This window comes from Nocardia sp. BSTN01, from assembly GCF_015354405.1.
Taxonomy (GTDB): Bacteria; Actinomycetota; Actinomycetes; order Mycobacteriales; family Mycobacteriaceae; genus Nocardia.
Genome location: NZ_JADKYP010000028.1, coordinates 1 through 85,498, shown reverse-complemented (window position 1 = coordinate 85,498; position 85,498 = coordinate 1). Strand labels below are relative to the sequence as shown.

Below are 85,498 nucleotides of genomic sequence, written 5' to 3'. Positions count from 1 at the left end.
GAGGGCCTGCTCAACGACCTGCTCGAGATCAGCCGCCACGACGCGGGCGTGGCCGAATTGCAGATCGAATCGCTGGACGTGCGGATGTGCGCGCGGGCCGCGGTCTCCACGGTCCGGCATCTGGCCAAGGAATCCAGCTGCGAACTGGTGGTGGATCTGCCCGAGGAACCGCTGGTCGCGGAGGTCGATCCACGCCGCGTCGAACGTGTGCTGCGCAATCTGCTCGCCAACGCCATCGATCACAGCGAGGGCAAACCGGTCCTGATCCGGATGCGCGGAGACGTCGACGCCAACGCCGTCGCGATGGTGGTGCGCGATCAGGGCGTCGGACTGCGGCCCGGCGAGGAGAAGCTGGTCTTCAATCGCTTCTGGCGGTCCGATCCCTCGCGGATGCGGCGTTCCGGCGGTACCGGCCTGGGTCTGTCGATCAGCGTGGAGGATGCGAATCTGCACGACGGACGGCTCGAGGCCTGGGGTGAACCCGGCATGGGCGCGAGCTTCCGCCTGACCCTGCCGCTGGTGCGCGGACGCAAACTCGGCGCGAGCCCCCTGTCACTGGAACCGCCCAAGCGGCGGCTGGCCGACCTGCCCGGCGGTTCGGTGGACGCGGCGGACGACCCGGTGGATCCGGCCGCGGACGCCGATCCGGCGAATCCGGCCGCGAGCCCGACACCGGCCGACGGGCCCGACGGCCCCGCGAGCGTTCCCGGTACCGTCGAAGCGAACGTCGATGCCGAACCGTCGGCCCGGACGACGCCGGTGGACGAGGACGTGTCGGAATCGCCGGACAGTGAACCGGCGGCCGAGCGGACATCGCCGAAACCGGCGGGGGAGAGCGCGGGCGGTTCGGACGACACCGCACCCGCCGACAAAGAGGACATCAATCCATGAACCGCACCCGCCTGGCAACGCTGCTCGTCGCGCTGTTCAGCTGCGTGCTGGTTCTCGCAGGCTGCGCGAATCTGCCGGATTCCTCTGCTCCACAGGCGCTGGGCACGCTCAATCACGAACCGACCTCGACCGGCCCGCATCCGCCGATCGTCGGGCGCGACCCGGATCTGCTGCTGCACGACTTCCTGGAGGCGACCGCCGACCCGACCGACCATCATCGGACGGCTCGGCAGTACCTCACCCCCGCGGCCGCCCAGAGCTGGGATGACACGGCCAGCACGGTCATCGTCGACAAGCCGGATACGCTGCGCGAATCGCGGTCGGACAATACGGCGACCTATCAGATCCGCGCCCGCAAGGTCGGGCAGCTGGAGGCCGACGGCGCCTACAGTCCGGTCGACAATCTGCTCGAGAGCAAGATCGAGATGACGAAGGTCGGCGGCGAGTGGCGGATCGACGACCTGCCCGCGGGCGTCGCCATCGACAGCAACGCCTTCTACAAATCCTATCGGCGCTACACGGTGAACTTCGCCAACACCGAGGGAACCGCGATGGTGCCGGACCTGCGGTGGGTCTCGGCCCGGAAGGAGCAGCTGACCAAGGTCCTGCTGTCGCTGCTCTCGCAGGGGCCGCAGCAGGCCCTCGCGCCGGCCGTGCGCAACGTGCTGGCCGATCCGGTGACCGTGCGGGGTATCAGCAAGGCCAATGGCGACGCGGAGGGTGTGGGTGTGGGCCTCGGCGGCGTCCGGGTCGACCTCACCGGCACGGGGGCAATGGATCCGCACAGCAGGGAACTGCTCGCCGCCCAGGTGGTGCTGACCCTGTCGAGCGCCGACATCCTGGGCCCGTACTTCTTGTTCGGCGACGGTAAGCCGCTTGACGAACGGCATGCGGAATCCGGCTGGTCGGTCGCCGACGTCGGCAACTACAACGTGATCAACCGCGCGCACAACAAGATCGGCCTGCACGTGGTGCGCGACGGTGCGCTGATGAAGGTGACCGACACCTCCGTCGTGCAGGTACCCGGATATTTCGGGGCAGCGCGCAATCTGCAGTCGGTCGGCCTGTCCGAGGACGGCAAACTCGTCGCGGCGGTGGCCGACAGCGGCCAGCCCGCGCCGGCGCCGGCGCAGACGTTGATCATCGGCAGCTACGACGGCACGGCGTTCCCGGTGGCCCAGGGCAACAGCTTCACGCGGCCGTCGTGGGCCTTCGACGGTGGGTCGGCGTGGGTGGTCGTGGACGGCAACCGCGTCATCCGGGCCGTGCACGACCAGGCCAACGGCAATGTGTCGGTACAGGATGTCGACTCCTCCGACTTGTTCGCGGTGGCGCCGGCCAGCTCCTCCGGATCGGTTCCGCCGCGGCTGCCCATCACCGAACTGCGGATCTCGCGTACCGGCTCGCGGGCGGCGATGATCATCGGCGGCAAGGTCTATGTCGCGGTGGTGGTACCCAGGGGGGACGGGAAGTACGCGCTCACCTCGCCGCAGCCGGTGGCCGTGAGTCTCAGCACGCCCGCGGTCTCGGCCGACTGGCTCGGCGCCGACACCCTGATCGTGGCCCGCGAGGGCAGCGTCGATCCGGTGCAGTCGGTCGTCATCGACGGATCGCAGCCGAATCCGTTCACCAGCCGGAACCTGACCACCCCGGTGCGGGTTGTCAGCGCCTCCCCGGACGAGCAGTACGTCGCCGATTCACGCGCGGTCATGCAACTGCAATCCGTGGAGCCCAATACGGAACGGTTCTGGCGAGAGGTCCAGGGCCTGGGCACCAACGCCATTCCGGTGTTGCCGGGCTAGTCGCCACCGCGCTGGATGTCGGTGCCCTCGGCCAGACTGGGCCGATGCGGACACTGCTGGATTTGGTCCTGCCGCAGTACTGCGGGGGATGTGGATCGGCCGGAACCGGATGGTGCGCGGAATGTGCCGCGACGTTGAGCGCGGCCCCGATGCGGGTGTGGCCGCGCACCGATCCGGGGGTGCCGTGCTGGGCGCTGAGTGGATATGCGGGTCCCGCGCGGCGGGCGGTGGTGGCGGCCAAGGAGTCGGGTCGCCGGGATCTGGTCGCACCACTGGGCCAGGCCCTGGCTCGCGGTATCGGTCTGCTGCGTGCTCCCGGCCGCCCGCTGATTCTGGTTCCGGCGCCGAGCCGCCGGGTCGCGGCACGGCGTCGTGGCGGTGACCCGGTCCTTCGGACAGCGCGCGTCGCGACCGGTTGGCTGACCGATTGCCATCTCGCACCGGTGCTGTGGGCGCGTGGTGAGGTGCGTGACTCGGTCGGATTGAGCGCGCGGGCACGCCGGGACAACCTGGCGGGCCGGATCGCCGGCCGGGTCGGTGCGACGTCGGTCCTGCTTACCCTGGCGGCCGCCGACATCGTGCTGGTAGACGATGTCCTCACCACGGGGGCGACTGCGGCGGAATCGGTGCGTGTACTGGCTGGTGCGGGGGTGAACGTGCGTGCCGTGATGGTGACGTGCGCCGCCTGAGTCGGAGAAATTTGCGTGAACAGTGGCGGACCGATCGTCGGCGTAATAGCGTTGCTGACAGAGCGATCTGACACCCGAACCCAGAGTTTGGAGGTGGCGACTCGGACGACTTCGTACCGAGCTTCCGGCATGAGTGGCGGGCCACGGGTGGCAGTCTGCAAGCCCTTTCCGAATCCCGCGCAACCCTCTCCGACCGGCTCGGTGCGGTTGCTAACCCGCCGCACATGAATCGATTGTGCGGCCAGATCCGGGAGGTACGCGTGACGACTTCACGACCTTCAGTGAAAGAAGCAGATCCCTCGACCGGTACGGGCACCCAGCTGGGTTCCGGTGAACTGAACGGAGCCGAACAGACTATTTCGGATGTGCCCCGGACGCCCGACGCGGACGTCGTGGTCAAGGGACGTAACGTCGAGGTACCCGATCATTTCCGCATTCACGTCGCGGACCGACTCTCCCGCCTGGAACGTTTCGACCCGTCGATCTACCTTTTCGATGTCGAGCTGTTCCATGAACGAAACCGCCGCCAGCGCAAGAACTGTCAGCGTGTCGAGATCACCGTGCGCGGTAAGGGCCCGGTGGTCCGGGCCGAAGCCTGTGCCGACAGCTTCTACGGCGCACTGGAGTCCGCGGTGGTCAAACTCGAGGCCCGATTGCGGCGCAGCAAGGACCGCCGCCGGGTGCACTACGGAGAGAAGACGCCGGTATCGGTCGCCGAGGCGACAGCCGCCCTGGTGGAAGACACCCTGCCCGCCGGCCCCGACGGATCCGAGGCCGCCGACCGCACCGACACCGAATCGGGCGAGTACGCCGGACCGGGGCATATCGTGCGCACCAAGGTCCATTCCGCGACTCCGATGTCGGTGGACGACGCCCTGTATCAGATGGAGCTCGTCGGCCACGACTTCTTCCTCTTCCACGACCGCGAGACCGATCGTCCGTCGGTGGTGTACCGCCGCCATGCCTTCGACTACGGGTTGATCAGGCTGGCATAGCGAGTGTCGGAAGCCGGACGGCCGGGGCCGAAACGCCCCGGCCGTTCGCCGTTCACCGGACCGGTGATTACCGTGACACCTTGTATCGGGATCTTGCTCGCCCTACGGTAAGGGCATGGCCACCAAGCGTTCTCGTCGCGCCGTCATCGTCGCCGGTGCTCGCACCCCGTTCCTGCGCGCCTTCACCGACTACACCCGAATGGACACCATCGATCTGGGTGTCCTGGCGGTCGGCGGTCTGCTCGAGCGGACCGGGTTGCCCAAGGATCAGGTGCAGGCGATGGTGTGGGGCGGGGTGATCCTGCCGAGTGCGGCGCCCAACGTCGCGCGGGAGATCGCGCTGGATCTGGGCCTCGACCACGGTTGCGAGGGCTATACCGTGACCCGCGCCTGCGCCTCCGGACTTCAGGCCGTGACCGCGGCGGCGGCCGCCATCGAGCGCGGCGAATACGACATCATGGTCGCCGGTGGCAGCGATTCGACCAGTAACGCCGAGGTGAAGCTGCCGCAGAAGATGGTGCACGCGGCCGCGCCGCTCGCCCTGGGCAAGCCGAAGCCGAAGGATTACCTGTCCGCGGTGGCGCAGCTGGCGCCGTTCACGGATCTGCTGCCACGCCGCCCGAAGATCGCCGAACGCACCACCGGCGAGGTGATGGGGGAGTCGGCGGAGAAGATGGCCCGCATCCACGGCATCACCCGGGAAGAACAGGACGTCTTCGCCGCCCGCTCGCACCATCGCGCGGCGGCGGCGATCGAGTCCGGCCGGTTCGACCGGGAGGTCCTCCCGGTCGCCACCGCGGACGGGAAGACGGTCACCCGGGACGGGCTCGTGCGCGCGAACACCAGTGTGGAGAAGCTGGCGACCCTCGCCCCGGTTTTCCGGCGCGACGGCACGGTGACGGCGGGCAACGCCAGCCCGCTCACCGACGGAGCGGCCGCGGTGCTGCTGATGAGCGAGGAGAAGGCGCGTGCCCTCGGTGTCGAACCGCTGGCCGCCTTCCGATCCTGGAGTTTCGTCAGCGTCGACCCGTCCGATCAGGTGCTGATCGGCCCGGCCATCTCCATGCCGCGGGCGCTCGACAAGGCCGGGCTCCCGTTGTCGGACGTGGATTTCGTCGATATCCACGAGGCCTTCGCCGCTCAGACCCTGTCGGTGGTGTCGGCCCTCGGCAGCGACGCGTGGGCGAAATCGCGGCTGGACCGCGACAGTGCCGTCGGCGAGATCGATCCGGACATTCTCAACGTGCACGGCGGTTCGGTCTCACTGGGCCATCCGTTCGGCGCCACCGGTGCCCGCATGGTGACGACCATGGCCAACCAGCTGGCACTCACCGGGAAGAACACCGCGCTGCTGGGCATCTGCGCCGCGGGAGGGCACGGCGCGTCCGCCGTCCTCGAACGGGTGTAGTGCGGGGCGCTAGTACCGCTCCCAGTGGATCGCGTCGCCGAGTGGCCGCCGGTCGCGCCAGCCGAACCGTTCCAGATCCGGTGTCTGCTGGAATTCGTGCACGGGGCCGACACACAGCCACGCGACGGGACGAATGCCGGGGGGCAGCTCGATCAAGTCGGTGAGGAAAGGGGCGTCGTAGAAGCTCACCCAGCCGACGCCCACGCCTTCGGAGGTGGCGGCCAGCCACAGGTTCTGGATCGCGAGAACAGTGGAGTACAAACCGGTTTCGGGGATCGTCGCGCGACCGAGGATCTGCGGTCCGCCGCGACTGTCGTCGTGGGTGACGACGATCCCGGTCCCGCTCTCGGTGATGCCCTCGATCTTGATCGGTTCGAAGGTGCGGGCCCGTTCCGCGGGCAGCGAATCACGGAATTCGAGGCGTTTGCCGGCGACATGTGCGGCGAACCGCGTCAACGTCGCCGGGTCCCGCACGACGACGAAATCCCATGGCTGCGAATTGCCGACGCTGGGTGCGCGGTGGGCCGCGTCGAGGATTCGAAGCAGGGTCGCATCGTCGACGAGATCTCCGGTGAATTCGGCACGCACATCGCGGCGCCGCCGGATCACGTCGTAGATGCTGGATTCTTGCGGTGACACCGGTTCAGTCAATCAGGCCGGACACCGGCGGACGAAAGGGGCTCCGCGGAGATCGTCTCCGCGGAGCCCCTTGGGGTTCGATGAGCGCCTCAGGCGGCCGAGCCGACCGGCTGACGACGTTCCGCCACCCGCCGCTTACCCTCCTTCAGCGCGGTGCGCAGCCCGCGCCGGCGCCCGGTCACCGGGTCGACCGTGCCGATGCCGCCGAACGCGCGCTCGGATTTGGTTTCGGGGGCGTCGTCGGTGCCGCGCCGCAGATACTTGTTGGGCACCGACAGCTTGATGATGGTGCGCCACGACTTCGCGTACTGCACCGGCAGCGAGCCGCTGGTGTAGGGCAGATCGTATTTGTCGCACAATTCCCGTACCCGCACGGCGATGGCCCGCAGCCGGTTGCTCGGCAGGTCCGGGAACAGGTGATGCTCGATCTGATGGGAGAGGTTGCCAGTCATGAAATGCATGACCGCGCCGCCGGTGATGTTGGCGCTGCCCAGCATCTGACGCAGGTACCACTCGCCCTGCGTTTCGTTGTCCACATCGCCCTTGGTGAACTTCTCCGCGCCGTCGGGGAAGTGGCCGCAGAAGATCACCGCGTTGGTCCACACATTGCGGACGATATTCGCGGTGATATTGGCCGTCAGCGTGGACAGGAAGGCCGGTCCGGTCAGCAGCGGGAAGATCACGTAATCCTTGGCCGCCTGCTTGCCGACCTTCTTCAGCACGAGCTTGCGGTCCTGCTCGAATTGCCGGCGTTCCGGCGAATCGGGCGCCCACTTCTTCTTCGCGACCTTGCCCAGCTCCAAATGCTGGATCGCCACGCCGTATTCGAAGAACATCTGCAGCAGCAGGTTGTAGACCGGCTGTCCGAGATAGAACGGTGACCACCGCTGATCGCGCGTCACGCGCAGCAGGCCGTAGCCGATGTCGTCATCCATACCCAGCACGTTGGTGTACTTGTGGTGCAGGTAGTTGTGCGTGATCTTCCAGTGTTCGGACGGGCCGGCGTTGTCCCACTCCCAGTTGGAGGAGTGGATCTCCGGATCGTTCATCCAGTCCCACTGGCCGTGCATGACGTTGTGGCCGATCTCCATGTTCTCGATGATCTTGGCGGCCGACAACATCGCGGTGCCGGCCAGCCAGGCCGGCGGTAGGAAACTGGCGAACAGGGTGGCGCGGCCCCCGATTTCCAGGGCGCGCTGCAAACGGATCACGTTACGGATGTAGCGGGCGTCGTGTTCGCCTCGGGAGGCCTCGATTTCGCGGCGGATCGCATCCAGCTCCGCGCCGATCGCTTCCACATCCTCGGGAGTGAGGTGGGCGTATTCCTTGACATCCGAGATCGCCATGGTGGTTACACTACCGTAGGTTACGGTCCCGTAGGTTGCCTCCGGAACGGATTACAACTGTGGCGTATGCCGCATTGTGATCGTGCCCGATATGCCTTAGGTTAGTCGCCTTCGTTGTTGCCGCAACCGGACGCGAACGGTCGCTCGTCCCCGCAGTCCGCGGCGCTGAAGTAGTTGCTTCTCGGCCCGCGCCTTTTCCTGCAGCGCGAGCTTCGCTTCGCGCAGCGCCGCCTTTTCCTGCCGGGCCTTCTCGCGCAGCGCGGCCTTCGCGTCGACCAGCGCCGACCGCAATCCCTGTCGTCGGCCGGTGAGCGGGTCGACACCGAACAACGGCTCTTCCGCACCGGCCGTCAGCGGCCGGGTCAGCAGCGAGAATTTGCGTTCCGACGACGTCTCGGGGGCGTCGTCGGCGGTACGGCGCAGGAATCGGTCGGGTAGCGCCAGTTTGTGAATCGTGCGGAACGCCAGCGCATATTGTCTGCCCAGCGATCCCGTGGTGTACGGCAGGTCGTATTTGTCGCAGAGTTGACGTACCTGCTCGGCGATCTCCGGATACCGATTACTCGGAATGTCCGGAAAGAGATGATGTTCGATCTGGTAGCACAGGTTGCCACTCATGAACGCCGTCGCCGGGCCGGCCCGGAAGTTGGCACTGCCGAGCATCTGCCGCAGATACCATTCCGCCCGGGTCTCGTTCGCGAACTGTTCCTGGGTGAATTTTTCGGCGCCATCCGGGAAATGCCCGCAGAAGATCACCGCGTACGCCCACAGATTGCGGATCAGATTGGCCGTCGCGTTGGCCTTCAGTGTGGCCTTCCAACCGGGGCCGCTCAGCAGCGGGAAGACTACGAAGTCCTTGGCGACCTGGCGGCCGGCCTTGCGCAGGAACTGCCGGTTGGGTTCGGACAGCAGATCGCTGCGCGGAACTCCGCTCTGCAGTTTCTCGATCTTCAGATCGTGCAGGGCGATGCCCCACTCGAACAGGGCCGCCAGGATCAGATTCGCCACCGGCTGCGCGAGATTGATCGGCTTCCACTCTTCGTCGCGGGTCATGCGCAGGATGCCGAAGCCCACGTCGTCGTCCATGCCGACGATGTTCGTGTAGGTGTGGTGCGAGAAGTTGTGCGCCCGTTTCCATTGCCCGGAGGTCGCGGTCATATCCCACTCCCAGCTGGTGGAGTGGATCTCCGGGTCGTTCATCCAGTCCCATTGCCCGTGGCTGATGTTGTGCCCGAGCTCCATGTTCTCGATGATCTTGGCGACCGACAACATCGCGGTGCCGGCGACCCACGCCCATTTGTTGCGGCCGGCGAACAGGACCGCCCGGCCGGCGGCCTCGAGCGTGCGCTGGGCGCGGATGGTGCGCCGGATGTAGGCGGCGTCGCGCTCACCCAGCGATTGCTCGACCGTGCGGCGGATGGTGTCGAGTTCCTGCCCCAGTGTGTCGATATCGGCAGCCGTCAGATGCGAATACGCCTTGATGTCGGTGATGGCCACGGTCCTGCAATGCCTCCGCTTCGCTCCGGCGGTTTCGAAATGAATGCCTCTGCATCGCGTCGGCGGGCCGGTATCGGATTGCCTCCGCTGCGCTTCGGTAAATCGCCTCCGCTGCGCTTCGGTGGGAGGTCTTCGGTCTTGTCCTCTTCAGGGTATCGGTTACCGGTGGTGATCGCTCGCGCCGCCGCGGGGCGAGCGGGTGAACACCACCGGAACGCGACTCACACGTCCAGGGTGCAGTTTCCGGCCGCGGCCGAGATGCAGGTCTGCACCTTCTCCCCGGCCTGATGTTCGGCGCCGTTGCGCAGATCGCGCACATGCCCGTCGGTCAGAGTGACCACGCAGGTCTGGCAGATACCCATCCGGCAGCCGAACGGCATCTGCACGCCCGCCGCCTCACCGGCCTCGAGCAGGCTGGTGGCGCCGTCGACCTCGGTACTGCGATCGGTGCGGGCGAAGGTGACGGTGCCGCCCTCGCCGACCGCCGACCGTTCCACCTCGAACCGCTCGACATGCAGTTTGTCGCTGATACCCGCGGCGGCCCAATGCTTTTCGACATCGTTGAGCAGCCCGGCCGGACCGCAGGCCCAGGTCTCGCGCTCGCGCCAGCCCGGGAACCGCGCATCGAGATCGGCCAGATCGAATTTGCCCTGCTCACCCGTGAGGTGGATATGGGCGGTGAACCCGGGATGCTTGTCGTGCAGCGCCCGCAGTTCCGCGCCGAACATGACGTCCTCGGCGGTCCGGGCGGAATGGATGTGCACGATGTCGTCCATCGCGTCGCCGTCGGTGCGGTCGGCGGCGCGGCGATCCATGGTCCGCAGCATGGCCATCACCGGGGTGATGCCGCTGCCCGCGGTGATGAACAACACCTTCGCCGGAGGCGGCTCCGGCAGCACGAACCCGCCCTGCGGCGCGGCCAGGCGGACGACCGTGCCCTGCGGCACGCCGTTGACCAGGTGGCTGGACAGGAAGCCCTCCGGCATCGCCTTCACCGCGATCGAGATCACTCGTTCGGCGCGGTTGTCCGGGGCGGTCCAGTCCGGCGGGCAGGTCAGCGAATACGACCGCCAGTGCCAGCGTCCGTCGACCAGGACACCGATGCCGATGTACTGGCCGGGGGTGAAGGTGAAGTCGAAACCCCAGCCCGGTTTGATCACCAGGGTCACCGAATCGGCGGTCTCCTTGCGGACCTCGACGATCCGTCCGCGCAGTTCCCGCGCCGACCACAACGGATTCACCAGATGCAGATAGTCATCGGGCAGCAGCGGGGTGGTGATGCGGGCCGCCGCGCCGCGCAGCGCGTCCAGCCGCGTCCGCCCGGCCATCTTCGCGTCGGCGACCGGGGCCTCGAGCCATGCCCGCAGGCCTTGTACCGATTTCGACACCATCGTGCGAATGCTCATTTCCTGTGATCACGCGCCTGCGGCGCACCCTTCGAGCCAAGGTTACGGCATCGTAGGTTAGCGGGCGGATCAGAGGAGGTCGAGCAGGAACGGCAACTCCTGTGCCGCGTACCAAGCCAGCTGGTGATCCTCCGCGTCGCCCAGTACGAATTCCGCGTCCGGATCGCCCAGATCGGCCGCATCGACGACGTCGACGGCCTTCGCGACCTGCGGTTCGGCCTCGGCCAGATCGACGTGCACCGAGGCGATGCGCTGGTAGGTGATCGGCCCGGACAGCCGGACCACCGCATCGTCGAGGTCCGGGCGCAGGGTCGTACCCGTCACATCGGCCGCGATCACGGCACGGCGGTAGACCGGGGCCGAATACGACGATCCGCCGTCCTCGGCGGCAGCGTCGGGATCGGCGCCGGTGGGCTCGGCGTCGCCGTCGTCGGCGTGCAGCAGCGCGGATTCGCGTTCCTCGGCCAGCAGTCGCAGCGAGGCGCGCGCCGCCTCGCCCATCGCCACCTCGGCCAGTTCCTCGTCGTCGCCGGAGGCGTAGGCCTCGCGCAGCGCGGGAGTGACCGCGAAGGCGGTGTCGTTCACCGCGCGAATTTCGCGCTGCGCCACCAATTCCCGGAGCATGGCGATGGTGGCCGGGACATAGACGCGTAGCTTGCCCTGATCAGACGCAGGCACCGAGCATCTCCTCCATGGATTCGCGCACCGCCGCCGCCAGTACGGCGATATCGGCCATCGCCTCGCGGTCGGCATTGAGACCGTAGAACACACGTCCGTCGTAGGACGTGATTCCGATGCTCGACGCCTGATTGCGCAGCAACGGCGATACCGGATACATCTCCAGCATCCGTGCGCCGCCGATGTACATCGGCCGCTGCGGACCCGGGGCGTTGGTGATCACCAGATTGAATGTGTGTTCTGCGAACGTACTCGCCGCCCGCACACTCATCGCGTGCAGGCTGGCCGGGGCGAAGCCGGCCATGTGAACCAGGGTGCGCGCTCGCACCGCGCGTCCGTGCCGGGAATTCTCGGCCGTGGCGTGCGAGATGTGCGACAGCCGCATCACCGGATTCTGCTCTCCCACCGGCAGATCGATCAGGAACGAGGAGACTTCGCTGGCCGGGCGCAACGTGTCGTCGGGCGGCCCGTCGACGTAGACCGACATCGGCACCACCGCTCGCAGCACCGCCGATTCGACCAGGACCTCACCCCGCGACTGCAGGAAGATGCGCAAGGCGCCGGTCACGACGGCGAGAATGGCGTCGTTGATCGAGCAGTCGAAGTGTCTTCGTATCCGGCGATAGTCCTCGAGGTCGGTCCGTGCGATATCGAATCGGCGGCACCGCGAGATCGAGGTGTTGAAGGGACTGTCCGGTGCCGTCCGCCCGGCCGCGCGCACCCGGCTGACCGCGGCGTCGACGGCCTTGCCCGCGGCGGCGACCACCGCGGACGCGTTGGCGCCGGCGTCGCGCACGACTTCCCACGCCGCCGCGGGCTGGGTCGCCATTTCGGCCAGCGACATGCCCAGCAGTTCCGCCTCGCCGGGTTCGCGGTGAGCCACCCAGGTATCGGGTGCGACCACCCGTGGCGAGGGCCCCGAGTCGAGGATGACGTGCCCGATCTCGAGCGCGGTATCGCCGTCCACCAGCGCCGAATGGGTTTTGGTGAAGATCGCGCAGCGGCCGTCGGACAGGCCTTCGATCAGGTACATCTCCCACAGGGGACGGCTCGGATCGAGTGGCCGTGAGGACAGCCGCCCGACCAGTTCGTAGAGCTGTTCGTCGGAGCCCGGAGCCGGCAGCGCCGAGCGCCGCACGTGATAGGTGAGGTCGAAGCGACTGTCCTCGACCCAGACCGGACGACCGAGCTTGAACGGCACCTCGCGCACCTTGCGGCGGTAGCGCGGCACCATCGACAATCGGCTGTCGACCAGGTCCAGCAGGGTCTGATAGTCCACGCACGCGGAGCCGTCGCCGGGGTCCTCCGGGGCGACGCGCACGATCGCGAGAGAGCCGATGTGCATGGGATTGCTGCTCGACTCGAGCCGGAAGAACGACGCGTCCTGCGGCGTCAGTCTCGTGATCACGCTGTCCGATGCTCCTCTCCGTTGCCGCTCTCCATTGTGGGGTGACACAAACCTTCCGCGAGGGACTGTGTGGGACTTGTCGCGTCGGTGCCGGAATTCCGTCGTCGAGGATGCCGGGCATGGCATGCTGGTTCGATCCGTGCCCAAGCATGCCGACCAGGGGGAGTGTCGAATGCTCGAGTCTTCTGCAAGCCCGGTATACACCCGCCGCGCCCGCCGCGCGCCGATATTCGAACCACCGTTGGATCCGAAAGTCTCCGGTGATCGAACGCCGCTCGATCGGGGGACGGGCGACCACGGTGTGCCGCGACTGCGGGCGCCGCGCCGGTCCGCCCACGACGGGCGCTCGCCGAATTCCGGAGCCGGTGCGTCGGCACCGCGCGGAACGTGTACTTCCGATGAAAGCGGCTCTGCCGCAGCACTTTTCGCGGAGCGTTCGCTACGACTGGTGCTCGAGGTCGTCGACGGCCGGCGTCCGCTCGGGCAGCTGCGTTCGGTGGTCGAGCCGACCGTGCTGGCCGCCGTCGAAACGCTCGCCCGCACCGCCGCCGCGGAGCGCCGCCTCGGGACGGCCGTACTCGTCACGGTGAGACTCGCCGAGGTCACCGGGCAGACGGCGGAGGTGTGCGGCGGGTACGAGCGGGGCGAGCGCCGGTTCGCCGTCGCCGCGCGGTTGGTGCTGCGGCGCGGACACTGGCGGGTGAGTGCGCTGCGCATGCGGTGATCGCCGGGCCGTGTCGTGCCGAAGTGTGATCGATCACTGCCGGCCCCCGATGGGGCACCGCTGTCCGTGGATGTGCTGGCGCGGCGGCGCCTACGATGGAGGCCGCATTACCATGGACGATGCCGCTTATCCGCGCGCCGGGAATTTCGCCCATACGATGTGGCGGGGGCTTCGGTATGCCGCGAGTAGTGCGGTGTGCCGAAGATGTAGCACTGCAAGACGACAACATCGACCAGAGGACTGACGAGACCCGTGCCTGCGCTGACACTGACGAGGTTGCTACGTTTTGGTGAGGGTCGCACCGTCAAGCGGCTCGCGCATCTGGCCGACGAAGTTCTCAGTCTGGACGACGAGTACGCCGATCTCACCGACGCGGAACTGCGCGCGAAGACCGACGAATTCAAACAGCGCTATGCCGACGGCGAATCCCTGGACGAGTTGCTGCTCGAGGCTTTCGCCGCCGCCCGTGAGGCTTCCTGGCGCGTGCTGAATCAGAAGCATTACAAGGTGCAGGTGATGGGTGGCGCGGCCCTGCACATCGGCAATGTCGCCGAGATGAAAACCGGTGAAGGTAAGACCCTCACCTCGGTGCTGCCCGCGTATCTCAACGCGATCAGCGGCGACGGTGTCCACATCGTCACCACCAACGACTACCTGGCCCGCCGTGACTCCGAGTGGATGGGCCGCGTGCACCGTTTCCTCGGCCTGCAGGTCGGCGCGATCCTGTCCGGGATGAGCCCCGCCGAGCGGCGTGCGGCCTACAACGCCGACATCACCTACGGCACGAACAACGAATTCGGCTTCGATTATCTGCGCGACAACATGACCCATTCGCTGGACGATCTGGTCCAGCGCGGGCACCACTTCGCCGTGGTCGACGAGGTCGACTCGATTCTGATCGACGAGGCCCGGACGCCGCTGATCATTTCCGGCCCGGCCGACGCGTCGAGTAAGTGGTATGCCGAATTCGCCCGTATTGCACCGCTTCTGAAGAAGGATGTGCACTACGAGGTCGACATCAAGAAGCGCACCATCGGCGTGCACGAGGCCGGTGTGGAATTCGTCGAGGATCAGCTCGGTATCGACAATCTGTACGAGGCCGCCAACTCGCCGCTGGTCAGCTATCTGAACAACGCGATCAAGGCCAAGGAACTCTACGTTCGCGACAAGGATTACATCGTCCGCAACGGCGAGGTCATCATCGTCGACGAATTCACCGGCCGCATTCTGGTCGGCCGTCGCTACAACGAGGGCATGCACCAGGCCATCGAGGCCAAAGAGGGTGTGGAGATCCAGCCGGAAAACCAGACGCTGGCCACCATCACGCTGCAGAACTATTTCCGCCTGTACGGCAAATTGTCCGGTATGACCGGTACCGCCGAAACCGAGGCGGCCGAGCTCCACCAGACCTACGGCCTCGGTGTGGTGCCGATCCCCACCAACAAGCCGATGATCCGCATGGATCAGGCGGACCTGATCTACAAGACCGAGGAATCGAAATTCGCCGCGGTCGCCGACGATATCGCCGAGCGGCACGAGAAGAGCCAGCCGGTGCTGATCGGTACCACCTCGGTGGAGCGGTCGGAGTACCTGTCCAAGCTGCTCACCAAGCGCGGTATTCCGCACAACGTGCTGAACGCGAAGTTCCACGAGCAGGAAGCGCAGATCATCGCTGAGGCCGGCCGCCCGGGTGCGGTCACCGTGGCGACGAATATGGCCGGTCGTGGTACCGACATCGTGCTCGGCGGTAACCCCGACATCATCACCGATACGCTGCTGCGCCGGCAGGGCCTGGATCCGGTCGAGACGCCGGACGACTACGAGGCCAACTGGCTGCCCGCGCTGGAGCAGGTCAAGCGGCAGGTCGAAGACGACGCCGATCTGGTGCGCGATGCCGGTGGCCTCTATGTGCTGGGCACCGAGCGGCACGAATCGCGGCGCATCGACAACCAGCTGCGCGGTCGTGCCGGCCGCCAGGGTGACCCGGGTGAATCCCGCTTCTACCTCTCGCTCGGCGACGAGTTGATGCGGCGCTTCAACGGCGCGGCCCTCGAGTCGATCATGACCCGGCTCAACCTGCCCGACGACGTGCCGATCGAGGCCAAGATGGTCTCCCGCGCGATCAAGAGCGCCCAGACCCAGGTCGAGCAGCAGAACTTCGAAATCCGCAAGAACGTTCTGAAGTACGACGAGGTGATGAACCAGCAGCGCACCGTCATCTACGCCGAGCGCCAGCGCATCCTGGCCGGCGAGGATATGGAGGGTCAGGTTCAGTCGATGATCACCGACGTGATCACCGCCTACGTCGACGGCGCCACCTCCGAGGGCTACGTCGAGGACTGGGATCTGGCCAAGCTGTGGACGGCGCTGAAGACGCTGTACTCGGTCGGCATCGAATACCAGGATCTGACCGGTGAAACCGAGGACGGCGAGATCGGCGAACTGAGCCGCGAGGAACTGCTCGAGGCCATTCTCGAAGACGCCCACGACGCCTATGCGCGGCGGGAGAAGGAGATCGACGATCTGGCCGGTCCCGGCAGCATGCGCAACCTCGAGCGTCAGGTCCTGCTGTCGGTCCTGGACCGCAAATGGCGCGAACACCTCTACGAGATGGACTACCTCAAGGAGGGCATCGGCCTGCGCGCGATGGCGCAGCGCGACCCGCTCGTCGAATACCAGCGCGAGGGTTTCGACATGTTCGCCGCCATGCTCGAGGGCTTGAAGGAGGAGTCGGTCGGCTTCCTGTTCAACCTCCAGGTGGAGGTCCAGCAGGCCCCCGAACAGCAGCCCGCGGTCGACCCCGGTCTGCGGTCCCCGGTCGGCGCGTCCCACCCCGCCCCCGCCGTCCCCCAGGGCAACGGCGCTGCCGAGAACGCCCCGGCGGCCTTGCGCGCCAAGGGAATCGACGAATCCGGCCCGCGCGGTCTCAGCTTCTCCGGCCCGGACGAGGGCGGCCACGCCGAAGTCCGCAGCGCCGCCCAGGAATACGGCGACACCCCCGCCACCGGCATGACCCGCCGGGAGCGCCGCGAGGCCGAGCGCGACCGCGCCAAGCAGGGCAAGCCGGCGAAGACCAAGCGCCGCCGGTAGTTTTCCACCGCAGCCCGAAGACGCATCGTGTGTGTCTTCGGGCTGCGGTGTCCATTGCGACCGGGATCTGTGCCCGGTACCGTCAGGCGCAGTCGACCTGGGGTGGAGGCCGGTCCCGCCCCGATTCGGGCAGACGTGGGACCGGTGAATCGAGAGGACGCACATGATCGGTCGGGGAGCTGTGGCGGTGGCGGCACTCGGTGGGGTGCTGGTGCTCGGGGGGTGTGGTTCCTCGAACGGGGGGAGTGCGGAACCTGCTGGGCAGAGTACGAATTCGGCCGAGCCGTCGTTGGCGGCGAATGCGCCGAGTGGGTATGACCCGTGCAGTGACATTCCGCAGAGCGTGCTGGATTCGGAACAGTTGGTTCACAAAGAAGTCCAAAACGACACGGCGTCCGGTGGTGTGCAGTGGCGCGGATGCACGTGGGTGCAAGCTGGAGGTGACGGCTATTCGGTCGCCATCCGCACAACGAACCTAACGGTTGAAGCCGTTCGTGGAAAGAATTTTCCCGAAGCGCAGGAGCTCACGATCGGTTCTCGTAGCGCGATTTCCACCAGGCAGTTCGATGGCCCGCACATCAAGGAAGCCTGCACTTTGAACGTGGAGATCAAGGGCGGCACGTTGGAGTTCAATGTCAACAATCCTGCGTCGCGTAGTACAGGCAACATGGATTCCTGTCAGATCGCGAAGACTCTGGGGGAAAAGGTTATTCCGACACTCCCGTCCAGCGTCTGAGTACTGGCAAGGATTGGGAGGGACGGACAGTATATGGGTGCAGATGACGCAAAGCCGCCTGCTCAGCGACCGCTGGCGGGCCTCATCGAGGAGGCAAAGGCTGGGCGGCTGAATGTGCGAATGGATTTGGAGAAGTTTGTCTACATCGATCGAGACTGCAACTTCTTCAAGGAGAACATCAGCGCTATTCAACAGCTCATGACGTTGGTTTCCAATCAGACGCATTGGGGTCTGGGGGAGGACCACGTGGCAGATGGGGAACGGGACCTCGTGTCCTCGAAGACGATGGTGAAGCGCTGGCGGGAGAAAGCGCAAGGATCGGCGAACAGTGTCTATTCGGTGCTCGATACGCATTTCCAAACCGTCAGTGACTTCCAAACCCTCTTCCGTACGATCCGCGAGCAGATGGCCGCACAGGACCAAGCCACGGCCGCGCGCTACCGAGAACTGGAAAAGACTCTGCCACAACAGAATCCGGCCCCGCAGCGACTGCTGGGTGCGTTCGGCCTGCACTTCGGGGAGTAGTGACAGATGACCACCCGGGAAAACGAACCGACGCAGATCGCCCACGCGGAGAATGTCTTCAATTGGGACCACTCGCAGATCGAAAAGGCGTTCTCCCATCTCGACCCTGCCGACGCGTACAAGATGGCGCAGAACTACGCCAAGGCGGCGACCGAGTGGGATCAGGGCCTCGAGACCTTCAAGCGGTCCGTGGGTAATTCGATTGCCGAAGCCTGGGAGGGCAGCGCCGCGGAGGCGGCGAAGAACTCGATCAAGCAATATACCGACCACGCCGCGGATCTGACCGATCTGCTGGCCGCGCTGAGTACCGATATCGACCAGGCCGGCACCACGATCGTCAATACGAAGAAGTCCATTCCGCCGGCTGCCGCACACTCGTGGACGGCGAATATCTGGCCGCCCCGCGCCGCCGAGGAGGAGCGCTCGCGGTCCAAGGTCACGTCGGATTCGCGCGATGCGATGCAGCAACACTATGTGGCCGGATTCGGCGGCTTCGATCGCAGTGTTCCGGTTCTGCCACCCGCGCCGAATCCGACGAATCCGGGCGACGGTCGGCCCGTCGACTGGCCCGGCGGACCCACTGGCCCGAACGGCCCCAACAATCCTGGCCCGAATGATGGCGGGCAGTGGGATCCGGGGTCGCAGACGCCGGGCAAGGACGGGAAAGACGACCAGAACGGCAAGGACCCGGCACAGGATTCCGGCTCCGGGACTCAGCCGACCTCGAACTCGCCCATCAGTTCGCCGACCTCTCCGAGCAGTGTGAATCCCGGGGCGGGTGTCAGCCCGGCCGGTCTGGATACGACCGGCCTGCAGACAACGCCCAGTGGTGTGTCGGCCGGCGGACTGCATCCCGGTGGTCCGGGAACGTCCGGTGGTGGTCTGGGTTCCACGTCCGGCGGGCCCGGTCGTAGCGTGGCCGGCGTGGGAGTTCCTGGTACAGCACAGAATTCGGCTACTGCGCTCGGCCGCGGGACTGCGTCTCCGGGCGCGCCAGGAATGCCCGGGATGGGCATGGGGGGCGCCGGCAAAGGCAAGGATGAACAGGAACGTACCCACAAGACGGCGGACTACCTCGTCAACGCGGAGAACGCCGCCGAACTCATCGGCGAGTTGCCGAAGGCGATCCCCGGCGGTGTCATCGGCGGTGATGTCCACGACGACGGTGCTCGCGGATAGCTCGAAAGTGACAACAGTATGACCGAATGGACCTGGGAGCCGGACGATTTCGCGGCGCTGTGGCTCGGTGACGCGAACGATCGAATCCCCGGACTGTTGCGTTTCACCAGTCGATTCGCGTTCCGGGACGAGTTCGAGGCGCATCGCTCGACGGTCCGGCAGCGGTACGGCGTCGACGAGTTCGAACGGATTCAGCTCGCCTTGCACACGCTGAACACGTCCGATATGCGCATCGAAATATTCGGCGGCACAACCAAATACAAGGGCAGCGACGGTACGCAGCGGGTATACCGGATCATCGGCGCCCGGAATCTCTATCACGCGGCAGTGCTCCACCAATTCACCCAGGGCGATGTCGACGGCCGGATCCGGTTGCGGCTGTGTCGCACCGACACGTTCACCGCGCAGCTGGCGGCGACGATCCCGCCGTGTGAGCCCGGCACCAAGGCGCCCATCACCGTCCACCCCGCCGACCTGCGCGATGGGCGAAACGGCCTGACCCGCAACACACCTCGCGAGCGCTACCTGACCATGATCAACGGCCCTGTGGGCGGCGGCGGTTCGGCGACCCTGCACGTCGGCGCATTCAATGCCGACGTGCAGCCGTCGAATGCGGTGCAGTGGTACGACATCCCGGACGGCCGCTATATCGAGACCCGCGGTGAGCACATCACGGTCCGCCCGGTCGACGCGGGCGACCTCGGCGTCCGCTTCAACTTCTGGATCGACTGCGCCCTGCAACGCCTGCGTGAGGACGAGCCGGCCTGGTAGGTCGGCCCGGTTCCGAATCACCGCGCACCGCCGACGAGGGGCATTGCGGGAGCAGTGAATTCGGGGATCCTGCGACGACCTTTGGCGATCTCGGTCACCAGATCGTCGTAGGCCAGCGCGATTTCGGCCAGGCGCTGCCACGCGCAATGCAGATCCCACGCGGTGGTATTCGCCGTCAAGGCCGTGTGTGCGGCGGTGCTGTAGAGGGCCAGGCGGTCGACAACCATCCCGACCGTCTCGGAGTGCATGCTGGCTCCGCCATGCGGCCGTGGGGTTTCGGCAGCGACCCACCGGTCGATCAATCGCGTCAAACGTGCTCGCTCGCAATCGACTTCGCGCGTTGACCAGCGCTCGGTACGTTGCTCTGAGCGGTGCAGCCACGCCAGCCGGCGCGCCGCTTCGAGCACTGGATGGCCGGTGGTTACGCCGCCGGAACATGCCTCGAGCACCACATCCCTGGACGGAAGTCCGTATTCGGTCACGTCACATCCGACTTACACCGGAGTGATTGGACTGCTGCGCTTTTCGAAGCCGCGACGGCCGCAACGCACAGCCCACCGCCTCCAAGGTGGTAAGTCCGAGCATCGGTGTCAACAACGCCAATTCCACTGTCGCCTCGGCGATTTGCAGGGCAGCGACAGCCTGCTGCGTAGTCAGAGTGCGCCCCGGCAGATAGGACACCGCCCACCACCCGTCGCCCACCGACCTCGCATGATGCACCGTCCGATCCCCGTGCATCGAGTGTCCCCCAACGATCTGCACCGCCATCGCAACCCACTTCCCACCCGAATGGACCCGAACTGAGGTATAACTGTGATGCTTAACGCAGCAAGAGTATGTCACTTAAGTTAAGTGTGCAACCACAGCTAAGTTAGTGGCACAGTGAAGTTCACGGTCTGAGGAAGGGTGCGATGTCACGGACATCTCCGGCGGTCGCCGGATGGGAGTTGATGCTGCGTATCCGTCAGCAAAGCAAGGCTCGTGGCATCGCCGGCAACAAGATTCAGAAGGCGTTGGGAGTGAGTGCCGCCTACTGGTCGCAGGTCACCCATTTTCGCGGAGTGTTGACCGAGGAGAAGCTGCACATTTTGCTCGACCTGCTCGAGTTCGAGCCGGACGAGCAACGTGAGCTGAGGGAACTACGTCAACTTGCCAAGCAAAGAGGGTGGTGGAACGAGTACTCCGCGCTGTTCGACGATGAGCAGATGCGGTTCTATGGTCTCGAAGACGGTGCGCAACGCATCCGCAGTGTCGACAGTTGTGTCATCCCAGGACTCCTCCAAACCGAGGACTATGTCCGGGCTCTGGTGTCATCGATTGTGTCGACCGGACGGCCGATCGAGGCCAAGCAGCGCGTCCGCGCAAGGTTGCAGCGCCAACGTCTCCTCGATGGCGACGAGCCGTTGGAGTTGGTGGTGATCGTCGGCCAAGCGGCCTTGATGCAACAGGTCGGTGGCCCTGATGTGCAGCGGCGGCAACTTCGGCATCTGATGGACCAAGTCGAGGCGCACCCCGAGAATCTGGATCTTCGCGTGATCCCCTTCGATGCGGACGGTTCGATCGCGAGCCTCAATGCCGCTACCTTCCATCTGTTGGACTTCGAAAGCCCCAGGTTGCCGATGATGGGTTGGTTGGAGACGGCGATTTACGGCGAGCTGACGGATGAACCGGACGATGTCGATGCGCTCGACTATGTGTTCAACCAGCTGTGGCGCGCCGTCCTGGACCGGGACGAATCCTTGAAGCTGATCGATTCACTCTCCAACCGTTCGGCCTGAACGCTCGAAACAAGCTTTGACGGGCTGGGTAGGGTTGCTGCATGAGCACCAACTGGTTCAAGTCGACGTTCAGCGGTGGTGAGAAGACCTGTGTGGAGGTCGCCCACACGAGTGCATCAGTGCTCCTCCGCGACAGCAAATACGTTGGCCCCGAACAGGATCAGCCGATCATCACGGTAGCTCGCGACCAGTGGCAGGCCCTCCTCGACCTGGTCCTCACGAACATCTCCGGCCATCTGGCCGACAACCTTATCCTTCAGGTCCAGGCCGACGGCAGCGCCCTACTCGCTCGAGACGGCATCGAATTGGCCTACAACGCCGACGAATGGGACGCTTTCGTCAAGGGCGTCGCCGACGGCCAATTCGATCGTCCCTGATCCGGCTATCGGATATCGCGCCACCGCACGGCGGTCATGAAGTAGTTGCCCAACCGGTCGGGTCCGGCGCCGTCGCCGAAAAGTGCCAGCGGCAGGTATGCGTGGAACCACCAGGTGGCCATCAGCCGCCGGAAGGTCGGGTACCGGCCGGTGTCGGGTTGGATAGCGACGAGCCCGAAGACGGCCTTACCGACAGTGGTGTGCACGACGGCCTGAAGCAGCACTCGGTCGACAAAGGACGGGCCCGCGAAGCAGCACAGCGCGATGAAGGGATTGAAGCCCATCTGCTGAAAATCCCCGGCGCGCAAGGCTTCCGGCGAGAAGCCGGGAGCTAGTGCGAGCGCGATGGCGGCACCTCCGGCGGCATGGACAACCACATCGAGCACGAATCCGCAGACGCGGCGCAATAGGCGCGGCGACGAAAATGCCGTGTCCTTCAAGCTCCCGCAACGGACGGTTTTTCCCTCCGCGTCCACGGCGGAATGGCTTGGCGTGGCTATCTTCTCCGCTGGCGCTTGAGTGCGGTACGCGTAGCAGATGTCGCCGCCACCTGGACTGGATACGACGCCGTAGCGGTGCGGGTCGCCGGCGAACCAGATCTCCGACGTCTGAGCGTTGACCACCTTGCCGACCTGCGTCGACCAGGTACTCAGCAGCAGAGTGGACAGCGTTTCCCCCTGCCCGCCCAGCAGTTGCACATACTCGTAGCGCCCGTTTTGTAGATATCGGATCCGGTACGAATACCAAGGAAACCGCTTCAGGCTTCGCACTTTGCGCCGCCGGATCCACAACATGGTCGCACCGAGTATCCCGCCGCAGAACAGTACCGCGGCCGCCAGCGTGACGACGGAAACGGTGGCACTGACGGCGGTGCCTCGGTGTGAGTCACCGAAATTCACGACGATCACCCAGACGGGAATGGCAGCAACCCCGAGGATCAGCGCAACCCAGGGCCAGGTCCCACCCTTCCGAAGAGCGGCTCGCGTAGCAGGATGGATGACCGCCGGTGGCAGAGACGTAGTAACGATGACGTATTCCTCACCAATTCAACGACGATGTCGCGTCCGAAAAGTCGGCGCGGAACGCGATCGAGCGCGCCATATCGAAGATCATCCGCCGAAATTCCGGCCCGTCGTCCAACCGGGCGGTCGACAACTCGATCGCCGCGATTGCCGTCCCTGATTCGGCAGGCACCACGGCTTCGAGCTGGTACGTCGAGGCTGTCTCGGTTACGTACGGAGAACCGGGAAATTGGGGAGCTGGAAGCGTGCTGATCCGCTCCGAGAACAGGACCGGCCGCGCGTCGATGTCTACGAACTCGATCTCACCCAGCTCGTCACCGGCGGCGATCCTGGACTTCACGAGGTCCTTCAATACCAGCCGAGGGTTGAGCTTCTCCCCGCCTGTCTCGTAGACGCATACGGTCACACACGAGGTGATCAGGGCGCCTGTGGACGTCAGATGGCGTCCGATGCCGCAGTAGCGCGCATCCCGCTGGACAAGACCTTTCAGCAAGATCGAGATCATCGGGAGAACTCCGGCGGTCATATTCCTGACCCGCGATTCCGGAAGCTCGCTCGCCAAGTCGCCGACCACGCCGAGGTGCCGATCGATGTCGGTCAGTGGCAGTTCGGCGAAGCCGTCGGGTATCCAGATGTCCACGGTGACGTCAGTCATGCGTCAGTTCCCACACGCCAGTTGTGATCTTGCCGCCACCGATGCCGGCTTTGGCCGCACGTGTGACGAGTTCGATACCGGACAGCGGGGTTCCGACCCCAGGCCCGTAGCCATTGCCTTTGCTCATGTCTTGCAACCAGTTCGTCATCCCTTCGGGCCGGGGGATCTTCTTCAATGCTTTAGACATGATGGTGGGCGATTGCGCTCCCTCGGCGAACGCTTTGAAAACAGCCCCCGACTCTCCGGCGCCCTTGAGGGCGGCCCCGGTCCCTTTGAGAACCCCTCCCGCGCCCGGAATGACAGCCAGCGAATCCAAACCCACGCTCGTGCCGATCTTGGTGAGATTGTCTTTGCTGAAGTCACCGTGCAGAACACCGCCGAAGGCGCTGCGGACCTCCGGATCCATGAAGTCCAATGCGAGCGCACCAGCGCCCGAAACCAAAGCTATCGCACCGAAGATCGCGTCTGCCGGCGGAGGGGTGACCAGCGCCAGCAAACCGGTGACGGCTGATATTCCGGACAAAATGTCATGGATCTGCTTTCGGTGGTCACTGATCCACTGACAGACCCCCTTCACCGCGTCGGTGATCTTGTCCCAGATGCTTTTGTCGGGTGGGCTGGGGGCGAAATCTTTTGCGGCTGCGTCGAGTTCGGCGGCGATGCGCTTGGCGAGATTGTTGTGTTCGGTCTCCAAGTCGTGGGCTCGCTTGATGATCGCGTCGAAAGCGCCCTGTGCGGTGTCGACGGCGGTGCTCGCCGAACGGACCTGTGCCGCAGCGGCGTCCAGACGTCGTTGCGCCTCGGCGAGTTGACCTTGGTCCGAGAACTGCATATTCGCCAGGCCGAAATCGGGATTCGACTGCGCCTGTTGAAGTGTGGTCTGGGCCTTGGCGCATTCGCCGCGCGCCGTCGCGGCCTCGCCCTCGAGACCCTTGGCCGTCTCCTGATAACCCACAAGGGCGGTATGCCACTCGTCGAGTAGCCCGACGGCGCGCTCGAGTGAGTTCTGGGCATAGCCGAGGTCTTGAGCCAGATTCGCGTCGAAGGACGAGCGGAAGGCATCGCCGCCGTCACCGAGCCACACGCTGTCGTTGCTGTTGCGCAACCGAGTCAGCAGGCCGTTCGTTTCCTTGACGGCGTCGGCCGCCGAATTGATCTGACCGCGCAATCCGGCCACATTGTCCGGCGCACCCGGGACGGGGTCGAAACCCAGGTTGGGGTAGGGCTTCGCGACCGCGCTCATGCCTCGACCGCCGGGTTCGGTTCCGCAACCGCGGTATTCGCCTGTGCGATCACCTGCGCAAACTGGCTGTCGACCTGTTGATAGACGTCGTGACATTGGGAGATGCCCTCCGCCGTGGTCCCGGCCGCCGCGCCGATGCGCTGGATTCCGAAATGCCAGCGGCGCTGGAAACTGTCAGCGGCGTCGTTGAGCTCCTTGGTGCCGATATCGCCGTGGCCGCCCTGAGCCATCGCCTTCATCGCATCGTTCAGCACTTGTTCCGAATTGCGCAGAAGCTGCGCTGCCCTGCCCAGCGCCTCGATATCAACCTGTAGAAAGCCGGCCACCCAACACACTCCCTCACCCGCCGACAACCCGCGAACGTGTCACCGGTCGTCGGGTCTCGACAGTCGTTCGAAAGTGTAGACGTCCCCGATGCGTGTTCGGTTCCATCGAAAGCTGCTGTTGGGACTCACCCGCCGGGTCGGTCCGATCACTCGAGCGGCGGCGGGTTCACATTCCCGTCAGAACGGTTGCCAGGGATCGATTGTCGGCACACCCATCGGCTCGAAGTCTCGCAGATTGCGTGTCACCAGTGTCATCCCGTGCTCACTTGCTGTCGCGCCTATCATCGCGTCACGCTCTGGCCGGGGATCCGGCACGTGCAGCCGTCCGGCGCGCCGTGCGCTCGTCAAGTCCAGTGCCAGAATGCGTCCCGCGAATACGTCGAGAACATCCTCCTCGAGCCACATTCGTAACTTTTTGCCCTGTGCGGCGTCACGCCTCTCGACCCTCGCGACAGCCAGCTCGAGCTCCATTACCGTCACGACGCTCAGATACAACTCCGACGGCCTGCGTCCTGCGATCCAAGCTCGAACGGCTGGGTCAACACTGCGTGCCGATTTCCGCAACTCGCTGACGACATTTGTATCGAGTAGGAATGTCACAGCGGTGGAAGGCGGAGCTGGATATCGAGTGTGGGCGGATCGAAGTCGATGTCGTCATCGTCCATACTCAACCGCTCGAGAATGTCCTGACTGTCCGCGCGGAGCCGTCGGTAGTCCTCGATCGAAAGCAACACGTACGCCTCCTCCCCGCGATCGGTGATCACGACCGGCCCCTCGGTGGCGGCGCGCTTGGCGGCGCTCACATCGCGATTGAACTCACGCGCGCTCATCGTGGCCATGTATGTCACCCCTAAGTAGGTACATACCTACAATAGCGAAGCTATCGCGCCGGCGCGATAGATGCTGCGCGGGGTCGAGGCTTGCTCGCTCGTGCCGTCAACTCGCCGTCCGGCCGAACATCTCGTCGACCAGGTCGGGCACCGTCGTGCCCAGCACCTCGCTCAACGCGATAAGCGTCGACAATCTCGGGTTTGCCGGAGCCTTCGTCTTGCGCACGCCCAACCCGTTTTCGAGTAGCTGGTAGTGGTTGCGGCTGATGCCCGCGGCGAGAGCGACTTCTTCCTGAGTGAGCCCCCGGGCCTCCCGCAAGGTGGCCAGGCGTTGTCCCAAGATCAGCGCGAGGTGCTTCTCGACGGCTGACTCGGACACCTTTAGGAGATTTCCGAGGCACTGCGCTCGCGTCGACCATCTATAGATGGCATGATGTGCGCGCATGTGTTCAGCCATCTATAGATGGCCCGCGAATAGGTGAAGGTGAGTGGTGGCTGAGTCGATCGACAATCCGATCTTGAACTCGCCGTACGAACCTCCTGCCCGATACTTCGAGATCGGGCATCATGGCCCCACCGGTGTCGTCAAGGAGGGGCGGCGCCCGAGCGAGTCGCTGATTCCCATCGCCCAGACGCGGAAGGGGTCGACGAAGGCCGTTCAGGAAGAGGTCGACTTCGATCTCACCGGCGAACGCCGCACCGTCAACTCGCTCATCAATAAACTTCGACGCGACGTCGATCTCTGGCGGCAGCGCGGCTACGAGCGTGTGACGCCGGTCAGCCGGAAGCTGCTGCAGCACTGGGCCGATCCGCTCCGTGAGAACCGTGTGCTCTTCTGTCAGCGCGAGGCGGCGGAAACGGCCATTTTCCTCGCCGAGGTTGCCGGCCGTGAAACCTACGGCGACTGGCGAGTGGAGTTCACGAAGGCCAATGAGGAGCACAATGCAGGGCTTCCGCGCGTGGCCCTCAAGATGGCTACCGGCTCCGGCAAGACGGTGGTCATGGCGATGCTCATCGCCTGGCAGACGCTCAACAAGGTCATAACTCCGCGTGACGCCCGCTTCACCAAGCAGTTCCTGGTGATCACACCCGGCATCACCATCCGCGACCGGCTGCGTGTGCTGCAGCCCGGCGACGCGGACAACTACTACGACAAGCGCGAACTCATCCCGCCCGATCTGAAGGGCGCGCTGGGGCAGGCACAGATCATCATCACCAATTACCACGCGTTCCTGCCGCGCGATTCGAAGGAGATCAAGGGCGTCGCGACCACCACACGCAAGATGCTGTTGGCGGGCAAGGACACCGATCCATTCGTGGAGACGCCGGACGCGATGGTCGCGCGTGTACTACGCGACTTCGCCGGTTCGGGCAAGCAGCAGATCATGGTCCTCAACGACGAGGCTCACCACTGCTACCGCGACCGCCCTATCGTCACGGGCAAGCTGTCGAAGGAAGAAGACGACGCCAACGAGGAGGCCCGGGTCTGGTTCAAGGGAATCCAGGCCATCGCCCGGCGGGTAGGCATCAAGCAGATCTACGACCTCTCGGCCACCCCGTTCTACCTTTCGGGGTCCGGGTACAACGAGGGCTACATCTTCCCTTGGACTGCAAGCGATTTCTCGCTCATGGATGCGATCGAGTCGGGCATCGTGAAGGTTCCCCGTACGCCGGTGGACGACGATGCGGCCGGCGAGCTGGTCACGTACCTCAATCTCTGGGAGCACATCGGAGACAAGCTACCCAAGCGCAAATCGTCGAAGAACGCGGACTTCTCCGACTGGATTCCGCCCGAGGTGCTCGAAGCCGCCTTGCGCAGCCTCTACGCGAGCTACCAGAAGTCGTATGCGTACTGGCAGGAAAAGCTCGAGCCCCTCGGTGAGACCCCACCGGTGTTCATCGTCGTGTGTCCCAACACGATCGTCTCCAAGCTGGTCTACGACTGGATCGCCGGCTACGAGCAGGCGGACACGCCGATTCCTCGCCCTGGCAAGCTGCCGCTGTTCAGCAATATCGTCGACGGTAAGTCCCTCGCTCGACCACGCACGATTCTCGTCGACTCCGCGCAGCTCGAATCCGGCGATGCACTCAAACCCGACTTTCGCCAAGCCGCATCGGCCGAAATCGAGGCGTTCAAGGCGCAGTACCGGCTCGCGCATCCTGGCGCGGACGCTGAGAAGATCACCGACGAGGACATCCTGCGCGAGGTGATGAACACCGTCGGCAAGCCGGGAATGCTCGGTGCCGGTGTGCGATGTGTGGTCAGTGTTTCGATGCTCACCGAGGGCTGGGACGCGAACACGGTCACTCACATCCTCGGCGTTCGCGCATTCGGCAGTCAGTTGCTCTGTGAACAGGTCGTCGGGCGCGGTCTCCGGCGACGCTCGTACACCCCGAACGAACAAGGACTCTTCAACCCGGAGTACGCCAATATCTACGGCATACCCTTCGCGTTCATACCCTCCGATCGGACCACCAAGGAGCCGTTGCCGAGACCGCCTGCGGTAGAGGTGTATTCGGTGCCGGGGCGGGAACACCTTCGGATCGCATTCCCGAAGCTGGACGGTTATCGCCTCGAGGTACCGGACGCGCCGCTGATGTTCGAGACAGAAGGCCTACGGCAATTCGTCATCGGCGCCGGCGAGGTGCCGACGTGGACGGAGAGTGCGGCAGTGGTCGGCGAATCCGAACGGATCGAGGACTGCGACCCTTCCTTGTTCCGCAAGCAGGAGGTCGCTTTCGAACTCGCGCGGCGCGTCCTCGAGCGGCATCTCCAGTACGGCGAGAATCGGCGGCCCTGGTTGTTCCCTCAGTTGGTGCAGATTTGCGCCAAGTGGATCGAGGACTGCGTAATCGAGCGCGACGGCCGCAGTGTCGGGAGCCTGAAGACCATCGACGAATTGCGCTCGCGGGCGGCGGAAGACATTTATGCCGGGATCGCCGCGCAGGAGGGTGGTGGTCGTCGGCGGCTACGTCCGATGCTGCGTGCCTTCGACCCCGTGGGTTCGACGGCCAACGTCCAGTTCCTGACCCACAAGCAGACGATCGGGACGGAAAAATCGGAGGTCAGCCACGTCGTCCTTGACGGCGCGGGCGGCGGCAACACCTGGGAACAGATCCTGGCACTCGAGTGCGAGCTGAATCCGAAAGTCGCCGCCTATGTGAAGAATGACCGCCTGGGGTTCACCATCCCGTACGTCCACAAGGGCCGTAGCCATTTCTACGTGCCGGACTTCTTGTTGCGACTCGTGCGCCCTGAAGGTGAGGACTTCGACCGCACGTTGATCGTGGAGGTGTCCGGCGGACAGAAGAGCCCCGGACCGACCACCGAGAAGGCGCGCACCGCGCGCGACAGCTGGTGCCCCGCGGTCAACAATCACGGCGGTTTCGGCCGGTGGGGCTACCTCGAAATCAACCAGATGTTCAGTGTCCGTGAGGTTTTGAACAAGGCAATCGATCTGTTGTACGCGGACGCGCCGATCATCGGCGATCCGGATCTGCTCGATTTCGATGAGGTGCGACGTGGCGCGTAAGGCGAAGCCGGCTGGGCCGACTCCTGTGGAGTCCATCAACCACCGTGACAAGAGGACGAACATCCCGACCGCCGACGCGCAGGATTTCATCGACCCGCAGACGCAGGTGCCCCAGCAGGTTCATTACCCACGCGATCCGAGCCTCGATCCGCAGCTGGTCTGGCGCGGCAAGGACGAGCAGGACAGCAGTGACCTCGTCGCGGACGCGCCGCCGATCTACATCCAGGAAAAGATCGACCCGCGGGTGCTGATCGAGAATCTGCGGGATACCGCCGCGCGCCCCGAGGACGAGCCCGAGTACACGCTCTTCGACACTTTCGACGGTCTGGACGAGCTGGCACAGATCGAGTTCTATCGGCACCAGGCGAACTGGTCGAATCGCATGATCCTCGGTGACTCGCTGCAGGTTATGGCGTCGCTCGCCGAGCGGGAGGAGCTGCGCGGCAAGGTCCAGATGGTCTACGTCGACCCGCCGTACGGCATCAAATTCGGGTCCAACTGGCAGGTTTCGGCGCGCAAGCGTGACGTCAAGGACGGCAAGCTCGACGATGCCGCGCGAGAAGTGGAGCAGATCAAGGCTTTTCGGGATACCTGGGAGCTGGGTATCCACTCTTATCTGTCGTATTTGCGCGATCGGTTGATGGCTGCGCGGGATCTTTTGACGGAGAGCGGTTCGTGCTTTGTCCAGATCGGCGACGAGAACGTCCATCTCGTGCGGAGTCTGATGGATGAGGTGTTCGGGAGTGAGAATTTCGTTTCTCTCATCTCGTTCCGCACGACAAGCGGTGCAGGAAGTTTCGCCGGTGGAACGAACGTGTTGTCCTCAGTGAATGACTATATTCTCTGGTATGGACGTGACATCCAATTCGTAAAGTACCGCCAGTTGTTCCGGGCGAAGGAACTCGGCGGCCAGGGCGCTGGCCAATACACCTGGGCCGAAGGCGAAGATGGAAGCCGTAGGTCTCTCTCGTCACTGTCAAGCGCATCCGACACCGATCGGATCTTTCAGCCGACTGCAATGACGTCCCAGACCACACGCATCGGTCAAACCACGGTCTTTCCCGTCGAGGTCGAAGGCGTCATCTACACCCCTTCCAAGGGTGGCTGGAAGACAAATCGCGACGGCATGAAGAGGTTGGTCGACGCGCGACGACTGATGGGCATTGGGAAGACGCTACGCTATGTCAGATACCTAAGTGACTTTCCCGCATTCCCGTACACGAACGCATGGGAAGACACCGTTACCTCAGGCTTTGCCGATCCCAAGGTCTACGTCGTGCAAACACACGCCAAGGTCGTTGAACGCTGCATGCTCATGAGCACCGATCCCGGCGACCTCGTTCTTGACCCCACCTGTGGTTCCGGCACAACGGCTTTCGTCGCGGAGCAGTGGGGCCGTCGCTGGATCACCATCGATACCTCGCGCGTGGCGCTCGCGCTGGCTCGGCAGCGCCTGATGGGCGCCAAGTTCCCCTACTACCTGATCGCCGATACGGTCGGGGGCAAGGCTAAAGAGGCCGAGGCCAGCGGGAAGCCCGCGCCGCCCGGCGCCGTCACCAACGACATTCGGCACGGATTCGTCTACGAACGCGTCCAGCACATCACGCTCAAGTCGATCGCGAACAATCCCGACATCAAAGAGGGGATGACGCGGGCGGAGATCGATGCGGCGATCAAGCGTCACGCCGACTTCGAGTATCTGTACGACAAGCCTTTCGAGGACAAAAAGAAGGTCCGCGTTGCCGGTCCGTTCACAGTCGAGAGCATTTCTCCCTACCGTGCGGTCGCCTTCGCCGGCGAGGTCGCCGACGCGAACCGCGAAACGATCAGCGAAGTCGTCGGCGCCCAAGACGTGGATAGCGCGACCTTCGAGCAGTCGATCCTCGACAATCTCGCCCGCGCCGGCATCCAGAACGGCGCCCGCAAGGAGCGCATCGAGTTCGCCTCCGTCGATTCCTATGCGGGCGAGTTCATCCAGGCCATCGGCGAACGCCGATCCGAGGCTGACGCGCCCGCGTCGCGCATCGGCCTGGCGCTCGGTCCGCAGTACGGCACGGTCGGGCCGTCGTTCATCAAGGACGCTGCTCGCGAGGCGAACCGTGCGAAGGACATCGACCTGCTCTGCATCCTCGCCTTCGCCTTCGACCCGCTCGCAACCGGCGTCACCGAGGAGGACGGTCTCACCGTGACCGTCAGCGACGAGGGCTTTGCCAATGTGGCGGGCGAGCGTCGCCTCGGCAGGGTTCCGGTACTACTGGTCCGCATGAACTCCGATCTGCTGATGGGCGAGGAGCTCAAAAAGACAGGCGCCGGAAACCTTTTCACCGTCTTCGGCGAACCCGATATCGAACTGCGGGAGACCGACGGCGGAAAACTCCTCGTCGACCTGCGTGGCGTCGACATCTACGACCCGACCACCGGCGAGATTCGGTCCAACGACACCGGTCAGATCGCGCTGTGGATGATCGACACCGAGTACAACGGCGAGGCGTTCTTCGTCCGCCACTGCTACTTCACCGGCGGTGCCGACCCGTACAAGCGCCTCAGGGCGGCGCTGAAGGCAGATATCGACCCCGAGGCCTGGGAATCGCTGTACCAGACCATCTCTCGCCCGTTCCCCAAGCCGGAGAGTGGGCGCATCGCCGTCAAGGTCATCAACGACTACGGCGATGAGGTCATGAAGGTCTTCGAGGTGTAGGTTCTGCAGCGGCGGTTTCGAGGCGGCTGTGCGTGCTAATTTCACGCAGCTGGGCTCGTGGTGCGCGGCTTGGTCCGCTCGCGCCGGCGACTGTGCACAGGGAGTGGCGGCTACCCACACTGGTGTAACACGAATAATCCATGTCGGGAATACCGGCCGCGTGACGGTCCGGCAGCCGAGGAAAGTGACCAGAGTGCGATTCGGAACGTGCTCGGTCCGAGTCTTTAGTTGTGGGTGTCTCCAGGGGAATCATGTCTTCCGGGCAGTGATGAGGTACTCCCGTCACGACTCCGCGGCCGGGGCCGGGCAGCCTGATCACATCCGCTGATACTCGGTGAGATCGATATCCAGGTCGAACGGCACGGACAAGGTCAGCCGATCGTGCTGGATGCCGGTCGGTGTGTACTGGCCGGTGGCGGGATCGAGCTCGTAGACGTAGACGACCGCGCGGCCGTCGTCGTACTCCACCCGCCAGAAATGGGTAATTCCGGCCCGGGCATACAACTGCGGTTTCCGCTCGCGGTCGCGCACAACGGAATCGGGGGAGACCACCTCGACCGCCAGTACGACATCCTCGGGATGGTAGGTGGTCTGGTCGGGGCCCCGATCCGCCGATGCGTGCACGACGATGAGATCCGGTTCGGGGCGTTGCCGGGGGTCCAGTGTGACCGTCATTTCCCGGCGTACCCGAAGTGTCGGCGGTGCGAAGGTTCGCAGTGTGAATCCCAAGAGATCGATGATCAGCGCATGGAACCTCATCTGCGGGCTCACGAAGACGAGGCTCCCATCGATCAGCTCGGTATGCGGCGGTAGACCTGGCAAACGATCCAGGTCATCGCTGGTATAACCAGCAGTCGGGGGGACGGCCCACGAAGGCAGTGGATCTGCGGTCATCGGTTTCCCTCCTTCCTGGATCCGGCCGGTGGCGGGGCGTTGTCAAGTATTGCATCCGTGCAGCGCATCGGGCATCACCGAGACGCAGACGGGTGCCGCTCAGCTGCGGGCGTAACCAGAGGACCGGCCACTGTCGCCGACGAGGATGTGGCGTTCGTGCGCGGACTCGGCGCCGAATGGACCGTGCCTCGCGCGTGCGCCGACCTGGCCGAAGCGATACGTGCGCTGATTCCGGGAGGTGTGGGTGGCGCGCTGGACGGCGCGGGAGTGGGTGTGCGTGCCGCGGCGGCGGTCCGCAACGGCGGCGCGTACGCCGGGGTCGCCGGTGGTCCCGCCCCTGTTCCGTTGCGCGGCATGAGTATTCATCAGGAATGGATCAGGGCCGACGGCGTCGCGCTGGCCGAACTCGCGGCGCTCGGCCTGACCTTGCGGGTCGCCGATGTCCTTCCGCTCGAGCGCGCGGCCGAGGCGCACCAGCGGTTGTCCGCCGGTGGATTGCGCGGACGGCTGGTGCTCACGCCGTAGTCACCCGCTGGTTATGTGCTTCGTCAGCACACCGCGGCGATCTCGTCTGTGACTTCTCAATAGCGGCAACCGAGAGGCGGGCGAACAGCTAATACGGGGCATACGGTCGGTTTCATCGAAAGGCCGACACCGACCAGGAGCTGCCCATGTGTTCGACGCCGCAATTCTCACCGCACCGCGTCACCGAGACCGCCGTGACGGCGGCCTCCGGTGCGGTACTCACCGCCGCACCCGGAGGCGGTGCTCGCGGTGACCGGTGACCTCACAGATACCGAGGGCGCCCGGGTGTCCACGGTATCGCCGCTGCTGGTGCTCGAGGGAGGCGGCGCCGAGGTGATCGGTGGCCTGCCCACCGCCGAGATGCTGGTGCGGATGGTGCGGGATTCGCGCCCGGCCGCGCATCCCCTGGACCCGCTCGCGCGGCAACTCGCGGAACTGCACACCGGTGCGGCCCAGTCGCACGATGCCGAGTATCGCCGCGCGGCCGAGGCATCGCGCCGCGAGACCGTGCGCGTGATCGACCGATGGATCGAAGCCCACGTGCCACAGCATCGGAACGGCACCGCGATCCATACCGAAACCGTCGGTTCCGTGATCGATCGGCTCATGGCGGCATACGCCCGCGCCGCACACCTGCTGGAAACCGCCACCGACGATCTGGCAGTGCACGCGGCATGGTTCCGGGTGGCAGAACTGGTCAACGGCTACGACGATCTGGTCGCGGCGATCACGCACGGCGAGCGCCGGCTGCCGACCTCGGCGTGAACGCGGCAGGTCTTCGCACTCGGCCGGGCCGCCTCATCGAGCATCGGTCCGCCCGCGCGGCGAACCGTGTTACGCCCGCCGGGCGGTGACCAGAAGGTACTCCCAGCGCATCCGCCCGCCGCCGAGGTTGTGGCGAGCGGCCAGGTCGGCGAGGGCGCAGTCCAGTTCGGCGATGCGGTCCGAGTCGCCGGCCAGGGCTTTGTACACGGCGACCGTGGGACCGTAATGGGCCTTGAAGAAGTCACGGAAGCGGTCCCCGTCGGCGAAACATTCCACCGTCGCGAATTCGCGCTCGATGTGCAGGTCGGTGACGCGGTCGCCGAGCAGTTCCCGGAGGTGGTCGGCGGTGCCCCAGAGCAGCGGCGATTGCGCACCGGGCGGCGGTGGCGGCGCGAACCGCTTCGCGATGGCGAACATTTCGCCGATGAATCCCTCCGGCGTCCAGTTGATCAGCCCGATCGTCGCATTCGGCGCGGTCACTCGGAGCAGTTCGTCGGCCGCCGCCCGATGCGACGGCGCGAACATGATGCCCACGCACGACAGGGCGACGTCGAATCGACCATCGTCGTACGGCAGCGCCTGGGCGTCGGCGGTCTCCCAGGCGAGGTGGACACCGCGGGCGGCCGCCGCGGCCCGGCCCGCGTCGAACATTTCCGGCGTCAGGTCACTGGCGATGACGTCCGCGCCGGCTTCGGCCGCCGGAATGGCCGCATTCCCCGCTCCGGCGGCGATATCGAGCACTCGTTGGCCGGGACGGATATCGCAGGCTCGAACCAGGCGCCGGCCGAGGCCGGGGATGACGGTGTCCGCGACGCGGGGATAGTCGCCGAGGGCCCAGAGTGCGTGTGTGCGTTCGGTGAGGTCGGCGGGTGATTGCTGGGTGTGATGGATAGCTGTCATATCGCTAGCATCCGGCGGCGGTGGTGGCACCGGCCAGTTCAACATCTGTACCCCGCGCGATCTGTACCCAGCCCGCGCCGAGTGGTCTACTGGTTGTGTGTCCGGCTACGGGGAGTTCTGCCCGATCGCCAAGGCAATGGATGTCCTCGACGAGCGGTGGACCTTGCTGGTCGTGCGCGAATTACTCTTGGGCAGCACGCATTTCAACGAACTGCGGCGCGGCAATCCGAAGATGTCGCCCGCTTTGCTCTCCCGGCGGCTGCGCTCGCTGGAGCGGTCCGGCGTGCTGCGCCGCGAGATCGGGGTGGACGGCCGCGCCGCCTACATCCTGACCGAGGCCGGACGAGAGCTGTCGACCGTCGTACAGGCGCTCGGCGCGTGGGGGGTGCGCTGGATCGGCGATCTCGGCGACAGGGATCTGGATCCGCACCTGTTGCTGTGGGATATCCGTCGCACGATACCGATCCGGGCGTGGCCCGACGAGCGGACGGTTCTGGCGGTCGAGTTCACCGACGTCCCCGGCAAGGAGGCGCACTGGTGGCTGCTGGTCGAGCGCGGTACGGCGGCGATCTGCGACTACGACCCAGGATTCGAGGTCGCGGCGACCGTGCGCAGCACGTTGCGCCGGCTCACCGAGATCTGGCGGGGCGACCGGAGCTGGGCGGCGGCGCTACGGGACGAAACGACCGAGATCGTGGGCCCCGCGTCGATTCGGCGGCAGGTACCGCACTGGATCGGGCAGGCGAGCCTGGCGGCGACTCCGCGCCCGGAACGTGCCGAGTGAGCCCCTCACCTCAGCCGTTGCCGACCACCCACGGATCGTTGGAATTCAGTGCCGTCAGCAGCAGTCGGATCGCCGCGACCCGCCGTTGTTTGCCGGGTAGTTCATCGAGCGCGCATTCCGGGTCGGCGGGTGGGCCGAGGTGGGTGCAGCCGCGGGGGCAGTTCTCGATGGCCTCGGACAGGTCGGGGAAGGCGGCGATCACGTCGTCGGGCGAGATGTGGGCGAGGCCGAAGGAGCGGATGCCCGGGGTGTCGATGACCCAGCCGCCGCCCTCCAGGGGCAGGGCTACGGACTGGGTCGAGGTGTGGCGGCCCTTGCCGACGCCGGAGACCGTCCCCACGGCTCGTTCCGCTTCGGGGACAACGCGATTCACCAGCGTCGACTTGCCGACGCCGGAGTGGCCGAGCAGGCAGGTCAGCGAATTCCGCAGGAGGTCGCGAACGGTTTCCAGCGGATCGTCGCGGCCGCCGTAGACGATGGTCAGATCCAGATCCGCGAATTCCGAGGCGAATTCGGAATCGGCGGCGAGGTCGTGTTTGGTGAGGCACAGAATCGGTTGCAGCCCACCGGCATACGCGGCCACCATGGCCCGTTCGACGAAGCCGGTGCGCGGCGGCGGATCGGCCAGCGCGACGACGATGAACAACTGCTCGGCGTTGGACACCACGATGCGTTCGAAAGGGTCGGTGTCGTCGGCGGTGCGGCGCAACACCGTTCGGCGATCGGCGACTCGCACGATCCGCGCCAGGGTGTCGGGCCGGCCGGACAGGTCGCCGACCACATCCACCTGATCGCCCACCACGATCGGCGTGCGGCCCAGTTCCCGCGCCCGCATCGCGACCACGCGGCGATCCGGATCGTCGCCGAGCACGCACCCCCAGCGTCCCCGATCCACCGAAACCACCATGGCCGACACCGCGTCTCGATGTTCCGGCCGGGTCTTGGTGCGGGGACGCGAACCCCTGCCCGGGCGGACCCGGACATCGGATTCGTCGTACTCCCGGCGCCTCAGTGGGCCGCTCCCTCACCCGATAAGGCGCCGGCGCCCGCCAGCATCGACTCCCACAGGGTGACGAATTCGGGCAGTGTCTTGGCGGTGGTGCCGATGTCCTCGATGCTCACGCCGGGTACGCGCAGGCCGAGAATCGCTCCCGCCGTCGCCATCCGGTGATCGGCGTAGGAATGCCACTCGCCGCCCTTCAGCGGGGCCGGCTCGATGCTCAGCCCGTCCTCGGTTTGGGTGACATTGCCGCCGAGGCGGTTGATCTCGGTGGTCAGCGCGGCCAGCCGATCGGTTTCGTGCCCGCGCAGATGGGCGATGCCGCGCAGCCGCGACGGGGAGTCGGCCAGGGCGGCCAGGGCGGCCACGGTCGGCGTCAGTTCGCCCACATCGTGCAGGTCGATATCGATACCGGCGAGGGACTGCGGGCCACGCACGGTCAGTTTGCCGTCGAAGCGCCGCGCCTCGGCGCCCATCCGGACCAGGATTTCGCGGATCACGTCACCGGCCTGGGCGGTCAGCTGCGGCCAGTGCGGAATCGTCACCTCACCACCGGTGACCGCCGCCGCGGCCAAGAAGGGAGTGGCGTTCGACAGATCCGGTTCGACGTCCCAGTCGACGGCGTGGATCGGCCCGGGCTCGACGGTCCAGACCTGTTCCTTGCGCGGATCGGCCGGCGCCTGCACCCGCACCCCGGCCTGCCGCAGCATCTGCACCGTCATCTCGATATGCGGCATGGACGGCAGCGGTGCGCCCTCGTGCTGCACGGTGACCCCGGTCTCGAAACCCGCCGCCGACAACAGCAGCCCCGAGACGAACTGCGAGGAACCGGAGGCGTCGATGGTGACCGACCCGCCGCGCAGCGTCCCGGCACCGTGGACGACGAAGGGCAGGGTGTTGCCGTCGATGTCGACGCCGAGGCTGCGCAGCGCGTCGAGAATCGTGTGCAGCGGACGCAGCCGCGCCTGTTCGTCACCGAAGAACGCGACATCGCCGTGCGCGAGCGCGGCCACCGGCGGCAGGAACCGCATCACGGTGCCGGCCAGTCCGCAATCGACGGTGGCGTTGTGCAAGTGCGTCGGCGGGGTGACGGCGAGGGTGTCGCCGTCACCGGTGATTGCGGTGCCCATCGCGCGCAAGCCCGCGATCATCAGCTCGGTGTCCCGGCTGCGCAGGGCGCCGGTGATCGTCGAGGGGCGGTCGGCGAGCGCGGCCAGAATCAATGCCCGGTTGGTGATCGATTTGGACCCGGGCAGGGTGACGGTCGCGTGCACGGCATGGTCGATGTGGGGCGCGGGCCAGAAACTCACCGGACCATCTTCGCGCATGAGAGCTGACCCCGTGTGCAGGGAGCGCGGTTTTGTGATCTCCGACGTATGCTCGTTTATTTGCTGGATTCGGACATTAGCGGCCTCATGCGGGATCTCACCGGTAGCCACGGCCGATTTCGGCACGCGAAAGGGCCCGCACCGTTGGGTGCGGGCCCGATCGAGAGACAGTGAACTACTTGTTGCGTCCGTGCAGCAGCGGAACCACCTTGCGCAGCAGCTTCATCGTGCTGTCGGTGCGCTTGTAGCTCAGCAGCGCCATACCCGGAATGGCGAAGCGCTGCACCGCGATCGAATGCGGGCTGGTGAACTCCAGCAGACCGGGCGCACCGTGGATGCGGCCGATACCGGAGTCGCCGACGCCGCCGAAGGGCAGCGACGCGATGGCGGCGAAGCCGAGCACCGAGTTGACCGAGGTCGCGCCGGCGCGCAGGCGGCGGGCGATCTCCAGGCCGTGCTTGCGCGAGTACACCGCCGAACCCAGGCTGTACTTGGAGTTGTTCGCCAGGTCGACCGCCTCGTCGATGGTGTCGACGGTGCGGATGGTGACGGTCGGGCCGAAGGTCTCCTCGCAGACGGCGTCCGAGCTCTCGTCGACATCGACCAGCACCACCGGCTCGATATACGGCGCGTGCACCGATTCCGGGCCGCCCAGCACCGCGGTGCCGCCGTTGGCCAGAGCCGATTCGATGTGCCGGCGCACGATGTCGACCTGCGACGGCATGGTCATCGGACCGTAGGAGGCCTTGTCGTCGGATCCGGAGTGCACGTCCGACAGGATCTTCTTCACCTCGGCCAGGAACGGCTCGCGAATCGACTTGTCGACGTAGACGCGTTCGACGCCGGCGCAGGTCTGGCCGCTGTTCATCGTCGCGCCGTAGGCCACGGCGTCGGCTGCCGCGGCGATATCGGCATCGGCGGCGACGATCACCGCGTCCTTGCCGCCGCATTCCAGCAGTACCGGAGTCAGTGTTTCGGCCGCGGCGGCCATGATCTTCTTACCGGTCGCGGTGGAGCCGGTGAAGGCGATCTTGTCGACGCCCGCACGCACCAGCGCGGCACCGGTCGCGCCGAAGCCGTTGATCGTGACGAAAACGCCCTCGGGCAGGTCGGGGTTGGCGTCCACGAAGGCCTTTCCGACGAAATTGCCGATCGCGGTGGAGTATTCACTCGGCTTGAACACCACGGTGTTGCCGGCGGCCAGCGCGTAGGCGAGCGAGCCGTTCGGGGTGTAGACGGGGTAGTTCCACGGGCCGATCACTCCGACCACGCCGAGCGGCCGCTGCTCGATCGACGCCGCGAAGTTCGACATCAGGGCACCGGGCGAGACCTTCTTCGGTTTGAGGACCTTCTCGGCGTTCTTGGCGGCCCAGGCGATGTGTTCGAGGGTCAGCATCAATTCCAGGTACGCGTCGTCGCGCGGTTTGCCGTTCTCGGCGTGGATCAGATCGCAGAATTCGTCGGCACGGGCGACGAGGCGGCTGGACCAGCGCAGCAGCGCCCGCTTGCGGTCGGCGAAACCGAGGCCGCCCCAGGTCGCGGCGGCCGCGCGGGCCTTGGCGACGGCCGCGCGCACCGCATCGTCGTCGGCGATGGGGTGCGTGGCAATGATCTCGCCCGTGGCCGGATTCAGTGAGGAGAGCTCGGTGGGCAGAGCGGTTTCGGCTGCCTGTGCCGACTCGGTGGCGGCGGTGGACTCGGTGGTGGACATGATTCGGCGACCCCTAATGAGAGAGTTATGGCAAAAAGTTCTCACATCCGAGATGTGATGTCAATCGCCTTCAGTTGGATTCTTCTCGTTGTGCGGGTATGTCCGAGCCTACGGATTCTGTCGGTCCCGAATGGCAGCATGGAGATATGTGCGGCAGATATGCGACCACGGCGAATCCCGCCAGGCTGGCGGTCGAACTCGACGCCCTCGACGAAACCGTCGAGGGGGCGCCGAACGACAACGCCGCCGCGGGAAAGCCGGCGCCCGGCGGCGAATCCGGAAACGGCGCCAACTACAACGTCGCCCCGACGAATCACATCCTCACCGTCGTGCGCCGCCACGACCACGACCACCCCGACGACGACCCGGCACTGCGTATCCGTCGCATGCGCTGGGGTCTGATCCCGGTCTGGACCAAGGCTGCCGAACCGGGGGTTCCGGCCAAGGGCAAGCCGCTGTTCAATGCCCGTGCCGATCGCGCCGCCACCGCACCCTCGTTCCGGGATTCGGTGAAGAAGCGCCGCTGTCTGGTTCCGATGGACGGCTGGTACGAGTGGCTCACCGAACCGCACCCCACCGGGTCCGGCAAGGCCGTGAAGCAGCCGTACTACATGTCGGATGCGGAGGGGAACCGGTTGTACATGGCCGGCCTGTGGTCGGTGTGGCGGGATCCGGCGCAGCGGGATATGGCCCCGCTGATGTCCTGCACGATCCTCACCACCGACGCGGTGGGCGATCTGACCCGCATCCATGATCGGATGCCGCTGATGATGCCGCGCGAACACTGGGACGCCTGGCTCGACCCCGACCATCCGGCGCCGCACGAACTGCTGGAAACCCCGAAGCCGCAGGTGATTTCGTCGATCGTCGCGCGGCCGGTCTCGCCGCTGGTGAATTCGGTGCGCAACAACGGTCCGCAGCTGCTGGATCCGGTACCGGGCGCGGGCAGCGAACAGGCCGGGCAGATCAGCCTGATCTGAACCCGGCCCGGCGCTGTTCGCCTGCCACTAGTCACATTTCACGGATGGCATCGCGATATTCAGTCCACATTTCAGGACGTCGGCGCCCATCTCGACGATCTTCGTGGTGGTGTCGGTGGCCAGTTCGATGATGTCGGTGGTGGCGTGGCCGCCCAGCTTCTCGGCCTTCTCCGCCTGTGGGTCCTGCTCCGGCGTGCCCGGATGTTGGGCGTCGCCGCCGAGCGGATAGTTCGGATCGTGGACGGGGACCGGCGCATTCGGGGCGGCGCCGGCGGGCGCTGCCGTCAGCAGGCCGGATCCCAGAGCGAGCAGTGCGGCGCCGGCGGTCGCGGCGAGCAGGCTACGTACGCGCGGACGATGGATCATTTCGCATCACATCCTCGGTTCGGAACGAATCGGGGGAGAACGAACTGCTCGACCAGTAACGCACAGAGACAGGTGAGCTTCGGGTAATTCGCGGGAGTCGTGGGTGTGGCGCAGCGTGTCCGGCGGAGTGTTGCCGCCCGCGCCGGATCACCTGTGTGGAGTCGCCGCCGGATCCGGCTCCGCCCGCACCGCTGTCGCGTTCGGTTCCGCCTTCTCGCCGCCCACCGGAGCGGAGTCGGCATCGACCAGGACACGCGGCCCGCTGGTCTCCGCCCTGGCCTGCAATCCGCCCGCCGTGCGTAGCGGCACTTCCTTCCAGAACACCACCAGCGGCAGCGCGATCCCGGCGATGGCGGTGACGGCCAGGAAGACGGTGTCCATCGAATCGGCGAAACCGACCTGGAACGGGCGGGCCGGCGTCGGATTCAACTGCTGGATCACCGAACTGTCGCTTATCACCTGGCCGGCCGCCGAAACATCGTGGGACAGTAAGCCTTTCGACAGTGCCGCGTCGGCCGGATTGCCGCTGTGCGCACCGTCGATCACCGCCTGCTGGTAGGCCGGTTGCGTGGCAGCACTGTGCAATTCGTCGCTGATATGCGGTGTCAGCTGTGCGAACAGAATGGACAGGAAGACCGCCACGCCCAGGGTGCCGCCGATCTGCCGGAAGAAGGCGGAATCAGGGCCAGATCGCCGAGTTTCGCCTCGATCGCCACGGCAGCCGAGAACGCCGAGTGCCGGCTGTGGCCGGGGTGGCGGTCGTGGTCACGAATTCTTCTCCGTCGCAGAGCCTTCCGTGGGGGAGGGGAGGGTGAGCATCGCCGGCCGCGCGGATTCGTAGTCGTCGACGAAGCGGTGCAGCAGAACCGCGAATTGCTCGCGGTCGGGGTCGTTCCAGTCGGTCAGGATGCGGCCGATCATCTCGTTGCGGCGCGCGCGCAGCTGGGCGGCCATCTCCTTGCCGGCGTCGGTGACGATCAGGACGCTGGCGCGACCGTCGCTGGGATCGGCCTCGCGTCGCAACAGGCCGCGCTTGACCAAGGCCGCCACCTGGCGGCTGATGGTGGAAGCGTCGGAGTACATGGCCTCGGCCAGCGCGCCGGAGCGCATCGGTCCGTCCCAGAGCAGGCGGAAGATGATGCGGTAGGCCGAGAGGTCGACGTCGCCGTGCGAGGCCGCCGCCACCTGGGCGTTCGTCCGCTCCCGGATCCGCCCCAGGCGAATCAGCTGCTGGGCGATCTGATCGATCACCTGCTCGCTGTCCATATATCGGACCTCCCGCTTTCGCCTGCTCGACCGGGTCTCGGCCGAAAACTACTTGTATCAATCAACTATTTGTATACACCAACTAGTTGTTGTATGCAAATATTTCCGATCACGCCGGTCCGATCCCGCGGGCGGCGAGAAATCAGGCGACGACGGACGCTGTGACCGCGCCGGTCAGCCGGATCAACTCGGCGGGGGCGAGTTCGATCTCGAGCCCGCGCTTGCCGGCGCTGAAAAGGATGCGATCCCAGCTCAGGGCGGATTCGTCCACCACGGTGGGCAGTGCGCGCTTCTGCCCGAGCGGCGACACTCCGCCCAGGACGTAACCGGTGATGCGCTGGGCCCTCGCCTTGTCGGCCATGGTCGCCTTCGGCGCGCCCAGCGCCGCGGCCGCCGCCTTGAGTGACAGCGACTGCGGAACCGGGAGCACCGCGACCGCGGGCGTGCCGGACGACAGTTCGATGATCAGCGTCTTGAAGATCTGGGCGGCCGTCACACCCACCCGCTCGGACAGGGCGGTGACGGCCTCGTCGCCATAGGAATCGCTGCGCGGATCGTGCGGATAGGAATGCACCACATGGGGCACCTTCGCCTGGGTCAGCGCCCGGATCGCGGGTGTCGATGCGGCCATGCCGGTCACCCTAGCGGCGCCGGTTCACACCCGGCAATCGCGTGTGTGCCCGGTGTGACGCGTCCGGCGGGAACACAGTGGGGGTCGTGCATGTTGCACTGTTCCGCCAGCACAGCGCAGCTGCCTTCGCAGCCGCTCGAGATCGGAAAAGTTCGAAGGAGATGCCGGTGACCGTCCTCGTCGACGAACGCCCGGTAACGACCGGCGACTCGCTGTCGTACCCGCTGATCGACATCATCGTCCCGGACACCGGGTTCGATCGGCGACCCTCGCGCGCGGTAGATTCAGATGCTACGGCGACCGAAGGGACTTTCGTGACGAGCGACGACGAACTGGCGGCCGATCGCCCCCGCGGTGACACCGCGGGCGGTTCCCGACCGGAGGATATCGAGATCCCCGACGACCCGGTGGATGACGACCCGGCGTCCGAGGACGCCGAGGCTCGCGAGGACGCGGAGATCGACGGCGATTCGACCGTGCGCTCCACGGCCGACGAGGCCGAACTCGCGCGGCGCTTCGAGCGTGACGCGCTGCCGCTGCTGGATCAGCTCTACGGTGCGGCCCTGCGGATGACCCGCAACCCGGCCGACGCCGAGGATCTGGTGCAGGAGACCTTCGCCAAGGCATACCAGGGCTTCCGGTCCTTCCGGGAGGGCACCAACCTGCGGGCCTGGCTGTACCGGATCCTCACCAACACCTACATCAACTCCTATCGCAAGAAGCAGCGCCAGCCCGCGCAGTACCCCACCGACGAGATCACCGACTGGCAGCTCGCCGCCACGGCCGAGCACACCTCCACCGGTCTGCGCTCGGCGGAGATGGAGGCGCTGGAGGCGCTGCCCGACGACGACATCAAGGCGGCACTGCAGTCGCTGCCGGAGGAATTCCGGATGGCGGTGTACTACGCCGACGTGGAGGGCTTCCCCTACAAGGAGATTGCCGACATCATGGGGACTCCGATCGGCACCGTCATGTCCCGGCTGCACCGCGGGCGCAAACAGCTCAAGGGGCTGTTGGCCGATGTCGCGCACGAGCGGGGGTTCGACCGGAACCGAACGGGCAACGGGGCGCGTCAGGAGGTAACCCAGTGAGCACGAGTGGGCACGAGCACGACGATCGGGGTGCCGGCGACGAGATGGAACTGGACTGTTCGGCGGTACTCACCGACGTCTGGCTGATTCTCGACGGCGAATGCGACGAGGCCACGCGGGCGCGATTGCAGCACCACATGGACCATTGCTCGCCGTGTATCGAGGCATACGGTCTGGAAGAGAAGCTCAAGCGCCTGCTGAGCCGTAAATGCGGTGGGGATCGGGCCCCCGAATCGCTGCGCGAGCGGCTCACTCTCGACATCCGGCGGTCGATCACCATCACCGAAACCCGGGTCGACCGCGAGTCCTGACCGCACAGACGAATGCGGCACGCCATCCATGATGGCGTGCCGCATTGTCGTTTTCAGCAGTGCACCGAGTCCGCTGGGCGGTCCCGGGGCGCACGGCGCGACGGCTCAGGAGTTGGGCCGCTTGCCGTGGTTGGCCGCATTCTTACGGCGGCTGCGCTTCTTACGCCCACGCTTACCCATCGGTATCTCCCTTCTCACCACACCAGGCTGGGGTGAACCCGCCTCAGGTGCGAGTTCCTGGGAGGAAAGGTTACATGCGCCGCCCGCCCACCCGGCAATCGGCCGGTGAGCGACCGGAAACCAGTGACCCGCGCCACCGCTCGCCGCGCCGTCACATCAACTCGATCTCCTCGATCGCGACATTCATGCTGTGCCGCCGCTCCCGCAACACGTTCCCCTCCCGATGTACCGCCCCCTCGCTGATATCGATCCGCAACCGGCCACGCGTTGCGTCGACCTCCCGTACGACGCCACAGACGCCGCTGAACGGCCCCTCCGGAAAGTGAACGACGTCGCCCGGCACGTACTCGTTGTCTCCCACGCGCCCACAGTATCGGCGTGCGTCAGAGGATCGCCGGTGCTACGCGGGCGACAGGGGGAAGTGGTGTGGTGTCGGTGGTGGTGGCGAAGGCTCGGATCACGAAGGCGGCGAAGCGGCGGGAGGCGGCGAGCCGGGCGGCCGGCGGGCCGATGTGGATGCCTCGGTTGGCCAGGAGCATGAGGATCAGGTCGTCGACGACGAAGTCGGGTCGGAGCCGACCTGCGTCCTTGGCTCGGTGTGCCAGCGTGGCAACGGCTTTCAGGGCGTACTCGCGTTCGGTGGTGAAATCCAGCGCGTGCGGGTAGGTGGCCGTGAAGGCTTCGGTGAAGCCTCGGCTGCGAGCGTGCAGCGCGAAGAGTTTCTCGATCACGACGCAGAAGCCCCGCCACGCGTCCGGCTCCGCGAGTCCCTCGTCCACCACGGCCCGGCAGGCGTGCATCTGTTCCGCGAACGCCTCGGTGGCCAGGATCTGCTTGGTGGGGAAGCGCCGGTACAGCGTGGCCGGGCCGACTCCCGCACGCCGGGCGACCTCGCGCATCGGCACGTCCAAGCCTTCGGTCGCGAACAGGGCGCGAGCCGCCTCGAGGATGCGTTCGCGGTTGTCGCGGGCATCCGAGCGCAGGGGATGAGGCAAATCGTCGGGCACCACTCTCACTTTAGCTAAACGGACGGGGGCGTCCGTTAGCGTCGAGCCCAGCCCGGACGGCTCGACCGGTCCGGAATCGCTCGAAGCGAGGAAAGACGAGTGAAGGCAGTAGTCATCCAGACATTCGGACCGGCCGAGGGACTGGCCGTGGTCGACCTCCCGGCACCGGTGCCGGCCGCCGGGCACGTGCTGATCACCACCGAGGCGATCGGCGTCGGCGGCGTGGACGCCGTGATTCGCCGAGGCACGATCGGCGGCTACGGCTTCGAAGCCGGCCACGTTCCCGGGAGCGAAGTGGCGGGCATCGTCACCGCGGTCGGCGACGATGTGGACCCATCGTGGATCGGCCGCCGGGTGTGGGCCTTCACCGGCTTCGGCGGCGGGTACGCCGAACAGGCGAGCGTCCGCGTCGAGGACGTCCTCCCGCTGCCGCCGGATTTGTCCGCGGTCGATGCCGTAGCGCTCGGGAGTTCCGGAGTGGTCGCCCATTTCGCCCTGGCCCACGCCCGTTTCTCACCCGGTGAGTCGGTCCTGATCCGCGGTGCGGCCGGCAGTATCGGGGTCACCGCCGTTCAACTCGCTGCCCGCGGCGGCGCCGGCGCGGTGGCGGTGACGACCTCGTCGGCCGACCGCGGCGACCGTTTGCGCGGACTCGGCGCGACCCACGTCCTGGACCGTTCTGGAAAGGGAGGTGCGGACGCTCCGGTGGGCTACGACGTGATCATCGATGTCATAGCCGGTGCGGACCTGCCCTCGTTCTTCGCCCATCTGAAGCCGAACGGCCGCATGGTGGCGGTCGGTGTCGTGGGCGGCCACCCACCGGCGGATTTCGGCATGCAGATGATGGCCGCGTTCCGAAAGTCGTTGTCCTTCGCCACTTTCAGTGCGGACACCGTCTCCGAACCCGATCGCCGCGCCGTACGCACGGAACAGTTCGCCGCCGCCGGGCGCGGCGAACTCCGCACGGTGGTCCACGAGATCCTCCCGTTGGACGATGCCGTTCTCGCGCACCGGAAGATGGACACGGGCGAAGTGTTCGGGCGAATCGTCCTCGCTCCGTAGGCGCGGCCGGACGGGTGTCGCTTCGCGTGTCCCGGAGCGACTGCCTCCTCGCGGCGCGACAGGGCGAAACCGGCGTGATCGTGCGGGCCGCGGTTGTGCCGAACCGGGGCGTCGGTACCGTGGGCGCAGGAGGTGCCAGGTGGTGGACAGACAGATGACGCAGGCCAGGCAACAACGCCGGCGGGTGATCCTGGCCGCGGCGGCGGGTTTGTTCGCCGCGTGCGGGTATCGGGCCGCGGGCATGGAGGAGATCGCCTGCCGGGCCGGGATCAGCAAGCCCGTCCTGTACAAGTCGTTCTCGAGCAAGCTGGAACTGTATCTGGCCGTGCTGCACGAGGCGATGCAGGAACTGGAGGCGACGCTCACCGCCGCACTCGAACCCGCCGAGGGCATGCGATCGATCGTGGAGGCCTCGGTAGCGGCGGTGTTCGACTTCGCCGACATCCGGCCACGCAGCGCCGCCCTGCTGGCCGGCGCCGCGGTGGCCGACGAACCGTCGGCGCAGCGCATCGCGCATCGGGCCGCCACCATCTGCATCGACACGCTCGCCCGGGCGCTGGCACCGCATCCACTGCCGCGCGCCGAACACGGCTGGCTGATCACGGCCGAGTTGGTCGCGATCGCTCAGTCGTGTGCGCGGGACTGGGTCGCCACCGGCAAACCCCTGCCCAAACACGAGGCCGTCGCCACGACCGCCAGCCTGTGCTGGACCGGTCTGGCCGGTATCCAGCTGGCGCCGCAGCCCCCGGCCCGCCCGGTCCCGGACGCCACGCCGTAGCGGGGGGATCCGCTCCGGCGATCGATGGTCGCCGGTGATGTATTGAGCCGATTCGACTTTCGCCGTGACGAGCACAACCCGGCCCGGCCGAAGAACTCGGACCTGTCTTCTGTGCGATCAGTAGAGTGAATTCGTGAGTCCCGCGAAGATCGTGATCATCGGCGGTGGTTTCTCCGGCGTCGAATGTGCCCGCTACCTGGAACGTCATCTCGGCGCCGACGAAGCGTTCATCCAACTCGTGACACCGGATGCGGGGCTGCTCTATCTGCCGCTGCTGCCGCAGGTCGCCTCGGGTGTGCTGAATCCGCGGTCGATCACGGTGTCGCTGCGGCGGGTGCTGCGCCGCACCGAGGTGGTTCCGGGCATGGCGATCGGGGTGCATCCGGATACCCGGCAGGTCGTGGTCCGCGGATCCGCCGGCGTCGAAAGTGCCCTCGACTACGACCATCTGGTGCTCGTTCCGGGCAGCATCACCCGCGTCCTCGACGTGCCCGGACTCGACGAGTACGGATTCGGGATGAAGACGCTCGCCGAGGCCATGTTCCTGCGGGACCACGTCCTGCAGCAGTTGGATATCGCGGCCGTGCGCGGCGGTGAGGAAGAAGATCGCGAGCGCCTGAACTTCGTCACCATCGGCGCCGGTTACGCCGGCACCGAGACCGCGGCGGTGCTCAACAAGGTCACCCGGGCCGCCGCCCGCCGGTATTTCCCGAAGCTGGAATCCGGCATGGTGCGCTGGCATCTGGTCACGCACGGCGACCGGATCATGCCCGAACTCGGACAGCGACTCGGGGAACAGACCAAGCGGAATCTGGCCGACCGCGGTATCGAACTGATCACCGGCGCGTCGGCGAAAGAGGTTACCGCCCATGGTGTTCAGCTCACCAACGGCCGCTTCATCCCGACGCGGACGGTGCTGTGGACCGCAGGTGTCGTCCCCAGCCCCCTCGCCGGACATCTGGGCGCGGCGACGACGAAGGGCCGCATCGTCGCCGAAGCCGATTTCACCGTTCCGGGACTCACCGGTGTGTGGGCCTGCGGCGATGCGGCGGCGGTCCCCGATCTGACCGCCGATGCCGGCACGCTGTGCGCTCCCACCGCGCAGCACGCTATGCGCCAGGGCCGCCACCTCGGCAGGAATCTGGTGGCCGCGCTGCGTGGCGGGCGGCCGACGCCGTACCGGCACCAGGACCTCGGCATGGTGGTCGATCTCGGCGGCGCCGATGCGGTGGCGCGCCCGCTGAAGATCGGATTGCGCGGTATCCCAGCACAATTCGTCACGCGCGGCTATCACCTGATGGCGTTGCGCACGCTCGTCGCTCGCGCCCGGGTGGCCTTCGACTGGACCGTGCACGGCCTCAGCGGCGACGACTTCCTTCGCATCGGCTACGGCGACTACACCACCCACACCATCGGCGGTTTCGAGCAGACCGGATGCTATCTGCCGGCCGAAGAGGTCCCGCGGACCCTGAAAGCGCTCTGCGACACCGACTGACCGCGGCGCCCCGCCACCGACCGGCCGGCGACCGCGGCGGACGACCTCATCTCACCGGTTCGCCGCGGACGCGGACAGAACGGGCTTGATGTCGAGAACCGGAGTCCCGTCCAAGGCTTCCAGGTGGGCCACGCGGATCCGGGTGCCGGCGATGGACAGGATCCGTACCTCGTGCAGCCCGATCGGGTTGGGACGGTGTGGTGCGCGCGTGCTGAAGACACCGCTGAGCGGTCGGCTCGTATCACCCCGGGGATGGACCGCCAGGGTGTCCCGGTCGGCGCGGTCGAGCCAGGTCAGCAGCACCAGATCCATACCCGGCGCGAGGCCTTCCAGCGCTTCGGCGTAACGATCGTCGAGCACCACCCACGCCGGTGGGGCGCCCTCGTCGGCCTGGCGCGGTGCGGTAGCGAGGTCCGTGAGCTCGGATTCGACGGATCCGATCGGGCGCAGCAGGTAGTCGGTCACCGCACCAGTGTGGTACCTGAACCCTGCTGCAGGTCAAGGGTTTCGGGCGACGACACGGCTTTGCGCCGGCGGGACTCCGCTACGACCCGTACAGTTCGGCGCGCATCTGCTCCGGGCTCCGGCCGAATCGGCGCTGGAAGGCTTCGCGGAACCGGCGTGTGGTGGTGAATCCCGTTCGGTGCGCGACCGTGTCCATGTCCACCGGCAGGGGAGACGACAAGCGCTGCCGCGCACGGTCGAGACGAATCGTGCGCAGCAGTGCCGCGGGGGCCAGACCTGTCGCCTCGGTGAGGGCGCTGTGCAGCGTTCGTCGCGAGCACCCGCACATGCCGGCGACAGCGTCGGGGGTCAGTCTGCTGTCACCGCAGTGTATTTCCATGATCTCGCGTGCGCGGGCAGCCAGATTCGCGTATTTGCCGCCCACCGCGACGTGGGTGTGATCGTGGTTGAGCACACCGTCGAGCAGTACGAGGGCACTGGAATACGCGACCGCGAAATCCACTGCGGTCCAGTGTCCGTGTCCGGCGTGAAGCTCACCGATCTGGCGCACCAGCGATCGCACCAAGGGCCGCCGTCCGTCGAGTGCGAGGGGAGCGTTCCCGGCGCGGGAGAGATCCACCGACGTCTCCGGGACGGTCATGATCAGCGCTCGCAGCGGCTCGTCCTGACGCATCACCAGCGGCGCTCCCCACTGAAAGAATGCCGGTGTGCCGGGAGCGACGACTTCGGTGGAATCACCCTGTGCGAACTTGAATTCCCCGCGCAGCGGTAGCAGCAACCGGTAGCTGTCGTCGCCGTCGCTGCGCACATCTCGTCCGGTGCGGCGGTAGTGCACGGGATCGGAATCGAAGCGCACGATCTGCATCCGGCCGACTCGCTGCGCGATGGTCGACCAGGTGAAGTCGTCGACGTCGTCGCCGAACGCCAATCCCACCGACCCTTGCCGACTCCGCAGATAATGGTGCCAGTACTCCATCCGCTCGGCGAGTGTCTCAGCGGATGCCGACGATTCCTCCTCCCACTGATACTCCGAATCCACGAGAAGTTCCCTTTCGCGCTCCCAGCCGAAGAACGGCTTCAAGCTACAGCTCCGGCCTGAGCGCGGATCTCCCCTCCTGCTTGCGGATCCGCGATCAGTGGCCGGAACAGGCTGCCCAATCGGCTCGCAGCATGTCGAAACCATCCCGAAATCCGCTCGGCAGTATGCCGCGTGGGTCGTCGCGAAGGCCGGGGCGGCGGTCGTCGCTGACCGCCGCGTCCACCCCTGGGCGCACGAAAAACGTTAGACGCCAACACTTCCGATTTCTGGCAAGTTGATGGCGCATTCTGGCAAGAAGGCCGGTTCCGTCGGGCGTCAGGGCTGGACGAAAGCCCGTTCCAGGAGCGTGTACAGACGGGCTCGGTCCTCGTCGCGAAGCCTGCTCAGTCCTTCTCGGGTCTGGTGCATTTTCGCGCGGATCGCGTCGACGGCACGCTCACCCTCGGGGGTGATGACCAGATTGGTCACGCGGCGGTCGGTTGAGCTGGCCTCCCGTCGGACGAGACCCCGCTTCTCCAGCCGGTCGATGATCCCGGTGACGTTGGACGCGTCGCAAGCCAATATCTCGGCCAGGGTGCGCATCGCGGCGGGGCCCCGGCGCAGCACGGTCAATGTCTTGCCCTGACTCGCGGTGAGGTTCTCACTCGCAGCGGCGACCGTGAAGTCGCTGTAGTAGACGCCCAGCGACACCGAGAGCAGCTCCATGAGCTGGGCGGTGTCGATGTGCGGGACCTCTGCCATGCAATTCATCCTACGTCCCGAAACTTGACCATCTCAACTATTCACCCTACCGTGGAAAATGCTTGAGGTTATCAACCATCAAAGTTGTCAAGTTTCTACGAGGAGCATCCCGTGTCCGTCACCGCGTCCGACGTCTCCCGCGCAGCGGAGATCCTGTCCCGGCCCGTTTCCCTGAACGGCCTCACCATCCCCAACCGCATCGTGATGGCGCCGATGACACGCATGTTCTCCCCGGGAGGTATCCCCGGTGACGACGTGCGGTCCTACTACGCCCGCCGGGCTGGCGCCGGTGTCGGCCTGATCGTTACCGAGGGGACCTATGTCGGCCACGGGTCGGCCGGTCAGAGCGATCGGGTACCGCGATTCCACGGTGCCGAGCAGTTGGCAGGCTGGGCGAAGGTCGCCGAGGACGTGCACGCGGCGGGCGGCGCGATCGTGCCGCAACTGTGGCATATCGGCATGGTCCGCAACCATGGCGAACAGCCCTACCCCGAGGCCCCGGCCGTCGGTCCCTCCGGCATCCGCGTCGACGGTACCGAGGGGACCGGTGAGGCGATGACGCAGCGCGACCTGGACGACGTCGTCGCCGCCTTCGCCGAGGCCGCGGCGGCCGCCGAGCGCATCGGTTTCGACGGGGTCGAGCTGCACGGCGCCCACGGCTACCTCATCGACCAGTTCCTGTGGGCGCGCACCAACCGCCGCACCGATGCCTACGGTGGAGATCCTTCGGCGCGCACCAGGTTCGCGACCGAGATCGTCGCCGCGGTGCGCGCGGCCGTGTCGCCCGGCTTCCCGGTGATCTTCCGCTTCTCGCAGTGGAAGATGGAGGCCTACGACGCGCGGCTCGCCGAGACCCCGCAGGAGCTCGATGCGATCCTGGCGCCGCTGGCTGCCGCCGGTGTCGATGCCTTCCACGCCTCCACCCGCCGGTACTGGCTCCCGGAGTTCGAGGGCTCGGACCTGAACCTGGCCGGGTGGACCAAGAAGCTCACCGGCAAACCCACCATCACCGTCGGCTCGGTCGGCCTCGACGGCGACTTCCTCCACGCCTTCACGGGCCGCGGCGCCGAACTCGGCAGCCTCGACAACCTGCTCGACCGCATGGAACGCGACGAGTTCGACCTGGTCGCCGTCGGCCGCGCCCTCCTGCAGGACCCGGAATGGGCAGCCAAGGTGCTGGGCGGCCGGATCGACGAACTGAAGGCCTACGACGCGGCGGCGCTGACGACCCTGAGCTAGGAGTCTTCAGCGGCTCGGGCCGTCGAGTTCGTCCGTCACGAACCCTGCGGGACAACGATTTCGCGTTTGAGGATCTTGCCGGTCGGCCCCTTGGGCAGGGCGTCGACCAGCCACACCTGGCGTGGATACTTGTAGGCCGCCACGCGGGCCTTGACGTAGTCGCGCAAGTCGTCGGCGGTCGCTTCGGCACCCGGTGCGAGTGCGACCACGGCGGCTACTTCCTCGCCGTGGGTCGAGTGCGGCACGCCGAGCACCGCGGCTTCACGGAGAGAACATCATGCATCTGGTGCTGGCCCGCCCCGCCGGCGCCGGGCCCGGCACCAAGGGGCTGAGCCTGTTCATCGTCCCCAAATTCCACATCGACCACGACACCCGTCGCGCTGTTCGGTCGCTGTGGTGCGGCCGGCTCCGACGTCGGAGCCGGCGTCCGGTTCGGTCAGCACCATCGTCGCGCCCCAGTTGCGCTCGACCGCTTGCGCGACCCATCGCCGCTGCTGTTCGGTGCCGATGCCGGCGAGGACGTCCGCCATCAGCGGGCCGCTCAGGTACATGTAGTCCGCGGGCTGGGCGCCGAGGACCAGTTCGTTGATCGCCCAGCCGAGCATCGACGGCGCGGGCACGCCGCCGATCGCCTCGCTCTTGGCCACCCGCCACCACTGCGCGTCCTGCCATGCGCGAACGGACCGCTTGAACGGCTCCGGGATCCGTACCGAGTGCGAGTCGCTGTCGAAAACCGGTGGGTGGCGGTCGGTTTCGGCGTACGACTCGGCTACCGGCCCTTCGGCCAGGCGGGCGGCCTCGGCGATCATGGTGCGTGCGGTGTCGCCGTCCAGATCGCCGAAGGCTCCGGAATCGAGGACCGCGCCCAGGCGGTAGACCTCGAACAGGTTGAATTCGATATCGCGAACGCTGCTCGTGTAGTGGCCCACCGGACCGTCACCTCTCGACTGGCCCGCCGCCGGGGCGGGCAGGAATAATGCCGATTGCCGTTGCGAGCGCGGCCGCAACGGCAATCGGGTTGTGTCTGTCGCTGTTTCTATGGGGCGGGTGTGGTCGCCGGGTCGGGGGCGGTGACCTGGTTGGTGAAGTCGATCAGGGCGGCGATGCCGACGGGCACGCCGACCAGGATGATTCCGGCGGCGCTCCCCAACGCGACGCCGACCGCGGCGCCGGCCAGACATCCGCCGAGCGCACCGGCGAAGAAGACCGGGAAGGTGATGGTTCCCACGGTCAGCGCGCCCGCGATACAGCCCAGCGGAAGGCCGATGAGTGTGCCGATCAAGGTGCCGACGCTGATCGCCAAACCGAATTCCGTTGCGGCCGTGGCCATCGCATTCTGGAACTGCGCTTCGGACGCGACCGGACGCGGAAGCTCCACCGGAGTGGCGGGCCGGGCCGAGGCGGGATCGGTACCGGGGGTCAGGATCGCGGTGTTGCCGTCGATCCGTGCCGCGATCGGCCAGTCCTTGTCGTCCTTGCGGTAGGTGAGCGGGAACCCGGCGGCGAGGTTGCCCTGTCCGTCGAGGACCTGAAACTGATTGCCGCGCACCGTGAGTGAGCCGCTGTCGGTGCTGATCCGCACCGATCCGTCGACGATGCTCGAGGTGTAGTGGATACCGGGAAGGACGGTCGTGCGGATACTCGAATTCGGGGGAGTGGCCGGGTTCGCGGGTGCGGGGTCGGCGCAGGCGACCGCGGTGGTCAGGCTGACGGTGAGTGCGGTGAGGCAGGTGGTCGCGACCAGGTTGGTGATCTTCATGTCATCCGATTTCTGTTGTGCGGATCGTTCTTTCGAGGATCTGTCGGGTCAGCACCGGCGCCGGATGCCGAGTAGCGCCGGCACCGCCAGCAGGGCGGCGGCCGCGCCGAACGCGTACAGCAGGCGGTAGTTGTTCGGGCCGTCGATGGCGAGGAGTGCGGGGGCCACGAGCGGTGCGACCATCAATGCCGCCGACTGGGTCAGCACGACCAGGCCGAGGTCGCGGGCCGCGTTCTCCCACGAGGTCATCGTCGATGCCGCCAAGGCCAGCATCTGCCCGAGCAGCAGGCCGTATCCGATGCCGAAGAACACACAGCCGGTGAGGAATTCGGGAACGGTGCCGACGACATCCATCACGGTGCATCCGACGGCGACGAGCAGGCCCGCGGCGGCGAACAAGGGTTTGCGCCTGCCGATCCGGTCGGCGAGCCGGCCGCCCAGGGGACTGATGATCGACGCCGTACCGTTGATGATCAGCGTCGCCTCGAAGACGGTGGGAACCAGGGCGGCGTCATCGAGCTTCAACGCATTCTGCAGAAAGTAGACCAGGAAGGTCGCTACGACGGCGGCGCCGACCGTGATACCGAAGATGGAGGCCAGGCACCAGGCGAAATCGGGTGCCTTTCGCGGATCGAAATACAAGGTCCGGGCGAAGTCGCGGACATTGAAGACCGGCCGGACATGTCCCGCGAAATCGGTTTCCCGCAGAATGGCGACGAATATCAGGACGAGACCGGCGCCGAGAGCGGCCGGAATGAGAAGGCGTGCGGTCATTCCCGGAGTGATGCGGACGATGAATGTCCCCGCGATGAGCCCCACGCCCTGCGCCGCACCGGCGAGTCCGGCGACGAAACCCGCGCGCTCCGGCGGAATGGAATCCGCGAGCATGGACCACAAGACCGTCAGTCCGATGGTGCCGGCCACCGAGACGATGATCCATCCGACGATGAGTCCGGCGATGGTGCCGGACACGGCGACGATCGCGTTGCCCGCCACGATGGTGGTGGCTGCGACCACCAGCCATGGCCGTCGTCGGCCGAAGCGCGACATGGTGATATCGGCCAGGCGCCCGAAGAACGGGCCCGCGGGCAGTGAGATGAGAGCGCCCGTGGCCGCGATCGCCGAATAGGCTACGGAGGCATGGGCCGGGACGGCCTGCGCGACGCGGAGTGCTAAAGTGATCATGGTCGGGGTCAGAACGGCCGTCCATACACCGAAGATCGCCAGGACATACGTCCAGATGAATGCATTTCCGGCGTGATTGAGAGTGATAGCCGTGGGCGAAGCGTCGCTGGAGACCGCGGAACCGGTTTCTGTATCTGTCGCGGGCGTGGGCGAATCTTGAGCTGTCATAGTGGTTTCCGAACTTTTCGAATCGAGAATGTGCGCGTCGTTGCGCGGTGATGCATGCTCACGCAGCCGTAGATGGATGTCGGCGTGCGTTGTTCCGGCAATGCGGAAACAGTGGCCGCAGCCGTCCGGACCGTTCGCGGGTGGGTTCAGTCGAGGATTCGACCGTGGACTGACGAAGGCTCCGAATTGCTGTCTCGCGAGCCGCTGCGGGCGAGTCCCCGATTGTGCTCAGCGAGTGCCCGGTAGCCGTGGTAATAGGTCGTGACCATGAGCGCCCAGATCGCGCATGCCGGAATGTAGAACAGTGTGTGGTCGGCGTCATCGCCCGGAATATGGACGAAGTCATAGGCCGACGCGACGATCGCCCCGAGCATCGTTGCGATGAAAACGCCTGTCGCGCACCGTCATTCACCGATCCGCCGCAGCCGACCGGCGACGGTCACCATGAACACTGCCACGGCGAGATTCAGCGCGAGGTAGAACATCGACCATGGCGGGCTGACGGGCCGTACGTCGATCGTTCGCCACAGCCCGACCACGGTCGCCGCCCCGAACGCGGCGGCCTCGACCAGCGGCGAGGCGCGGTAGCCGCGCGTCACCGCCATCATGCCGAGCACGAACACCAGCGTCATGCCGAACGAACGCGAGAACGCGTCGAAGAACACCATCAGGTGGTAGCTCACGCTCGAATGATCGATCCCGGTGGCGGCCAGGAACAGAACGTTCGTCCCCGATACCCCGATCACCAGCCACTCGAGACCGAGCAGATAGTTGCGGTAGCGGCGAATTATTCGCACCCCGTAGTAGAGGCCGGCCGCTGCCATCCACAAATCGGCGGCCAACAGCAACAACATTGCGAGCGTATTCATCGAGAATTCCTTCGAATCAACAGAATTCGGTACAGGTACGCCGCACTCGCCCAACCGCATCGAGCAGAGTCGTGACTCGGAACGGGTGACGGGGCGTGGTGGACGGGCGGCACAGCGACCACCCGTCCGGTCGATAGACCCGTCCGCGTCGCGGCTGGGGGATCGGATCGTTGCTGTTAGCGCTAGGCGGAACGGGCAGACACCTGCTGCAGGACCCGCTCGAGGCGAGCGGCCGTTTCCTGGATGTCGGCGAGCGTGTGCGCGGTGCTGAGGAAGATCTTTCCGGACGGCATGAACACGACACCCGATTCGAGCATCCCGGCCGCGATCTCTGCCCACAGTCCGTCCGTGCCGTGCAGACTCGTCGCCTGATCGCGCGGCACGAACTGCGCGAGCGACCCGACGCGCCGGAGGCTGCCGGGCGCGCCGGTCGAGACCAGCACGTCGGTGATCGCCTGCTCGAAGGCGTCGCCCAGATCTTCCAGCTTGTCGAATACGCCTGGCGTAGCGGACAACTCCATCGCGGCCTGCACCGCCGCGAGCGCTACGGGGTTGCCGTTGAACGTTCCGGCATGGGTGAGGCCGTGCTCCACCAGATCGATGATGTCCGCGCGTCCGACGACCGCGCTCTGCGTGAACCCGCCCGCGATCGCCTTGCCGAACACCGAAAGATCCGGGCGGACACCGAATCTCTCGGCCGCGCCGCCACGGGCTATCCGGAATCCGGTGATGACCTCGTCGAAGATCAGCACGACGCCGTGCCGGTCGCACAGGCTGCGGAGCGTTTCAAGAAACCCGGGTTCCGGTGTGAGCACGCCGGCGTTGCTCATGATCGGGTCGATGAGCACGGCGGCGATCCGGCGTTCCTCGGCTTGGGCCAGCAGTTCGGCGATAGCGGCGGTGTCGTTGAACCGGCTGATGATCAGATCGGCGTGGGCATTGGGGCTCTGCCCGAGGGCGGCGGGGACGGGTGACTCACCCGTGTCGTCCGCGCTCATGCTCGCGTACACGCTGTCGTGCCAGCCGTGGTAAGCCTTCGCGAACTTGACGATGCGGTGCCGGCCGGTCGCCGCTCGTGCGAATCTCAGCGCGACCTGCACGGCCTCGGTTCCGGTATTCGTCCACACGAGGCGCTGAGCGCCCGGCACGGATGCGAGGACCGCCTCGGCGGCTTCGTATTCGAGCCGATGACCCATTCCCACGACCTGCATCGAGGTCGCGACTCGCGCCACTGCGTCGACGACCTGCGGGTGACTGTGTCCATGGACCAACGGCCCCCAGGCCATCACGTAGTCGAGGTAGCGGTCGCCGTCGAGGTCCCAGAGGTGAGCTCCGTGGCCGCGCTCGACGAAGAGCGGAACCGGCCGCATCGTGGCACGAAGGCCCGAGCTGACGCCACCGCCGACGCTGCGACGGGTCCGCTCGAATGCGGTTCTGGAGGAGTCGATTCCCATACATATCCTTGAGGGCTGCGAGCGGGCCTGCCGGAGAGACTCGTCGCCTCTCCGGCAGGTCGCGAGGCGAGAGACGTGCCGACCGGCACCTCAGAGCTTCAGGTAGTCCCCGAGCTCGCTGTAGTCCACCTGCCAGAGGCCGGGCGAGCCCGTGGGGTACTGGGAACGGAAGCCGAGCAATCGCTGGACGCGCGGTGAGAGCTGCTTCGCGATGTCCCGGTCGACGAGGAACGGGTACGCTTCCTCGCCGGTCAGGAAACCCGGGTTGAGGGCGAAGGCCAGACCACGGCGGAACTGGTCGGTCGTCAGGTTCGCGCCGCCGCCATGCACGGTCTTGCCGCTGTAGAAGAAGACGTCTCCGGCCTTCATGGTCGCGGGAATGGTGTCTTCGGGAGTTCCGCGGTTGTGGAAGTCGTCCCAGAGGTGGCTGCCCGGGATGACCCGCGTGGCGCCGTTCTCCTCGGTGAAGTCGGTGAACGCGATCATGAAGTTCACGCACACCTCGGGGCCCTGCGGGCCCATGCCGATGAACGGGTACCAGTTCTCCAGGTCCCGGTGCAGGAACTGAGCCCGGTTTCCGGGGCCGATCTCGATAAGCTGCGCGGTGGTCAGCCAGTAGGTACCGGACTCCTCGAGGAACACCGCGTCGCAGAGTTCGTGGATCAGGTCCTGCTCGAGGACCTCTTCGCGGAAGGTCTTGCTGTGCGTCACCAAGTTCGTCAGTCGCTTGGTGTTGGCCCCGTGGAACTCGGCGACGATCTCGTTCTCATGGGTCGAGCCGGGAGCCAGCGCTGCCATGGGCTGCTCGACCTCGGCGTTGAACCGCGCGATCTGGTCCGCCGACAGGAAGTTCTCGATGACCACGCCGCCGTCCTTCGCGACGATGTCGAGGATCTCGGCGAGGGGGGTCGTTGTCGCGACGGATCGTAGAGCGGCCTTGGCTTCGGTAGTCATAACTCTCCATTTCCACGTTCGATCAAACGCCTTAGTCATTTGATCTGATCGAATGATCTGATTGTGGGGCGCGCCACACCGGGTGTCAAGAGGCGAGCGGAATAATCGGGGAGGAAAGGTGTTTGCCGTCACTTGCGCGAGGGTCGCGCGTGCCCCCGCGCCTTCGCGATCTGTACGCTTGACTTAATCAATTAATCAGGGCGCCTACGTGCGCCGATGAGCGAATGAGGTGAATCCGTTGCCCCACGTGTCGACAGAGGATCGTTCGATCCAGTTCATCGATGCGGCGGTCCGAGTGATCGCCGACCGCGGGGTCGCGAGCGCGACGACACGGCGGATCGCCGAAGCGGCCAACGCTCCCCTGGCCTCACTGCACTACTGCTTCCGGGACAAGGACGGCCTCTTCCTCGCCGTCTTCGAGCACCTCGCCGCCGAAATCACCAAGCAGTCCACCGCCATCGAGCCGGCCGAGCTCGAAGTGACCGCGCAAGAAGTCATCCGGCGTTCGGTGCGCTGGCTGATGGACCATCCGGACTACGCGCTGGCGGAAGTCGACCTGTACATGTGGATGACCCGCCACCGCCCGGCGCTCGCGAAGGAGTCCTACGACGTCTTCTTGCGGGCGGTCACCGACGTGCTGCAGCGCGCGGCCGGGCCGTCCGCCCGCGCGGAGGCCATCGCGAATCTCGCCTCGGTGCTGATCGGTGCCACCGACGGGCTTGTGTTGCAGTGGGCCTCGGATCGGGATCGGGCGCGCGCCGATGCCTACGCGGATGTGATCTGCGCGGGAATCCCGGCGATGTGCAGCGGGATTCGGGGGTAGGTCGCGCCGGATGGATCTCGCCGCGTTCGGCGGTGTGAACACGCTCGGATCCGGCACGGCTGGTCATTGCCGTCGTCGAACAGATCCATGTGGCTCGGCAACCCGGAGGACCCTCGGTCGGACGTGTGGTCGTGGTGAGGTTGTCGAATCGGCTGGGTGACAACGTCTTCCAGCCCCGGCGCTCGTGGATGCGAGCTCCGGGGCCTGGTTCGACAGCGGTGGGCTTCCTAGTCGGTGCCGAATACGTTCCGGCCGAAGGGGTTCAGGTCTCGCGGTTGCCGCCCGTACCCTCCGTTGCCGGGGAATGCGCTTCGGCCGCCCGGGCTCTCAGCAGGTACTTCTGCGTCTTGCCCGTCGACGTCTTGGGAAGGGGACCGAAGACAACCTTGCGGGGAGCCTTGTAGCGCGCCAGGGTCCGTTTGACGTGCTCCACGAGTTCCTCGGCCGTGGCACCGGCTCCGGGGGCGAGGTGCACGAACGCGACAGGGATCTCTCCCCAGCGGGGATCCGCGGTCCCGACGACTGCCGCCTCGAGCACCGCGGGGTGCTCGGCGAGGACGTGCTCGACCTCCACGCTGGCGATGTTCTCGCCCCCGCTGATGATGATGTCCTTGCTCCGATCGCGAAGCTCGACATACCCGTCGGGATGGCGCACCGCGAGATCGCCGGTCCGGAACCAGCCGTCCGGAATCGCCTCCCGGGTGGCGACCTCGTCGTCGAGGTAGCCGAGCATGACGTTGTTGCCGCGCAGCGCGATCTCACCGACCGTGCTGCCATCGGCGGGTACGTCGTGGCCGGCCTCGTCCACCACCCGGGGCGGCAGGGACACGACATTGCCGACGCCTTGTCGCGCCTTCAGCCGGATCACGGCCTCGTCGTCGAGACCCTCCCACTCCGGCACCGGCTCACAGATGAGCGCGGGGCCGAAACTCTCGGTCAGCCCGTAGAGATGCGTGACGTCGAATCCGAGGCGCGTCATCCGGCGCAGCACCGCCGGTGCGGGAGGCGCACCTCCGGTACCCACCGACACGGCGCGCGACAGCGTCGAGGCATCGTCGGCGTGCGCGATCATGTCGAGCACGGCCGGAGCGCCGTTGAGACCGGTGACGCCCTGCTGCCGGATCAGTCGCCACATGTCGGCGGGCTCGACCTTGGGCAGGCAGACATGTGTGCCGCCGGCCGCCGTGACGGCCCAGGTGAAACACCAGCCGTTGCAATGGAACATGGGCAATGTCCAGAGATGGACGGAGTGCGGGCCGAGCGCGAAGTGACTCGCCATGGCCAGCGACTGCAGGTACGCACCACGATGGTGGTACATGACGCCCTTCGGCGCTCCCGTGGTACCGGAGGTGTAATTGATTGCCAGCAGCGAACTTTCGTCGGTGATCTGCTCCTGGCAGGGCGCAGCGCCGGCGATCAGTTTCTCGTAGTCGGAGTCGGCACTGCCCGAACCGATGACCACCGGGGGCTTCTCCAGCGCGTCGCAGACTTCCCGGGCCAGGCTCGCGTACCGGGCATCGCACACGATCACCCCGCTACCCGAATGCTCCAGGATGTAGGTCAACTCCCGCATCCCGAGCCGAGTGTTGAGGGCCACCAAGGGAACTCCCGCCCACGGCACGCCGTAGTGGGCTTCCAGAAGTTCGTGGGTGTTGGGTGCCAGGACCGCCACCGGCCGGCCCGCGGCGAGCTCCTGGAGCCCGCCAGCCAGCCGCCGGCAGCGATCGCGGAATTCGGTGTAGGTCCAGCGCTGGTCGCCGTCGACGACCGCGATGCGGGATCCGCGTGCGGCCACGGCCCGATCCAGGAACGCCGTGGGCGTCATCGCTGCCCAAGCGTGCTGCGCCCCAGTCATATTCGCACCAGCCATATTCGCCACGGCCATACTCGTCTCAGACATAGCGCAAGACGCCGTCGTCGACCGACTCCAGCAGTCGCATGGTCTCGTCATAGTTCTGCGGATTGAGCCAGGGCTCGTGGTCGCCCTGGGCCGGCATGCGCCGGGCGGCTCGCTGCATATATCCGGAGGTCACACCCGCGGTATAGGGGAGCCGCGGCATGGCGTCGTCGCCCGGTGCCGGCGTCGGGGTGACTCGGCGTGCGCCGACTTCGTCCATATGCGCGAGAACGCGACACACGAAGTCGTCGACCGCTTCGATACGGAGCGTCCACGACGAATTCACGAACCCGAAGGCGTAGGTCAGGTTCGGCACTCCGGACAGCGCCAGGCCCTTGTAGGTCCAGCAGCGCCCGAAATCGACGATCTCACCGTCGACGTCGAATATCGCCTCCCCGCCCATGACGAGGTTCAGTCCCGTCGCCTTCACGATGATGTCGGCGTCCACATGTGTCCCGTCCCGCATCGCCACGCCGGTCGGGGTGAGCCGTTCGATGTGGCCGGTGACCACGTCCGCGGATCCGTCGCGGATCGCCTGGAAAAGGTCGGCGCCGGGCACCAGGCATACGCGCTGATCCCACGGCTCGTATGTGGGAGTGAAGTGGGCTTCGCGGACCTCGACGCCGACGACGTCGTCGATGGCGTCGAATATCGCCTTCTTGAATTCCTGCGGGTGCTGCCGCGCGTACCGGTAGGTCTCCTGCTGGGCGTGCAGATTACGCAGACGGATCCGGCTGAACGCGTCCTCGGGACCCATCTCCTCCCGCAACCGCTCGGCTTCGGGATCGACGGCCGGTGCGATGGACACGTAGGTGGGCGACCGCTGGACCATGGTCACCTTTTCCGTCTCACCCGCGAGGCTGGGAACGAGCGTGATGGCGGTCGCCCCCGAGCCGATCACCGCGACCTTGCGGTCCCGGAAGTCGAGGTCATCCGGCCACTCCTGAGGATGGACCACCCGGCCTTCGAACGAATCCTCGCCGGGCAGTTCGGGATTGAACCCGCCGCGGTAGCTGTAGTAGCCGGTGGCAAGATGCAGGAACCGGCAGCGCAGCTGGGTGTCGCCGTCCGCGTCGCGTAATCCGAGGCTCCAGGTGTCGTCCGCGCTGCTCCACGACGCGGAGACCAGACGCGTTCCGAACCGGATCTTCTCGGTGATGCCGAACTGATCGGCGGTCTCCTGCAGGTAGTTCTTGATCGCCCCGCCGGAAGCGATCGCCTCCCGTTCGGTCCAGGGCTTGAAGCCGTAGCCCAACGTGAACATGTCGCTGTCGGAGCGGATGCCCGGGTAGGTGAACAGATCCCAAGTGCCACCGAGGGATTCGCGCATCTCCAGCACCACGAAACTTTTGCCGGGACATTTCCGCTGCAGTTCGGCAGCTGCGGCGATTCCGGAAATACCACCGCCGACGATGACGACGTCGATTTCGGCCGGGCCGTTCACATTCCATCTCCTAATCGTTGAGCGTGCCTGCGACGCGTGATCGTCGTTGGTGCCGACGACGAGCGTCTGGCGAGCGAGCGCTAGCGTGCCGCGACGGTGGCGGGTGCCACGGTGACTTTCGCTTGCTCGACAAGCCAGCGGAAGCACGGATCCAGTTCGACAATGGCTTCGGGATGCCACTGCAGGCCGAGCACCGGCCGGCCGGGCAGCTCGATGGCCTCGGCCACGCCGTCGCGTGCCCGTCCGGAGACCACGAGGCCTTCGCCCGGGCGATCGACCGCTTGGTGATGCCACGAGTTGACCGCGCCGCGCGGTCCGTAGAGCTCCGCGGCAAGGGTTCCCGCGACGAAGTCGACGGGGTGTTCGCGGTCCGGGCGGCGGTCCGGGACGACGGCGCGGGAGTAGTGCTCGATTCCGTGGTCGGGCAGATCCGGAACCAGGGTGCCGCCGAGCGCGACGTTGAGGACCTGATGGCCGCGGCATATCCCCAAGACCGGTATTCCTCGCTCGAGGGCATGCCGTACCAGGGCGATCTCGTAGTCGTCGCGGCGCCGGTCGATCGCCAGGACTTCTCCGCCGGTCGAGTTGGGCGTGGGAGGTGGCCCGCCCCAGAGTTCGGGGTCGACGTCCTGGCCGCCGGTCACCACCAGTGCGTCGACGCGGGCGATGGCCTCGGATCCCGCGCTCTCGTAAGGAAGTTGGACGGGAATGCCACCGGCCTCGGCGATCTTCATGCCGAACTCGGCCCAGAACATGTCGGCCCGGCACGCTGCCCACCGGCTGTCGACGCCCATGAGCGTTGTGGCGGAGATCCGCCGGCCGGTGATGGCGATGAGGGGTTTCACGAGTTGTCTCCGATGCGTACGACGACCCGGGTGCCCCCGGCGTTCTTCATGAGTTCGAATCCCTCATTGATCTGCTCCAGGCTCACAACCGCCGAGATCATGTCGTCGAGGTTCAGCCGGCCTTGCTCGTAGTAACGGACGTAGCCGGGAATGTCAGCCGGGAATTGGTTGGAGCCCATCAACGCTCCCTGGAGTCGCTTTTCGAGCATGAACAGCTCCGAGGCGCGAATCGATACCGGCTGGTTGTCGGGCACCAGGCCGACGACGGTGGCGGTGCCACCCGGCCCCAACATGGCGAAGGCCTGCTCCACCGTGGCGGCGAATCCGACCGCCTCGAACGAGTAGTCGACACCGCCCTCGGTCAGCTCGCGCACCGCCGCCACCGTGTCGACCCGCCCCGCCTGCACGGTCGCGGTCGCGCCGAACTTCACGGCATCGGTCAACCGCGCCTCGGCGGCGTCGACGGCGATGATCTCGCGCGCGCCGGCGAGACGAGCGCCTTGGATCGCCGCGATACCCACTCCGCCGCAGCCGAGGACCGCGACCGTCGACCCGGGCTCCACCCGTGCGCTGCGGAACACCGAACTCAACCCGGTCACCACCGCGCAGCCGAGCACGGAGGCGGTGGCCAGCGGCATGGTGTCGGGGATGCGCACTGCGGAATGTTCGTGCACCACCATGGCTTCCGCGAACGCGCCGAGCCGGGCGGTCGGGTGCACCGACCGACCGTGGGCGTTGATCAGAACCGGCCGTGACCGGCTCCCCAGCGAGCCGCGGCGGGGGCACAGGGTCATCCGGCCGGACAGGCAGAACCTGCATTCTCCGCAATAGATACTCAGGCACGTCACGACATGGTCGCCGGGGCGCAGGGTGCTCACCCGATCACCTACGCGCCGAACCACTCCGGACGCCTCGTGCCCGAGCAGGGTCGGGCAGGTGGCCGGCCAGACGCCTTCGATCTCGTGCAGGTCCGAACGGCACAGTCCCGCGTAATGCACGTCGATGAGTACCTCGTCCGGGCCGGGTTCGTCCAGCACGAGCGTTTCCAGTTCCAGCGTGCCCGGCGCCGTATTGAGCACTGCGGCAGTGATATTCGTTGGCATCAGGTCTCTCGGATCTGGCCGCGGGTGCGGGCCGAGGCTCGGGGCTTCGACCCGCACCGCCGGCGGCCGACGGGGAGCGCCCTACAGGGCGATCCAGGTCGTCTTCAGCTGGGTGTACTTCTCCAGCCCGTAGGTGCCCTTGTCGGCACCGTTGCCGGACAACTTCCGGCCTGCGAACGGAGTCGACGGCACGCCTTCTTCGTACGAGTTCACCCAGACGTTGCCGGCGTCGAGTCCGCGGGCCATCCGGTGGATTCGCGAGACGTCGCGCGTCCACACCGACGCGCCCAGCCCGAAATCGGTGTCGTTGGCGAGCCGGAGCGCTTCGTCCTCGTCCCGGAACGGCTGGATGCACACGACCGGCCCGAAGATCTCCGCGCGGGTGATCTGCATCGACGAGTCGGTGTCGACGAACACTGTCGGCGAGACCAGGGAGCGCTCCTCGTCGAGGGCTTGCTCACTGCCCGTCAACAGCGTGGCCCCTTCGCGCACACCGGATTTGACGAATTCGAGGACGGTGTCGCATTGGTTGCGGCTGCTCAGTGGGCCGAGCACCGTACCCGGGTCGAGCGGATCCCCGATCGTGAGCGTGGAGATCTGATCACATACGCCCGCGACCACCTCGTCGTACACCGACCGCTCCACGAACAGCCGCGACCCGGCGGTGCACATCTGCCCGGTGTTGAAGGTGAACGCCCATGTCGCGGTGCGAACGGCCTGCTCGAGATCGGGTGCGTCGGCGAAGATGATGTTCGGCGACTTTCCGCCGAGCTCGAGGGATACCGGCTTGCCGTTGGATACCGCGGAGTCGCCGAGCAGCCGCAGGCCGACCTCGGTCGAGCCGGTGAACGTCACACACGCCACGGAGTGGTGTCGGCTCAGTGCCGTGCCGACGGTCGCGCCGCGTCCGGTGACGACCTGAAGCACGCCGTCGGGAAGCCCGGCGAGACTGCTCAGTTCGGCCAGCCGCAGCGAGGAGGCCGAGGTCTGCAACGCCGGCTTGAGGACGACGCTGTTTCCGGCCGTCAGCGCCGGCGCCAGCTTGAGCATGGCGAGGCTGATCGGGAAGTTCCACGGCGTGATGGCTGCCACGACACCCAGCGGCTCGCGCGTCACCAACGCCACGGCGTCCTGGAGGCCACGCGGAGAGTCATCCATCAGCTTGTCCGCCAGCTCGCCGTACCAGCGCAGATTGCGCACCGCGGAGGCGACTTCGAAGTCGCGGGCCTGGTGGGCCGGCTTGCCCATCTCGCGTGAGATCAGGACGGCGAGCTGATCGGCATCGCGCTCGATCAAGCCGGCCCAGGCGAGCAGGATGCGCCCTCGTGCCGTCGGGGCCATCCGCGACCACACACCACTGTCGAACGTGGCACGGGCGTTCTTGACGATGCGATCGACATCTGCGGGGCCGGCCGCCGGCACGGTGGTGAACTGTTCGCCCGTCCACGGATCGCGCAGCGGCAGGGTCTCGGAGTCGGCCGCATCGGCCCACACACCGGATTCCCACATCCCGAACGATGTCGCAACGGTGGCGGCCAGCGTCCGCAGCTGTTCGGTGTCGGACGTCGTCATGGTGTGCACTCCCTTCTGTGAATGGCGGATGACGCCTCGGACGTCACGCGAGTTCGAAGTAACGCAGGAACTCCCAGACCGACAGCTGGGCGTCGTCACGCTCGGCTTCGGTGTGGAAGGACAGCCATTCCCAGCGGCGATGACCGACCCAGTAGTCGACGAATTCGTCACCGAGGTACCGGCGCAGCTGATCGTCGGCATCCAGCGCGGCGACCGCGTCGTAGAGGTTCTTCGGGACCGCGGGCACGCTGCCGGGCACCAGCGCCCAGGCCATCTGCTCGAACGGCGCGGGCGGCGTCGACTTCTCGTCGAGTCCCAGCAAGCCGCCGGCCAGGAACGCGGCCAGCGTGCAGTACATGTTGGAGTCGGCGGACGGCAGGCGGTACTCGAGACGTGTCGCGGAGTTGTCGGCCGGCACCGCGCGAACGGCACACGACTTGTTCGCGACGCCCCACGTCTGAGTGGTCGGCGGCCCTTCGAGTTCCATCAGCCGCCGGTAGGAGGTGATGGTCGGCAGCGCGAAGCTGGTCGACGCCTCGAGCGTCGCCATCACGCCACCGAGGAAGTGCAGCATGCGCTCGCTGGGCTCGCCGGGCTTGTTCGTGTCGAAGAAGATGTTGCCGTGCTCGTCGCTGACCGAGACGTTGAGGTGGGCGCCTTGGCCGTACGCCGCGGACCACTTCGACATGAAGGTGATCGACCGGCCCAGGGAGTAGGCGACCTCGCGCATGATCTGGCGTGCGCGCGCCCACCGGTCCGCGGCGGTCACCGGATCGGCGGGGGCGATGTTGAATTCGATCTGACCGCTGGCGGCCTCGTCGGAATATGCCTCCCAGGGAATTCCGATCTCGTCGAACCGGGCGACGACGGCCTCCACGTACTCCACGTAATCGGGAGACTTCGCGTGCACGAGCGCGGCTCCGGCGTTGCCGCCGAGCGGTGTGAGGTTCTGGTACTGCTGGGCGCGCGCCTGATCGATCGACTCCTGGAAGACGGTCGCTTCGATCTCGACGGAGGCGAGGATGCTCAGACCGCGCTCCGCGTACGCGGCCGTGATGCGCTTGAGCGCCTGGCGGGGGTCTGCCCCGATGGGCTCACCCCGCAGGGTCCAGAGGTCGCCGATCACCGAAGCCACGCCCGGCTTCCATTCGACCAGCGTGCTCTCGTCGGGCCGCAACTCGATGTCGGTCATCGTGCCGTTGCGCCGCCACTCCGGGAAGCCGAAACCGAGCGCGGACTGATTGTTCAGGTCCAGACCCAGGGCCAGGTCGGGCAGCGCGATGCCCTTCTCACGACACGAGCGGTACTTCGCCGGCGAGAGCGTCTTGCCGATCAGGACGCCGTCCTGGTTGGTCGCCTCGACTCGCACGCGCGTCACCGAGGTCAATTCTTCGAAACGGTCAGAGCTCACCGCACACCACCTTCAGGTTGGCGCCGATCAGCGCCGAGAGATCGGACAGCGAACCCTGCAGCGCGAGTTCACCACCCTCGAGTTCTTCCATGACCAGCGAACGGCCGCCGAACATGCGTGCCAGCGCCGCCGACGAACCGACGAACGTGTAGCCGGTCGCGGCGTCGCCGAACGACGCGAATTCGTTCGCATCGAAGCAGTAGAGGTTGAGGCCGGCCGGCATACCCCGGACCGCGCTCACCCGCTCCCAGAACGTCTCCGCCGCCGAACGCCAGTCGGCGTCGGGGCCGGACAGCAACACCTGGACCTCTTTCGCGAAGCCACCCAGCGCCTCGCCCTCGACCTCGGCCGGCACCGGATCGGGCCAGCGCACATCCCAGGTGAGGTCCGGCTCGGCGCCGCTGTCGGCGGAGACGGTGATCTCCGAGCCGGTGAAGGTGACGAAGGCCTTCTGGGCGTCGGTGGTCGAAGACAGGCGGACCGTCCGGACGTCGTCGCTCGCGGTGAATGTCGCACCCCGGGCGACCGCGTCGCGAAGACGACGCGCCACCGACAGAACCATCGGGGTGGGGCGGTCCGGCACCGCCACAGTGCCTGTCACCGGGTGACTCGTTGGATCGGACATGTCTGCCTCTCTGCAGCGGTGGTCATGTGACTTAATCATGTGATCTAATCGGGTGCTCTGTCAATACCCGAGACCCGCTTCGTTCCTGCGCGAGGTGATAGGTGACCTGGAAGGGAGGCTCGGATGGGCCTGTCCGAAACCGCCATGCTCGACCTGCTCGACGAGGACGCGCGCGCGTTCGCGCAAGCGCTGCTCCGTCAGGCGCCGCCGCCTCCGTACGCCCGGTACGGGGTGGAAGGCGTGCGGTCGATCTTCGATACGGCCGACGGCGCTCGACAGCCGATACGCCCGGTGCACAGCGTCGAGGACCGGGCCGTCGACGGTCCTGGCGGTCCGCTCCGAGTGCGTTGTTACCGCCCTTCGTCCGCACACGGACTGCCCGCCGTGATCTACATCCACGGCGGCGGTTTCGTCGTCGGGACATTGAACGGCGTCGATGACGTCTGTAGGTCACTGTGTGCCGAGGCGGAGTGTGTCGTCATCTCCGTCGAATACCGGCGCGCCCCCGAACACGTCTTCCCCGCGGCCGCGGACGATTGTCTGCGAACCTACGACTGGGTCGAGCGGGAGGCGGCGTCACTCGGCGTCGACCCGTCCCGGATCGCGCTGGCCGGTGACAGTGCCGGTGGAAATCTCGCGCTGTCGGTCTGCACCGCGCTGGCCGAAGCGCGCCGCACCGCGCCGAGGGCGCTCGTCCTGGCGTATCCCGCGACATCGAACGCTCACGCGGGCCCGTCCTGGGACGCCTTCGAGCACGCGCCGGTTCTCTGTAAGGCCGACGCGCTGTGGTTCTGGTCGAACTACGCCGCGGACAGCGAAGCGGATCCGCGTGCTGTGCCCATCCTGTCCGATACCCTTCACGCGCTGCCGCCGACGTTGCTGGTGGCGGCCGAGGTGGACGTACTGAGGTCGGACTACGAGCATTTCGCCGCAACGGCGGCGCGCGCCGGCGCCGAGGTGGAAATTCGCCAGTACGACGGTGTCCCGCACGGCTTTTTCACCGAGGTGGCTGTTATCGACAAGGCCAGGCGCGCTGTCGCCGACGCGGCGCACCATCTCCGGAGGCACTTCGCCCACTGAGCCGCATCGCCCGCGGCGAGCGGGCGAGACCGGCTCCTGCACGCAGGGGCGGGCGCACCGATCCCGGCCGGCAACATCCGGCCGTTCGAGATCGGGCGCTCGTCTCGCGGCTTCTCGCTGTGTAGCCGCAGGCCACGGAGGTCGCGGCGTCGCTCAGGCGAAATCGACTCGTGGCGAGGTAGGTCCGGTCATCTTGGTGACCTCGGTGGGGCCGGACCAACCACAGGGAAGCCCGCACGTCCCGCGTGTGGTTACGGTTGCCGTGCCGTCCGCATAGTAGGTGACATTCATGAATGCGTTTGCGGCATAACCACATTCGGGGCACGAGCCGAAGTGATTGAGCACCTCCCGCGTTTGTTGCTGTACGACGAGCCTCGACAGTGTGGATGCTGCACCGGCCGCCCGGCTGGGGTCTTCCATATCGATATCCCTCGTTGTTCGTGTTCTCGATGACCGTTGCGCACATCGCGCGAACTCGGGCCGAAAGCTCAACTCGCAGGATCGTGGAACAACCGCTCGCACGGAAGACGCGGCAGAAGGCTCGTATCGGAAGGTGTTTCGGTGACCAGCTCGATCGCCTCCCGGCGCCGACGTCCCCATTCGGTGAAGAACGTGAGGGCTGCCGTACGGGTGGTGCGAAAGTCGAAAGCCATGCCGCCCAGCCAAATCCGAAGCTGCACATCCCTGTCCAGTGGCTGCGGATCTGCGAAGTGCATCGAAGCTTCCCTTGCCCATCGTTCTGTCGCGGATGACGCCCTTGGTCGGTCTCGCCCACGAGTGGGGCAATTCATACGACTAAGTCATTTGATCAGAGCGTATCCAAGGCGATGCGGCAGGTCAACACTCCGGGCCGTCGGGAGTTCTGTCGCGGAAGGAGATGTTTCCAGGCTGATCAAATGATAAAGTCATATGAACAAGTCTTCTGATCGCAGAAGGTCAGGGCAGAACCGCGCTGACGCCGCGATCGAGGCGACCGCCGATGCGCTCGAGCAGCGGTCCGCCGGTCGTGCCCTCCGAATCAGCCCCTATCGGAAAGGCGGTGCGATGCGCACTCCGAACACCCTCGACCCGGCGTCCGGCTACGCTGCCGCGTCTCGGGGAGCGACGCGGGACGTGCCACCGAAGCTCGAGGTGGTGGTCGTCGGTCTCGGCGCCACCGGTCTCGCCATCGTCGAGTCCCTCGTCCGTCGTGAGGATTGCGCGCTGGTGGGAGCGCTGGACATCCGGCCGGCGCTGCTGGGGGTCGATCTGGCGTCGCTGGTCGCGCGCGCCCCCTCGGTACCCGTCGTCTCGTCGGCCGACGTGCTGCCGCGCGCCGACGTGGCCGTCGTCGCCACGTCGTCGTGGCTGGAGGGAATCGAGCCCACGATCACGGCACTCCTCGAGCGGGGGATGAACGTGGTGTCGATCTGCGAGGAGCTTCGCGAGCCGAGCCTGAGCCATCCCGAGATCGTGGCTCGGCTCGACCGGGTCGCACGGGAGCACGGCGTCTCCGTACTGGGCACCGGCTGCAACCCCGGCATGCTCATGGACACGCTGCCGCTGGTGCTCAGCGGGCTGACCACCGAGGTCCGGCGCGTGGCGGTGCGGCGCACAGCGGATATGAGTCGCTACGGCGCCATTCTGCAGAAGTTCGGCCTCGGGCTCACCCCGGACGAGTTCGACGCGCGCCAGCGGTCGGGCCGGGTGATGGGGCATGTCGGATTCGACCAGAGCATCGCCGCGCTGGCACGGGGCCTCGAGTGGACCCTCGACAGCATCGAGGTGGACCCCGTGGAGCGTCACCTCGTCGCCGGCGCCGACAGGGCGGGCGAGCACGTCGCCGTCCCGGCCGGCACGGTCGCCGGCGTCGTCCATCGGGCGCGGGGAATCCGGGCCGGCGAGCCGGTCATCGAATTCGCCACCCACTTCGGCATTTTCGAGGCCGACGACCCTGTGGCCCGCGGTGACTTCCTCACCATCGTCGGCCGCGAGCAGACGATCGAGGTGACCGCACCGGGCGGCTACGAGAGTTTCCTGTCGACAGTTGCCATGGCCTGCAACGCGGTGTCCGCGGTCGTCGCGGCCGAGTCCGGTTTCCGCACCATCCTGGATCTCCCGGTGTTCGCCCTCGCCAGCAAGGGCGCCCGCGCGACCTCGATTCCCGTGTCCTCGTAGGTCACTGCGGCCATCGCGTCGACCACCACCCGGCCTCGGGCGCCACGGCACCGGAGGCTCGGGTGGTTTCGCGTACCCGTGGCGGCGACGACTCGGGCGCGCTGGGACGGCATACCGCCGCGTGCGAGTCGCCGCCGATGCTCCTTCGATGAGGTCGGTGACGGGGCCGGGTCGCGAGGCGAGGGAGGCGTGGCTCGCCGGGTTTTCCTGGCAGGTCTACCGTGGACGGGTATGGCGAGCAGGGAGATCACCGTGTCGCTCGACGACACCGACTGGGGCGCGTTGTGCGAGGCCGCCGACCAGGCGGGCATGAGCGTGCCCGATTATGTGGATTGGGCGGTGCGGCTGGTGGCGTTGAGCGCTCGCTCGCGCCGAGATCTGCGTCCCGATCCCGCCGGTCCGCTGCCGCGGCGCGGTCGCGCTGATTCTTCCGGGGAGTGCGAGAGCACGGCGTGGATGGACACTTTTGCCGAGCGCCTGCATCAGCGGGCAGAGCAATTTCGCTACGACTGACCGCGCGCGTGCGCCGCCGCCTACGGTGAGAGCGTGGTGGGGACCGGTCAGCCGCACCGCGCCACCGGCACACCGACCAGGTGGGTTTCCTCGGCGGTATCTATGTCGATTTCGACACGCTTTTGGAAAAGCAGGATGATGTCGGAACCTCCGAAGCTGAAATAGCCGAATTCGTCGCCCTTGGCCATGTGCTTACCGGGCGTGCAGGTGAGGGTCACCGATGCGACGTTCTGCATGCCGACGCATACGACCGCCACCGTTCCTATATCGCCGCACGGGGAGTCTGTGGTGTCGATGATGACCACGCCCCGGGTCTGGAAGAACTCGAAGCCGGTCTCGGCGTTGTCCTGACCCTTCAAACCATGGTCGGACAGCTCGACCTGCATGAACGCTTGTCCGTGAGTCACGAACGACTCTTTGATCACGCCGCCCACCGGCAGATGGAAGCGGTGATAGGCGTAGGTCGGCAACATGTAGTGGGCGAAGGTGCCGCCGGCGAACTTCTCGGCGTATTCGCTGCCGGTGAGAAGCGTGCAGATATTGCCGTACTTGTGGGTGTCCTTGATCGTGGTCGCCGGAATGTTCGAGGCGTCGTCGATGTCGTATCGGTGCTGGAAGCTGCAGTCGGCGGGTGAGGTTATCACCAGGTTGCTGCCGGGTTCGGCGATCGGCCGTAGGCCGCCGTTCAGTTCGCGGGCGAAGAACTGGTTGAAGGTCATCCAGCCGCTGGGTGCATTCGGCTTGCCGTCGATCATGGAGTCACCCACGTGGTATTCGGGAGCGTTGTCGACGAACGATTTCAGCACGTCCGGACCGAAGGATTCGGGAGTGTCGAGGAAACTGCCCCAGTCTCGGGCGAAGTCGGTGACCCATTCCCGGAATGTGTCGGAGCCGTATGCCACAGACGTGTCATGGCCGTCGGCTTTCTGGTCGATGATCCAGAAGAAATGGGAGAGCCGGTCGCTGACCTCTTGGGCGTACCGATGTTGCGGTGCTTGGGCGCGCCATGCGGGCGAATCGGTCTCCCGCGGCACCCAACGAGCGAAATCGTCGATGTAGTCGACGTACTCCGCCACGGACTGCGGCCACGGCAGCGCTTCGAGCAACTCGTCCTTCAGCCCTTCTTCGGCTACCTGCCGCGCCTGCACCAATGACCGCTCCAAGCCGGCGGCCAAGTCCGGATTTTCGTCGAGAAGCTCTCTCAGCCGCTGCGCGATCGCCCTATGACTCACGTCGAACCCCTTCCACTCGCCACCCCACCTCTCGGCTACCCCCGTGGGCCCGTCTATACCTGGCAACACCGCCACGCGATCGGGACGCCACGCGTTTCGGTGCCGTCGCCTCGGGCACTCGCCGACCATGTTCACCTCGTTGCTGCGTGGCGCCGCAGCCGGCGCGGCGGGTACGGCCGCCCTGAACGCCACCACCTATCTGGACATGCTGCTGCGCGGCCGCGGGCCCAGCAGTACCCCGGAACAGACGGTCGAAAAACTCACCGGCCTGGCCCACCTTTCGATACCCGGCCCGAAACCTCAGCGGGACAACCGAATTCACGCTGCGGGATCGATTCTGGGCATCATGACCGGGGTGGGTGTCGGTATGGCCGCCGGCGCGGTTCGCTCGCTCGGCTGGCACCCGGCGAGCCCGGTCGGTGCGGTGGCCGCGGGGACGGCGGCGATGGTCGGCGCGGCCGTGCCGATGTTCGTGCTCGGGGTGAGTGATCCGCGGAGGTGGACGACCGCGGACTGGCTCAGCGACGTGGTGCCGCACCTGGTCTACGGAGCGGTGACCACTGCGACGTTGCAGAGCCAGTTCCGCTGAGGAAATGGAGAAAGCGAATTCGTTCTCGGTAGAAGAAGGTGTTGGCAGATGAGCGCGGAGAAAGCGGATGTCGTAGACCTGTTGACGGCGCAGCATCGGCAGATCGAAGATCTCTTCGGCAAGTTGCGCGCCGGACCGGCCGACAAGCAGAACCTGTTCGAGGAGCTGGTACGGCTGCTGGCGGTGCACGAGACCGCCGAGGAAGAAGTCGTCCATCCGGCGGCCGCGCGAGCGCAGTTCGGTGTGAAGCCGATGGTGGAGAACAGGCTGGCAGAGGAGAAGGAGGCGAAGCACGACCTCGCCGAACTCTACGACCTGGGCGTGGATCACCCGGAATTCGACGCCAAACTCTCCGCGTTCGCCGGAGCCGTTCTGGAGCACGCGGAACACGAGGAAAAGGAAGAGTTCGCCGTACTGCGCCAGTCGTTTTCGGGAACCCAGCTCGCCCACATGGCCAACACGGTCCGAGGTGCGGAAGCCATGGCACCTACCCGCCCGCATCCGCACGCGGGTGAGTCGCGGGGGGCCAATCTCGTGGCAGGACCTCCGTTGGCCGTGTTCGATCGCGCGCGCGACGCATTGCGGAATGCTCGTCAGCTGCACACACCGTGATTGTCCCGGGCGTGGCCGTATTCGAATCTCGGAGCCGGCGGCGGGGCTGCCGGTGACGCGACGCGACATGGCCGTTTCGGCCGAGCGTGTACGAGTCCGCCGCTGAACGCCACGGCAGTGCCGCACGCGTGAACGAGCGCGCCGCACTGTAGGGCGGGAGCCGATCGCGCCGCACGGCACCGACGTGCCGCGGACGAACACCGCCTGACGCGGCCGCGGACCGCGATGCCGTTGTGCGAGGCAAAGGTGTAATCCACTACTCGAATAGAGATATTTCCGTGCCGCTTCGAGTGAAGTATGTGCTGGAAGTCCGCCATCCGAGGGTTGACCCCGGGAACCCTGTCTTACATCCTCAAATTCGTCGATGTGCGGCCGAAAAGTCGTGTTGCGCCACGCTAGCTGTAATTTTCGGAACCCTCTCCACCCCTCTTTGTGTAGATTGTTCAGTGCATTTCCCGCCCTGACCTATCGTCACGCAGTGAATGGGAACCGTCAAATCGAAGAGATGTGATGCTGCGCGCCGAGGGATCGGTTCAGCTGATGCGCGGTCATGTCGACCGTGAATCAATACGGTGTACGCGCGAGCCAGTCCTCGAAGACGCCACTGTCGCCGATAATGTCGATACGTGTGTCCTTCACAGCAATTCGGCGTAGCAAAACGAGGAATAGATCGCTACATGTCCCGCTGACAAGGGTCGAGTTATCGAAAGGTTTGCGACGGTACTCTATGCCATCCGCGGACTGGCATAGAGTCCATTCATAGGCGGCTCGGAGCCGGTGGTCGGTCGCGCGCAGAATCAGTGTGGTTCCGGCCGGCAACACGTTCGCGGTCGTGCCATGCAGTGTCAGCGTCAGGAACTCGACGAATTCGGAGATCCCGTCCGCAGCGAGTTCAGTGGGTAGTGAGACGCCCGTGCCCAACGCGAGAGCCGCATCGGCGCCATGCGCTGTGGCCTCGTGCAGTCGGCGGCGCACCCACCACCGCGCCGGTTGCGGCGGGCCGACATGACACCAGATCGGAGTGTCGGCTCCGGTGCCATCGACCGCTTCGACGATCAACCGCGCACTCCTGCGAAGCCATTCGTCGGCCTGCTCTGGATCCTTGGGAAGTCTGCCCTCGGGGACGGACTTCCAGTCCAACTCCTCGGTGGCCTGGCCTTGGATCATCGCTGCCGCCCATCGATGGCCCCGCCCTACATGGGTCATCAGGTTCGCGATCGACCACTCCGGGCAGGTCGGTACCGGTGTCGACGGATCGACGCCGCGAGTCAGATCCGCCAGCGCGTTCGTCTGGTTCACCAACGCCGTACACTGCGCCTTCAGGTCGAGCGCTGGCATCGGGCGGTGACAGCTACCCTCCAGGCTCACTTCGCCGCCGCTAACGCCTTGATCACCTCGGCACCCAGGACCGCGTTGCCGGCCATGGTGAAGTGAATCTTGTCCGAGCTCAAGATATTCGGCCGCTGACCGATGGAATGGTTCCACAGGTCGACGAGAATGACGTCGTATTTCGCGGCCCTCGCCCGGACGATATTGTTCAACCGCTCCAGACGTTCCCGGAAAATCATCATCGCCGGATCGGAGATGGCATCGGCCAGAGTCATCGTCGCGAGCCGGGCGCCGGTGGCGGAACCGAAGGAGAAGATTTTCGTCAGATTGCACTCGATCGCCCCGTAGTCGGGCGTCTCGACAAACAGATCGTTGCCACCGCAGGAAAAGAACGACAGATCCGGTGCAAATTCCTTCATTGCGTCGAGTTGACGCTCGATCACCTTATTTGTGACGACACCGATCTGCGCCAGGTTCAGATATTCGATGGGTCCGACCGCCTTGGTGAGTGATTCGACGATCCGGTCCGGCCAATCGAGTGTCCGGTAGCCTTCGTAGTGCTCGCCGATACCCTTGGCGGTACTGCCCCCGATAATCCCGAAACCGCGCCGTGGCGCGCCGGCGAGCAGATTCACGGCGGTCCCTTCATCGAGGCAATCGGGATCGGTCGCTTCGGTGTAAATCCCCACGACTGCTGGCATCGACGATGCCTCCCCTCCGATAAGTCGTCACGCGAACGAACGTGCGTGCTGACATTAATGCATGGTTGCCCGGGAGCGTCAAGGCGCGCAACCCTGGCGCCCCGGTTCTAGGGGGACGCCCAGGGGTTCCCGCAGTGGACCGGCAGTACCACCACGAGTCCCGTGGGGGGCAGAGGATATCCGCTGGCGATACCCGCCCCAGGTCGACCAATGGGCGACCTCTACCAGCCGACGACTCGGCCGGGCCATCGCCTTCCCCACGCCTGGCTCGAGCGCGACGGAAACCGGCATTCGACGCTGGATCTGGTCGGACATGACAGGTTCGTACTGCTGCTGGGCGGCGACAACCGGATGTGGCGAGAAGCCGTGGCGACCGTCGCGCAACGCTGGGCGGTGACTATCGAGGTCGCAGGGATCGGTGGCGAACCCGGTTCGGGCGTCGACTATGTCGACCAGGGCCAATGGTCTGCCCTGCGCGAGATCGGCGAGCAAGGCGCAATCCTGGTCCGGCCGGATCATCACGTGGCCTGGCGCGCTTTCGCACCGGGGAATGATCCGGTGCAGGAGTTGTCCACGGCGGTGAGCCAGGTGATCGGCCGTTAGTCCGAGACAGAGGACAGCGAACGCCCTAGGGTATCGGCCTGCTGGCGAGATCGACCGCTACCGGCCGCTCGAGGGCTCCGGCACCCGGCTGGAGTCAGTTGCGTACCGCCGCAAAGCTGCGTGCATCGCATGCCTGGCCCAGACGATCACCTCGGCGTCACCGAACAACGCCAGATCCGATGTTGCACTGCGGCCAAGCGCGGTGAGCTCGAACGTCAGCGCGCCCGGGTCGGTGTCGGAATTCATTTCGCCGAGCCGCACAGCCTCGGCGATGGTCTGGCGGTGGAACTCGTACCACTGATCCCACGCCGAGACGATGGAATCGCGCACCGGACCCGGACGCGCGGTGAACTCAGCCGCCACCGACAAGAAGAAGCAGCCCCCGGACTGCGGCTCATTGCTGGTGTGATCGAGCCATGCATCACACAACCTCCGCAGCCGGACCAGACCGGGCGCAGCCTGGAGCGCTGGAGCGATCACTGCCGCCACGAACGTCGCACGCGCTTCCTCGATCGCGGCCAGCTGCATCTGTTCCTTGGACCCGAACAGGCCGAAAACGCCACTCTTACTGGCACCCAGCAGCGTCGCCATCCGCCCGATGGTGAGCCGCTCCAGGCCTTCGGTGGCGCCGATGCTGATGGCTTCCTTGAGCACCGCAGGGCGGATGTCGCTGCGTCCGGTCCGAGCGTCGGTCATGGTCGCGTTATCTCCTCGTCTTCCGTCCTGATCGAAAGACTCGGTGGTCGGCGTTACGGGCCGAACGAGTCCGAACGATCGTGCTCTCACAGTACCTTGCTGGCGTTTCGCAACGATTTGATACGGCGTGATGTGCAGCGCCACAGCGGATTCGGGCGCCACGTAGTCGCTCGTCCGAAGCCGGGGCACTTCGTTCTCGCTTGACAGTCCGAACGTTCGTGCGTGAATCGAACGACCGTTCGTGCTGATTGTAAGGTTTCGGCTTGGGTCGGTTAACGCGGCCAGGATCGAGAGGGAAAGCGCTGTCGAGTTCTTGCGTGAAGAGAATGGCGAGGTTATGTCGCGCTCGGGACACTGCAACATAGAAGAGATTGCGGGCCCGCACATAACCAGCCATCCCGCGATCATCCAGCTGCGACGGGTTTGGGTGCGATGCAAGCATCTCAGCGAAGTCGTAGGTACTCCAGCCCCTGCCGACTACCACTAACGATGACACGTGCACATCGGCATGAGCGGGCAAACTCGCGGCTGTCCACGTGAGCCCCGCCGTCGACTTCGCCGCCCGGAGGAGACGTGCCAGCGGACGCCTTCTCGCCGGTCGCGTTGTCCGGCTTGCTTTCGCCGTGAATCTTGGTTAGGGCCGACTCTCGACCGTACGGGGTGCGCCGCAAGCCAGTCCTGCACTGGTGAGGTTTGCGGCCGCGCGGGCGAAAATTCTGGATGCTGTTGTCACTCAGTCATATTTGCCTGACGCCAGCAATGGGTGTTGCTCGTTGGTCAGCATCGACAGTGCTGCGGCGACTTCGCCAGCCGCGCGACCATGAGGACTTGTTCGCCGATCGTGAGATTCATGCGTCGGCGCCAGCGGTAAGGCACGCAGAGGGTTCCCTGTACGCGATCGGGCCGTCCGGATCGGACGTGACGGTCAGTGATCCGGATTCGTCGACTCGAAGTCGCAGCCGTTGGCCCGGCTGCCAATTGAGCGCAGCGAACAGGTGCCGGCTGACGACTCGGCCTCCTTCGCCGACGGTCGAGATCGCGAAGCGCAGGTCTGGATCGGCGGCCGGACGGGTGGCGGGTCGTAGCGCCGGACCGTGGACGAGCTCCTGTAGTGGGCCTTGGGGCGGTATCACCGGTGAGATCACGCGCACCATCCTCGGTTCACCGGGGCGCCGGTCGAGGTTGTCACTTCTGGCACGTATGCCGGAAGACGGTGCAGGCCATCGGGAAAAGCCATGCTCATCCTCCGTGTTCAAGTGCACTTGAACACCCACCCACCCGGATGTGTCACCGGTGACCGGAAACGGTGCGCGAGGGGGGATTTCGTCGCCCCGCTGCGCTACGGTTGGATCGGTCGCGTGATTGAGCGCATCTGTCGATGCTGCTAACGGGTTCGGACAGTAGCAGATCTTCGGCGATTTGGGTGCGAATTCCGCCTAGGCTGCTACCGGCTCGTGCAACGCTGCCAGGTGCGGCCGATCGTGCACGTCGCCGCCGAGATGGGCCGGACAGGGCAGTGTGCGAGCAAGTGGTTCAACAGATTTCGCCGGTTCGGTTAGCTGGGCCTGCCCGACCGTTCCTCGGTGCCGCACCGGTCGCCGATAGCGACACCGGCCGAAGCTGTCGCCCGCATCGAGCAGTTGCGGCGCCAGCGCGAGTGGTCGGCCCGACACATCGCCACCAAGCTGCATTCCGTAGGCGCGATGATCTCGGTACGCACCGTCACTCGCCACCTGCTGTGACTCGCAGCGGAAAGTGGCGGTGTTGTCGCACCCTCAGGTGGCGCCGACGAGGCTGATCTGGTCTGTGGCATGACGCCGCGGCTCTTTCGAACGTTCGCTCGTGCCGACGTGCGCACGTTTTGGTTGCTGCTTGACCCTGACGTGGCGTGAGGGCGCATGGTGAGAGCGTGAACAATTCCGGAGGGTGGAAGGTCGGACCGCTGGCCGAGGCGAGTGGTGTGACCGTGCGGACGTTGCATCATTGGGATGCGATCGGCGTCCTGAGTCCGTCGCGGCGGACGGCGAGCGGGTCTCGCGAGTACACCGACGACGATCTTGTTCGTCTGTATCAGGTGCTGGCGTTGCGTAGTTTGGGCTTGAGCCTGGAGTCGATCATCGTCTGCCTGGATGTGGGTATCGATCTGGACCGGGTAGTCCACGACCATCTGGCCGGGGTCGAGGCGTCCCTCGCGGCGTTGGAAAGGGTGCGGCAGAAACTGGTGCGGCTCGGTGCCGAATTGGCGACCGAGCAGGGCACGACACCCGAAACGCTGCTGCGAGCGCTCCGGGCGATCGGCGGGGTGGGCCCCGGGGGCGAAGAGGTACTCCGTCGGAATCTGGATGCCGATCAACAACGACGGCTCGGTTCCGCAGCGGCAGCGCTCGGGCCCGCGAAACATTACCTGCTCGAGATCGAGTGGCCGCAGCTCTATCGCAAGGCCGATCGGCTCCGGCGAGAAGGTGTGGGCCCCGCCGACGACCGAGTTCGACAGCTGGCACGCCGCATGGACGAGTCGAGCGTGCTGTTCACCGGTGATGACGCCGGGATCTCGGCGGGAGTGCGCGGCGCCTGGCGTGCCGACCCGGCGGCGATGTCCGGCGATCCCGCCGCGCCTGCCGACGAATGGCGAGCATTGGCAGACTATCTCGACCGCGCCCGTCACGATCCCGCCTGACATCGATCACTGCCATCGAAATCTCCTGCGGGGAAAGGATCCACATGAACCGCCGCGCTCGTCTGCTGGTCGCAATCGCTTCGACCCTGCCGCTGGGACTGGGCGTCGTCATCTGCTGTCTGCTGGTCGCCGCCGGGACAGCGCCCAAGGGTGTGTTGTCGGCGCTGGCGATCGCGGTCGTGGTGCAGGGCGTCCTCACGTATATCCGGTTACGGCGGACGACACCCCTTACCCGCCGCGGCCGAGCGAGCGCCGAGAACACCAATCCGTGAGGAGAGCCGAAAATCCGTTCCAACGCACGTTAATGCCGCATAGCGCGCTGGTCGAACCGGCCATCGCACGGCGCTGGGCGAAACGACTGAGCCCACACCCGGATACCGGATGGGAGCTCGGTGTGCGTCTGTTCCCGGCGACTCAGTCGGCTCGGTATCGCGATTCCAGTCCGCGCTGCAACGCTGCGTACTCGCCGGAGGAAAGTGGGGCCTTCGCAGCCAGCTCTGCATCGGCTGCCGTTCCGAATCGTGAACGTGCCCAAGCAGTATGGTCGTCGACCAGAACGAGTGTGTCCCAACCACCTCCCATGCAGCGGGGTCCGCCGACCAGTTCGTCGGTCAGTGCGCGCCACATGAGCTCGTCCTCGTCGGCGAGCAGTTCGGCCGCATCTGCGACGACAAGGCAGCTCCGGTACGCGGAAGGGCGTTGGCTCACTGCTTCGAAGAAGTCCCACAGGGTTCGCGCGGCACCGTAGGGAAGCTGCATTGCGGCGGCGAAGTGCGCGAGCGCACGTTCCAGCGTCGAGCAGGCAGACCCGAGCGCCAACCGAACGTCGGCGCCGTCATCGGTGTCGTACCCGTAGTCGTAGATCGGTTGGAGACGAGCAACCAGGTCCGCCACCCGCTCGCGATCACCGACTTCCACCGCGACCACCTGGCCAGGACTGGCGGCGATCGACTCGGCGATCCTTTCGATCTCTTCCACCTGCCCGATTGTGGCACTCGGTCCGGCTTGGAGCGTTGCGGATTCACTCTATGCCGCATACCGCGCTGACCGAGCCGGCCAGCGCGGGGCGCCGGCGGCCGGAACATGGTGCGGTGCAGAACATCCGCTATTGCGGATTACACGACGATCCATCCGGTCTGAACTCAAGACTGCGGGTTTGTCAGCTCAATGCGATTGAGCCTTTTGGCGGGTTTCTCGGACGAGACGGTAGGCGGGGAAGGAATCGAGTAGGTGCTGCTCGAATTTGGGTGCGCGCGACTCGCGCTCACCGAAGTGCAGTTTCGCTCGCATGTGTGTATCCATCACCTGCACAGCGTCCTCGGCCCGATTCAGCGACAACAGCAACAGGACCAGGCGCCGGACAAACAAGGGGTGGCTGTCGCCGGCCGCCGATGTCACGGTGGCGAGTAGCGGCTCGACCGCCAACACGGCTGTGGCCCAGTCGCTGACAGTCCCGTCGACCATGCCGAGGAGTTCCTCGACCGCGCCGTGGACATCGTCGTCGGTCTCGATCAGGATCTCCTGCGCGACCGCTCCGAGGCTGCCGTTACGCCCGAAGCTCTCGATGGCGAGTTCGGTGGAGTAGGGCCTGCCGTCGGACAGATCGAGATTGCTGACCGCTGCATCCGGTACTGCGTCGATAACGGTTTGCAAGGCAGGTACCGCCAGTGAGCCCGTGCAGGTCACTTGTAGCTCTCCGTACTTCAGGACAAGGTCGGCGAAGAGTTCCAAGACCCCCGAGAAGTGCTCACCTGCAACAGGTTTGCGAAACACATAGCCGTCATCCACCCGGTGCATCGTGAAGCCGCGGCCGGTGCACATCCCTGTCTTCAGCTCCCGTGCCAGCTCCGCCCGGGTTGCTCCCGTCGCCATCGACCCTCCCAACGACCTCGCAAATTGCTGCCTGCAGGGCTCATAGACCCAAGCAGCCCATCGCCGCTGGACGATACCGATGGTCGATGTCCAATCCAGCAGCAGATATCCACAAATGCCGCATACCGCGCGGTTCGAAGCGGTCAATCGGTCGGCCCTGAAGAACGCTGGGGCCGAAGGGTTTTGATTTCGAGCCCACCGCCCTCAGCGTCGACCCAACGCGCTGTCCTGCCGAATGTCGGCTCCAGGCTCACGAATGAGCCGAGTAGCTGATTACCAGCCGCCGCCAGCCAGCCACTCTGTCTGGAACTGCGACGCAGTGAGGTCACGAAGCGACAGCGATGCTGCCATCCAGAACGTCCGCTCACGCCGATTGCAGGATGATCAGCGGCGACCATCGCCGTATCGGTCCATTACGGTGATGAGGATCGTTGTGCAGGCGATGGGTGTGGAGGACGGTTCGATGAGTCGTGTGGTTTGTGTGCTTCGATCAGGTGCTCGGTATCGGTGATCGGCCGGTGGAGGCGTCGCCCGAAAGCGGCAAGTTGGTGGAATATCCGGGGGCCGATCTCGCCGCCGATGATCGAGGAACGGCAGTTGCTCAACGATATCGTGGCAAAGATCACTGCCGACGTGCAGCCCGGCTGGACCGAGATCAAGGTCAGGTTCGACATCGTGGGAACGGCTGTGAATCTATTCGCCTACGCGGAGCGGGAATCGGGAACCTCGACAGTCGTCGGGTTCCCTCGCGAGGTCATAGATTTGCGACAGGCGATGTATGTCCCGGGCCGGGGTACGTGGTTCACAATGTGGCTGAGCATCACCGCCGATCACAAGATCAATGTGCGTTTCAGTCGTGAACGTCCTCACCTGCGTCGACAGCTCGCGGACCCACTACTCGACGACTTGCGTTTGTATCCAAGGGATTCGATATCCGAGTGGATGCGCGCAGAACTCGGCGATCGACTGCCGATCGATGGAATCGCGGCCGAGCCGGTGCGGTCGGCTTGCTGCAAAAGCGACGACGACTGTGACTGTATCGATCGGGCCCAGGCGATCGAACGTGCGGCCGGGTTCGTCCCCGAGCAGGAGGTGACGCGTCACCTGAAGGTCGTGCATTACTCCGAGTTCGACCATATCGCTGTGTCGTTCAGCGAGATTCTAAGCACGGGCCACGAGTGGCGTCGGGTCGAGCTGTTCCGCGACGGCGGTTCCGGCCTGGCGGCGGTCTCTGGTGGTCACACCGAGTTCACTCGGTTGTCCGGCCGTATGCCTTCGGCGACGGAGATCTCCGACTTGCCGCACTTGTCGGCGGAGGAGATCACACCTGTCGAGTTCCAAACGGAGTGGCTGAGCGTCGGAGGCTGGTAGTCCGCCGAGTGTCCGCTACTGCCGCGACCCGGGCGTTCGGAGCCAGGCAGCGGGCTCGGCCGGCGTCTGCACGCACATGCAGGGACGGCTCGGTAGCCCTGTCGGGCCAGCGTGGTTCGGCGAGCCGACACGAAAAATGTTGTTGCATCGTCATTCCTGGCCGATACCCTTGCGTCGCGGAGAGGAGTTTCTTGGCGCACATATGGGTCACGGTTTGCCTGCCGCCCGAAGCCATAGACGACGTTTTCGGGTCGCTTGGGAGGGCGCTGGCTCCGTTCGAGATGTACCGCGGTTATGGGTACCGCGAGATGTGGGACTCGTGGCGAATCCGGGGTGGCGGTGAGGGCAGAGGGTTCCATGTGCTGCCAGGTCATGAGAACGATCCGCGGTTGATTCACGATTCGCCTCGCTACGACGGCTTTGTACATCCCAGCAGGCATGGCGAATGTGCCGGCGGTCCAAAGACTTTGCTGAATATGGCTGTTAATCCTGCCGGTTGGGCCGATGTCTTGACCCTCGATGGGTGGTGGGTCGAACCTGATGGCATTGCCAGGTATGCGGGTTGTGACTACGAGGAGCCATGTGAACATGACGCTCTATGCCCTGTCGACTCATGTGGGATCGAACGCTATTTGCTGACGGTTCCCGACGACTCGGTGCTCGTGCGGGTGTACTGCCACGGCTAGCCGGGGAAGATTGCCGTTGACTCTGGAGCGTCTGCTGATGCTGGTGAAGGCACGCTACTGCCGCTTACAAGGCTGTTCGGAACCGACAGGCTGCAGTCGGCCGAACGCACCATCATCCGATTGCAGCGCCTTGCCTGGATGACGATCGAACGCGCTTGCCGTGAGCCTGTTGGCCGCAAGTGAGAACCGGCCAGCAGAATGATCAGCGGAGTGATCCACGTCGAGGGGCCAGATCGGAGCCGCAATGAGTATGTACTTCGAAACCGACGACACTGACCGATGGAACCCAGTTACTCGAACCGGGCAGGATGTTCGTTTCGATGACCGAGTGCATAGGCCAGCAGCCACTCGCTACGACAAATTCGCCGTCCGCCACCTGGCCACGGTCCAGGTCGCCGCGATCAATCAATGGCTCAAACACCAGTGCGGGCGGCCCAACCAGCCCGCCCTCACCACTTCGAAACACT

At 66.0% G+C, this 85,498-nt stretch carries 84 protein-coding genes and 2 pseudogenes; 36 read left to right on the top strand and 50 right to left on the bottom strand.

The genetic code is table 11. The features are described from left to right. From IRT45_RS37100 to IRT45_RS21825, 5 genes are all read left to right on the top strand, one after another. The coding region (locus IRT45_RS37100) for a cell wall metabolism sensor histidine kinase WalK (protein WP_228534738.1) at window positions 1–891 on the top strand (891 nt) is incomplete at its 5' end. Next, window positions 888–2,693 carry an MtrAB system accessory lipoprotein LpqB gene (lpqB, locus tag IRT45_RS21840; RefSeq protein WP_194807695.1) on the top strand — a complete coding sequence of 602 codons (1,806 nt, stop codon included), beginning with the start codon at window positions 888–890 and terminating at the stop codon, window positions 2,691–2,693. The genes IRT45_RS37100 and lpqB, both read left to right, overlap by 4 nt. Window positions 2,694–2,737: 44 nt before the next feature. After that, on the top strand, window positions 2,738–3,382 hold the full coding sequence (locus IRT45_RS21835; RefSeq protein ID WP_194807694.1) for a ComF family protein: 645 nt from the start codon (window positions 2,738–2,740) through the stop codon (window positions 3,380–3,382). A 281-nt stretch (window positions 3,383–3,663) separates the two neighbouring features. Further along, on the top strand, window positions 3,664–4,377 hold the full coding sequence (gene hpf, locus IRT45_RS21830; RefSeq protein ID WP_309241090.1) for a ribosome hibernation-promoting factor, HPF/YfiA family: 714 nt from the start codon (window positions 3,664–3,666) through the stop codon (window positions 4,375–4,377). A 115-nt stretch (window positions 4,378–4,492) separates the two neighbouring features. After that, window positions 4,493–5,785: an acetyl-CoA C-acyltransferase gene (locus IRT45_RS21825; RefSeq protein WP_194807692.1), complete on the top strand. Its 1,293-nt coding sequence runs from the start codon at window positions 4,493–4,495 to the stop codon at window positions 5,783–5,785. A gap of 9 nt (window positions 5,786–5,794) precedes the next feature. Here IRT45_RS21825 and bluB read toward each other — a convergent pair whose 3' ends face one another. The 6 genes from bluB to IRT45_RS21795 all read right to left on the bottom strand — a co-directional run bounded on the left by bluB (window position 5,795) and on the right by IRT45_RS21795 (window position 12,759). After that, window positions 5,795–6,424: a 5,6-dimethylbenzimidazole synthase gene (gene bluB / locus IRT45_RS21820; RefSeq protein WP_194807691.1), complete on the bottom strand. Its 630-nt coding sequence runs from the start codon at window positions 6,422–6,424 to the stop codon at window positions 5,795–5,797. Window positions 6,425–6,513: 89 nt separating this feature from the next. Beyond that, entirely contained in the window at window positions 6,514–7,770 is a 1,257-nt protein-coding gene (locus IRT45_RS21815) for a fatty acid desaturase (RefSeq protein ID WP_194807690.1), read from the bottom strand. 96 nt (window positions 7,771–7,866) lie between these two features. Further along, window positions 7,867–9,267, bottom strand: coding sequence for a fatty acid desaturase (locus IRT45_RS21810; protein ID WP_194807689.1), 1,401 nt, complete (start codon window positions 9,265–9,267; stop codon window positions 7,867–7,869). Window positions 9,268–9,488: 221 nt separating this feature from the next. Continuing rightward, window positions 9,489–10,658 carry a ferredoxin reductase gene (locus IRT45_RS21805; protein WP_194807703.1) on the bottom strand — a complete coding sequence of 390 codons (1,170 nt, stop codon included), beginning with the start codon at window positions 10,656–10,658 and terminating at the stop codon, window positions 9,489–9,491. Window positions 10,659–10,742: 84 nt separating this feature from the next. Continuing rightward, the gene (locus IRT45_RS21800; RefSeq protein ID WP_375540134.1) at window positions 10,743–11,351 is read right to left on the bottom strand and encodes a DUF6912 family protein; all 609 of its coding nucleotides are present in this window, start codon (window positions 11,349–11,351) and stop codon (window positions 10,743–10,745) included. Beyond that, a complete protein-coding gene (locus IRT45_RS21795; protein WP_194807688.1) occupies window positions 11,338–12,759 on the bottom strand; it encodes a wax ester/triacylglycerol synthase family O-acyltransferase in 1,422 nt (473 codons plus the stop codon). The genes IRT45_RS21800 and IRT45_RS21795 overlap by 14 nt, the downstream gene beginning before the upstream one ends. On the opposite strand from IRT45_RS21795, the gene IRT45_RS37095 reads away from it, so the two are divergent. The 6 genes from IRT45_RS37095 to IRT45_RS21765 all read left to right on the top strand — a co-directional run bounded on the left by IRT45_RS37095 (window position 12,689) and on the right by IRT45_RS21765 (window position 19,784). Next, entirely contained in the window at window positions 12,689–13,483 is a 795-nt protein-coding gene (locus IRT45_RS37095) for an Rv3235 family protein (RefSeq protein WP_309241089.1), read from the top strand. The genes IRT45_RS21795 and IRT45_RS37095 overlap by 71 nt on opposite strands. A 252-nt stretch (window positions 13,484–13,735) precedes the next feature. Further along, the gene (gene secA, locus IRT45_RS21785; RefSeq protein ID WP_194807686.1) at window positions 13,736–16,573 is read left to right on the top strand and encodes a preprotein translocase subunit SecA; all 2,838 of its coding nucleotides are present in this window, start codon (window positions 13,736–13,738) and stop codon (window positions 16,571–16,573) included. A 163-nt stretch (window positions 16,574–16,736) separates the two neighbouring features. Beyond that, window positions 16,737–17,309: a DUF3558 domain-containing protein gene (locus IRT45_RS21780; protein ID WP_194807685.1), complete on the top strand. Its 573-nt coding sequence runs from the start codon at window positions 16,737–16,739 to the stop codon at window positions 17,307–17,309. Between the two features lie 33 nt (window positions 17,310–17,342). Next, window positions 17,343–17,834, top strand: a complete 492-nt coding sequence (locus IRT45_RS21775; protein ID WP_194807684.1) for a hypothetical protein — start codon at window positions 17,343–17,345, stop codon at window positions 17,832–17,834. Window positions 17,835–17,840: 6 nt separating this feature from the next. Further along, window positions 17,841–19,013 carry a WXG100 family type VII secretion target gene (locus tag IRT45_RS21770; RefSeq protein ID WP_194807683.1) on the top strand — a complete coding sequence of 391 codons (1,173 nt, stop codon included), beginning with the start codon at window positions 17,841–17,843 and terminating at the stop codon, window positions 19,011–19,013. A gap of 18 nt (window positions 19,014–19,031) precedes the next feature. Continuing rightward, the gene (locus IRT45_RS21765; RefSeq protein ID WP_194807682.1) at window positions 19,032–19,784 is read left to right on the top strand and encodes an ESX secretion-associated protein EspG; all 753 of its coding nucleotides are present in this window, start codon (window positions 19,032–19,034) and stop codon (window positions 19,782–19,784) included. 17 nt (window positions 19,785–19,801) lie between these two features. Here IRT45_RS21765 and IRT45_RS21760 read toward each other — a convergent pair whose 3' ends face one another. Continuing rightward, window positions 19,802–20,266, bottom strand: coding sequence for a DUF4254 domain-containing protein (locus IRT45_RS21760; protein ID WP_194807681.1), 465 nt, complete (start codon window positions 20,264–20,266; stop codon window positions 19,802–19,804). A gap of 429 nt (window positions 20,267–20,695) precedes the next feature. Between IRT45_RS21760 and IRT45_RS21755 the strand changes: the two genes are divergently transcribed. Both IRT45_RS21755 and IRT45_RS21750 read left to right on the top strand, forming a co-directional pair. Then, complete coding sequence (locus IRT45_RS21755; protein WP_194807680.1) at window positions 20,696–21,562, top strand: DUF5753 domain-containing protein; 867 nt, start codon at window positions 20,696–20,698, stop codon at window positions 21,560–21,562. A gap of 41 nt (window positions 21,563–21,603) precedes the next feature. Continuing rightward, window positions 21,604–21,939 (top strand): DUF397 domain-containing protein, encoded by a 336-nt coding sequence (locus IRT45_RS21750; protein WP_194807679.1) that lies wholly within the window; start codon window positions 21,604–21,606, stop codon window positions 21,937–21,939. Window positions 21,940–21,944: 5 nt separating this feature from the next. Here IRT45_RS21750 and IRT45_RS21745 read toward each other — a convergent pair whose 3' ends face one another. The 7 genes from IRT45_RS21745 to IRT45_RS21715 all read right to left on the bottom strand — a co-directional run bounded on the left by IRT45_RS21745 (window position 21,945) and on the right by IRT45_RS21715 (window position 26,394). Continuing rightward, window positions 21,945–22,847 (bottom strand): RDD family protein, encoded by a 903-nt coding sequence (locus tag IRT45_RS21745; protein ID WP_194807678.1) that lies wholly within the window; start codon window positions 22,845–22,847, stop codon window positions 21,945–21,947. A gap of 130 nt (window positions 22,848–22,977) precedes the next feature. Beyond that, window positions 22,978–23,616 carry a hypothetical protein gene (locus IRT45_RS21740; protein ID WP_194807677.1) on the bottom strand — a complete coding sequence of 213 codons (639 nt, stop codon included), beginning with the start codon at window positions 23,614–23,616 and terminating at the stop codon, window positions 22,978–22,980. Continuing rightward, window positions 23,609–24,859, bottom strand: coding sequence for a hypothetical protein (locus IRT45_RS21735; RefSeq protein WP_194807676.1), 1,251 nt, complete (start codon window positions 24,857–24,859; stop codon window positions 23,609–23,611). The genes IRT45_RS21740 and IRT45_RS21735 overlap by 8 nt, the downstream gene beginning before the upstream one ends. After that, window positions 24,856–25,185 carry a hypothetical protein gene (locus IRT45_RS21730; RefSeq protein WP_194807675.1) on the bottom strand — a complete coding sequence of 110 codons (330 nt, stop codon included), beginning with the start codon at window positions 25,183–25,185 and terminating at the stop codon, window positions 24,856–24,858. The genes IRT45_RS21735 and IRT45_RS21730 overlap by 4 nt, the downstream gene beginning before the upstream one ends. Before the next feature lie 177 nt (window positions 25,186–25,362). Next, window positions 25,363–25,785 carry a type II toxin-antitoxin system VapC family toxin gene (locus tag IRT45_RS21725; RefSeq protein ID WP_194807674.1) on the bottom strand — a complete coding sequence of 141 codons (423 nt, stop codon included), beginning with the start codon at window positions 25,783–25,785 and terminating at the stop codon, window positions 25,363–25,365. Further along, window positions 25,782–26,024, bottom strand: coding sequence for a type II toxin-antitoxin system Phd/YefM family antitoxin (locus IRT45_RS21720; RefSeq protein WP_194807673.1), 243 nt, complete (start codon window positions 26,022–26,024; stop codon window positions 25,782–25,784). Before IRT45_RS21720 ends, IRT45_RS21725 begins: the two co-directional genes overlap by 4 nt. Window positions 26,025–26,121: 97 nt before the next feature. Further along, window positions 26,122–26,394: a helix-turn-helix domain-containing protein gene (locus tag IRT45_RS21715; protein WP_194807672.1), complete on the bottom strand. Its 273-nt coding sequence runs from the start codon at window positions 26,392–26,394 to the stop codon at window positions 26,122–26,124. Between the two features lie 112 nt (window positions 26,395–26,506). Here IRT45_RS21715 and IRT45_RS21710 point away from each other — a divergent pair, with 112 nt between their 5' ends. Then, window positions 26,507–29,548, top strand: a complete 3,042-nt coding sequence (locus tag IRT45_RS21710) for a BPTD_3080 family restriction endonuclease (RefSeq protein WP_194807671.1) — start codon at window positions 26,507–26,509, stop codon at window positions 29,546–29,548. Next, window positions 29,538–32,246 carry a site-specific DNA-methyltransferase gene (locus IRT45_RS21705; RefSeq protein ID WP_194807670.1) on the top strand — a complete coding sequence of 903 codons (2,709 nt, stop codon included), beginning with the start codon at window positions 29,538–29,540 and terminating at the stop codon, window positions 32,244–32,246. Before IRT45_RS21710 ends, IRT45_RS21705 begins: the two co-directional genes overlap by 11 nt. A gap of 315 nt (window positions 32,247–32,561) precedes the next feature. Here the strand turns inward: IRT45_RS21705 and IRT45_RS21700 are convergent, their stop codons facing one another. Further along, entirely contained in the window at window positions 32,562–33,140 is a 579-nt protein-coding gene (locus IRT45_RS21700) for a Uma2 family endonuclease (protein ID WP_194807669.1), read from the bottom strand. Window positions 33,141–33,287: 147 nt separating this feature from the next. Here IRT45_RS21700 and IRT45_RS21695 point away from each other — a divergent pair, with 147 nt between their 5' ends. After that, window positions 33,288–33,665, top strand: coding sequence for a zinc-binding dehydrogenase (locus IRT45_RS21695; protein WP_194807668.1), 378 nt, complete (start codon window positions 33,288–33,290; stop codon window positions 33,663–33,665). A 210-nt stretch (window positions 33,666–33,875) separates the two neighbouring features. After that, complete coding sequence (locus tag IRT45_RS21690) at window positions 33,876–34,430, top strand: DUF4254 domain-containing protein (protein WP_194807667.1); 555 nt, start codon at window positions 33,876–33,878, stop codon at window positions 34,428–34,430. Between the two features lie 69 nt (window positions 34,431–34,499). On the opposite strand, the gene IRT45_RS21685 is transcribed toward IRT45_RS21690, so the two are convergent. After that, on the bottom strand, window positions 34,500–35,330 hold the full coding sequence (locus tag IRT45_RS21685; RefSeq protein WP_194807666.1) for a class I SAM-dependent methyltransferase: 831 nt from the start codon (window positions 35,328–35,330) through the stop codon (window positions 34,500–34,502). 97 nt (window positions 35,331–35,427) lie between these two features. Between IRT45_RS21685 and IRT45_RS21680 the strand changes: the two genes are divergently transcribed. Further along, window positions 35,428–36,114, top strand: a complete 687-nt coding sequence (locus tag IRT45_RS21680; protein ID WP_194807665.1) for a helix-turn-helix domain-containing protein — start codon at window positions 35,428–35,430, stop codon at window positions 36,112–36,114. Between the two features lie 10 nt (window positions 36,115–36,124). Here IRT45_RS21680 and rsgA read toward each other — a convergent pair whose 3' ends face one another. The 3 genes from rsgA to IRT45_RS21665 form a co-directional block, all read right to left on the bottom strand. Beyond that, entirely contained in the window at window positions 36,125–37,126 is a 1,002-nt protein-coding gene (gene rsgA / locus IRT45_RS21675) for a ribosome small subunit-dependent GTPase A (RefSeq protein ID WP_194807701.1), read from the bottom strand. Beyond that, window positions 37,123–38,442 carry a 3-phosphoshikimate 1-carboxyvinyltransferase gene (gene aroA / locus IRT45_RS21670; protein WP_194807664.1) on the bottom strand — a complete coding sequence of 440 codons (1,320 nt, stop codon included), beginning with the start codon at window positions 38,440–38,442 and terminating at the stop codon, window positions 37,123–37,125. Before aroA ends, rsgA begins: the two co-directional genes overlap by 4 nt. A 175-nt stretch (window positions 38,443–38,617) precedes the next feature. Next, complete coding sequence (locus IRT45_RS21665) at window positions 38,618–40,153, bottom strand: aldehyde dehydrogenase family protein (protein ID WP_194807663.1); 1,536 nt, start codon at window positions 40,151–40,153, stop codon at window positions 38,618–38,620. Window positions 40,154–40,299: 146 nt separating this feature from the next. Here IRT45_RS21665 and IRT45_RS21660 point away from each other — a divergent pair, with 146 nt between their 5' ends. Continuing rightward, entirely contained in the window at window positions 40,300–41,133 is an 834-nt protein-coding gene (locus IRT45_RS21660; protein ID WP_194807662.1) for an SOS response-associated peptidase, read from the top strand. Between the two features lie 27 nt (window positions 41,134–41,160). Here IRT45_RS21660 and IRT45_RS21655 read toward each other — a convergent pair whose 3' ends face one another. From IRT45_RS21655 to ybaK, 4 genes are all read right to left on the bottom strand, one after another. Beyond that, window positions 41,161–41,499 (bottom strand): hypothetical protein, encoded by a 339-nt coding sequence (locus tag IRT45_RS21655; RefSeq protein WP_194807661.1) that lies wholly within the window; start codon window positions 41,497–41,499, stop codon window positions 41,161–41,163. Between the two features lie 147 nt (window positions 41,500–41,646). Next, window positions 41,647–42,141 carry a hypothetical protein gene (locus IRT45_RS21650; RefSeq protein ID WP_228534735.1) on the bottom strand — a complete coding sequence of 165 codons (495 nt, stop codon included), beginning with the start codon at window positions 42,139–42,141 and terminating at the stop codon, window positions 41,647–41,649. Between the two features lie 123 nt (window positions 42,142–42,264). Further along, complete coding sequence (locus IRT45_RS21645) at window positions 42,265–42,765, bottom strand: MarR family winged helix-turn-helix transcriptional regulator (RefSeq protein ID WP_194807660.1); 501 nt, start codon at window positions 42,763–42,765, stop codon at window positions 42,265–42,267. Between the two features lie 142 nt (window positions 42,766–42,907). Next, window positions 42,908–43,396 (bottom strand): Cys-tRNA(Pro) deacylase, encoded by a 489-nt coding sequence (gene ybaK, locus IRT45_RS21640; RefSeq protein WP_194807659.1) that lies wholly within the window; start codon window positions 43,394–43,396, stop codon window positions 42,908–42,910. Window positions 43,397–43,854: 458 nt separating this feature from the next. On the opposite strand from ybaK, the gene IRT45_RS21635 reads away from it, so the two are divergent. Both IRT45_RS21635 and rsrA read left to right on the top strand, forming a co-directional pair. Further along, window positions 43,855–44,487, top strand: a complete 633-nt coding sequence (locus IRT45_RS21635; RefSeq protein WP_051024905.1) for a sigma-70 family RNA polymerase sigma factor — start codon at window positions 43,855–43,857, stop codon at window positions 44,485–44,487. Between the two features lie 44 nt (window positions 44,488–44,531). Beyond that, window positions 44,532–44,798 (top strand): mycothiol system anti-sigma-R factor, encoded by a 267-nt coding sequence (gene rsrA, locus IRT45_RS21630; RefSeq protein WP_039780346.1) that lies wholly within the window; start codon window positions 44,532–44,534, stop codon window positions 44,796–44,798. A 105-nt stretch (window positions 44,799–44,903) separates the two neighbouring features. On the opposite strand, the gene IRT45_RS38060 is transcribed toward rsrA, so the two are convergent. From IRT45_RS38060 to IRT45_RS21620, 3 genes are all read right to left on the bottom strand, one after another. Then, window positions 44,904–44,978, bottom strand: a complete 75-nt coding sequence (locus IRT45_RS38060; RefSeq protein ID WP_369801531.1) for a 50S ribosomal protein bL37 — start codon at window positions 44,976–44,978, stop codon at window positions 44,904–44,906. A 151-nt stretch (window positions 44,979–45,129) separates the two neighbouring features. Beyond that, on the bottom strand, window positions 45,130–45,339 hold the full coding sequence (locus IRT45_RS21625) for a hypothetical protein (RefSeq protein WP_194807658.1): 210 nt from the start codon (window positions 45,337–45,339) through the stop codon (window positions 45,130–45,132). Between the two features lie 22 nt (window positions 45,340–45,361). After that, window positions 45,362–45,985, bottom strand: coding sequence for a TetR/AcrR family transcriptional regulator (locus tag IRT45_RS21620; RefSeq protein ID WP_194807657.1), 624 nt, complete (start codon window positions 45,983–45,985; stop codon window positions 45,362–45,364). 99 nt (window positions 45,986–46,084) lie between these two features. Here IRT45_RS21620 and IRT45_RS21615 point away from each other — a divergent pair, with 99 nt between their 5' ends. The 3 genes from IRT45_RS21615 to IRT45_RS21605 all read left to right on the top strand — a co-directional run bounded on the left by IRT45_RS21615 (window position 46,085) and on the right by IRT45_RS21605 (window position 49,320). Further along, complete coding sequence (locus tag IRT45_RS21615) at window positions 46,085–47,047, top strand: zinc-binding dehydrogenase (protein ID WP_194807656.1); 963 nt, start codon at window positions 46,085–46,087, stop codon at window positions 47,045–47,047. Between the two features lie 139 nt (window positions 47,048–47,186). Further along, window positions 47,187–47,825 (top strand): TetR/AcrR family transcriptional regulator, encoded by a 639-nt coding sequence (locus IRT45_RS21610; RefSeq protein WP_194807655.1) that lies wholly within the window; start codon window positions 47,187–47,189, stop codon window positions 47,823–47,825. 133 nt (window positions 47,826–47,958) lie between these two features. Further along, window positions 47,959–49,320, top strand: a complete 1,362-nt coding sequence (locus IRT45_RS21605) for an FAD-dependent oxidoreductase (protein ID WP_194807654.1) — start codon at window positions 47,959–47,961, stop codon at window positions 49,318–49,320. Window positions 49,321–49,371: 51 nt separating this feature from the next. On the opposite strand, the gene tsaA is transcribed toward IRT45_RS21605, so the two are convergent. The 3 genes from tsaA to IRT45_RS21590 all read right to left on the bottom strand — a co-directional run bounded on the left by tsaA (window position 49,372) and on the right by IRT45_RS21590 (window position 51,565). Next, on the bottom strand, window positions 49,372–49,785 hold the full coding sequence (tsaA, locus tag IRT45_RS21600) for a tRNA (N6-threonylcarbamoyladenosine(37)-N6)-methyltransferase TrmO (protein ID WP_194807653.1): 414 nt from the start codon (window positions 49,783–49,785) through the stop codon (window positions 49,372–49,374). A 79-nt stretch (window positions 49,786–49,864) separates the two neighbouring features. After that, complete coding sequence (locus tag IRT45_RS21595) at window positions 49,865–50,866, bottom strand: AraC family transcriptional regulator (protein WP_194807652.1); 1,002 nt, start codon at window positions 50,864–50,866, stop codon at window positions 49,865–49,867. Between the two features lie 273 nt (window positions 50,867–51,139). Continuing rightward, window positions 51,140–51,565, bottom strand: a complete 426-nt coding sequence (locus tag IRT45_RS21590; protein WP_228534734.1) for a MarR family winged helix-turn-helix transcriptional regulator — start codon at window positions 51,563–51,565, stop codon at window positions 51,140–51,142. 111 nt (window positions 51,566–51,676) lie between these two features. On the opposite strand from IRT45_RS21590, the gene IRT45_RS21585 reads away from it, so the two are divergent. Then, window positions 51,677–52,804: an NADH:flavin oxidoreductase gene (locus tag IRT45_RS21585; protein WP_194807651.1), complete on the top strand. Its 1,128-nt coding sequence runs from the start codon at window positions 51,677–51,679 to the stop codon at window positions 52,802–52,804. A 35-nt stretch (window positions 52,805–52,839) separates the two neighbouring features. Here the strand turns inward: IRT45_RS21585 and IRT45_RS21580 are convergent, their stop codons facing one another. From IRT45_RS21580 to IRT45_RS21550, 8 genes and pseudogenes are all read right to left on the bottom strand, one after another. Then, window positions 52,840–53,058: a hypothetical protein gene (locus IRT45_RS21580; protein WP_194807650.1), complete on the bottom strand. Its 219-nt coding sequence runs from the start codon at window positions 53,056–53,058 to the stop codon at window positions 52,840–52,842. Window positions 53,059–53,175: 117 nt separating this feature from the next. Next, window positions 53,176–53,733, bottom strand: a pseudogene (locus tag IRT45_RS21575) (acyl-CoA dehydrogenase family protein); the annotation flags it as partial. Between the two features lie 107 nt (window positions 53,734–53,840). Next, entirely contained in the window at window positions 53,841–54,563 is a 723-nt protein-coding gene (locus tag IRT45_RS21570) for a hypothetical protein (RefSeq protein WP_194807649.1), read from the bottom strand. A 48-nt stretch (window positions 54,564–54,611) separates the two neighbouring features. Further along, window positions 54,612–55,748 (bottom strand): MFS transporter, encoded by a 1,137-nt coding sequence (locus tag IRT45_RS21565; protein WP_375540133.1) that lies wholly within the window; start codon window positions 55,746–55,748, stop codon window positions 54,612–54,614. A 314-nt stretch (window positions 55,749–56,062) separates the two neighbouring features. After that, entirely contained in the window at window positions 56,063–56,290 is a 228-nt protein-coding gene (locus tag IRT45_RS37090) for a hypothetical protein (protein WP_228534733.1), read from the bottom strand. 30 nt (window positions 56,291–56,320) lie between these two features. Further along, window positions 56,321–56,785, bottom strand: a complete 465-nt coding sequence (locus IRT45_RS37085; protein WP_228534732.1) for a hypothetical protein — start codon at window positions 56,783–56,785, stop codon at window positions 56,321–56,323. Window positions 56,786–56,967: 182 nt separating this feature from the next. Then, on the bottom strand, window positions 56,968–58,239 hold the full coding sequence (locus IRT45_RS21555) for an aspartate aminotransferase family protein (protein ID WP_194807647.1): 1,272 nt from the start codon (window positions 58,237–58,239) through the stop codon (window positions 56,968–56,970). Window positions 58,240–58,329: 90 nt separating this feature from the next. Further along, entirely contained in the window at window positions 58,330–59,193 is an 864-nt protein-coding gene (locus IRT45_RS21550) for a phytanoyl-CoA dioxygenase family protein (RefSeq protein ID WP_194807646.1), read from the bottom strand. Window positions 59,194–59,440: 247 nt separating this feature from the next. Between IRT45_RS21550 and IRT45_RS21545 the strand changes: the two genes are divergently transcribed. Continuing rightward, window positions 59,441–60,016: a TetR/AcrR family transcriptional regulator gene (locus IRT45_RS21545; protein WP_194807645.1), complete on the top strand. Its 576-nt coding sequence runs from the start codon at window positions 59,441–59,443 to the stop codon at window positions 60,014–60,016. 262 nt (window positions 60,017–60,278) lie between these two features. On the opposite strand, the gene IRT45_RS21540 is transcribed toward IRT45_RS21545, so the two are convergent. The 7 genes from IRT45_RS21540 to IRT45_RS21510 all read right to left on the bottom strand — a co-directional run bounded on the left by IRT45_RS21540 (window position 60,279) and on the right by IRT45_RS21510 (window position 68,889). After that, window positions 60,279–61,841 carry an AMP-binding protein gene (locus tag IRT45_RS21540; protein ID WP_228534731.1) on the bottom strand — a complete coding sequence of 521 codons (1,563 nt, stop codon included), beginning with the start codon at window positions 61,839–61,841 and terminating at the stop codon, window positions 60,279–60,281. Between the two features lie 67 nt (window positions 61,842–61,908). After that, window positions 61,909–63,357, bottom strand: coding sequence for an NAD(P)/FAD-dependent oxidoreductase (locus IRT45_RS21535; RefSeq protein ID WP_194807643.1), 1,449 nt, complete (start codon window positions 63,355–63,357; stop codon window positions 61,909–61,911). 80 nt (window positions 63,358–63,437) lie between these two features. Next, window positions 63,438–64,202, bottom strand: a complete 765-nt coding sequence (locus IRT45_RS21530) for a gamma-glutamyl-gamma-aminobutyrate hydrolase family protein (RefSeq protein WP_309241088.1) — start codon at window positions 64,200–64,202, stop codon at window positions 63,438–63,440. After that, entirely contained in the window at window positions 64,199–65,281 is a 1,083-nt protein-coding gene (locus IRT45_RS21525) for a Zn-dependent alcohol dehydrogenase (protein WP_309241087.1), read from the bottom strand. The genes IRT45_RS21530 and IRT45_RS21525 overlap by 4 nt, the downstream gene beginning before the upstream one ends. A 105-nt stretch (window positions 65,282–65,386) precedes the next feature. After that, complete coding sequence (locus IRT45_RS21520; RefSeq protein WP_228534730.1) at window positions 65,387–66,877, bottom strand: aldehyde dehydrogenase family protein; 1,491 nt, start codon at window positions 66,875–66,877, stop codon at window positions 65,387–65,389. 43 nt (window positions 66,878–66,920) lie between these two features. Further along, window positions 66,921–68,288, bottom strand: coding sequence for a glutamine synthetase (locus IRT45_RS21515; protein WP_309241086.1), 1,368 nt, complete (start codon window positions 68,286–68,288; stop codon window positions 66,921–66,923). Beyond that, window positions 68,278–68,889, bottom strand: a complete 612-nt coding sequence (locus IRT45_RS21510; RefSeq protein ID WP_194807641.1) for a hypothetical protein — start codon at window positions 68,887–68,889, stop codon at window positions 68,278–68,280. Before IRT45_RS21510 ends, IRT45_RS21515 begins: the two co-directional genes overlap by 11 nt. Window positions 68,890–69,036: 147 nt before the next feature. Between IRT45_RS21510 and IRT45_RS21505 the strand changes: the two genes are divergently transcribed. The 3 genes from IRT45_RS21505 (at window position 69,037) to IRT45_RS21495 (ending at window position 72,663) form a co-directional block, all read left to right on the top strand. Then, entirely contained in the window at window positions 69,037–69,993 is a 957-nt protein-coding gene (locus IRT45_RS21505) for an alpha/beta hydrolase (protein WP_194807640.1), read from the top strand. A 1,044-nt stretch (window positions 69,994–71,037) separates the two neighbouring features. Then, window positions 71,038–72,150, top strand: coding sequence for a dihydrodipicolinate reductase (locus tag IRT45_RS21500; protein ID WP_228534729.1), 1,113 nt, complete (start codon window positions 71,038–71,040; stop codon window positions 72,148–72,150). 231 nt (window positions 72,151–72,381) lie between these two features. Then, window positions 72,382–72,663, top strand: a complete 282-nt coding sequence (locus IRT45_RS21495; protein ID WP_194807639.1) for a hypothetical protein — start codon at window positions 72,382–72,384, stop codon at window positions 72,661–72,663. Window positions 72,664–72,710: 47 nt separating this feature from the next. Here the strand turns inward: IRT45_RS21495 and IRT45_RS21490 are convergent, their stop codons facing one another. Further along, window positions 72,711–73,895 (bottom strand): phosphatidylserine decarboxylase, encoded by a 1,185-nt coding sequence (locus IRT45_RS21490; protein WP_309241085.1) that lies wholly within the window; start codon window positions 73,893–73,895, stop codon window positions 72,711–72,713. A gap of 127 nt (window positions 73,896–74,022) precedes the next feature. On the opposite strand from IRT45_RS21490, the gene IRT45_RS21485 reads away from it, so the two are divergent. Together IRT45_RS21485 and IRT45_RS21480 are read left to right on the top strand one after the other, a co-directional pair. After that, window positions 74,023–74,484, top strand: coding sequence for a hypothetical protein (locus tag IRT45_RS21485; protein WP_194807637.1), 462 nt, complete (start codon window positions 74,023–74,025; stop codon window positions 74,482–74,484). A gap of 48 nt (window positions 74,485–74,532) precedes the next feature. Then, complete coding sequence (locus tag IRT45_RS21480) at window positions 74,533–75,096, top strand: hemerythrin domain-containing protein (RefSeq protein WP_194807636.1); 564 nt, start codon at window positions 74,533–74,535, stop codon at window positions 75,094–75,096. Between the two features lie 564 nt (window positions 75,097–75,660). Here IRT45_RS21480 and IRT45_RS21475 read toward each other — a convergent pair. After that, window positions 75,661–76,434, bottom strand: coding sequence for a maleylpyruvate isomerase family mycothiol-dependent enzyme (locus tag IRT45_RS21475; RefSeq protein WP_194807635.1), 774 nt, complete (start codon window positions 76,432–76,434; stop codon window positions 75,661–75,663). A gap of 26 nt (window positions 76,435–76,460) precedes the next feature. Beyond that, window positions 76,461–77,126: an SGNH/GDSL hydrolase family protein gene (locus IRT45_RS21470; RefSeq protein WP_194807634.1), complete on the bottom strand. Its 666-nt coding sequence runs from the start codon at window positions 77,124–77,126 to the stop codon at window positions 76,461–76,463. Between the two features lie 210 nt (window positions 77,127–77,336). On the opposite strand from IRT45_RS21470, the gene IRT45_RS21465 reads away from it, so the two are divergent. Then, window positions 77,337–77,729 (top strand): hypothetical protein, encoded by a 393-nt coding sequence (locus tag IRT45_RS21465; RefSeq protein WP_194807633.1) that lies wholly within the window; start codon window positions 77,337–77,339, stop codon window positions 77,727–77,729. 57 nt (window positions 77,730–77,786) lie between these two features. On the opposite strand, the gene IRT45_RS21460 is transcribed toward IRT45_RS21465, so the two are convergent. Continuing rightward, window positions 77,787–78,425, bottom strand: a complete 639-nt coding sequence (locus IRT45_RS21460) for a TetR/AcrR family transcriptional regulator (RefSeq protein WP_194807632.1) — start codon at window positions 78,423–78,425, stop codon at window positions 77,787–77,789. A gap of 1,454 nt (window positions 78,426–79,879) precedes the next feature. On the opposite strand from IRT45_RS21460, the pseudogene IRT45_RS21455 reads away from it, so the two are divergent. The 3 genes and pseudogenes from IRT45_RS21455 to IRT45_RS21445 form a co-directional block, all read left to right on the top strand. Next, window positions 79,880–80,161 (top strand): annotated as a pseudogene (locus tag IRT45_RS21455) (helix-turn-helix domain-containing protein); the annotation flags it as partial. A gap of 173 nt (window positions 80,162–80,334) precedes the next feature. Beyond that, window positions 80,335–81,102 (top strand): MerR family transcriptional regulator, encoded by a 768-nt coding sequence (locus IRT45_RS21450; RefSeq protein ID WP_309241084.1) that lies wholly within the window; start codon window positions 80,335–80,337, stop codon window positions 81,100–81,102. A 44-nt stretch (window positions 81,103–81,146) separates the two neighbouring features. Beyond that, window positions 81,147–81,374: a hypothetical protein gene (locus IRT45_RS21445; RefSeq protein WP_194807630.1), complete on the top strand. Its 228-nt coding sequence runs from the start codon at window positions 81,147–81,149 to the stop codon at window positions 81,372–81,374. Between the two features lie 142 nt (window positions 81,375–81,516). Here IRT45_RS21445 and IRT45_RS21440 read toward each other — a convergent pair whose 3' ends face one another. After that, window positions 81,517–82,080: a hypothetical protein gene (locus IRT45_RS21440; RefSeq protein WP_194807629.1), complete on the bottom strand. Its 564-nt coding sequence runs from the start codon at window positions 82,078–82,080 to the stop codon at window positions 81,517–81,519. Between the two features lie 186 nt (window positions 82,081–82,266). Further along, complete coding sequence (locus tag IRT45_RS21435; RefSeq protein WP_194807628.1) at window positions 82,267–82,974, bottom strand: hypothetical protein; 708 nt, start codon at window positions 82,972–82,974, stop codon at window positions 82,267–82,269. Between the two features lie 579 nt (window positions 82,975–83,553). Between IRT45_RS21435 and IRT45_RS21430 the strand changes: the two genes are divergently transcribed. Further along, entirely contained in the window at window positions 83,554–84,345 is a 792-nt protein-coding gene (locus IRT45_RS21430) for a DUF6881 domain-containing protein (RefSeq protein ID WP_194807627.1), read from the top strand. Window positions 84,346–85,498: the final 1,153 nt, after the last annotated feature.

Bases quoted from the DNA above. Each gene is read 5' to 3' on its own strand.
- lpqB (WP_194807695.1), top strand. From the start codon at position 888: ATGAACCGCACCCGCCTGGCAACGCTGCTCGTCGCGCTGTTCAGCTGC.
- IRT45_RS21835 (WP_194807694.1), top strand. From the start codon at position 2,738: ATGCGGACACTGCTGGATTTGGTCCTGCCGCAGTACTGCGGGGGATGT.
- IRT45_RS21825 (WP_194807692.1), top strand. From the start codon at position 4,493: ATGGCCACCAAGCGTTCTCGTCGCGCCGTCATCGTCGCCGGTGCTCGC.
- IRT45_RS21815 (WP_194807690.1), bottom strand. From the start codon at position 7,770: ATGGCGATCTCGGATGTCAAGGAATACGCCCACCTCACTCCCGAGGAT.
- IRT45_RS21805 (WP_194807703.1), bottom strand. From the start codon at position 10,658: ATGGTGTCGAAATCGGTACAAGGCCTGCGGGCATGGCTCGAGGCCCCG.
- IRT45_RS37095 (WP_309241089.1), top strand. From the start codon at position 12,689: ATGTGCATGGGATTGCTGCTCGACTCGAGCCGGAAGAACGACGCGTCC.
- IRT45_RS21780 (WP_194807685.1), top strand. From the start codon at position 16,737: ATGATCGGTCGGGGAGCTGTGGCGGTGGCGGCACTCGGTGGGGTGCTG.
- IRT45_RS21775 (WP_194807684.1), top strand. From the start codon at position 17,343: ATGGGTGCAGATGACGCAAAGCCGCCTGCTCAGCGACCGCTGGCGGGC.
- IRT45_RS21770 (WP_194807683.1), top strand. From the start codon at position 17,841: ATGACCACCCGGGAAAACGAACCGACGCAGATCGCCCACGCGGAGAAT.
- IRT45_RS21765 (WP_194807682.1), top strand. From the start codon at position 19,032: ATGACCGAATGGACCTGGGAGCCGGACGATTTCGCGGCGCTGTGGCTC.
- IRT45_RS21755 (WP_194807680.1), top strand. From the start codon at position 20,696: ATGTCACGGACATCTCCGGCGGTCGCCGGATGGGAGTTGATGCTGCGT.
- IRT45_RS21750 (WP_194807679.1), top strand. From the start codon at position 21,604: ATGAGCACCAACTGGTTCAAGTCGACGTTCAGCGGTGGTGAGAAGACC.
- IRT45_RS21740 (WP_194807677.1), bottom strand. From the start codon at position 23,616: ATGACTGACGTCACCGTGGACATCTGGATACCCGACGGCTTCGCCGAA.
- IRT45_RS21735 (WP_194807676.1), bottom strand. From the start codon at position 24,859: ATGAGCGCGGTCGCGAAGCCCTACCCCAACCTGGGTTTCGACCCCGTC.
- IRT45_RS21720 (WP_194807673.1), bottom strand. From the start codon at position 26,024: ATGGCCACGATGAGCGCGCGTGAGTTCAATCGCGATGTGAGCGCCGCC.
- IRT45_RS21700 (WP_194807669.1), bottom strand. From the start codon at position 33,140: ATGACCGCAGATCCACTGCCTTCGTGGGCCGTCCCCCCGACTGCTGGT.
- IRT45_RS21685 (WP_194807666.1), bottom strand. From the start codon at position 35,330: ATGACAGCTATCCATCACACCCAGCAATCACCCGCCGACCTCACCGAA.
- aroA (WP_194807664.1), bottom strand. From the start codon at position 38,442: ATGCGCGAAGATGGTCCGGTGAGTTTCTGGCCCGCGCCCCACATCGAC.
- IRT45_RS21665 (WP_194807663.1), bottom strand. From the start codon at position 40,153: ATGTCCACCACCGAGTCCACCGCCGCCACCGAGTCGGCACAGGCAGCC.
- IRT45_RS21660 (WP_194807662.1), top strand. From the start codon at position 40,300: ATGTGCGGCAGATATGCGACCACGGCGAATCCCGCCAGGCTGGCGGTC.
- IRT45_RS21655 (WP_194807661.1), bottom strand. From the start codon at position 41,499: ATGATCCATCGTCCGCGCGTACGTAGCCTGCTCGCCGCGACCGCCGGC.
- IRT45_RS21645 (WP_194807660.1), bottom strand. From the start codon at position 42,765: ATGGACAGCGAGCAGGTGATCGATCAGATCGCCCAGCAGCTGATTCGC.
- ybaK (WP_194807659.1), bottom strand. From the start codon at position 43,396: ATGGCCGCATCGACACCCGCGATCCGGGCGCTGACCCAGGCGAAGGTG.
- rsrA (WP_039780346.1), top strand. From the start codon at position 44,532: ATGGAACTGGACTGTTCGGCGGTACTCACCGACGTCTGGCTGATTCTC.
- IRT45_RS21590 (WP_228534734.1), bottom strand. From the start codon at position 51,565: ATGGCAGAGGTCCCGCACATCGACACCGCCCAGCTCATGGAGCTGCTC.
- IRT45_RS21570 (WP_194807649.1), bottom strand. From the start codon at position 54,563: ATGAAGATCACCAACCTGGTCGCGACCACCTGCCTCACCGCACTCACC.
- IRT45_RS21565 (WP_375540133.1), bottom strand. From the start codon at position 55,748: ATGATCACTTTAGCACTCCGCGTCGCGCAGGCCGTCCCGGCCCATGCC.
- IRT45_RS37090 (WP_228534733.1), bottom strand. From the start codon at position 56,290: ATGCTCGGGGCGATCGTCGCGTCGGCCTATGACTTCGTCCATATTCCG.
- IRT45_RS37085 (WP_228534732.1), bottom strand. From the start codon at position 56,785: ATGAATACGCTCGCAATGTTGTTGCTGTTGGCCGCCGATTTGTGGATG.
- IRT45_RS21555 (WP_194807647.1), bottom strand. From the start codon at position 58,239: ATGGGAATCGACTCCTCCAGAACCGCATTCGAGCGGACCCGTCGCAGC.
- IRT45_RS21550 (WP_194807646.1), bottom strand. From the start codon at position 59,193: ATGACTACCGAAGCCAAGGCCGCTCTACGATCCGTCGCGACAACGACC.
- IRT45_RS21540 (WP_228534731.1), bottom strand. From the start codon at position 61,841: ATGACGCCCACGGCGTTCCTGGATCGGGCCGTGGCCGCACGCGGATCC.
- IRT45_RS21520 (WP_228534730.1), bottom strand. From the start codon at position 66,877: ATGACGACGTCCGACACCGAACAGCTGCGGACGCTGGCCGCCACCGTT.
- IRT45_RS21505 (WP_194807640.1), top strand. From the start codon at position 69,037: ATGGGCCTGTCCGAAACCGCCATGCTCGACCTGCTCGACGAGGACGCG.
- IRT45_RS21500 (WP_228534729.1), top strand. From the start codon at position 71,038: ATGCGCACTCCGAACACCCTCGACCCGGCGTCCGGCTACGCTGCCGCG.
- IRT45_RS21495 (WP_194807639.1), top strand. From the start codon at position 72,382: ATGGCGAGCAGGGAGATCACCGTGTCGCTCGACGACACCGACTGGGGC.
- IRT45_RS21485 (WP_194807637.1), top strand. From the start codon at position 74,023: ATGTTCACCTCGTTGCTGCGTGGCGCCGCAGCCGGCGCGGCGGGTACG.
- IRT45_RS21480 (WP_194807636.1), top strand. From the start codon at position 74,533: ATGAGCGCGGAGAAAGCGGATGTCGTAGACCTGTTGACGGCGCAGCAT.
- IRT45_RS21475 (WP_194807635.1), bottom strand. From the start codon at position 76,434: ATGCCAGCGCTCGACCTGAAGGCGCAGTGTACGGCGTTGGTGAACCAG.
- IRT45_RS21470 (WP_194807634.1), bottom strand. From the start codon at position 77,126: ATGCCAGCAGTCGTGGGGATTTACACCGAAGCGACCGATCCCGATTGC.
- IRT45_RS21465 (WP_194807633.1), top strand. From the start codon at position 77,337: ATGGGCGACCTCTACCAGCCGACGACTCGGCCGGGCCATCGCCTTCCC.
- IRT45_RS21460 (WP_194807632.1), bottom strand. From the start codon at position 78,425: ATGACCGACGCTCGGACCGGACGCAGCGACATCCGCCCTGCGGTGCTC.
- IRT45_RS21445 (WP_194807630.1), top strand. From the start codon at position 81,147: ATGAACCGCCGCGCTCGTCTGCTGGTCGCAATCGCTTCGACCCTGCCG.
- IRT45_RS21435 (WP_194807628.1), bottom strand. From the start codon at position 82,974: ATGGCGACGGGAGCAACCCGGGCGGAGCTGGCACGGGAGCTGAAGACA.
- IRT45_RS21430 (WP_194807627.1), top strand. From the start codon at position 83,554: ATGATCGAGGAACGGCAGTTGCTCAACGATATCGTGGCAAAGATCACT.